The organism is Bacillus sp. 275, assembly GCF_001999205.1.
GTDB classification, from domain to species: domain Bacteria; phylum Bacillota; class Bacilli; order Bacillales; family Bacillaceae; genus Bacillus; species Bacillus velezensis.
This window is the reverse complement of sequence record NZ_CP019626.1, coordinates 1684102-1799444: the sequence shown is the minus strand read 5'-3', so window position 1 is coordinate 1799444 and position 115343 is coordinate 1684102. Positions and strand designations below refer to the sequence as shown.

The following is a 115343-nucleotide window of genomic DNA, read 5'->3' as shown; positions in this document are numbered from 1 at the left end:
TTTTGCAGTTCATGAAAAGCCATCCGAAGCAGAAATCGTTTTTATATATAACCATCAGAAACTAAATGAGCACAAAATGAAAGATTTATTTTATAACTACATGAATTTGGTTCAAGTGATTACAGCAGACAAAGCAGACAATTCAATATAAAGCGGCCGGTTCTGCCTTACATTTTGCTGATCGGCAGAATGTAAGGCAAATCAGGCATTATAGAGACTTTGGAGGTATTTAAATGTCGAAAATAGGTTTTTTATTTTCAGGACAAGGATCTCAATATGCAGGAATGGGCAAACGTTTATGTGACAATTTTATTATCGCTAAAAAAACGTTTGACGAAGCCAGTGATGCATTGGGATTTGACCTGAAGAAATTATGTATAGATGGAAGTGCCGCTGAGCTATCTCAAACAGAAAATACTCAGCCGGCCATCCTGACAACAAGTATTGCACAATTCAGAATCTACATGGAAGAGGTCGGAAAAGAACCTGAATACATCGCCGGCCATAGTTTAGGAGAATATTCTGCCTTGGTTTGCAGTGACGTTTTGGATTTTCAGGACGCTGTAAAGCTGGTGAGAGCCAGAGGATTATTAATGAAAGAAGCTGCCGCACAAGGGACCGGAGCAATGGCTGTTATCAGGAACCTGGATGAAAGAATAGCAGAAGAAGAGTGCGAATCTCTCTCTTCAAGAGGAAAAACGATTGCTGTTTCTAACCACAATGGATATAAAGATGTTGTGGTATCCGGAGAAGCGGCAGCAGTTGAAGAGCTTAGTGAAACTCTTAAAGCCAGAGGAGCAGACATTTTTAAATTAAATGTAAGTGCTGCTTTTCATTCTCCGATCATGGGTTTTGCTGCGGAAAAATTCAGCCATGAGCTAAAAAAGTATGATCTCAGAACTCCAAAATACAAAGTTTTATCTAATGTGACGGCTCTTCCATATTCGGATAAACAGCAAATGGCTGACATACTGGGAACTCAAATCGTAAAACCGGTAAATTGGATGGGAATCATGAAGTATTTAGAAGCAAACCATACTGATACTGTGATTGAATTTGGACCGAAATCTGTATTAAGGAATCTTGTAAGAAACAATATCGCTGACATCAAATCGTACAGCTATGACAAAGAAGAGGACGTGAAAATTATAAAAGAGACTCTTTTGAACGAATCTGTTTCACTGCAAGCCGGTTTTTCTATTATCTCGAGAAGTTTAGGGATCGCGGTTGCTACTAAAAATTACAACTGGAACAATGAGGAATACGCCAAAGGTGTAATCGAACCATATGAAAAAGTAGCTGCCATACAGGCTGAACTTGAAACATCAGGTCGTCAGCCGTCAAGAGAACAAATGCATATGGCAGTAGAAATGCTGAAGTCAGTGTTTCGAACCAAAAAAACCCCTATAGATGAACAGAAAAAAAGATTTAATCAATTATTTTCTGAAACAAACACAAAAAAACACTTTGAAGACTTTGAAGTTTGACAGGTATGATTACCTATCTAGTGATTCTCAGCGAGGTAAAAAAATGAAAACAGACTTTATAAGTTTAAGTAATTTAAAAGCGGCCGCTTTTACAAATCAAACTCTGAATGTAAAGAAACAAAAAAACGAGGTAGGGGCCAAAGACATTTCCGGAGATGACATTGCCATTGTCGGTTTATCATGCAGAATCGGCGAAGCCAATCACGTAAATGAATATTGGGATTTACTTTTACGAGGAAAAGAGTTCATCAGAGACATTCCGCTGAACAGAAAAAAAGATGCTGACCAGTCATTAAAAAACAGCGGAACCAAGTACAGTAAAGATGCAGCCTATACAAAAATAGCCTATATGGATGAGATTGATAAATTTGATTGTGACTTTTTCAGTATCCTTCCAAATGAAGCAAAGTTGATTGATCCCAGACAAAGATTATTTATTGAAACGGCCTGGAACGCATTGGAAGACGGGGGTTACGGCGGCGGAAAATTATGTGGGACAAATACGGGAGTATACATTGGACTCAGCAGTGACGGCTCAAATGAATACTTCAGATTGCTTGAAAAAGGAGATCAATCGTTACTCGGACTGGCTACCGCGGGTAACATTAAATCAGTTATCGCAAGCAGACTGTCATATATCTTGGATTTTAAAGGGCCAGCAATGGTAATCGATACTGCATGCTCTTCATCGCTTGTCGCCCTCCATACGGCTTGTCAGGCAATAAGAAATAAGGATTGCGATATGGCATTAGCCGGCGGAGTGAACATAAAAGTATTCCCCAAGACAATAGAGGAGAGCAGGTTAAATATCGGGAATTCTTCATCTGATTTTGCTGTAAGGACTTTCGATGATTCAGCTGACGGCACGAATAGCGGCGAAGGAGTCGCTGCCGTATTGCTGAAGCCGCTGGCCCAAGCGATTCGTGATCATGACCAGATCTATGCAGTCATTAAGGGGAGCGCTGTTAACCAGGACGGCAGCTCAGTAGGAATTACCGCTCCTAACGCAGCAGCTCAAGAACAAGTAATAGTAGATGCTTGGAAAAATGCAAAAATAGATCCTAAAACAATTACATATATTGAAGCTCATGGGACAGGGACCAAATTAGGGGATCCGATTGAAATAAATGCGTTGCAACGGGCTTTCAGAAAATATACAGACCGAAAACAGTTCTGTGCCGTATCTTCAGTCAAAACAAACATCGGGCATCTTGATAGTTTGGCGGGAATAGCGGGTTTAATTAAAGCGGTAATGGCATTAAAGCATAAAAAAATTCCGCCAAGTTTACATTTTAAAGTGCCGAACCGAAATATCAATTTTCATGAATCGCCTGTTTACGTCAATGACTCCGTTTCAGCATGGGAGAGCAGCGGAGTATACAGGTGCGGCATCAGCAGTTTTGGGCTGAGCGGTACAAACTGTCATGTCATTTTAGAAGAGGCACCCGCAGTTGAAAAAGTCGATCAATCCGTTTTATCTGAACATATTTTTACTGTTTCAGCTAGGACTAAAACATCACTCGCGCACTTGCTTACAGATCATATTGATTATTTAAAGAGAGAAACAGATGTGAATCTGGGAGATATATGTTATACAGCAAACACTGGGAGATTGCCAAACAAATACAGAATCGCTATGGTAATAAGCTCTGTCGCGGAACTGCTGGAAAAGCTGGAGTTTTTATCATGCTCTGAATGGAAAACGTATCGGGAGAAAAATATATACTTTCAATCGATAACAAATCAAACAAAGTTTATAGGAAAAACGCATACAGACAGTGTGCAGAATACTCAAACAATAAAAAATGTGATTCAAAGAGTCAGACAAAACGTCTCTAATATTTCAACCTCTGACTCACATATTTTATGTGAAATGTATTGTGATGGGGCGAATATCAACTTTGAAGATCTTTATAGCGAGATGAATTTTCAAAAGGTCAGCTTGCCGACATACAAATTCAGCGGAAAAAGATTATGGGCTGAGCCGGCTGCAGACGGCCCTTCAGCCGATGAGAAAAAACAATCTTTATTGAGCAATCTTGCAGTGCAGTCACTGAATCTGGAAGTGTATATATCCCATTTGAATGTCACTGATTATTGGTTTTTAAATGAACATAAAGTGAATGATTCTTACGTTATCCCTGGAACGGTTTATATAGAAACAGCTAGAGAAGCGGGAAGAAAATACTTCGGCGAACCTTTCGGCATTCTGTTAAAAGACGTTACGTTTTCAAATCAGTTAAAGGTAAAAGCAAATGAAGTTAAAGAAGTTCATACGATCATAAAGAAAAAGGACAGCGTTTTAGAGTTTAGTGTGATAAGTAAGTCCGGCGATAAATGGATAAAGCACGCGGAAGCGGTCATTGCGAAAGAAGAACCGGTACGGGAAACATATGACATTGAGGATTTAAAGAAAAGCTTCAACGCTGTCTATGCCATTCAACGTAATAATCATCCATTGACAGAAATAAACACCGATGAATACAAGTCGGTTTATCATATAGAAGATACCAATAGACCGGAAAGCATCGTTCAAGTCGGAGGCAGATGGAAATGCACCAATGCAATCTACAGAGACGACGACAGGCTTCTATGTGAATTGGAATTGCCGAAAGAATATGAGAGTGATTTCGTTCAGTTTTCGCTTCATCCTGCGATGATGGATTGTGCCGTTAATGCCGGGACATTCACGATAGATAACGAAACCTATCTCCCTTATTTTTATAAAGAATTTAAGATTTATGGATCCGCTTCTAAAAAGTTTTACAGTTATATCAAGAAAAAGAGCCGAAGCAACGGAGAAACAGGAACGTTTCGCATCGTCCTGCTGAATGAGACTGGAGAAGTATTCGGTGAAATAAACAATTACATCGTAAAAAGGGTGCATAAAGCAGCTGAAAAGACTAAAAGAAACAATATATATCATAAGCTATCTTGGATAAGAGAAAGCGATCAATCACACGAGATGCGAGAAATTCATCATCCTATTTTATTATTTAAGAATAATGGCTGCAGTTTATCCGAGGAAATCATTCGAAGCTTAGAACTGGAAGGGAAAACTGTGATTGTCGCGGAACAGGGTGACTATTTCTCTAAAATCGGAAGCCATCATTATACAGTCAGTGATTCTCAAGAAGATTATGACTGTCTTGTAAAAACTCTTCAAAGTGAAAAGGTTTCTCAGATTGTCCATTTGATGTCTATCAGCGATGAGAAAGACAAAAACATATATCAGCTTCAGAAAAAAATATCCTCAGGGGTAGACAGTTTATTTTATTTAACAAAATCACTTGTAGAAAATACAAAAAATAACATAGAACTGATGCTGTTTGCAGACCTTGCACATCAAGTAAGCGGTGAAGAACCAGACATTAACCCGCATAACGCGGCATTTTTCGGTTTTGGAAAAGTAATTGAAAAGGAATATTCGCGTGTAAGTGTCAGATGCATAGATTTGGATCAAAATCTTATGGCGGAAAACATCATGTTTGAAATCAACTCAAAAAAACAGTCAGAGCTTGTCGCTTACAGAGACCGGCATAAATACGTTCAAGAGCTCCAGACTGAAGACTTATCCGTAATTCGGGAAGGGAAAATAAGCATCAGAAAGAACGGTGTATATGTTATTACCGGCGGTATGGGCGGACTGGGATTAGAAATGGCCAAGTATTTATCATCAAAAGAAAATGTCCAATTAATCCTCATTGGACGCTCCGAGCAGCAGATCAACATGGAGAAGGGAAACAAAAAGAAAATCGATGCTCTAAAAGAAATAAAAGAAAGCGGTTCTAAGGTAGATTACTATAAGGCCGATGTCGCAAATGAAAGTGAAATGATTCATGTATTCGAGGAAATAAAGAGTAAATACAATACAATCCACGGTGTCATACATAGTGCTGGTGTTTCTGGAGATGGGTTTATTTTCAGAAAGGAAAAAAAAGTGTTTGATAACGTGCTCAGACCGAAAGTTAATGGAACATGGATATTAAACGAGCTGACAAAGCATGAGCATCTGGATTTCTTCATAATGTTTTCTTCTATCACAGCACTTGCGGGGAGTATGGGGCAGGCTGATTATACTGCGGCTAATGCCTACCTGGATTCCTTCGCAGAACGCAGACAGCGAAGAAGACCGGATGAAAAAACAGTTACGATTAATTGGTGCGGCTGGTCTGATGTGGGTATGCTTGCCGAATATATTGAAGAGCGTCAAAAGGCCGGAAACGAACATAAAGATGAAAACGGCTTTAAGACGATTACCTCAGCTGAAGCGATACGTGCCTTCGATGAAGTCATGCAAAAGGACATCCGGAATGTGATCATCGGGGAAATTGATCATCGGGTACTGGAATTAAATCAAGATCAAATTCAGTTCCGATTATCTCCGGATATTTTGACTTTTAAGGAGCAGGCGATTGTAAAAAAATCTGTTGAGTCGAAAACTGATCAGACATTTTGCTTCAGCGATATTGAAAATAAACTAATGAAAGCTTGGATAAAAGTTTTAGGCTTAGAACAAATCAGTATAACTGATAAATTTTATGATTTGGGCGGAGATTCAATATCCGCGATATATCTGGTAAAAGAAATAGAGAAAGAATGGCCTTCTCTCATTGATGTTTCTGATATTTTTACGTATCCCTCCATTAAGGAGATGTCAACCTACCTTGAATCCCACTTCAGTGATCAGAAGTCTTCTGACCGAATCCCTGAAGAAGACAATGAAGATGACCTGGATGCAATTTTGAATAAGCTGGCATCCGGAGAGATGGAAGTCAGCGAAGCAAATCAAATATTTCATCCAGACCGAAAATAACTGAATTGGGCCTGTAAAAATATATTCGCAAAATGGAATATTGGCAGGCTGCGAATTGAATGAAGAAAAAGCAGCCTGCCTATCACATTATTACGGGAATTGAATTCCATTTTAAGGTAAAATTGTAGATCTTATTACCCTTCCTATCAAAAATTTTCTTAGAAAGAAAGCGGGAGTGATCCGTAATGAATAGCGTTCAATCTTATATATTTGAACAAGTGAAACAGCATAAGCTAAGCCAGAAAGAAGCAAAGCGAATGCTAAAAGAATTAAAGGCTGCAAGCAGCAATGAAGATATTGCTATCATTGGAATTTCCTGTAGACTGCCGAAAGCAAACAATACAGATGAATACTGGCAGAATCTGATGAATGGAGAAGACTGCAAAGCGGAATATCCAAAAGATATGATCAATTACATTAAACCGATCGTAAACAATAAAGGGTTTACTGATTTTCTCGGTTCAGGATATCTGACGGAAGAACAAGCAGATAACTGGAAACCTGGCGGATATTTAGAAGACGTAGACAAGTTCGATCCTGAATTTTTTAATATTTCTCCTAAAGAAGCAAAGGCCATTGACCCGTCTCATAGAGTATTGCTGGAGACGGTATGGACTGCGATTGAAGATGCAGGGTATGCAGGGGACAAAATTTATGGAAGCAACACATCGCTCTTTGTTGGAAAAGACCATGTCAATAATACGTTGTACCGCTACATTACAGAATCAGAATCGACAAGTATGACGGGCAACTGGCCGGGTTTGATGGCGGGGCGGATTAATTATTTATTAAATTTAAAAGGAAGTTCTATGGTTTTGGATTCTGCTTGCAGCTCGGGGCTGCTTGGTGTGCATCTTGCCTGTAATGCTTTGAAAAATAAAGAATGCGATATGTCTATTGTCAGCGGAATTTCATTAGGATTCTTTCCGCGCTTCAAAACGTCCAAAAAATCAATGATGGAATCAGTAAGTGATAAAGTACACTCATTTGATAAAGACGCAGACGGGACATTTTTCAGTGACGGAGTAGCGGCAGTCATCTTAAAACCTTTAAGTAAAGCCAAGCAGGACGGAGATCATATTTATGCTGTTATCAAAGGGAGTGCAGTTAATAATGACGGGGCCTCAAACGGATTGACAGCTCCAAATGCCATCGCCCAGGAAGAAGTACTGGTTCAGGCATGGGAAAATGCTCAAATTGATCCCGAAACCATTCAATATATCGAAGCGCACGGTACAGGCACAAAGCTTGGAGATCCAATTGAAATAAAGGGGATTTCCAATGCGTTTTCAAAATATACGGACAAGCTGCAGTTTTGCGGGATCGGATCTGTTAAATCTAATATTGGCCATACCGTTGCCGTTTCGGGTTTGGCGTCACTTATCAAGATCGTTCTGTCTATGAAGCATCAAGTCATCCCTCCGAGTATTAATTTTAAAGAACCGAATTCATTGATTAACTTTGTGAAGTCACCTGTATTTGTTACAGACAAAGCCCATGAATGGCCTAAAAATAACTCACCGAGGAGAGCGGGAATCAGTTCTTTCGGCTTTGTGGGGACCAATTCACATGTAGTGATTGAAGATGCTGGAGATGAGGTTGAAGAGGTCATTCCTGCAAATGAAACATTTGAGATATTTACTTTATCAGCTAAAACAGAGAATTCTTTAATGAAACTCATCAAGGAATATAATGAATTCTTTAAAAAAGGAACTCAAAAAAACGTAAAACACATTTGCTATACGGCAAACACAGGGCGGGGCCATTACGGCTACCGATTGGCTCTGATTGTAAAAAGTTACGAAGAATTAAAGAGAAAAATCGGCAGGCTTGCAGGACAAAACCTGAATGAAATATCAGAAAAAGGCGTATATTTTTCTTTCCATAAAGTTGGTTCTGATAGAAAACAGATTATGGATGAAGGAGAAATTTCCTTATCTGAACATCGAAAAATGAATGCTCAATCTGACAATTTGATACATGACATTCTTACTGAAGGGGATGAATATTTACTGCTAAACCTTACGGAAATTTGCAACCTGTATATCAGAGGAGCAAAAGTAGAATGGACAAAAATGTACAAGGATGAGCACAGAAAGATTGTCAGTCTTCCGACATACCAATTTGAAAGAACATTATGCTGGGGAGAAGTAAAGGACAGAAGAGGTGAAGCGCCGCATCAGAAAAATATCAGTCACCCGCTGATTGACCAGTGTTTGGCTGATTCAATGAATGAGACGATTTATTCAACGACATTTAATGTGAATAAGGATTGGGTTTTAAGTGACCATAAAATCATGGGGGCTTGTGTTATTCCGGGAACGACTTATATCGAAATGGGAAGAAGAGCAAGTGCCACTTACTATAAAAGCAATCAATTAGAATTACGAGATATTATCTTCTTCACTCCGTTAACGGTAAATGAGGGTGAGAATAAGATTGTACACACAATCATTAAGAAAAAGAAAGAATGTATTCAATTTATAATAGCCAGTCAGGAAGGAGAAACCTGGATTACACATGCAGAAGGAAAAGCGTTTCCATTAACAGACTCTGTATCAATGTTTGATTTAGACTCTGTTAGGAATGACAGTAACAGAGAGAAGATAAAAGTCAATTATGAAAATAAAAATGGTTTAATCAGCAAAGTCTTTACTTTCGGACCGAGGTGGCTGAACTTCAAAGAAGTCATACTGGGCCCTGATGAACAATTGGCCGAATTAAAATTGGCTGATGAATTTACAACAGATTTAAAAGACGTCTTTTTACATCCCGCTTTGCTAGATAATGCGGTGAACGTGTTTATTGGAGAAGATGATGACGATAGTACATTCCTTCCTTTTTCATATAAAAGTGTGAAGATTTACTCAAGAATGCCGCAGCATTTTTATGCATTTGTCAAAAAGAACGCAAGCAGCAAAGAGACAAAGCTGTGTGATATTCAGTTAATAGATACAGAAGGACATGTTTTTGCAGAAATCACCGATTATGTATTAAAAAAAGTAAATCGGATTAATGCCCTTTTTGAAGAAAGTTCTGAATCACTTTATCAATTAAAATGGATGGCGCAAGAAGCTTTTGAAGAAGAAAAAACAGAGGTAACAGGTCCTGTACTGTTATTTAAAGACAACATGGAAATTTATAAATCTATACTGGAACAGTTGAAAATTCGTGACGATGATGTTATTGAAGTGGAGTTTGGGGATGAATTTCAGAAGATAAATGGGCGGAAATTTCTAATTAGCGGATCAGAAGAAGACTATGTTCAATTATTGCATAGCATAAACGATCAAAATATCAGCAGCATTATACATATGTCTTCTATCAGCCGCCAAGGAACGGAATCATTAACAGATTTAGAAGACATGCAGAATAAAGGCGTATACAGCCTGTTCCGCTTAGTCCGGGGGTTAAGTAAGAATAAGATGAAAAGCAATATTAATTTGCATCTTATTTCTGATCTTGTGACAGAAGTGTCAGGAGAAGAAAATACAATCAATCCATTGGGCGCCGCGTTGTTTGGTCTGGGACGTGTTATTTCGCAGGAGTTCCAAAATGTTTCATGTAAAGCAATTGATATTGATGAACATACTTCACCGGAAATTATTAGTGAGGAGTTAAGAACAAAAGGGAAACACTATCAAGTCGCCTTTAGGGATGGTAAGCGGTATATCAGTCGGTTGGATACGGTTGAACCAATAAAGAATAAGAAACACGGCGGTTTGGAAATTAAAGAAAACGGTGTCTATATGATTACCGGCGGCACCGGCGGAATCGGTTTGGAGATCGCAAAGCACCTGGCTGGAAAACATAACGTCAATGCTGTATTGCTCAATCGCTCTAAACTGCCTGATCAAAGCCGATGGGACGACATCATTGCTGATGGAACGGATTTAAAGCTTTGCAGAAAACTGAAGTCCATCAGAGCTATCGAGTCAATGGGTTCTAAAGTTGATTGCTACAGCTGTGAAGTTTCTGACTTAAACAGCATGGGGCCGGTAATTGAAGAAATAAAACAGAAATACGGTACGATCAATGGCGTGTTCCATTGTGCCGGAGTTGCCGGGGACGGTTTCCTCTTTAGAAAAGAAGCTAATATTTTTAAAGAAGTGCTTGCTCCTAAAATTAATGGAACATGGGTTATCAATCATTTAACGAGAGACGTAGATTTAGATTTCACGATTTTGTTCTCCTCAATTAATTCTATTTTCGGAGGTGCCGGACAGGGAGATTATACAGCTGCAAATGCTTATTTAGATTCCTTTGCTTATATGCAAAACAAACAGGGAAAAAACACGCTGTCAATTAACTGGCCGGCTTGGGATGAGGTCGGCATAGCTGTCGATTATGGAATTACTGATGAGAGCTCTATTTTCAGATTATTGACGGTAGAAAGGGCTATTTCCGTTTTAGAAGAAATAGCATCGAATAAGCTTACTAATATCATTCCAGGTACATTAAATATGAAGCTCCTCGCTTTTGCGAAGGATGAATTGTCTTTTGAATTATCTGAGCAAATCAAAAACAAATTAATAGATAAAAACAGGACAAAAAACGAAGCAGAAAAACGTCGAAGAACAGATACTGAAGATATAGTGCTGAAAGGAAAGGGAGAACTTTACTCCGATACCGAAAAAAGTATTGCGCAAATGTACTCTATGGTTTTGGATATGCAAGAGCTAGATTTATATGAAAGCTTTAGCGCCATGGGCGGCGATTCTATTATGGCAACCCAACTGTTAAAACTGATTAATGAACAATATCCTGACATCGTGGATATATCCGATATATTTACATATTCCTCTGTAGTGGAGCTATCAGAGTATATTGACAAGCAGCTGAATAAAGATTCACAGCAAGAAACGGAAGAAGATACTGCTGAAAATCGGCTTGAGCAAGAACTCAACAATCTATTTGACGACCTGGAGAACGGCAAAATCAATATACAAGAAGGATTGAAAATTCTAGAAAACTAGTTACGGAAAAGGGGAAAAATAATGAAGAATACGGAAGAAAACAAGACTGCAATCATAATCGGAGGCGGTATTGCAGGAATGGCCGCGGGCTGTTACTTGCAAATGAACGGATACAGCACGAAAATCTTTGAAATGGGTTTGCTGCCGGGTGGTTTATGTACCGGCTGGAAGAGAAAAGGGTACTTTTTTGACGGTTGTATCAGCTGGCTGGTCGGTTCAGGACCTAACAATACGTTCCATAAATTTTGGAAAGAACTGAACGTAATACAAAATATGGAATTCATTAATGATGAAGAATTTGCGGTTGTTAACTTTAGAAATGGTGATACATTTACGCTGTATGCTGATGTAGATAAATTAGAACAGGAGTTTTTAAGAGTTGCACCTGAAGATGCGGAAACAATTAAGCTTTTAACTGATGGCATTCGAGTTGTTTCTGATGTAGAGCTGGATTTGGATAAAGCGCCCGAACTGTTCGATTTAGCAGACTTTGAGGCCTTCAAAGCAAAGGCTGGCCCTTACATGAAAGTAATGGGGCAATGGGGAAAAGTGACGATCAAAGAATTCGCCCAGCGCTTTAAAAGCAGTTTTGTAAGAGAGAATGTAAATCGTCTGTTTTGGTTTAATGTAGATACCCCTATATCTTATTTTATGGCTACTTTAGGCTGGGCTAATAGCAAATCTTCAGGACATCCTGTAGAAGGTTCTCTGCAATTCGCAAAAATTATTGAAGCTAGATATGTTGAATTAGGCGGTGAGATTCAATATAAATCACCTGTTTCTAAGGTTTTAGTAGAAAATGATAAAGCGATCGGAATAGAGTTGAAAAACGGGCAGTGTCATTATGGAGATATCGTCATTTCAGCAGCGGATGGCTATAAAACTATTTTTGAAATGCTGGATGGAAAATATACAGATGATGAACTGACATTTTGTTATGACAACCTTAAAACAAGTGCACCGCAAATTTATGTCGGATTGGGCGTATCAAAAACGTTTGAAAAATATCCTCATTATTTGAGCCTGGAATTAGAACAGCCTCTTAATAGCTATGGCTGTGACAACGTTAAAAACATATTTGTGAAAATATATAACGAAAATCCTTCCTTCGCACCTGATGGCAAAACGAGTATTATCGTGTATGCGAAAACTTCTGCTGAATACTGGGAGACTTTGCAAAAAAACAACCGCGAAAAATATGAAGAAGAGAAAAAAGCAATTGCGAATGTAATGATTGATGAATTAGACAAATGGTTTGGTGAAATTAAATCAAATATTGACGTGACTGATGTATCCACCCCATATACGATCAGAAGATACACAAATAATAGAAATGGAAGCTGGCAGGGCTGGGAAAAACAGATGGAAGGCATCATACACGAGAAAAAACTGAAACGTTCACTTCCCGGACTTAAAGACTTTTATATGGTTGGGCATTGGAGTCAAGTGGGAGGAGGTCTTCCGAGTGTTGTCTTACAGGCAAGAAATCTAGTGCAGGTGTTATGTAAAGAAGATGGAAAGGTTTTTGAGACAAAAATTAACTAATTCAATAAGCTGCTTCTTCAATTGAAGCAGCTATTCTATATATCCATGATGCTTCTCATATTTTATATAGAATCAAAATCGATAGGGGTGATTAATCGTGGATGATATTTCGATTATAAAACAATATGTATTGGAGCAAGTAAAAGAGCAAAAAATGGACAGGGAAATGGCTTTGCGCATTTTGAAAGGATTATCAGATAAGTCCAAGAAAAATCAATGTGATATTGCCATTATTGGCATATCCTGCCGTTTCTCAAAAGCCAATAATGCAAAAGAATACTGGCAAAACATTATGAACCGTGCCTCATGCATCCGGGACTTACCGAAGAAGCGGCGGAAAGATATTGATCCATTGCTGCCCAGTGCGAATGAGAATTCTTATTTTAAAGCGGGTTTCTTAGATGAAATTGATAAGTTTGATTCATCATTTTTCAGAATTTCGCCAAGAGAAGCCATGCTTATGGATCCGAAACAAAGATTGTTTTTGGAGACAGTTTATCACGCTATTGAAGACTCCGGTTATGCTGGGAACAAGTTACAAGGTTCGAATACAGGTATTTTCGTTGGACATGATCATAGCGGTGACTTGAAGTTTTCCTATGCTTCCCTAGTAAATGATGCGGATATGATTGCAATGACAGGTACTTATCCCGGCATATTGGCAAGCAGGACCTCCTACATTTTTAATCTGAAAGGGCCAAGCTTGGTTGTTGATACAGCCTGCTCTTCCGGACTCGTTTCGGTTCATCTTGCTTGTGAGGCACTTAAAAATGAAGAATGCAGCATGGCTATAGCGGGAGGCGTTAATTTATTTCTAAGACCTGAAAATATAGGTACGATGAGCGAGATAGAAGCGGAAAACGCTAAAATCAGCATTTTTGATAAAAATGCAAAGGGGACAGCATGGGGTGAGGGGATTTCTGCTATTGTATTAAAACCTTTACATAGAGCAATAGAAGACAGAGACCACATATATGCTGTCATTAAAGGGAGCGCTACGAATAATGACGGGGCTTCTAACGGAATCACCGCTCCTAATGCTGAATCACAAGAGAAATTGATTACGCGTGCCTGGAAGAATGCGAATATTAGTCCGGAAACTATTTCTTATATTGAAACGCATGGAACAGGCACGATTTTGGGAGACCCGATTGAGATCAAAGGGATAACGAATGCGTTTAAGAAATATACCGATAAAAAGCAGTTTTGCGGTATAGGTTCAGTCAAACCCAATATCGGCCATACAGTCGGGGCATCAGGCATGGCGTCTCTCATTAAAGCATGCATGGCTTTAAAAGAGAAGGTCATCCCCCCAAGTATCAACTTTAATGAACCGAATCCTTTAATTAATTTTTCGAATTCACCTGTTTATGTGAATGACATGATAAGAAATTGGGAAAAAGGAGAGACGCCAAGAAGAGCCGGTGTAAGTTCGTTTGGCTTCAACGGAACCAACTGTCATATTGTATTGGAAGAAGCACCTGGAATAATAGGTGAGACTGAACAGAGACAGGTAAAAGAGGTATTCACTCTGTCTGCAAAAAATAAGTCCGTCCTGAATGATATTGCATCAAAGTATCTTCATTTTATCTCGGAAGAAAACAATTTGAATCTCTCTGATCTTTGTTATACAGCGAATACGGGAAGAAAACATCTGGAGAATAGAGTGTGTTTTCTCGTAAAAGACATCGAAGATCTGAAGGAAAAACTTGAAAGTCTGCTCGAAGCGCCGGTTCAGCAAGAAGAAGCTGCATTTTCTTTTAAGACCGATAGAGATCTAAGTACCGCTGCTGGAAAAAAACTTAAGGCTTATAATGCAGGCGGGAGAACAGATGAGAGTCTTCTGATTGATATAAGCAAGCTCTATGAAAAAGGTGCAGAGATCGATTGGGAAATGATATATGAAGGAGAAAAAAGAAGAAAAATCAGCTTGCCGGGTTACGCATTTTTGCGGGAGAGACATTGGGTGAAACTGCCTGAAAAATTACCGATAAGCAATGCACTAGATAACCCCTCAGTCAACAAGCCTCAAATAATAAGACTGAGTGGCAGGGAAGACGGCTGTTATTCAGAAACAGAGCTAATGGCAGGACAAATTTGGGGAAATGCCCTTGGAATCAATCCGATCGATGTTACATCCGATTTTTATGAAATGGGCGGAGATTCAATCATAGCAATAGAAATCATCAACTTTATCAATAAACAGCAAGGAACGGAGCTTTCAGTTTCAGACTTGCTAAAGCATTCGAATATAAAACTCTTCTCAGCTTATTTGGATGAATATTCTCTGAGGAAGACAAATGATGTGAATGTGATTCCCAAAGCGGGCGATTTTGAGTGGTATGAGGCATCATCTGCACAGAAAAGAATTTTTATTCTAGATCAATTAAATAAAAACAGCACTTCTTATAATATCCCGTTCTTTTTAATGATTGAAGGAGAGTTGGACGATAAACGTTTAGAAGATGCGTTTAAAAAATTAATAATCAGGCATGAGGTTTTAAGAACGTCCATAGTTTTAAGAGACGGGCAGCTTGTGCAAAACATAGAAAAAGACGTTCGATTTAAAATGGATAGAATCAAGACCTCCGACGAAGAATTAGAGAGCCTTATGGCTAATTTTGTCCGCCCGTTTGATGTAGAAAAGGCTCCTTTACTGCGTGCAGGATTAGCCGAGATTAGTCATCAAAAACATCTTTTAATGATAGATTTACAGCATATTATAGCGGATGGGGCGTCTATCCCGATCCTCCAAAGGGAATTAATAAATTTATACGAAGGCAACGAACTGCCGCCATTGAACGTTCAATTTAAGGATTTTGCGAAATGGCAAAATGAATTATTTCATACTGAAGAAATGAAAAAACAAAAAGACTTTTGGTTAAATGAGTTTAAAGGAGAAATTCCCGCTCTCAATCTGCCCGCAGATTTTTCAAGAGAAGCCAAACGAGATGATCAAGGTGAACGAATCTATTTTTATGCAGGAAGAGAGCTGACCGCCAAGTTAAAAGAATTAAACGCAAAACAAAAAGTCACCCTTTTCATGACTTTAATGGCTTCATTTAATGTGCTACTCCATAAACTTACTGGTCAAGAAGATATTGTTATCGGCACACCTGTAGCCGGAAGAAAGCATAAAGAATTAGAAAACATGATAGGAATGTTTGTAAATACGCTGGCACTGAGAAATAAACCATCTGCCGACAAAACATTCAAAGAACTGCTTGAAGCCGTTAGGGATAATGCGCTTCTGGCTTATGAAAATCAAGATTATCCTTTTGAAGAGCTTGTAGACCATTTGAACCTTGAGAGGGATATAAACCAGAATGCTCTTTTCAACGTTATGTTTGTCCTTCAGCTGATGGATAATCCGGCAATTGAAGTAAATGGGCTGAAATATAAGCCGTATCCTTACGAAAACAAAACAGCCAAATTTGATCTTTTGCTTCAAGCATTTCCTTCAGAAGAGGATATCAAGTTTGAGTTCACTTATTCATCAAACTTGTTTAAGCGCACAACTGTAGAAAAATTCTCACATCGATTCTTAATGATTCTCAATCATATTGTTGAAAGTCAAAATGGACTAATCGGTGAGATTAACATTTTAGAAGAAAATGAACGACGCGAGATGTTGAGTTACAGTGGAAAATCACTGAGAAGCAGAGGCACAGATGCATCTATCTGTGAGCTTTTTGAGAAGCAGGCGGAAGCAACGCCGAATCAAATAGCTGTGTGTGCACAAGACGGAAGCTTAACTTATAGTGAGCTGAACAAAAATGCAAACCGGCTTGGAAGAGCACTCATTCAAAAAGGTATCAAAAAGAATGAAGCAGTGGGCATAGCTGCAGACCGAACCACTGATTTTATCATCGGAGTAATGGGAATTTTAAAAGCGGGAGCAGCTTATCTGCCAATTGATCCATCATATCCGCAAGAAAGAGTTGAGTATATGCTCAAAGACAGCGGGGCCCGCTTGTTACTGACGGATCGTAACAATCATTGTCAAAGGTACGGAGTAGAAAGTGTTTGTCTGAATGAATTGGAAACAGTTCCAGACGACGGGAGAAATGTTAAAGGAGGAGCGGAACGGCACAGCCTTGCCTATATCATCTACACTTCTGGATCAACGGGACACCCAAAAGGTGTGATGATCGAACATAAAAGTATAGTGAATTTAACAGAAGCCCTGCATGAACGTATCTACTGCAAACATGGCGGGCAGCAGAATGTAGCGTTGTTGGCACCCTTTTCCTTTGACGCTTCTGTCAAACAGATTTTTTCTGCGCTGCTTTTGGGACACTCTCTTTACATCATCTCTGAAGAAGCCAGGCATGATATCACGAAACTTGCTGAGTTCTATATCCAAAATAAAATAAATATTTCTGATGGAACACCAGCCTATCTCAGCCTGCTCTCTGAGTCTCCGCAGTGTGGCCGTATAGGTGTAAAACATTTTATTATAGGCGGCGAAGTGCTTAAACCTGAAGAAGTAAAGCGTTTTTATAAAGTATTTAAGAAGAATGACCGTCCTTATATAACAAATGTATATGGACCGACGGAATGCTGTGTTGATGCTGCATCTTATACGATAAACCCAGATAATATTTCCAATATAAAGAGGATCCCTATCGGCACGCCGATAAAAAACTGTTCTATCTACATACTAGATAAACAGCAGAAGCCTGTGCCGCCGGGAGTTATCGGAGAGTTATACATCGGAGGGGAAGGAGTTGGACGGGGTTATTGCAATCGTGAAGAACTGACCGAGGCTAAGTTTATCCCGGATCTTGTTCATTCTGGTGAGAAAATGTATAAAACCGGAGATTTAGGCAAGTGGAATGAGGATGGGAATATAGAATTTGCCGGAAGAATCGATCGTCAAGTAAAAATCAGAGGATTTAGAATTGAACTGGATGAGATTGTAAACAGACTGCTGTCTCACCAAAATGTTCAAGAAGCGGTTGCGATTGCTCACAATGATCAGATATATGCCTATACAGTATGTAAAGATACGCAGCCGCCTTCTCAGCTAAAAGAATACTTATTGGAATATCTGCCGGAATATATGGTCCCGACAGTCATTATGGGCATAGATAAAATTCCGTTGACGAACAATGGGAAGACTGATGTAAAACGTTTGCCGCTACCAGCTGAAAATAATGCCGAGCTGCATCACTTTATTGCTCCGAGAAACGAGATTGAACGAATCGTCAGTGAGGTCTGGTCCGACATTCTTGAAGTTTCTAAAATCAGTATAAAAGATAATTTTTTCGTTTTAGGCGGAGACTCAATTAAAGCCATACAAGCAGCGGTCAGAATGGAAAAATTCAATCTTAGGCTGGAAGTGAAAGACATTTTTCATTACCAGACAATCGAAGGAGTTTCGAATAAAGTCAGTTATATAACAACGGCATCTGATAACAGTGTGATAACGGGGGAAGCCGGTCTTGTGCCAATTCAATGCTGGCTGGCTGAACGCCATAATGATACTCTGCACCATCGGAATCTTTCTTTTATGCTATACAGGGAAGCCGGGTTTGGCGAAGACATTGTAAAAGACATTTTCACCCGGATTATTCAGCATCATGACAGTCTGAGAACAGTATTCAAACGTAAAGGCGATAGAATGGTACAGGTAATCAGAGGCCTGACGGACGGCGACTTGTTTGACTTTCATCTGATTAATGCAATAAACATGCCGCAATCAGATTTAAAAATGAAAATAAATCAAATACAAGCCAGTATGGATCTGACTCACGGACCGCTTGTTAAATTGGCACTGATTAAGGAAGCAGATGGGGAACATCTGTTAATCGTCATTCACCAAATGATAATTGATCATATGTCTTGGAGAATACTGCTTGAAGATTTTAATACAGCATATCAGCAAGTTAAAAGTAACGAAGACATTGTATTACCAAATAAAACCGATTCGTATTTAAAATGGTCTGATTATCTCTATAAATATGCTAAAAGTGAACGGCTGTTGTTTGAGAAAGAGTATTGGACAAAAATCGAAAATGTTTATGCTCCGTCTATTCCGGTTGATATTCAGGGGCAAATTGCCAAAGTCAAAGATAACAGACAAGTATACAGGCAGTTTAATGTTCGGGAAACTGAAAATATAATGAATGCGATTCAAGGACAAGATCATTTCACTATTGAGACTGTTTTGCTCACAGCTTTAGGTTTGACAATAAAACATCAAACAGGCAGTAATACATCTCTCGTGCACTTAGGCAACCATGGCCGCACTCATCAGAGTGAGAAGCTTAATATCTACAGAACAGTAGGCAGATTTTCTGCAATCTATCCAGTGGCTTTGGAGGTCTCCGATTCAGATCATATCGGTTCGAGTTTAGATAATGTTAACTCGACCTTAGCCAATATTCCTGATCAAGGGATAGGATATGGTATTTTAAGATATTTAAAACAAGGTATAAAAGAGAAATCAAAACCAGACATTTCATTTAATTATATGGGCGAATTTGATAATGAACTGCACACAGAAAGCTTTACGGTATCTCCGCTTTCAACCGGGAATGATATAAGTGAAGATGAAATTTGGAATTACAAGTTTAAGTTTATTGTGTTGGTAAGAGAGAAAAAATTGAGCATTGGAATTGAATATAATCAAAATCAGTACCATAAGAGTACTGTAGAAAATCTGCTCAATCAGTATATGCATTATATCAAAAAAGCAGCAGAAACCATTTAATTAATCGGAGGTTAACGTAAATGACCAATTCAGTTCAGCAAGATAAACAAGTACCGAAGAAATATCCTCAGGCCGCAGTCATGCAAATGGTTTCAGGGCTGGGGTTTTCCCTGGCAGTTAAAACAGCGGTAGAATTAGATGTATTTTCCGCTTTTCAAAATGGACCAGCTTCAGCGGAAGCGATAGCTGAAGCCCTTGAATTGAACCCCTCTGCCTTATTCAGGCTCTTAAGAGCGCTGGAATCCGTCGGTTTGGTCGCCCAAGCTCAAAATGGCTATTATGATGTAACAGAGTATGGTGCCACTTTGATGCCTGGGAAAGCAAAATCCATTGAGCCTTTGGTAGAATATCTGCTGCATGAAACAGTAGTGCAGTCTATGTTTAAAATGGATTATAGTATCAAAACCGGCAAATCCGCTTTTGAAGCCATTTATGGCGATAAATGGTATGAGAATAATAGTCTTGATCAAGATTACTTAAAAACAATGGATAAGGCGATGGAGATTTATTCAAAAATGAGTCTGCCATCCATATTGAAAGCTTACTCATTTGAAAAGTTTGATGTTATCGTAGACGTCGCGGGAGGAATGGGCCAGTTAATAACAGGCATTTTAGGTGCTGCTCCTAAATCAAAGGGGATATTGTTTGATCTTCCAAAAACGATACAAAGTGCAAAAAAGCATTTAGCATCTTCAGAGATGAGCGAACGCTGTCAGTTTACGGAAGGGAGTATGTTTGAGGAAATTCCTTCCGGGGGAGACTTGTATGTGATAAGCAAAGTGTTAAATGATTGGGATGATGAGCATGTGGTTGCTATTCTTGAAAATATAGCCGGTGCCATGTCTGATCATTCCAAGCTGATTATAGTTGAAAATGTGCCTGAAGCAGACAGACTGTCCCCTGAAGAAGCTTTTCGTGATTTATTATTTTTAGTATGCTCTGCAGGCGGCAGAGTCAGAAAGAAAACCGAGTTTGAACAATTGATTGAGAAAGCCGGATTAACACTATTAAATGTAATTCAGACCCCGAGTAAATACACAATTTTGGAGTGTGGAAAGAAATAATGTTATATAAGCTATCTCTTTAGGAGATAGCTTTTTTTATATAAAAAGTTCACCAATTTGACTGATTGATTCTGTCTATCTATTGATTTCTCTGATAAAATAAAACTTATAATATTTAACATAATTATAAATTTGAACCATCAGGGAGGAAGAAACATGAAAAAGAGACTCGTTATGCTATTCGCGGCGGCCGCCGCTGTTTTGTTGCTTGTGAGCGGGTTGTGGGCTCCATCAGCGTCTGCGGCGCCGGCTCCTGCTTTAACACAAATCCGTATTATCGGTGTGACGTCTGACGGTCAGAATTACCAATGGGAAAATATCGGGCCGAACCAAATCAGCGCATCAAAACCGATGAAGGGGACAACGGGTTATTTAGCCGTATATTTCCAAGGGTATCCGAACAATAATACGATCCAGGCGTTTAACAACGGAACGAATATTACAAATCTTACGTCAAAAGCGCTGGAAGATGAATATACAAAAAACGGCAATATCGTTACAGGCTATATTAAATATTACAGCGTTCCTCTTTCTTATGTCAGTTCAGGAACGTTCTCTTTCTCCGCAACGGGGCTGAACGGGCCGTACACGCCGTTAAGCAGCGGATTTTTCTCCATTCAGGTACAGAGTTAAAACAGCCGCCCGGTGCTTTCATGTATAGTTTTTCTCTCTTTCCGGGAAGCTATTCCTAAAGAAAAGGGAGGGCTTACATGATGGACAGGACACTCGGATATTTGCGCGAGTCGCTTTCGAACCACTTGGAGCATGATGTGTGCCGGGGGATTTATAAAAAGCTTCAGGTGAAGCATTATGCAAATGAGGGCGAGTTCGTGAAAGATCTAAATGATCTAGAAATGGACGCGCTGAATCAACTGCTTGAAAAGGAAATCAAATATGCTGAGAACGAGCAGGATGAGAAGCGCACGATGGAATTGAATGAAGTATATGAGCTCCTGTTTTAAAAAGCCTCCCGGCGGTCGGGAGGCTTTTTATTGTTTCGGAAACAGTTTACAGAATCATCCAACCCTTTGTATAATGGATAGTTGTGAAAAACACAGACGGAGGAGAAACATGAACGAAATAAAAAAACAGACGGTTCTTGAGTTGTCATCGGTTGAAAAAGCTTTAGTTTTTCTGATGCCGCCATTATTGGGGCTGGTCATCGGATGGTTTCTGCCGGTCATTGCGAAGTGGGCCGTAACATTGGATTGGCTGCCTGTTATCGGGCCGCTGGAAATGATCGCTTCTTTTCACGGATGGAAGGCTGCGGCTGCAACCGCCGTTATCGGCTTAATCGGGGGAATGTGGCTGACGCGGACTGTTTTTAAAGAATGTCTTACGGCGGTCGTGACGGACAGCGAGGTGTCCTTAACCATATATAATGAAGAAAGCGTGTTTTCGAAAGACAGCATTTCCGGTGTGTTTACGGATGAAAAGCATCTTGTCTTATTGGGGACTGAAGGGCAGGAGCTTTTTCGGGAGAAGCTTGAGCCCGCGGTTGAAAAAGCGGCTGATGCGTTTCGCGCGCATGGGTATGTCTGGCTGGGGACGGAAGATCCTTTTAAAGAAGAATACAAACGGTGGGTGCCGGACACGCCGGATTTGGAGCCAGGGGCAAATGCTCTTTTTAAAGCGAGAGAAAAGGCGCTGAAAGAGGAGGAAAAGGCTGATGCGAAAGAGCTGAAAGCGGAAATATCCAAACTGGGCATTACCGTGCGGGAGAAAGGATCGCGCCAATATTGGCGGATCTATCAAACGCCGTCTGCATAAAAAAAGCTGCCGCCGTTTGATACGGCCGGGCAGCCCGGGAACAGACTATTTCTTCTTGTCATCATAATATTGAACCGGGTACATGGAGCCTTCGGATACCATTTTGTTATCTTCAATATCTTCGGGATGCGGGTTGCCTGCTTTGTTGACGGGGAATGATTCAATATCCTGCTTCCCGGAGAGCGATGTTTTCATATTGCGGATAAAGTTCATCACCTTTTGGCGGTTGGATTTATCTTTGAGCAGGTAGGAAGTCACTCCGACAGTCGACACGGCAAGTCCTGAAATGAGCAGTTTTTGTTTCACGATAAAAACTCCTTTCTATTTCTGGCTTGCAGTAGTTATTCCCGCTTAACGGCTGTTTAAACATCGGAAGGGTAATTTTGGCTTTCTGCTTTAATGCGATAAAGATTGACAAAACTATTTTCAGAATAATATTATAAATATATGATAGCGCTGGAGTCATATTTTAATTGAAAGGTGTTAACTTTATGAATCAATTACATCGCAGAATGGGAACGTTTGCACTCATGATGGTCGGACTTGGGTCGATGATTGGCTCCGGCTGGTTATTCGGGGCGTGGCGGGCGGCTCAGATTGCGGGACCTGCCGCAATTATTTCCTGGATTATCGGTATGATCGTTATTTTGTTTATCGCACTTTCTTACAGTGAATTGGGTTCAATGTTCCCGGAAGCCGGGGGAATGGTAAAATATACTCAATATTCTCATGGATCATTTATTGGATTTATCGCAGGATGGGCAAACTGGATTGCGATTGTTTCCGTTATTCCGGTGGAAGCGGTTGCGTCTGTTCAATACATGAGCTCATGGCCGTGGGAATGGGCAAAATGGACAAGCAATCTCGTTCACAACGGCACTCTTACGGGAGAGGGGCTCGGCTTCGCATCCGTATTACTGATTATTTACTTTTTACTGAATTATTGGACAGTTAACTTATTTTCAAAAGCGAATTCATTGATTACCATCTTTAAAATCATTATTCCGGGGCTGACAATCGGAGCGTTGCTGTTTACCGGTTTTCACGGCGGAAACTTCACATCCGGTTCAAGCATTGCGCCGAACGGCTGGGCGAGCGTGCTGACGGCGGTGGCCACATCAGGTATCGTATTTGCGTTTAACGGGTTTCAAAGCCCGATTAATATGGCCGGAGAAGCAAAAAATCCCGGCAAATCGATTCCGATTGCGGTTGTCGGTTCGCTGCTGGTCGCAACCGTCATTTACGTCCTATTGCAAATCGCATTTATCGGTGCAGTTGAACCTTCCATGATTGTTCACGGCTGGAGTCACCTGAACTTCAACTCTCCATTTGCCGATTTGGCGATCGCATTGAATATCAACTGGCTTGTCATTATTCTTTATGCGGATGCGTTCGTATCTCCGTCAGGAACGGGTATCACTTATACCGCTACGACGTCACGCATGATTTACGGCATGGAAAAAAATAAATATATGCCGAGCATTTTCGGAAAGCTTCATCCGCTGTACGGCGTGCCGCGCCAAGCGATGATTTTCAACCTGGTCGTATCGTTTATCTTTCTGTTTTTATTCAGAGGATGGGGCGTGCTTGCTGAAATCATTTCCGTTGCGACGCTGATTTCTTATATCACGGGTCCTGTGACGGTGATGACGCTGCGGCGGACGGCGGCGGATTTGTACCGGCCTCTCCGTCTGAAAGGCCTCAGCGTGGTTGCACCGCTCGGCTTCGTGTTCGCGTCTCTCGTGCTGTATTGGGCGCGCTGGCCGTTAACAGGGCAGGTGCTGTTTATCATTTTGATCGGCCTTCCGATTTATTTCTACTACCAAGCGAAAGCGAAGTGGAAAGGATTCCGCAGAAACTTTAAAGGCGGCGTCTGGATGGTTGTCTATCTGCTCAGCATGATGGTCATTTCATGGCTCGGAAGTGAAAAATTCGGCGGTCTGAACATCATTCCGTACGGATGGGATATGGGGCTGATCGCAATCGTTGCCCTTGCCTTCTATGCGTGGGCGCTGAAGAGCGGCTTCAAGACTGAGTATTTGAAAGACGCCAAAGCAATCAACGATCAATTAAAAGGCGGACAGGCGGAAGCCGCTGCCGGAAAAGAATAAGTTATAAAAAGTTGAAGTTTTTGAGAGTCTGAGCCTGTAAGCGCAGGACAAAGGCACCTTTAAGTTGAAAAGCAGGTATAATACCTGAAAACGACTTAGAGGTGTTTTTTCATGGGTGAAATTAAAAATCCGCAAAGTATCGTAATTAGGATTAAATGAAGTGAGCTTTCCAAATTCAAAGAGAAAATGAATCAAAGCCTGTACTAATGTATTTTTATTTTGAACATTTGTTAGGGGCCTTATGGAATCCGATTTAATTACTGGAAATATTCCATCTTATTATCTAGATTACGGTGGCTAGGTTTAAAAACACATTAAAATTTTTAACCATATTTATAAAAGAAAGAAATTATGGTAAACTTTTAAAATTGGAATCGAATAATTCTGGACTTGTTTTTATATAGGAAAAAATAATTAAGGAGAAAAAAGATGATATTTACTGTAGCTATTCCGGTTTATAATGATCAAAACACAATTAGAGATTGTCTTGATAGCGTGGTGAACCAAACAGTTGGAGAGGACAAACTTGAAATTATCTGTGTAAATGATGGTTCAACTGATAAAAGCGGTAATATTTTAGATGAATACATGAGCAAGTACAAGTTTATTAAAGTAATTCATCAGCAGAATAGCGGCGCACCTGGCAGACCGAGGAACAAAGCTATAGAAGCAGCAACAGGTGATTATATTTATTTTCTAGACGGAGATGATTATTTAGGACCTGAAGCTTTAGAAAAGATGGAAGAAAAAATAGTTCAGTATCAAAGTGATATAATTATCGGCCGTTATGAAGGAATTAATAGAGGTGTTCCTGTGGCTGTATTTAAAAAGAATCCAGATTGTTTTTCCTTCCCTGGTTCCAATGCTCTTTTTACGATGAGTGCTCAAAAACTATTTAAACGGGAGTTATTAATTAAACATAATATTCGTTTTCCGGAACACTTCTCTCTAGGAGAAGATCAACCGTTTATGATTCAAGCGTATGCATATTCAAATTCCATAGCCCTTGTTAAAGATTACCCATGTTATTATTTGACCAATCATCAAACAATAGGAAGGGTTCAACTTACTAAGAAACCATTATCAGGTGAAAGTTTTATGTTCAGGATTGAAGAAACATTGGCATCTATTGAATTACTGAACCTTGAAACAGATAAAAAACGGCTGATTTTCTTTCATTACTGGGAAAGGATTATGGAAGTGGAGTTAAGCGCACTGATTTCAAAGTCTTTTCTAATTGAAGATAAAATCTTTATTTTTAATAAATTAAAGAAAATGCTTGACAAGTATCAATACTTAGATTACTACCAGCAGTTTTCTTCCCGCCATAAACTCTTATTACGTTTAATTGAGAAAGGACAATTGGAGGATTTAATTTCTTTCTGGTACGCTGAAAAACAACCTGGTAACATGGTAGTACAACATGGAAAGGTCTATCCAAAACCAGAATTAGCATACAATTTGGCCTTGCATGAGTCTATTTCCTTTCATCGTAATAATAAATTTGAAGGAGAAATAACAAAAATAGAGAAATTAGAGAATGCCGTTTTGTTAGAGGGTTTTTGTTATCATTCACATGTTGACTCCTCAAATGAGCGTTTATTTATCGAAGTCTCTTTGAGAGAACAAAAAGATAAAACAATTTCATTTCCAGCTTATAGAAGCCTTTTTGAAAAAAAATATCCTTTTGAAATAGATACGCAAATTATAACAAAAGAAAAAATCACTTATTTTCACGCGTATATACCTATAGAATCTTTGCTCCACTTAAATAGCGAAGATGGTATATTAGATTTAAGATTAATTAGTAAGATAGAAGATTATACGAAATCATTGAGATTAAAATCGAAAGAAAGCGTTTATTTAAAAAATGCTTCTTATATTGCAAAAGGATGTAAAGAACCTATCGTTATAAACTCGTATCTAACTAAATGGGGTAATCTTTCTCTTGTTGTTAAACATCAAATGTTACATTTTAAAAACTTTGTGTTAACCTGCAGCGGTCCTAGGATTAAAGGACATTTTGATTGTGAAACAGATTTAAGTTTTGGAGAACAGAATTCTTTCCAGGTTAATTTTGGAAGGTTTCTTATGTTTAAACCTGATGTGGTACTTAAAGATTCTACTCGAAAAAAAATGTCATATGATTTTAGTTTTGAAGTAACTAAGCAGGAGTTAAAACAAATTAAGCTAAAAAAGAATGCAGAAGTGATTATTGGTCATTTGCAACAAAGTGTTCCTGTTATTTATAAGGGCAAATCTATTAAAGCAAAAGTTAAGAATATACTAAGACCGTTATTTAAAGGGAGAAATATTTAAAATTAATATTATAAAACTGCACGCGATATACGTGCAGTTTTTGTTTTGAAATCTTTAGATTCGTAAACCTATTGATCCCTATTAGATTTAACAAAATTAAATATATCCGCATAGTTGGTAAACACACCGGTTACGCCCCAATTCAGCAGACGGCGCATGTCCGCCTCGCTGTTTACGGTGTAAGGATGAAGCAGAAGGCCGTGGCTGCGAATGTTTCGGACATTTTGAGCGTTCAGCGCTTTGTAATCCGGTCCGATTCCGACGGCATATGTTTTAATGTCCGTTAAATCTGCGTCAGTCATTGACGTCATCTGTTCCGCTTCAAGCAATTGGACGGCGGGAAGTTTCGGATCGAGCTGTTTGATTTTCAGAAGGCTGTCCCTGCTGAAAGACTGAATGATAACTTGTCCAAGTTTCGCATGCTTACCTGCCAATTTGTATTTTTTCAGTGAAGCGATCAGTTTTTCTTCCATACCCGGATATGTTTCGGGCGCCTTTGTTTCAATATAATAGTTTGCATGTCTGCCGAACCGTTTTAACACGTCATCAAGTGTGGGAACGCGAAGTCCGGCGTATTGCGGTTTTGCTTTTTCCGGATAGGCCTTATTGAACCAAGAGCCGGCGTCGAGCTTTTGAATCTCGGCTAATGTATGATCCTTCACCCAGCCTTGTCCGTTTGTGGTGCGGTCCAGTTTTTCATCATGCATGACGATCAGCTTGCCGTCTTTTGTCATTTGTAAATCCAGCTCAATATAGTCAGCCTTCATTTTTTGCGCAGTTTCATAAGAAAGGATCGTGTGCTCCGGGACATAACCCGAAGCACCGCGATGGGCAATGGTCAAAATTCTGTCAGGAGACAAGAGGTTTCCTTTTCCCGCCGCCGATACAGGCGTGACGATGAATGACAATAAACCGAGTGAAAGCAATACAAAAGCAAACAATTTATGTTTCCGCATGTTTTCTTCCCCCTTAAAAATCAATATCTGTCTCTAGTGTAGAAAATCGTTGTAAATGCTGTACTGCAAAAATATTAATCTTTTATGTTGTTTTCTTACACATGCTCCGCCCGCTTGCCCGTATTCCACGTCATAGCCAAGAAGACGATGGACAGCACGCATGAGGAGATAAGCATGATAAAGCCGCCGTTCCAGTCAAAGCGGTCTACGACATAACCCATGATGGCGTTGGCGAAAGCAGAGCCTCCGATGTAGCCGAAAAACCCGGTTAAGCCGGCTGCCGTTCCCGCCGCTTTTTTAGGCGCAAGGTCAATGGCCTGAAGCCCGATCAGCATGACAGGTCCATAGATTAAGAACCCGATGCTGATCAGCGCGATATTATCGATGAGCGGATGACCGGCAGGGTTAAGCCAGTAGACCAATACAGCGATAAATACGCCGGCCATGAACAGTACGCCTGCCGGCGCGCGGCGGCTTTTGAAAAACCGGTCGCTGATCCAGCCGCACAAAATCGTTCCCGGAATTCCCGCATATTCATAAAGGAAATAAGACCATCTGGAATCTTCAGGAGAGAACCCTTTCGCTTCCGTCAAATAAGTCGGCGCCCAGTCAACGACACCGTACCGCACGAAATAAACAAAGACATTGGCAAATGCGATATACCACAGAAACTTATTATTCAGCACGTATTTGAAAAGAATTTCTTTGGTCGTCATCTCTTTTTCCTGGTCTTTGAACGCATGCTTCGGATAGTCATTCCGGTATTCTTCAATCGGCGGAAGCCCGCAGGATTGCGGCGTGTCCCGTACGAGAAGAACAATCACAAATGAAATGACGATGGCGATAATCGCCGGAAAGAAAAACACGCTTTTCCAAGTAACAAACATGGCGATGCCGAGAGTCACGAGCGGGGCGAGAATACCTCCTCCTATGTTATGGGCGACATTCCATATCGACATTTTCGTGCCGCGTTCACTGATGGAAAACCAATGAGCCATCGTCCGTCCGCAAGGCGGCCAGCCCATTCCTTGAAACCATCCGTTAATAAACATAAAAATAAACATAATCGTCACGCTTGACGTGACCCACGGCATGGAAACAAATAAAATGTTTACGACACCTGACAAAAACAGACCCGTCGCAAGGAAATACCTCGGGTTGCAGCGGTCAGACACCATCCCCATAATAAATTTACTGAAGCCGTAAGCGATTGATACGGCCGCAAGCACCAAGCCAAGTTCCCCTTTTGAAAAACCTTGTTCCTGAAAATAAGGAATAGCGAAGGCAAAGTTTTTGCGAAGCAAATAATACCCGGCATACCCGATGAAAATCCCCAAAAATACTTGCAGCCTGAGCCGTTTATAGGCCGCATCCGTCTTTGAATCATCCAATCTCTCAATATGCGGAGCCGGCTTAAACAATTGAAACATCATATCCTCCCCTTTGCTGAACGTCTATCATGATGTATGTATGACTCCTTTCCTTGAAAATGACAAAAAGAACCAGAAATCACCCTTGTGAAAGGGCGGGGTTTCCTGGTTCTCCTCATCTCCATCCAAAAATCATTAACTTGTGTATGATAGCGCTTTCTTAAATTATCACAGTCTGACGTGAATGTAAACGCTTTAAGGAAAGTTTTCATTTTTTTGAATAAATAACCGGAGGGAAAATCAGCCGGAGCGCGAAAGATTTGAAGTACTCGATTTTGTACTCAGGCATAAGATGTGTTAGGCCGGACTAAGAAAAGCGAAGGGAGTGCATCTGTTGATTGATGAATTGGATTTTGCGTTCGGTGTTCTGCCGCTTTGTATCATCATCTTGTCAGTCGCCGGAACGTACCTGTTTAAAAACGCGTTCATTATGCCGGCTGCCGCTTTGGCCGTTTGCCTTATATGCACCTTTACCGTATTGAATTTCTCGTTTATCGGATGGGCCGTTGTGTATACGCTTGTCTCTTTCGCGTTATCGCATATTACGATGGTGGTGATCAGCCAAAATAAAAAATAGGATCGGCGGCAGCCGATCCAGCTATCATAAGCAGAGATGCGCTCTCTGCTTTGTTTTATTTATGAATGTGCAGGAATTCCTTGATGACCGCGGTCTGTTCTTCTTTCGGATAGCTTCTGTACAGATGGCTGGCTAAGCGGACGGGGTCACCGAAGAAGTACCGCTCATAGTGTGTCTGTCTTGTTCCGAAGGGGCTCATGGTCAAATCCCATGCGAGGCGGAACACTTTTACCCGGTCCTCAGCGTTCAATTCGGCCGCCTGCAAATATTGGTCAAGGTCTCCTCTGATGTCAGAACGGAACGCTTTTTCAGTCGGCAAAGTCACCATTCCGCTTGCCCCGATCAGCTGAATGATTTCCGTGAAGCGCGGGTAGATGTCGGGAAAAATCGCGCTGACCACACGAAGCGGAGTGACACTCGGACGCATATAACCCCATTCATCTGTTTCCGCATCATTCTCCGACTTTTCCAAAAGGGCTTTCATCGTTTCCAAACCCGTGATGATTTCAGCCATCTTAGCCTGAATATGCTGATATTCGCCCACATCTATCGCTTCGACAAGCGTTTGGGCGAGGCCCAGGAGAAACTCCGTCTTTACAATTTGTCTCGTGATAACTTGATGAAATGCGAAGGCGTTAAAAGAGCTTTTCATATTAAAATCAAAAGCCGCCTCGTAATTATTATAAAAAAATACGCGTTCCCAAGGGACCAAAACGTGATCAAATACAACGATAGAATCCATTTCTTCATATCTTGAGCTGAGCGGATAATCAAACGATGATTTTCCGAGTACGAAAGATTCCCTGCAGATGAATTTTACTCCCTTTGTATTGGAAGGGATTGAAAAAGCGAACGCTTCATCCGATTCAAAATACATTTTAGGCAGAGAAACCACGAGCACTTCATCCGTCAGGCCGCCTTGTGTGGCTAAAATCCGGGCGCCGTGTATGATGAGGCCTTTTTCATTTTTATCGACGACTTTTGCCGAGATAGGTGTCGGCGATACGTTTACACCCATTTGTGAACGATTCACCTGAGGGGTGATAAACGTGTGCGTAAAAGAAAGATCCTGTGCAGCAGCGCGTTCGTACAGCGCTTGAACATGTTCCGGAAAACAATGATCGCGGTCTTTCAAAAGCGCGGCGGAGGAGGCGAAGCTCATCAGCACGGTGTTCATATAATCCGGGCTTCGTCCCATCATTCCGTGCGTGTGTCTGGCCCAATGTTCGAACATGTTTCTTCTTCTTTTTACGTCTTCTTTCGTTTTCGGCTGCAGGTATGAAAGCCCGGCCCGTTCTTTTTTACCGGGAAGACTGTAAGTCATTTGATCTTTCATGTCCGGTTTCGTTTGCAAATCATAAAGAGAGCGCTTCGTTTCCAGAAGGCCCTTAAATGCGGGATTTTCAGAAATCTGTCCCTCGATCTTTTCACCATCGAGCCAAATCTCATTTCCAAGCTGATTTAATCGGTCAATGAACATTTTGCCATTAATGATACCCATCATGTCGCCCTTCTTTCTTTGCGGATCCACTACCTCATTTACCTCATTATATTGAAAACGAAATTGGGTGTTCCGGTTATTTCCAAAGGAGAAGAGCCTTTTTTGATAAGGGGGGTGAAGGGATTGCATCATAAAAAAACCCCTTAAGCAGAGGGGTTTTTAACTGATCATGTCTTTGTATCGTTGTTCGAGGACAAAGTCTATCATTCCGGTGATACGGGTGTTTTCAGATTTTTGTCTGAAACGGTCAGACACTTGGATTTTTCTTGAAAACGGAAATACAGCAATAATCCAAACAAGGCCGGCCAGGCCGAAAACCATCTGCAGAGCCATTTCAATCAAATCATTAAAATGAGTGCTGAAAAAAAAGATATATAACGTGATGAATGTGACTGTACATACGATTTTGACAGTATGTTGGAAGGTGAGGGGCGGTTCAGTGAGACACATTTTCATTTGATTCAGTGTGAGCGAATCTTGTTTCATTAAGTATGTAAGCAGTTCTTCGTCATTTTGACTTCGCGGAATCAAATCGGTTTTTATTTTTTGAACGGTTTCCTTGTATGTCTGCATATCAATCTTCATGCGAATCCTCCTTTAGAAATAACTCCAAGAATACTCATTGAGCATTCCTGGAGCAAGGAGCTGCCTGTTCAATTATAGAAATAGTGATAAAACCGTGCTGAACAAGGCTGCAGCTCCTCCTAATTCAGGTGCTAAAACGACTAAAGCACCGATCCCTACAATAACAATAATTCCTGCGCCTGCAATAGCCATGGTATTCACGACAGAATCCCAATCCGGGGAGTACACCTCTTCGGAATCCGGCAACCTGAAGCTCTTTTGTTTTATTTTAAATGTAATGGTAGTTGTTAGTCCAGTTGTAGCACTGTCACCGACCGGAATATCAGGTGTATAAATTTTAAATTGAATATTCAGCGATCCCGCAGCCGGATTGACATACACTTCTAAATAACCGTTGCGGACTGACAAGCTCAGACTGTTAAGCAGGTTTTGATAGGAATCAATTTGTGATGCTGTAAAAGAGACCTGTGAATCTCCCATCAGACCGGTAATATAAGCTCCCGGTTTGCCATTTGTAATGGTAACTGTGTTGGGAGAACCTTCGCTTGGAACTGTTGCCAAAAGTGAAGTAGATAAAAGAATATCCATTTCAGGTGATGCATAAATGGTCTCTGTTTTGTCGAATTCAAACATGGCATTCGCAAGATTCGATATATTTTCTAAAGCAGGAATGGTTGTTAAAATATCCGTCAGCGTGCGCAGTCTTGCATCATACACAGGATCAGAAGGCGGATGGACGCTGCTTGCACCCGAGTCTTTTCCGGAGTATCCGTCTTTGTCAATGGCGACTTTTCCCGCTCCGCTTCCGATCGTGCCTTCATAAAATTGATCAAAAGCCCAGTTTTTCGGCATCGGGTATCCGAGGTTGCCGCTGAATCCGGTCGACATGTTAGCCGTAAAGCTATATTTGGTCAGACCTGCTTCTGACGTCCGGATACAAATGTTTCTCGGTCCGTATACGCCGATTTCATATTTCGGCGCAGTTGAGAACGCCTGCATTTTCATAAAAGCTGACTTGATTTCTTGAAAGTAAGGGATGATTTTATCCGTGACTTCATAATCATACGCATCGAAATCGACCGCAAAGTAAATGGTCGTTCCTGACGGAAAACCTAATCTTCGGGCGGCTGATGCAGCGCTGTACGCATCTCTCGTTCCTTGGTCTTTTACAAAATAAGAAGATTCATAGCCGCCGTCCTGATAAATCGGAAACACGCTTAAGCCGGCATTGAAAATCGTGGAAAGTTCTTTTGACGTTAACGCTTTCGATGTCAGTCCGCTGCTTGTCCGCACATTCCCGGTCAGATATCTTCCCACGATCTTATAGCCATTCTCACGCAAAGTTTTGGCCGTATCTGCCGTCAAAATGGCAGCGGTGTCACAAGCTGAAGCAGCCCGCGTTGTGTCGCCTGAGCTTGATAATAAAGCTTTAATCGTCGGCATGTCCGCATAACCGGTCTGCGGCAGGCACATAAACTTTTGGAAAGCTTTCACTGCCGATACAACTCCGACGCCGTATTTTCCGTCGAATTCACCGGGATCAAACGCTTCCCCATTACAGTAAAGCGCGTATTGAACAATCAAAACAAAGCCTGTCCGTGAATCGCCGGGAGTCAAGGTAGGGCATAAGCTGGTCGTCCCGTTTCCGAAAAATCCATTGGCGACGCTTGTGCTCATGCCTTCTTCTTTTTGCAGAGCATAAATGAGAGCCTTGTTTGTATCGCGGGCGTATAAGCCGTCACAAGGCATCAAGCCGATGTAGTCATTGTAATCCCGGTTCAGGTTCTGCTGGATTTGGCGGATTCTTTTGTCGCCTCCCGCTACTAACCGAAAAGCGCTCATATCCAGCAAGGCTTTCATAATGAGAGCCGTGACGATGCCGTCTTGCTTAGTGAGCCCGGCCGCTTTTTGAAACTCTTTTACAGCGCTTTCGGTATTTTCATAGAAAACGCCTGAAAATCCGCCGGGGTTAAAACCTTTACACCACAGCGCCCCTTGCAGAATGTAATTCATGTTTGTCGGCTTTGAATCGGGAGCCTGCTTTTTCAACGGCTTAAACAATCTTTGTGTCGTCGGTCCGAAGTTATCGGCAGGTTCTGAAATACCAAGCTCAATTTGAAGCGCCCGTGTCAGACCGTAAATGGTATCCCAGCCCGTTTTTCCATTTTCCGGCACTTTGTTGTACCCGTGTCTGCCTTTGTACGTCTCATTCAGCCATTGTTGTGTTTCCAGGACCATTTCGTCCATTGTAATCCCTCCATTGCGTGTAGTGTGCGTTCATTCATAGGTGGCAAACGTATGACAGTTTGTCATGGGTGCAGGAGTTTATCCAAGGAGAGCCCCATCATACAGCCGCAGAACAAACGCCGAAAGAGAGGCATTGATAGGAAAAGACCTCGCTATGACAATTGATATAAAAACAACAAAATGAATAGCGGGTTAAAGTAACTTTATCACTTAATCAAAAATAACAAGAATCATAAGTAGTAGTCATATAGTCATTTTAAGGGCTGTTCACATCTCTTCCTGCGGTCAAAATGGTTAGTTGGACGGATTTATGATTGGCTATATTGTCATTAACATAAATAGGGTAAATAGTTACAGGAAGGAAGGATTTTCTCGATGAAAAGCAAAAAGATTTTTAAGTCGCTCATCATTATTTTCACTCTTTTAATCAGCGGAATTGGTTTTATGGGTTTTTCTTCTCCGCAAAAAGCAGAGGCTAAAGACTGGCTTCATACTTATAAAAGCGGGTATTTCACTAACTATGTGATCAATACATATCACCCTAAATTCACTAAAACGACAAAAAAGTACACCTTGAGAGCCGTGACTTTTAAATCCAACAGTAAAGGGAAGGGCACGTATAAAATATACGTCCAAAAGCAAGTCAACGGCAAAGGTGCCTGGAAAACAATCAAAACCGCCAATGCAAAGAAAAATGGAACGACTTATTTTGAAACACCTTCGTTAAAAAAAGGAGATTCATACAGATTTAAAATGGTCAATCAGGGTTCGAAAAAACGTGTCAATTATAGTGCAAGATGGATTGTATTCGCTTCATAATGCTGATTTTCCGGTCTATAAAGTTTTAGCTGCTGCAGCTGCGGCAGCTTTTTATTTTGTCCGGAGCTCAACCGCCAGGGAGCCTGCACCTGTCTATTCGGGCGTACGTTTGTATTCACCGCATCATTCTGGATTATGCGGAAAGGTACAACGCTTCAATGATAAGCCAATCCCGGGTTCTTTTGATTCGTTTGAAAATGTTCTGATATAAAAAAGGCGTGCCGCGGTGTAAAATGGCTATATTGATAAATATGGAGGTTGAGATGGATCAAGATTATATGACTGAGCTTGTCTCAGTCCAGCTGAAGAAAATCCGGTCGGAGAGAGGCTACACACAGGAGAAAATGGCGGATGTGATTGGCCTTTCTAAAAAGTCGCTGGTACAGATTGAGAAAGGGCGGGCGCTTGCGGAATGGCCGCACGTTGTGGCGGTTTGCGCGCTTTTCAGATCAAGTGAAACACTGCAATCCGTATTAGGAGATGATCCGCTGGAGGTCATTGAAACGGTTGCTCACCGCACAATTGACAGGCCGAAGGGGAAGACGATGGGCGGCAAGGTGTGGTGGAAAGCCATCGAGAAAAAAGGCGAGTTCCGCTTGCAGCAGCATTTGATTTCCCACCATTACCGCATCCTTGATTCTTATGATGATCTGTGGTTCAGCAGTTTTGAAAAGGCAGAGGCTTTGGAGCGGCTTGATGAGCTGTTTTTGGAGGCGGAAGAAGCGAAGCGCTGACGCACCTCCGGTTGATGTATTTTCTGATAAGTGGGAAAATATATATAAATTCCAGCCAAAGGAGAGATTCGAATGAAGCCTGAAGATATCGTCCGAAGCGGCCCGAATCAGTACATATGCAAGGAAGGAATCGCAAAAGAACTTCCGGGGCTGCTTGAGACATTCAGAAAACCCGTTATTGTGACCGGAATCAAATCCTATCAGGCGTTCTCCGATTACAGCGGCGGTTCTTCCTGGGATGTGATTCAGCATAAAGGATACTGTTCACCTGAGGCGGTGCGTAAGGTCTGTGAGCAGGCGGAAGACACGGATGTGATCATCGGTATCGGAGGCGGCACGATTTTGGATTTGGCAAAAGCGGCGGCAGACCGGCTTGATATTGAAGCTGTGATGGTTCCTTCCATTGCGGGGACGTGTGCGGCAAGTACGCCGTTGAGTGTCATATATGATGAGAGCGGCAATTTTATCAGAGTTGATTATCATAAGCGTTCAAGCTATTTGACGCTTGTTGATCCGCTGTTTTTGCTTTCCTCTCCCATTGAATATATGAAAAGCGGGATCGGTGATACGCTGGCGAAATGGTATGAGGCTGAGGCGGTCATCAGAAATACGGAGGAGGCGGCGCCGCTGATGGCGCAGGCGGGGCTGAGACAGGCGGAATATATCCGTAATCTGTTATTGCGTTACAGTGAAGCGGCCGTCGGAAGCATGGAGAAAGGCGAGCTGTCCGTGCCGTTCATCCATACAGCGGAAACGATCATTATGCTTGCGGGAACGGTCGGCGGGTATGGCGGCCGTTTGTGCAGGATGGCAGGGGCGCATGCGGTCCACAACGGACTCAGTTTTCTTCAGGAGACACATCAGGTGCTGCATGGCCAGAAGGTTGCTTACGGCATATTGGTGCAGCTCGCGCTTGAGAATCGGAGACCTGAGATTGAAGAGCTGCTTCCGTTTTACCTCCGGCTCGGTTTCCCCGTCAGCCTCTGTGATCTCGGCATCCTTGACAACCATGAGGAAGCCAAGCGCCGCATTGCTTCTCACGCCTGCCGGGCGGAAGAATCGTTATGTTTAATGGGGCAATATTGCGAGAAGGACGTGTCAGCGGCGATTGAATCGCTCGAATCAGCGCAAAAGACAGGATAGAGCTTGTCATCTATCTTGTCTTTATTTTTTGAATATTTCCGTTATAATGAGTGGGGTATAGAAAGGGAGGGGCCAAAGGACATGTATCAGGCGAAGAAGATGTTGTTATTAGGATCAGGCGAGCTGGGGAAAGAAGTCGTCATTGAAGCGCAACGGCTCGGGGTTGTCACTGTAGCCGTTGACAGCTATGAGCATGCTCCCGCCATGCAGGCCGCGCACAAAAGCTATGTGATTGATATGCTTGATAAAGCGCAGGTCAGAGAAGTCATTGAGAAAGAAAAACCGGACTTGATCGTGCCGGAAGTGGAAGCCATTGCGACGGATGAGCTGCTGAAGCTTGAGGAAGAAGGTTTTCACGTCATTCCGAATGCGCGTGCGGCAAAGCTGACGATGGACCGTGAAGGCATCAGACGGCTTGCGGCAGAGACGCTTCATCTTCCGACTGCCGGCTATGAATTCGCGAATACATATGAAGAATTTAAAGAAGCGGCGGAAACAATCGGCTTTCCGTGCGTGGTAAAACCGCTGATGAGCTCTTCCGGAAAAGGGCAAAGCGTGTGCCGCTCGGCTTCCGGGCTGAAAAGCTGCTGGGACATGGCGATGGAAGGCGGCCGAGTGAAAAACGGCCGGGTCATCGTTGAGGAATTCATTCCGTTTGAATCAGAAATCACTCTTCTGACAGTGCGTGCGGCGAACGGTACGTCCTTTTGCGCGCCGATCGGACATGAACAAAAAGACGGTGACTATATTGAATCATGGCAGCCTCATCATATGACGGAACAGCAGATCAAAGAGGCGAAACACATTGCGAAAAGCATAACGGACGAGCTCGGCGGATACGGTTTGTTCGGGGTGGAGCTTTTCCTTACTGAAGATAAAGTATATTTCAGCGAGGTGTCTCCCCGTCCGCATGATACGGGGCTCGTTACGCTTGTAACGCAGAATTTGTCGGAGTTTGCGCTGCATGTCCGCGCGGTATTGGGATTCCCGATTCCGGAAATCACTCAGCTGTCGCCGGGGGCAAGCCGTCCGCTGAAGGCGCCAAAAGAGCTTGCTGATTATGCGGTTGAAGGTTTGGAGAAAGCTTTGGCAGTAAAAAGCACTCAGGTCCGCGTATTCGGTAAACCCGTCACGAAAGTTGGACGCCGTATGGCGGTTGCGCTTTCTGCAGCTGAGACCGTTGAAGAGGCCAGAGAAAGAGCGGCCGAAGCACTCAGTCATTTATCAATTACATAAAATGATCTTAAAAGGCGTTTTTACCGTAATGGTAAGGCGCCTTTTTTGTTTGGCAGACTATATACTGGAAAACGGGGTTGTGAGATAATGTATGAGGCCGTTTTGTGCCGGCTTTTGAATTCATGAAACTTTTTATGTCCGCAATCGTTATATGTAATGTTCTCATTTCACGGAGAAGGAAATAACAATACATCATACGGCTTTTCATTCATCAAGAACGGACAATCCGGATCGCGGCATGGAATATTGAAGCAGGGTAATCCGGAATAGAGGCATGCATGATTGCTTACCTTAATATGAACGGCGAAAAAACAAAAATCACCAGATTAGATTGTTCAAATAACACCAAATGCTGTATAATAAAAGAATTTGAATGATAGCATTGAAAGAATTTCATTTTATGTTTCCGTAAAATGGAGCCTTTATGCATACGCAGTCCGATTTGATATGGTTTTAATTGGGGGTTTGTGTAAACTGTGAATTATATACCTAGTATGATTACAATTGGAAATTTTATTTGCGGGCTCTTATCGATTCATTCCCTTTTGTATCATAATATACACTCTGCGGTGATCTTTATTTTCACCGGGATGTTTCTTGATTTCTTTGACGGTTTGGCCGCCCGTAAGCTGAACGCGGTATCGGAGATGGGAAGGGAGCTTGACTCTTTTGCTGATCTCGTGACGTTCGGCGTGGCGCCGTCTATGCTCGCTTACAGTGTTTCATTATATACGATTCCGTTCATCGGAATTTTAATCGCGCTTTCCTACAGCATCTGCGGGATGATCCGTCTTTCCAGATTTAATATTGAACAAAGCAAGCTGCCGACGTTTATCGGGATGCCGATTCCGTTTGCGGGTATGTGTCTTGTCATTTTGAGCTTTATCAATAACGCTTTTCTTCTGGGGGCGGGAACGATCGCGCTCGGTTATTTAATGGTCAGCAACATTAAATTTCCGCACTTTAAAAAACAGGCGCCTGAAAACCTGGAGAGCAGAAGATGGAATTAGTTCAGCAATTAATATCCGATTACGGATATATCGCGATTTTTCTTATGCTGACACTCGGTATTATCGGATTGCCTATTCCGGATGAAGTCATGATGACGCTTGTGGGCTACTTCGCTCATATAAACGTGCTGAATTACGGGCTCTCCATTCTGATCAGCTTTATCGGAGCGCTCCTTGGGATGATTATCAGCTACTTCATCGGCAGAAAAGCCGGCCGGCCGTTTATTAATAAGTTCGGGAAATGGGTCGGCCTGAAGGAAAAGAGGATGGAGAAAGTAGACAAGTGGATGAAGAAGTACGGGCCGTACACCATTATTTTAGGTTACTTCATCCCCGGCATCAGACACGTGACCTGCTACTTTTCCGGAATCGGCAGAATGGAATTCAAAACCTACTTATGCTTCGCCGCCATCGGAGCGTTTTTATGGTGTTTTATTTTTATTACTATAGGAAAATTCATAGGAGTAATCAATGTTTAATACTGCCGCTAAAGTTCTTTACCGTTCATTGATAGAACTGACTAATAATCGATTGACGTCTTATCTCATTAAAAACTTCTGTGAATCGAAACTGAGCAAGCCGATGATTCCGCTGTTTTCCAAACACTATCGCATCAACTGGAATGAAACGGAACGCACGGCTTCTGACTTTGATTCACTGGCGTCATTTTTCATTCGTGATATTAATTTGAATCTCCGCCCCGTGGCAAAAGAGAAGAACGCCATCGTCAGCCCGGTGGACGGCGTCGTTCAGACGGTGGGCATGATTAATCCTAATCAAACTTTCATGGTAAAAGGGAAGGATTATTCGTTCGCCGAACTGACGGGGTTTAAAAGCGCCGATCACAAGTATAACGGCGGGTGTTTTGCCGTGCTTTACCTGAGCCCGAGACATTACCACCGCTTCCATTCTCCCGTCAGCTGCACGTATCAGAAGCTGGCCGAGCTGGGGAAACGCTCCTATCCCGTTAATACGATGGGGTTAAAGTACGGGAAAGATGTGCTCTCAAAAAATTACCGTTATGTGTACGAGCTGACCCGTGCTGACCAGCAGATGCTCATGATTCCGGTAGGTGCAATGAATATTAACTCGATCGTTCAGACAAACACCGGAAACAGGCTTGAGACGGGGGAAGAGCTGGGCTATTTTTCATTTGGATCGACCGTTATTTTAGTATTCGAGAAAGATATGTTTACCCCTTCGGATAACCTGACTGAAGGCCGTGAATTACAGGTCGGCCAGATCATCGGTTATGCGGAGTCACAGGAGGAGGCGTCCGCTTTATAAAAGCTGCTCCTCTTTTTTATATGGTGTAAGGAAGTGAACATTATGGAAGAAAAGGATTTGGCAAAGCTGATAGAACAGTACCAGCATACAGGGGATCAGCAAATGCTTGAAGCCGTGCGGGACGCATGCCGGCCTGTCGTTGAGGCGCTCATCTCAGAACTGGCTGAAGACAGCGCCGATCTTCTGCGGGCAAAAGGCCGTGACCGTTTTCCGTTTATTATCGGCAAGTATCAGATCGCGGCCGGCCTTTCGCTTGAGACCTTTTTGCGCAATACGTATCGGTTTTATTTTCAGCAGGTTTTAAAAGGCGAAGCGTGACTGGAAGAAAGGGTACGGACGGAAATGTTCATCTTTCGCCCGTTTTCCTGTATGATATAGTAGAGTGTGCGATCATTAATATAATTGAACAGGGTGTATAAATCATGGAAAAACAATATAGAGTTTTACTTTATTATAAATATGTAAAGATTGATGAGCCTGAGGAGTTCACGGCTGAGCATTTGAAGTTTTGTAAGGAGCTCGGTCTGTTAGGCCGTATTTTGATTTCTGAGGAAGGCATTAACGGTACGGTGTCCGGAACGGTTGAACAGACGGAACAATACATGAATGCGCTGAAAGCTGATCCGCGCTTTGCCGACATGCCGATCAAAATTGACGAGGCTGACGGACATGCATTCCGCAAAATGTTTGTGCGCCATAAAAAAGAATTGGTGACGCTTCGTCTCGAAGATGATGTTGATCCGAATGTCACGACGGGCAAGCATTTGAAACCGAAAGACTTTTATGAGCAAATGCAGGATCCTGACACGATCGTGATCGACGCCAGAAACGACTATGAGTATGATCTCGGTCATTTCCGCGGAGCGGTCAGACCTGATATTGAGGCGTTCCGTGAGCTGCCGGACTGGATTGAAGAGCATAAAGACATGCTTGAAGGCAAAAAAATCCTCACGTACTGCACAGGCGGCGTACGCTGTGAAAAATTTTCCGGCTGGCTGCTGAAGAAGGGCTTTGAAGACGTGTCCCAGCTTGACGGCGGTATCGTCACTTACGGTAAAGATCCTGAAGTGAAAGGGCAGCTGTGGGACGGACAGTGCTACGTGTTTGACGAAAGAATCAGCGTACCGGTCAACCGCGTAGAGCACGTTATCATCGGAAAAGATTATTTCACGGGCGAGCCGTGCGAGCGTTATGTGAACTGCGCAAATCCGGCATGTAATAAAAAAATGATCTGCACACCTGAGAATGAATACAAATACATGCGCAGCTGCAGTCACGAATGCCGTACGAACGAACGCAACATGTATGTGAAAGAGCACGAAATGACCCAGGAAGAAATCAATGAACGCCTTGCTTTGATTGAGAAAGAGGATCATGCGGCGATTGATTAATAGAAAAGACCACCAATAAGGTGGTCTTTTTTGTGTTTACATACTTTCTGTCCGGGCGGTCTGGTCTGCCGTGACGGGTCCTTTATATTTGAATGCTTTTTCCCACTTGGACACGACGATGCAGGCGACCGCATGGCCGGGCACGTTGACGCCGGTTCTCGCCATGTCCATGACGCGGTCGACACCGGCAATGATGGCGACGCCTTCCGCGGGGAGACCGACGGCATTCGCTGTCGCCAGAAGCACGACGAGTGAGCCTGACGGGACGGCGGCAATGCCTTTGCTTGTCATGACGAGCACAAGCATCATCAGAAGCTGCTGAGAAAGCGGCATCTCCACATGAAACGCCTGCGCCAGAAAAATACAGGACACCGATAAATAGAGGCTTGAGCCGTCACAGTTCAGCGATAAACCTGACGGAACCACAAAGGAGACGACCCGCTTCGGACAGCCGTATTTCTCCATCCGATCCATCAGCTGAGGCAGAATGGTTTCTGTGCTTGTCGTGGAGAAAGCGATCAAAAACAGATCCCAAATCATTTTCAGCACTTCAAAGTATTTGATTTTAAAGATAAGCCCCACGATCGGAAACAGAACGAAGAGTATCAGGAACAGCCCGAGGAACACAGTGCCGATCAGCTTCAGCATCGGAAGCAAAAGCGCGATTCCGAATTGCCCGACAGAGGCGGCCATCAGGGCGAGAACGCCGATCGGAGCGGTGACCATTACCATTTGCGTCAGCTTGAACATAATATTTGCCGTGGATTCGAAGAAACTCATGACAGGTGCGGAGGCTTTGCCGATGCCGGCTGCGGCAACACCGAATAAAATCGCGAAAAAAATGACGGCGAGAAGATCGTTTTTCGCCATGACGTCAATGATGTTAACGGGGATAATATCAAGAAGCATTTGTTTCAGGTCGACTACTTTTTCCGTATAGCCAGAAAGCTCGTGAATATCTTTTTTAGCAAGATGAGAGAGGTTAAGTCCGACTCCCGGCTTCAGCACGTTCGCCAACAACAGACCGAGCGCCAGAACAAGCGTCGTAATCACTTCAAACCAAATAATCGTTTTGATGCCGAGACTGCCCATCTTTTTCATACTGCCGCTGCCGGCGGCTCCGATAACAATGGTCGAAAACACGATCGGCACGACAATCATTTTAATCAGGCGGATAAATCCGTCTCCGACGGGCCGCAGCGCCATCCCGAAATCCGGGAAGAAATGGCCGATCAATGCTCCGATGGCTAAAGCGATCAAAATCTGGAATGCGATAAATTTTTTCAAGCGAATCCCCCTTTTACTTGCGCATTTCATACGTAATTCGTGAAGCAGGCGGCAACCACCTTCCTATCCGCCATAAATTTGTCACATGATTGACTGTGCGAAAGAAAGGATTGCTTTACATTATGTAAGCGCAATCATTTAATATGACAGAAAGTCCTCATTGAAAAAAATCAAGCAGAATAAAATAAAGTTAGATTTTCGCTTGAAAATATCAAAAATTTTGATAATTATCCTCTTATAAGTGGTATATTTGATATGATACGGTCAACTGCATCCTCATATATCTGTGCATACACGATTCAGGCAGAGAAAACAGGCAGCTTATAAAAGACTGAAAATTTTAACAATTACAAGAAAGGTGTGCTTTTGTTGAATCAACTGATTGAAAGACGTAAGGTCACAGCAAGAAAAGAAAAACCGGACTCCGCTTCATTGGGGTTTGGCAAGTACTTCACAGATTACATGTTTGTCATGGATTACGAAGAGGAGAGAGGGTGGCATGATCCGAGAATCACCCCTTATGAACCGGTCCATCTGGATCCTTCCGCATCGGTTTTCCATTACGGGCAGGCCGTATTTGAAGGGCTGAAGGCTTACAGGTCAGAAGACGGACGGGTGTTGATGTTCCGTCCTGACCAAAATATAAAACGGCTGAATAAATCGTTACGGCGGATGAGCATGCCGCCTCTTGACGAGAAGCTGGCGCTGGAGGCATTGATACAATTGGTGGAGCTGGAGCAGGAATGGATACCGATAGAAAAAGGAACCTCTTTATATATCCGTCCGTTTGTAATTGCGACTGAGCCTTCTTTAGGCGTCCGGCCGTCAAAGCGTTACAAGTTCATGGTTGTTCTGACGCCTGTCGGTTCGTATTACGGCGATCAGCTGAAACCGATCCGGATTTATGTGGAGGATGAGTATGTGCGTGCCGTCACCGGCGGAGTGGGCGACGTCAAAACGTCCGGAAATTATGCGGCCAGCTTACAGGCTCAGCGGAAAGCCGAAGAACTGGGGTATGATCAGGTGCTTTGGCTCGACGGGGTGGAAAAGAAATATGCCGAAGAGGTAGGGAGTATGAATATCTTTTTCATCATAAACGGAGAGGCCGTAACGCCGGCGTTAAACGGAAGCATTCTCGGGGGCATCACACGCGCATCTGTGATAGAGCTGTTAAAAAGCTGGGGCATCCGCGTCAGGGAAGAACAGGTCGCCATTGATGACATCTATGAGGCTGCGATGAGAGGCGAGGTGTCAGAGGTATTCGGTACGGGAACCGCGGCCGTCATCTCGCCGGTCGGCGCGCTGCACATTCACGGAGAAACGATTGAACTGAATAACGGTTTGATCGGTGAAGTGTCAGAAAGGCTCTATGAAACGATTGCCGGCATCCAAGTCGGGAAGGTGCGGGATTCGTTCAGGTGGGTGGTTGAAGTATAAATGAAAAAAGAACCCTTGCGCTGCAGGGTTCTTTTTTTGGTTATTGGGATTTTACGGCTTGCACGCGGGCTCTGCTTTTCCGGTTTTTCAAGTAATAAGCGGTGTAGCAAACGGCCATAAATGCAATTCCGCAATAAAGGGCGATGGCCTGGTTCGGATCAAAAGCGATGCCGATACAGGAGGCGAGGCACAGGAGAAAGGCCGCTATCGGTACGGCCGGATATCCCGGCGTCCTGAATTTCAAGTCTGAAAGCTGGTGCCCTTCTGTAAGAAACCGTCTTCGGAACAAAAATTGCGATGCGGCGATGCTCATCCACACAGCCACTACCGCAAACCCTGAGACGGAGACGAGAACAAGATAGACTGTATCCGCTGCAAATACGCTTGACAACAACGACAGAATGCCGCCGATCATACTGAAGATCAGAGCGTTAAAAGGAATGCCTTTAGAGGTCAGCCTGGCAAAGGCGGGATGAAGCTCCCCTTCTTTAGACAGGGACCACAGCATACGTGATGACGCGTACAGCCCTGAATTGGCCGCAGACAGTAGCGCCGTTAAAATGACGAAATTCATCAGATCGGCCGCATAAGGCACGCCGACTCTGTCAAATACCGTGACGAACGGGCTTTCAATCACACCGGCTTCCTTGATGGAGATCATCCCTGACAGCACAAAAATCGTTCCGATAAAGAAAAGCGCCAGCCGCCAGACTGTGGTCTTAATGGCGCGCGGAACGGTTTTTTCCGGATCGGCGCTTTCCCCTGCGGCGATTCCGATCAACTCCGTCCCTGAAAAAGCAAAGTTTACTGAAAGCATCGTCATCAGTATCGGGAAAAAGCCATTTGGAAAAAGGCTGCCGCCATCCGTAAAGTTCGACAGCATAGGTGCGGCCTCACCGCTTTTCATCGGGACGATGCCGAACATCGCTGCTCCGCCCAATAAAATAAACAGTAAGATGGCTAAGACTTTAATGCTTGAGAACCAAAACTCCGATTCAGCAAAAAATTTCACGGAGAAGGCGTTTAATAAAAAGATGAAAAGAGCGAATACCGCACTCCACATCCAAACCGAAGTATGCGGGAACCAGCGCTGCATGAAAAGCCCGGCCGCCGTGAATTCAGAGCCCAGCGCCACCGCCCACGTCAGCCAGTACAGCCATGCGACCGTAAAGCCCGTCGCGGGCCCGATATAGGTCTTCGCATAGGTGTGGAATGCGCCCGTCACCGGCATGGCCACTGACAGTTCACCAAGGCAAAGCATGACAAGATAGACGATGCCCGCGCCCAAAAGGTAAGCGAAAATGGTGCCCGCCGGACCCGCCTGATGAATGGTATACCCAGAGCTTAAAAACAGCCCCGTTCCGATCACACCTCCGAGTGATAGCATAAAGAGGTGTCTGCTTTTCATACTTCTCTGAAAATTCGTCTCGTTCTTGTTGTTCATTGTTTTCCAACTTTCTGCGAGGGCCGTTCTAATAAAAAATCTCATGCCGGCGAACGGCACGAGATTCCGGCGAACCGGCTTTTTGAATAGAATATACAAACTATTCCGATTAGTCAAGTTGTTTTTAAGGTTTTGGCCCAATCGGCAATGGCCTGAATGTCCGCGGGTTTCGTCCGGCAGCACCCTCCGATCAGGCTCACGCCGTTTTCGTACCAGCTTTGCGCGCTTTTTCCGAAATGGTTTTCGCACGCTGCGCCTTTCCAGGTTTTTGTCACTGGGTCATATTGTTCGCCGGAGTTCGGATAGGCGATAATCGGTTTGGATGCTGACCGTTTGATTTCTTCTATCAGCGGCGGAATATGTTCAATCGTTGTGCAGTTGATGCCGATCGCTGCGATTTGGCTGCAGGAGTCAAGCAGGGCCGCGCATTCGGAAATTGGCGTGCCTTCGCTGATATGCCGTCCGTCTTTGGCGCTGAAGCTGATCCATGCATAAGTGCCGGGGAATTCCTCCAGCAGCCTTGTGATCGCTTTTGCTTCTGACAGGCACGGAATGGTCTCACAGGCCAAAAGATCGGCGCCGGATTCTATAAGGGCTTTCATCCGGGGGCGGTGAAAGCTGATCAGCTCATCCTCCGTCAGTCCGTAATGCCCGCGATATTCTGAGCCGTCAGCGAGGCTCGCGCCGTAAGGCCCGATAGAAGCGGCGACCAAAGGTTTGGGCCGGTGTAAACGGTTTTCTTCATGCGCCCAAAATTCATCGCGTGCTTGTGCGGCAAGTTCAACAGATGTCTGAATGAGACGTATCGCATCGGTTTCCGGGATGCCGCGCGCTGCAAATCCTTCAATTGTCGATTGATAACTGGCGGTGATCGCGCAATCAGCGCCTGCGGCAAAATATTCTGCATGCACCTGTTTGATCAGTTCCGGTCTCTCCAAAAGAATTTTGGCCGACCACAGATCATCATGTAAATCACAGCCCATCCGCTCAAGCTCGGTTGCCATCGCGCCGTCTATGATCATAACCGGGTATTCATTTAATATTTGTGTAATGGGATTCATAGGCCTTCCTTTCTGACTTTACTGAAAATATATAAAAAGGGTAATGGACGCTATTCTCTTTGTCAATGAACCGGCAGAAAAAAGGTGTTCAGGACGCTGCCCGAACACCTTTTGTTTAGGAAATGTGTTTGCCTTTCGCACTTTTCGCGATGTCTGAATACTCCCAGCAGTCGATCCCGTCATCATCAGGGAGCACATCTCTGTAAAAGACGGGGTCTTTTCCGGCTTTCTTTTGCCGGACATAATCGCTCAAAGCGGCAAACGCTTTTTTCGACAGAAGGAAAATCGCGATTAAGTTCACAACCACCATTAAGCCCATGAATAAGTCAGCCATATCCCACACAAGCTGGACTTTGGAAATACAGCCGAACAGTACCATTCCGAGCACGCAGATGCGGTAAATGAACAGCCATTTTTTGTTCTGGCTTAAAAATCCGATATTGGTTTCTCCGTAATAATAGTTGCCCATCAGAGCACTGAAGCCGAACAAAAGCATTAAGACGGCAAGGAAACCTGACGCCCATGCGCCGACATGATCGCTCAAGGCGGCCTGAGAAAGCGCGATGCCGCTCAGTCCCGGCTGGTGATACGCGTCTGAAAATAAAATGATAAGCGCCGTGCTTGTACAAATGACGAGCGTATCCGTCAGGACGCCGAATGCCTGAATGAGCCCCTGTTTCACCGGGTGGCTCGTTGTAGCTGTCGCCGCCGCGTTCGGAGCGCTTCCCATACCCGCTTCATTTGAGAAAATCCCGCGCCTTACACCTTGCATCAAGGCCGCACCTAAAGCGCCGCCCGCTGCCTGATCAATGCCGAACGCATTTTTTACGATTAGCGACAGAACGCCGGGCAATTGGGTGATGTTCGTCAGAATGACAAAGAAAGCGACACCGATATATAAAACGGCCAAGACGACTACGATGTATTCCGCCATTTTCGCAATTCGTTTGACGCCGCCGAAGATTACGCCGCCGAAAACCACGATTAAAATAATGCCCAATGTAAGCCGGCTGGTGCCGAATGCGTTTTGAAAGGCGACGCTGATCGTATTGGATTGAACGGAATTAAAAACTACCCCGAATGACAGTGTGATTAATACGGCGAACAGCGCGCCCATCCAGCGTTTCTTCAGGCCCTTTTCCATGTAATAGGCCGGGCCTCCGCGGAATCCGTTTTGATCTTTTACTTTATAAATTTGGGCCAGCGTGCTTTCAACAAAGCTTGAAGCCGAACCGATGACTGCGATAATCCACATCCAGAAAATAGCGCCCGGACCGCCGAGTGCGATCGCAATGGCGATTCCGGTAATATTCCCGGTTCCGACACGCGCCGCCATACTGATGCAAAATGCCTGAAACGGGGAAATGGTGTTTTTTGTCCGGGCGGCCGCGCCTTCCTTCAAAACCCGGATCATTTCCTTCAGCATGCGGACTTGCAGACCCTTTGATCTGAACGTAAAAAACAGTCCCAGAGAAAGAAGCAGTACGATTAACAGTTTTGACCATAAAAAATCATTTGCCGAGCCGATTACATTTTCAAGGAATTCCTGCATCCAATCACCTCTTGGTTCGTTTGATTAAAAAATACTGAGCTCCCACTCCTGTGCGATATGTTTCAGCAGCATGCCGCCGGTCAGGCTGTTGCCGTATTCATCAATGGCCGGACCGTAAATGCCGATGCCGCAGCCGTTATGAAAAGGCTGTTCTCTTCTGGCGCTTGGGGGAACCAATGCCATAATGCCGCCGGATACCCCGCTTTTGGCCGGGACGCCGACGAAAGCCGCATATTTGCCTGACGCATTGTACATTCCGCACGTCAGCATCAGGGCTTTGGCGAGTTTCGCGACATCTTTCGGAATGACCTGTTCCCGTCGGATCGGATGGTAGCCGTCATGCGCAAGTATCAATCCGATTAAAGCGATGTCCTCGGTTGTACCCTCCATGGCGCACTGCTTTAAATACACTTCAAGCGTTTCTTCCACATCCGCCTCTAGAAAGTTCGTTTCTTTTAAATAGTAGGCGAGCGCTCTGTTCCGATGCGCGGTCTGCCATTCAGAACGGAAGACCTCCTCGTGAATGTGAGGCCGTTTTCCTATTAATTTTTCAAAAACGGAAAAGAGATATTCTAATTTATCATGCGCCGTTTCACCCGGAAGCAGCGAGGCGACGGTAATGGCGCCGGCATTGATCATCGGGTTGAAGGGCTTCCCGGGTTTATGGATTTCAAGCCGGATGATAGAATTAAACGCATCACCCGTCGGTTCCACGTCCACACGATCCAGCACGTAAGAAATGCCTCTGTTCATGCAGGCGGCAATAAAGCTGATGACTTTTGAGATGCTCTGCAATGTGAACGGGACATTCCATTCACCGGCATGAATCATTGAGCCATCCGGCTCTAATATGCAAATGCCCAGCTGAGAGTCGTTGATTTCTCCGAGGGCGGGTATATAATTTGCGCTTTTTCCATTGACGGAAAACGGTCGGTAATGCTCGACCCAATCTTGTAAAAGTGAAGCCAGTTCCTCTTTTTCAAGGCGCTCTCTGACCATATCTTTCATAACATTCCTCCTCTATTGCAAGCCTGTCCGAAGCGGAAACCGGTCTTGGAAAACGTTTTCAAAAATAGCGTGTTCCATGTTAATGTATAATGACATCTACAGAATCATACAAAATACGACAAAATCATTCTTAAAATAAGCCGATAGATTTATAAATCAGCCGGAGCGTCCCGCCATTCGGGTCTAAAGAAATTTGCGGACTGTATCGGTCTTGTTCAAAATAGACAGAAGAAGGAAGTGATTATGATCAGGCTCGACTATTTACTGAAAAAAGACGGCTATCTTTTTGCCCTTATGCTGATCACCGTGCCGCTGGCGGGGGAACTGAAATTTTACCCCCTGAATGAGGTATATCGGATCAGCTTCGGCGCCCCGGCTTTTTTCTTTTTTCTGCTGCTGCTTCGGCATGTGCCGGCAGTATTGTCAGGGCTGTTGACAGGTGCAGCCGTTGTGGCATTCCGGATCGGCCTGGCGTGCTGGGGAGGAGAGCATGCCGGCTTTACGGAGGCTTTTTTCAGCCAATATCCCAGTTTCTTTTTTTACTTTACATATGCCTGCTTGTTTTATGTGCTGAAGGTCAGGCTTTTTTGGGATCGGCCGCTTATGATCGGTTTTCTCGGTTTTCTCATTGAAATTGCGTCCGATGCCGTTGAAATGACGGTTCAGTTTTCCGGCGGCCGGCAGATTATGATGCCGGACAAGCTGGCGGATATTGCGGTTATCGCTGTTTCTCACACATTTATTGTGCTGAGTTTTTTCAACGTGATGAAGCTGCACGAATCTCAGGTCAGGGAAAAACAAACGAGAAAGCAGCATGAGCACATGCTGATGATTGTGTCCAACTTATATGAAGAAACGATTCATTTGAAAAAAACGCTGAAAACGACGGAGCATGTGACGAAAGAATCCTATCAGCTATATCGGGAAATGAGCGGGAACGACCGGGAGCTCGGGAGCCGAATGCTGCGCCTTGCGGGAGAAATTCATGAAGTGAAAAAAGACAATCAGCGAATATTCGCCGGCCTGTCGAAGCTGATTTCCAATGAGAGATTCCGGGATTACATGAATGCCGCCGCTCTGGTCGGCATCGTCATCCGAATCAATGAAAAATACGCCGAATCTTTAGGCAAGGACATTCAATTCCGGAGCGTGATTGAAGGAGAGCATCCCGATTATCACGTCTTTACCGTCCTGTCGATCTTAAATAACCTGACCGCCAATGCCGTTGAAGCCATGGGTGACAGGGGTGAGATCCGCCTCGCGCTGCGCAGGGCGGAAGGAGAAAAGGCTGAATTTCAGGCGGAAGATGACGGTCCCGGCATTCCGGAAAAAATCGGAGAGGTCGTTTATGATCCCGGGTTTACATCCAAATACGATGAATTCGGCACACCTTCAACGGGCATCGGGCTTACTTACGTGAAGGAAATCGTAACTGAACTTGACGGAGACATTTCCTTTCATAACAAGCCAAAAGGCGTCATATTTACGATAAAACTGCCGGTGAAGCATTTGATTGCAGAAAGGATGAACTCATAATATGCGTTTTTTTATAGCTGATGATGACCGGGCGATCCGTTCCATTTTAAAACAGATGATTGAGGACGAGGATTTAGGCGAAGTCGTCGGTGAGGCAGAGGACGGAAGCCAGATTGAAGGGCATTATCTCCATTTTAAACAAGTCGATATTTTATTAATTGATCTGCTGATGCCGGGTCGGGACGGGATTGAGACGATCCGGCATCTTCAGGGATCGTACAACGGAAAAGCGGTGATGATATCGCAGGTGGAGGCAAAGGAAATGGTGGGAGAAGCTTATTCTCTCGGCATCGAATACTTTATCCACAAACCGATCAACAAAATCGAGATCGTCACCGTTTTGCGAAAAGTAAAAGAGCGGATTGAACTGGAAACCTCGATCGGCGACATCCAACACTCGTTAAGCCGTCTTATTCAGCGGAATGAGCCGAAAAAAAGCGGGCCGGGGGGGATGCACGAGAAATCAATCAAAGAAACAGGAAAATTTCTTTTATCGGAATTAGGCATCGTGGGAGAAAGCGGGGCGCATGACCTCATGGCCGTCCTTCACTATTTATTTGAGGATGAACAGGCGGAAAGAAACATCCCGTCTTTAAAGCAGATGTTTACAAACGTCGCCATCCGGAAGCTGGGGCCTGCGGCGGCACAAGCCGAGGTTAACAGGGAAATCAAAGCCTCGGAACAGCGGATCAGAAGGGCCGTCATTCATTCGTTAAACCATTTCGCTTCATTGGGCACAACTGATTTTTCAAACCCCAAATTTGAATATTACGCCTCGAAATTCTTTGATTTCCCCGCTGTCAGCAAGAGAATGAAAGAAATGCAGGCTAAGGAAACCGTGCCGCTTTCTCCGGTTAAAGTGAATATGAAAAAATTCATTCACGTCTTCTTTTTGGAGGCGAAAGATTTACGCGAAGGATCAAAATTTGTCAGCGGAGGCAGCCGGTAAGCTGGCTTTGGAAAAGATGGCAAACGTGGATAAATGACAGCTCGTACTGGCCTGATTTTTCCGTGCTGATCCATGGCGACTTGCATCCTCCGCATATTTTGATCGGCGAAAATCAGCGTGTGACGGGTCTCCTCGATTGGACGGAGGCAAAGGTTGCTGATCCGGCCAAGGATTTTGTCCTTTATCAAGTGATATTAGGAGAAAAAGAAACAAAACGGCGAAGTTCGCGCTTCAGACGGGGCAAGAGGAGCATATGCAAATGGCGCGGGACATGCTCGGCCTGTCCGATCCGAAAGGTTATTGACTTCCGCCGGATGACAGCGTATGATACATTTTAAAATAAAAGAACGGATTAACAATGCTGAGGAAGAGTAAGTACGCATCAGCGCGCGGGGTTCAGAGAGTCGGTGGCCGCTGTGAACCGATCCCCGTCCGGTGCCGAATGGGCTTCTGAATTGCTGCGCTGAAATGACAGTAGGCGGTGCCGGGATTCTTTCCCCGTTATCAAGAAAGGAGTATTGAAACCGTGTGTTTCTGTACTTTTTGAGAGAATGGCTCTTCAGCCGTTAATAAAGGTGGCACCGCGAAAACCTCGTCCTTTGATGGACGGGGTTTTTTGTATTGTTAAGGAGGTGATGGCCATGGAAAGTGACTGGAGACGGACAGACAATCAAAAAGGAGGGATATTCATGGTGATCGCAACCGACGATCTTGAGCTCACGTGTCCGCATTGTGAAGGAACCGGCGAGGAGAAAGAAGGGACGCCCTGTCCGAAGTGCGGCGCGAAGGGCGTCATATTGACCGCTCAAGGAAACACGCTGCTGCATTTTATCAGAAAGCATATTGATCAGTGAAATCAAACGAAAAAGGCCGTTATCCGGCCTTCAGGCTGTCGAGAAAATCTCGACAGCCTTTATGTTTCCCTTGTCATAAAATAAAAGAAAGACTGAAAAAACGGTGTCTTTCTCATGTTCCACACAAGAAATTTTTCTCGAAACACAGCCGAATTCGTTCTGTTTGACCAACTCGTCGAAGAGGATCACCTTCTTCGAAAAATTGATAAATACATAGACTTCTCTTTCATCGTTGAAAAGGTCACACCTTACTGCAGCGAAAATAAAGGCCATCCCTCACTTGATCCGCTGATCTTATTCAAAATGATGTTGAAGATTGCCACATACCCAGCCAAGCAAGGCTAGGCATGTGGGAGTGCTTTTTCTGCAACTGAAATCAAATGAATATGTAAAGAAACAGCACAAAACAAAAAAGCTTGTAGAAAAACATCATTTTCTCTACAAGCTGCTTTTTCATTCTTCAAAATAAGGATTCACATGGATGAGCACTTCTTCAACATCTGAAAAGTGTCTTTGGATTTCATTTCGGATTTCGCGGGCAATATCGTGTCCCTGCTTAATCGTCAAATCATGATCCAAAGATAACCGGACATCAAGCAATTTATAGTGGCCGTGTTCTCTTGCTCGGATTTTATCGAGCCGTTTGACTTGAGGGCAGTGCAAAATAACGGCTTTATATTCCTCTATCAGTTCGGGATCAACACTTTTTTCCATGAGAACGTCAACAGACGGCCTGATTAATTCCATTGAAATCTTAAAAATAAGGTACGCCACGATGACACTGGCAATTGCATCGGCGTACAACAGATAGGACCATCCGCGTGTGTTCCCGATAATCGCCAATAGGACGCCGATAAAAGCGGCAAGAGAGGCAACGATATCGCCTTTATGATCGTATGCAATCGCTATAATCGCTTTACTGTTCCATTTTTCCCCTTGTTTGATCGAATAACGATATAAGATCTGCTTAGCCGCGTAGGATATCAGAGCCGCAAACAATGCGCTGTATTGCGGGATGCTTGGACCTTCAACAAAGGACGAAATCGCTTCTATCAGAATATACACGGAAACGAGCACTAATATGATTCCTACAATCGCTTCGCTGATGACCTCAGCTTTGCCATGCCCGAAAGGATGGTCTTGATCGGGCGGCTTATTAGAAATGCCGATGACGGCCAGGACAGCAATTGAAGCCGCGACATCCGCTGCAGAATGTATACCGTCGGCAAAAACTGCTTCACTATCGCCTATCAGTCCAAAAAAGATCTTTCCTGCCATTAAGATCAGATTGGCTATCAATGCAATCAAAGCAACTTTTTTGCTTATTTGTTCTCTTTCACTTGTCATTTTTTCCTCCTATAAAACTGCACAAAAAAATAGAGGCGCTTTTGATTCGCTCTCCGTATCCTTTCTTGTGTAATCACTTTGCTTATCGTACCAATTCAGTTTCGAGTGGGTCTATAGCAAGGTTGTTTCCTGTTTCCTAATAAATAAGGTGACAGAAAAAAAGTTGGAGCAGGGCTAAACAGTACACAGACAAAATGGGGCTGAATTAAAAAAAGAACTGTTGACATTTGAGTGTTTATCTTTTATTATTATCTTGAATTCAAGATATTTTAATTCAAGATAATTTAATTAGAGTGCAGGATAAGAACCTGCTGATCGTTTGAATCACGAAAAGATCAGTGAAGAGAACGTTTCGTTTTTTGATCATATGTTATTTGATTTTTTATACGATAATATCTCGAATTCGAGATAAAAGGGGTGCGAGGGAAATGGCTGAATTTGTACAGCTAGTGAATGAAAGAAGATCTGCAAGCAACTTTCTTCCAGAACATCCAATCACAAGAGATGAGCTCAATGAAATGTTTGAATTGGTTGCGTTGGCTCCATCAGCTTTTAATTTGCAGCATACAAAATATGTGGCGGTTCTTGACCCGGGTGTAAAAGAAAAGCTGAAACAGGCCGCAAACGGACAATATAAAGTGTTTAGCTCATCAGCTGTTCTTTTGGTTTTAGGGGATAAGCAGGCATATCAGCAAGCGGCTGACATCTATGAAGGATTGAAGATGCTGGGGGTATTAAATAAACAAGAGTATGATCACATGGTTCAAGACACCGTTTCGTTTTATGAAAACAGGGGAGAACCATTTAAGAGAGATGAGGCGATAAGAAATGCTTCACTTTCTGCGATGATGTTTATGCTGAGTGCTAAGGAAAAAGGCTGGGACACCTGTCCGATGATAGGGTTTGATGCTGAAGCCGTGAAACAGATTTTGAAGATAGATGATCAATTTGAGGTCGTCATGATGATTACAATCGGGAAAGAAAAAATAGAAAGCAGAAGGCCGCGCGGCTACCGAAAGCCTGTGAATGAGTTTGTGGAGTATATTTAACTATTTGTAAAGGAGCAAATAAAAATGGCGAAAAAAACGATGGGCATCCATCATATTACGGCAATTGTCGGTCACCCTCAAGAGAATGCTGATTTCTACGCTGGAGTGCTGGGGCTGCGATTGGTTAAGCAAACGGTCAATTTTGATGATCCGGGTACGTATCACCTTTATTTTGGGGATGAAGGCGGGAAGCCGGGAACAATCATCACATTCTTTCCGTGGGCGGGCGCCCGCCAAGGCATCATTGGAGACGGACAGGTTGGCGTGACATCTTACGCCGTGCCGAAGGGTGCCGTGGCGTTTTGGGAAAAGAGACTTGAAAAGTTCAACATTCCATACACAAAAATCGAGCGTTTTGGAGAACAATATATAGAATTTGATGACCCGCACGGTCTGCACTTGGAAATCGTGGAAAGAGAAGAAGGAGAAGCCAATACATGGACGTTCGGAGATGTAACCCCGGATGTTGCCATTAAAGGCTTTGGCGGTGCGACCCTGTTATCAGCACAGCCTGAAAAAACAGGTAAACTGCTAGAAAACATCATGGGGCTTGAGCGAGTCGGTAAAGAAGGAGACTTCGTTCGTTATCGTTCTGCCGGTGATATCGGAAATGTGATTGACCTTAAGTTAACGCCTATCGGCCGCGGGCAAATGGGTGTCGGCACGGTCCATCACATCGCTTGGCGGGCTCAGGATGACGAAGATCAATTAGATTGGCAAAGGTTCATTGCTGCGCACGGATATGGTGTAACTCCTGTTCAGGATAGAAACTATTTTAATGCAGTTTACTTCAGAGAACACGGGGAAATCTTATTTGAGATCGCAACTGATCCGCCGGGCTTTGCCCATGATGAGTCCCAAGAAACAATGGGCGGAAAACTGATGCTCCCTGAGCAGTATGAACCGCACCGGGCACAAATTGAACTAGGGCTGCTGCCGTTTGAAGTGAGAGAATTAGATTGATTGATAGATGAACGTGAAGCATGAAGAAAAATAAAAAGATATACATTTAACAGATGTTTGCTGGAAGCGACTGTTGGTAAACAGCTGCCTTGCAGACATCATATAATATGAAAAATAAGGAGAGATAAAAATGGAAGATGCAGGACTATTACTTATTCGAATCATAATTGGTGTGGTGTTTCTGTTTTATGGATCACAAAAATTATTCGGCTGGTTTGGCGGATACGGAATTAAAGGAACCGGACAGTGGTTCGAGTCAATTGGAGTTAAACCGGGCAATGCCGCGGCCGCTTTATCAGGTCTCGGGGAACTCGCAAGCGGAATTCTATTTATTTTAGGTGTTTTCCTCCCGCTCGGAGCTGCTATTATAACGATTATTATGTTAGGTGCCATCGTAAAAGTCCATGGAGCGAAAGGATTTGCCAACGGTGCCGGCGGTTTTGAATATAACTTGGTGCTGATTGCAGTCTCCATCGGAGTTGCACTCATCGGTTCAGGGGCGTACGCTTTGCATTTTTAATATAAGTATCTAAGAACAGTAACTGAAAAGCGGTAACTGTTCTTTTATTTTTCAAGCACAACGTTCAGGTGCTCTGAATAGCAAAAAAGCGGATATGTTCAAAATAAATGTGTATAGTGGATGTACGCGTATTGATGAGCTTGGTCATGAAAGACGAGCCGATTTGGAGGAGGGTTTTGATGAAAGAGATGGCAGAATTACATTCATTAGATTCTATCGAGAATTTTATTAAACAGCATCAATTCAGTTTTATCTACATTTCAAGACCCGCCTGTACAGTATGTCACGCTGTTCTGCCGCAGCTCAGAAACGTATTGGATCAGTTTCCGAATATCAAATTGGGGCATATCAATGCTGACGAGGTAGAAGAGGTGGCCGGCAGATTTTCAGTCTTCACTGTCCCCGTGCTTCTTTTGTTCATTGATGGGACTGAGTTTCTGAGAGAAGCCCGCTTTGTTCATTTTGAACAGCTCGAAGAAAGGCTGAAAAGGGTTTATCAGTTATATCAAGATGTATAAAGCGTTTATACTTTACAAATAAAAAGCCCCCTTTAAAGGGGCTTTTATCCGGCCTTTTTTACGTTATTCGGACCGGGGTTCTAAAAAACGGGACCCGCCCAAGTCTTTTCTCATCAGATAGATATGGAAAAAATATTCTCCGACGGCGATGATGACGGCGGAAATAAGAGCGGCAAACGCCAGTCTTCCTCCGGAAATGCCCATGGACAGCGGCATTCCCATCAGCCAGACAACAAGAAACACGATTCCGAAATCAGCGGACGCCGCCGTGATATTATTCCATCTCGGAAGCACGTACAGGTCGCCCGTAAAGTAGGAAACGGCTCCCAGCACAATGGTCATCAGCAGCACGTCGCCGAATGTAAAGCGAAAACCTAAGCCGAGTATCAGATACAGAATAATGATGGTCATAATGCCTTTAATGGCAAGCGCTTTAATGTGTTCCATGCGAATTCCTCCTTATGGAAATCATGTTAATATGTTTCCTCATAACGTGAAATATAAACCCTTTTTTCGTGAACATTTGTTTTCTGGCTTTTGTCTGTCATCACTGGGCCGCGGCTGAATATGATGAAGGGAGAAAATACGGGAGGTGTCATGATGGCAGTCGTAAAAGCGTCGAGCGCCGATCTGGATCTAATGGCAAGGCTGCTCAGGGCGGAAGCGGAAGGCGAAGGGAAGCAGGGAATGCTTTTGGTCGGCAATGTGGGAATCAATCGGGTGCGGGCGAATTGTTCTGATTTTAAAGGCCTGCGCACCATCAGGCAGATGGTGTTTCAGCCGCACGCGTTTGAAGCGGTGACTCACGGATACTTTTACCAGAGACCGCGTGAATCCGAGCGGAGGCTTGCCCGCCGGACGATTAACGGAGAACGGTTTTGGCCGGCTAAGTTCAGTCTGTGGTATTTTAAGCCTCCGGGCAACTGCCCGCAGACTTGGTATGGCCAGCCGTTTGTCGCCAGATTCAAATCCCACTGCTTCTATCAGCCGACAGGTGAGACGTGCGAAAACGTGTACAATACATTTTAATCCCGGGCGCACCGTTCTGAGAATGAACGGTGTTTTTTTAATTTTTTGTGAAGAAAAATAGGAAAAAAGTGCGCTTGACGGATGACAAGCCAAAAACAAACAGAGGGGGTTTTCTCCCGGCGGGGCAAGGTTTGTCGAAACAATGTGAAAAATGTCTCCCGCCGTCCATTTTTCAGCCTTACAAACCCTTCACACTTCTTCATAGCGGTTTAACATTTCTTTTTTATAATAAGGGCGATCAATGAGACGAAAGGGGAACTGACATGACACATGACGGCCGTTTAGATGAATGGATCAAGGAATTGGAGAACAAAAGCTTTCAGAACAATACGTTTGACCGCCGCGCATTTATACAGGGCGCCGGGAAAATCGCCGGTCTTTCCCTCGGGTTAGCGATCGCGCAATCCATCGGCGCGTTTGAAGTGAATGCCGCTCCGAAATTTTCAAACTATCCGTTCACCCTCGGCGTAGCCTCCGGCGACCCGCTGTCTGACAGCGTCATTCTCTGGACGCGTCTTGCCCCTGACCTGCTGAATGGGGGCGGCATGCCGAAGCAGGCCGTGCCGGTAAAATGGGAAATCGCCGCTGATGAACATTTTCGTCACATCGTCAAACGCGGAACGGAAATGGCCAAGCCGAATCTCGGACACTCCGTCCATGTCGAGGCGGACGGGCTTAAGCCCAATAAAGTGTACTATTACCGGTTTAAAAGCGGGCATGAGCTCAGTCCTGTCGGCCGGACGAAAACGCTGCCCGCTCCCGGTGCTGACGTATCCGCCATGACGTTTGCATTTGCTTCATGCCAGCAGTATGAACACGGCTATTATACGGCGTATAAACATATGGCGAAGGAAAAGCTTGATCTCGTGTTCCATCTCGGAGATTACATTTATGAATACGGACCGAACGAATATGTGTCAAAAACGGGAAATGTCAGGACGCACAGCAGCGCTGAAGTGTATACACTGTCAGATTACCGCAACCGTCATGCCCAATACCGCTCTGATGCCAATCTGAAAGCCGCCCACGCCGCATTTCCGTGGGTCGTGACGTGGGACGATCATGAGGTGGAAAACAATTATGCCAATGTTATCCCTGAAAAAGGCCAATCCGTTGAAGCGTTTGTGCTCAGGAGGGCCGCAGCTTATCAGGCTTATTATGAACACATGCCGCTCAGGCGCATGTCATTGCCGAACGGTCCTGATATGCGGCTGTACAGGCAATTTTCTTATGGCAATTTAGCATCGTTCAATGTGCTTGATACAAGACAGTACAGAGATGATCAGGCCAACGGCGACGGGAATAAGCCGCCTTCTGATGAGTGGAGAGATCCGAAGCGTACATTGATGGGAACAGAACAGGAGCAATGGCTCTTCGGAAATTTAGCCGCCTCAAAAGCGAAGTGGAATGTGCTGGCGCAGCAAATCTTTTTCGCGCAATGGAATTTCGGAACAACCGCCAATCCGATATACAGCATGGATTCATGGGACGGCTACCCGGCTCAGCGGGAGCGGGTCATCAATTTTATAAAAAGCAAAAACCTGAACAATGTCATCGTGCTGACGGGTGATGTTCACGCAAGCTGGGCGTCAAACCTGCATACCGATTTTAATCAAACGAATTCAAAGATTTTCGGAGCCGAATTCGTCGGAACTTCCATTACATCTGGAGGAAACGGAGCGGATAAACGGGCCGATACGGATCAGATCTTAAAACAAAACCCGCATATTAAGTTTTTCAACGATTACCGCGGCTATGTCCGCTGTACGGTGACCCCTGCCCAATGGAGAGCGGATTACAGAGTGGTGCCGTACGTGACGGAGCCGGGGGCTGAGGTATCCACGCGGGCTTCATTCATTTATCAGAAAGACCAGACGGGGATTCGGAAGGTCTCTCAAGCTGCGGTTGCAGGCGGTGTAAAGCAGTCAAATGAGGTGGAAGAGGATCGTTTCTTCGCCCATAACAATGCGCATGAAAAGCAAATGAGAAAGAAACGGGCCAAAATCTCACAATAAGGAGGCACACTCATGTTTTCTAATATCGGCATTCCCGGGTTGATCCTGATCTTCGTCATCGCTCTCATCATTTTCGGGCCTTCAAAGCTTCCGGAAATCGGCCGTGCCGCCGGCCGCACGCTGCTTGAATTTAAAAGCGCCGCAAAAACACTGGTCTCAAATGAAGAGCCGGACAAGCAGACGGCTGAGAAAGACAAAACGGCAGGCTGAATCCTGACATGGGGGCAGACGAATCCGCTTCTGCCTCTTTCTCTATAAGGAGGATGTACGATTGGATAAAAAAGAAACCCACTTGATCGGGCATTTAGAGGAAGTCCGGCAGCGTCTCATTAAAACCGTTATCGCCTTTCTCGTGTTTTTTATCGGCGCCTGCTGGTTTGTGCAGGATATTTATGACTGGCTGATCAAGGATTTGGATGGCAGGCTGGCCGTTTTAGGGCCGAGCGAGATTTTATGGGTGTATATGATGATTGCGGGAATATGCGCCCTTACGGCAACGATTCCGGTTGCCGCTTTTCAGCTCTGGCGTTTTACGGCGCCGGCTTTGACCCCGTTTGAACGCCGCGCCGCTTTGCTTTACATTCCGGGGCTTTCGGTTTTGTTTATTATCGGAATTTCCTTCGGGTATTTTGTGCTGTTTCCGATTGTGCTCGGATTTTTAACACAATTATCCGCCGGCCATTTTGACATGGTATTTACGGCGGACAAGTATTTTACCTTTATGCTGAATCTTACATTGCCGTTCGGATTTTTGTTTGAAATGCCTCTGGCCGTCATGTTTCTGACACGGCTCGGAATCGTGAATCCAACCCGGCTGGCAAAGGCGCGGAAGCTTTCGTATTTTGTGCTGATCGTCGTCTCGGTGCTGATTACGCCTCCGGATTTTATGTCTGACTTTCTCGTCATGATTCCGCTGCTCGTCCTCTATGAAATCAGTGTGACGCTGTCCCGCATCGTTTACCGGAAGAAATGGGCCGAGGCGGCGTCTGCAGCTTAGTGAAGTTCGCCTCCGCCGGTCTCAATATCGTCCTCATGCGCCGCGGCGGTCACCGCGGCGATTTTGAGCGCTTTTGTCACGAGATCCAGGCTGAGGCTCGGCGCAGACTTTTGCAAGGTTTGCTCCGGAATGTACGGGATGTGTATAAACCCGCCGCGGATGTGCGGATGATGGCGGCTGATTTCATCCATCAGCCCGTAAAAGAGGTGATTGCATACAAATGTCCCCGCCGTGTAGGATACAGCCGCGGGAATGCCTTCCTTTTTGATTTCCTCAACGATCCGTTTGATCGGAAGGCCGGTCCAATAGGCCGCGGGACCGTCTTGAGAAATGTTTTCCCCGACAGGCTGGTTTCCTTCGTTATCCGGTATGCGCGCCTCATTGAGATTGATCGCGACCCGTTCCGGCGTGATCTGCATTCTGCCGCCTGCCTGTCCGACACAGATGATAATGTCAGGCTGATGCTTTTTGATCGCCTCGCGCAGCACGGCAAGAGACTTATAAAAAACGGTCGGCACTTGTTCAGATACGATAGAGGCGGGGCCCTCAGCGGCACCATTCAGCCGTTTGACCGCTTCCCATGAAGGATTGACCGTTTCCCCGCCGAAGGGGTCAAAGCCTGTCAGCAATACTTTTTTCTCCATATAAAACCCTCCTTTTCTTTTTACCATACTCTATAATGGACATATATTCCTGCCGAAGGGGGAAACATGTCTTGAATTCGCCTCTGGTGCAATACCGATCTTTATTTCCGGCGCTCCGCACACATACGATGCTCGCCAGCTGCTCTCAAAGCGCTCTTGCCCTGCCGGTTTCAAAAGCGATCAATGACTATCAGGAAAGCCTGCTTCAGCATGGCGGAAACTGGGAAGAAGCCATTGGACGAACGGAGCAGGCAAGGTGTGAATTTGCGAAATTGATCGGCGCCCATCCTGAAGAAATCGCCGTTTTACCTTCAGTAACGGCTGCTGTCTCTGCCGTCGTTTCTGCTTTGCCGGATTGCCGAAAGAAACAGGCGGTGTATACGGAATTGGATTTTCCGGCGATCGCCCACATTTTGAAGGCACAGACTGAGATGGAGCTTTCAGTCGTGCCGTCTGAAGACGGAATGATCCCGTTAGAGCGGTATGAGACGTACATATCGGAACAGACGCTTTTCACCTGTGTGCCCCATGTGTCATATACGTCCGGTTTTGTCCAGGATATGAAGCGCATTGCCGAGATATCCGCAAAGAAGGGATCGCTTCTTTTTGTCGATGCTTATCAATCGGCGGGGCACATCCCGATTGATGTAAAAGAATGGGGAGTTGATATGCTGGCCGCGGGTGCGAGAAAGTATATGCTCGGCATACCGGGAACGGCGTTTCTTTATGTCAGAAAGGAACTCGCCGAACGGCTGAAGCCGAAAGTCACCGGGTGGTTCGGGCAGCAGCGGGCGTCGATGCTGGATATAACCCGTTTTTCTTATGCGGACGGAGCCAAACGCTTTGAGACCGGAACCCCGGCATTTATCAGCATATATGCGGCACAGGCGGCTTTATCTCTAGTGAACGATGCCGGCACAGACCGCATTCACCGGGAAGTAAAAAAACTCAGCACATTTGCGTATGAATACGCTTTTGAAAAAGGATTGCATCTCACAGGGCCGCCGTCTGCCGATGACAGACCCGGCATGATTTCCATACGGGATGAAAAAGCGGCGGAAACGGCTGCGCTGTTGAGGCGGAAAAACATCGTATGCGCACCCAGCGGACATATCATCCGGCTGGCGCCTCATTTCTATAACACGGCCGATGATCTGATGTATGCGATTGATGAACTGGCTGAAGCGCGCGGTATATAAAAAAACAGCAGACTCACGGGGAGCCTGCTGTTTTCTTATGAGTGATTCACTTTGACCCGTTTCATAAAGAAGGCGCTGATCAAGCCGATAACAGCGACAATCATCGCGAAGATAAAGGCGTGCTGGACGCCCGCAATCAGCGCGTGAGAGTATGCGGAAGGATCATTCGGGTTTTTCACGGTGCTCATATAATTCTTCTGCCCGGCTGCCATGATGCTGACCGCCACCGCAGTGCCGATTGCGCCGGCCATCTGCTGGAGCGTATTCATAATGGCCGTTCCGTCCGGATAAAATTCCGGCGGCAGCTGGTTTAAGCCGTTCGTTTGCGCCGGCATCATGATCATGGAAATGCCGATCATCAGGCATGTGTGGAGCACGACGATGAGAATGGCCGTTGAAGTGCCGGTAATGTTTGAGAAAAACCAAAGTACGGCGGCCGTGATGACAAACCCGGGAATGACAAGCCACTTCGGTCCGTATTTGTCAAACAGGCGCCCCGTCACCGGAGACATAAAGCCGTTTAAAATACCGCCCGGCAGCAGGATGAGTCCGGACGTAAACGCCGTCAGCATCAGTCCGCTTTGTAAATACATTGGCAATAGAAGCATTGTCGATAAGATAACCATCATACAGATAAATACAATCACGACACCGAGAACAAACATCGGATAGCGGAAAGCGCGCAGATTCATCATCGGCTGCTTCATTGTCAGCTGCCTGATGGAAAATAAGATGAGCGCGATCGCACCGACAGTGAGCGAACCGATAACCGTCGGGCTTGACCAGCCGTCTGATCCTTCGCCCGCATTGCTGAATCCGAATACGATGCCGCCAAATCCGATCGTAGACAGAATAATGGAAAGCACGTCAATTTTCGGTTTTGTAATGTCAGACACGTTCTGCATGTAGGCGATGCCGAATAAAAGAGCCAACACAAGAAACGGCAGAGAAATCCAGAAAATCCAATGCCAGTTCAAATGCTCTAACACAAGCCCTGAAAATGTCGGACCGATCGCAGGAGCGAACATGATGACAAGCCCGATCGTCCCCATCGCCGCTCCGCGCTTATGCGGCGGAAAGATGACGAGGATTGTATTAAACATCAGCGGCAGCAGCAGCCCGGTTCCTAAAGCCTGCACGATTCTTGCCGCCAAAAGAAACGGAAAGCTCGGCGCAAGCGCTGCAATCAGCGTGCCGATAATGGAAAAAGCAAGTGAAACGATAAACAGCTGTCTCGTCGTAAACCATTGCAAAAGCAGACCCGATACCGGGACAAGAATACCGAGAACGAGCAGATAGCCCGTCGTCAGCCACTGGACGGTTGCAGGAGTGATATGTAACTCCTTCATCAGGTCGGTCAGGGCGATATTCAGCGCCGTTTCACTGAACATGCCGATAAACCCTGCCGTCAGTAAAGAAATCATGATCGGCATGACTTTATATTGTTTGGAAGGCTGAGCATTTTCCAAAATCATTCTCCTCTCTTTCTATACGTACATGTCTCTCGTATTTTATGTCTTCAGCAGGTTCGGAATTTGTTTAGAAATATGGAGGATCGGCATTTTGTCTTTTTTGGCTAAGGACACAATGATGCCGCCTTCTATCATGGCATTTAAAACAGTGCTGATTTCCGCCGCTTTCTCATCAGAAAAACCGGCTGATCTCAATTTGCCCGCGAACAGATTCTCCCATTCCTGATAAGCGCTTTGACAGGCCTGCTGGAGCTTTTCGCTCTTTAAAGCAGTCTCGGCAGCCAGTAAACCGACAGGAAACCCTTCAAAGTTTTCCGGACATGTGAATTGGCTTGATAAGTCCTGTAAAAACGCTTGAATGCTTTCCGCAGGATCAGGATGGGCATCAAGGCTTTCTTTTATTTTCATACGGATATAATGGCTCATTTCATTGACAGCCTCAATGGCGAGCTGCTCTTTGCCGTCCGGAAAATGATAGTAAAGAGAACCTTTCGGCGCACCGCTTTCTTTAATAATCTGATTCAGCCCTGTGCCGTAATATCCCTGAAGCTGAAACAGCCTGGTTGCCGCGGCGAGGATTTTTTCACGAGAATCTCCATAGCTCATAATGTTCCCACCTTACTGATTTTTGACAAATTTAAAATATAGTGACTGGTCTATTATCTTGATTTCACATGACGGTGTCAAGGTTTTTTAACGGTTATTTTCTTCGGGAGGTTGCCTGACAAGCGCGTTGACCGGTGAGAGGAAAATCTTCATAAATAAAGAAAAGGAGCGAAAAGAATGAAAAAACAATTTATGCCCTTCATTACATTTATCACGGCTCTGCTCTTCATCGCGGCCGGCTGCTCCCAATCTCCTCAAGCGAAAGAAACACCGCCCCGGATGGCAGCCGCAGCCCCAGCGAAAAAAGACGGACTTCCGAATGTTAAAATTCTTGCCGCCGGCGGCACAATTGCAGGCGCTGCTCCTTCAAAGACGTCCGCTACGGAGTACACGGCGGGGGCAATCGGAGTTGATGCCCTGATTCAGGCCGTTCCGGAGATAAAAGAGGTCGCGCATGTGAGCGGAGAACAGGTTGTGAATATCGGCAGCCAGAATATGAATAACGAGACACTGCTGAAACTTGCAAAACGGGTAAACAAGCTGCTCAAGTCTGATGATACAGACGGCATTGTCATTACACATGGAACAGACACACTTGAGGAAACCGCCTACTTTCTCAATCTGACGGTCAAAAGTGACAAGCCCGTTGTTGTCGCCGGGTCAATGAGGCCGTCCACGGCGATCGGAGCAGACGGGCCGTCCAACTTATATAACGCTGTAAAAACAGCGGCTGCGCCTGATGCGAAAGGTAAGGGGACGCTTGTCGTATTAAATGACAGAATCGCTTCGGCGCGCTATGTGACAAAAACCAATACAACCGCGGCAGACACATTCAAATCGGAAGAGATGGGTTATATCGGAACAATTGCTGATGACATCTATTTTAATAACATCATGACCCGAAAGCATACGAAGGATACAGATTTCAAGATAGACAAACTTGATAAACTGCCGCAAGTCGATATTATATACGGCTATCAAAATGACGGAAGCTATCTCTTTGAAGCTGCCGTAAAATCAGGGGCGCAAGGCATTATTTTTGCAGGCCCGGGAAACGGCTCAATGTCTGATGCGGCGCAAAAAGGCGCCGTAAAGTCGGTCAAAAGCGGGCTGGCGGTCGTCCGCTCCACAAGGACGGGAAACGGAACGGTAACACCTAATCGAGAGTATGAAAAAGACCATTTGACAGCTTCAAACTCTCTCAACCCTCAAAAAGCGCGGATTCTGCTGATGCTCGCGCTGACAAAAACGCATGACCCTAAGCGGATTCAAACCTATTTCAATGAGTACTAGGAGAAGAGAACCGGGTGTTCTCTCCTTTTTTTGTTTGCCGTATTAAAGTATAAGTGTGCTTTCGGGAAAGGGGCGTCTTTCTCATTTTTCCGCCTCTTTTTCAATTGTTGAAAACAGTAAAAAATACTCTATTTTTTCCTTTTCTTCTCTAATAAAATGAAAATTGCAAAAAATTACATAACAGGAGGAAAGTTCATGAAACAAATCAAAAGCAAAATCCTAGCGATTCTTACAGTCTGCATGCTCTCCGTCATTTCCGTATTTGCCTTCCAGCCGACCGTATCGAAAGCTTCCTCAGAGCATAACCCGGTTGTCATGGTCCACGGAATCGGCGGGGCGTCCTTTAACTTCGCGGGAATCAAAACGTACTTGGCATCCCAAGGCTGGTCAAGAAATGAGATGTACGCCATTGATTTTCTGGACAAAACCGGAAACAACAGACACAATGCACCGAGACTGTCCAATTACGTGAAAAAAGTGCTCAGCGAAACAGGTGCGAAAAAAGTCGATATCGTCGCGCACAGCATGGGCGGCGCCAACACACTCTATTACATTAAAAATCTTGACGGCGGAGACAAAATCGCAAACGTCGTCACACTCGGCGGAGCGAACGGCCTTGTGACCAACCGGGCGCTTCCGGGGACTGATCCGAACCAAAAGATTTTATATACATCGATTTACAGCTCAGCGGACTTAATCGTCCTGAACCCGCTGTCACGGCTGATCGGCGGGAAAAACGTGCAGATTCACGGTGTCGGCCACATCGGACTTTTGATGAACAGCCAAGTAAACGGGCTGATTAAAGAAGGTCTGAACGGCGGCGGACAAAATACAAATTAACAGTTTCAAAGCCTCGGAGAATGAGAATATCCCGGGGTCTTTTTTTCTTCCATATTCTTTTTTCGCCGTAAACCAAGCCCTCTGAAGTTATTTTTGTTAAAATAATAAAGTTATATCAGAATTCGGAGGGTTTATTGTGGGAAAAGTGAAAAGAAACGCCCCTTGCCCATGCGGCAGCGGGAAGAAATATAAAAAATGCTGCGGAAGCAAAGAAGCTGCCATTCCGGCAGACATCGCGGCAAAAGAAGCGAAACAGATTCAGGAAAGCCTAATGGAGTACGCCTTTACAGCACATAGAGACGGCATATCATCATTTATTAACCAGCACGCGTTCATTACGGAGCTGGACAGACAGACAAAAGACATCGGAGTCTTCAACCTCGGCATCTGGGGAATTTTCTTCCGTCCGCTGGCAGGCGGCAAGACGATTTTTGAAGAATATCTTCAGAAAAAAGCCGGCGGCATCAACCGCCCGAAAACACGGGAAATCGTTGAATCATGGAAAAGCATGACACCTGCCGTTATGGTGCTTGAAGATGTGAAAGAAGGAATGATTCACTTTGAAGATGTGATGACGAAAAAACAATTCAAAGTGGAAATGGACGTCAGCCAGCAGGATCTTCCGCCGGCGGGAAGCCTGATTCTCGGCTATCCGATCCACGAAGCGGAAAAAGCGGAGTTCTTCATGCAATTTACGATCTTCCCTGTGAAGCGGACCGAAGCTCTAATCAGCAAAGTGAAAAAGGCGGCTGCCCCGGCTCTTGCGGAAGGAAAATCGCCTGAGCGCTTTATGCAGGACAACTTCGACATTGTGCTGGCCGCTCTTTTAGGAACGGCGGAAGAGCCTGAGCAGGCTGCTGAAGAAAAACAGACAGAGTGGGCCAACGACATGGAGAAGGAAACGGCAGACGCTATTGAAAAAGGCCTGAGCGGGGATGAATACCCGGCTGAGCTGGTTCCGGCCGTAATTGATCTGTGGAAAACGTTCTGTGTCAAAAAAACACCGACGATCAGAAAGCCTGAAGCTTTCGCGGCGGCGGTCGAATATTACGTAAACAGCATTTCTCTGAACGGCGCGTCCGTTTCTCAAGCGAAGCTGGCGAAGAAGTACGGCGTCAGCGCCTCAACGATTTCCAGCCGCTATAAGGAAATTGAGGGTGCTCTCACGGATGAAGCCGAACGCTTCGCCGCAGCTCTGACATCTTAATACACAGCCAAAAAACCTTGAAGGGCAAACGCTTTTCAAGGTTTTTTTTGCAGATAGGCTCTCAGGCAGGATAATTCTTACCGTCTATCTAATACTAAACAGAGCGATAAAAGGAAGGGAGCCTGACCCATGGATGAGACACGTACGCTGGGCAGGACGGATTTACGGGTAAAGCGTATCGGTTTTGGCGCAAATGCGGTCGGAGGACATAATTTGTTTCCGAATCTTAATGATGAAACGGGAAAAGAACTCATCCGCACAGCATTGGACGGCGGCGTCAATTTTATTGATACGGCGTTTATATACGGTTTGGGGCGTTCCGAAGAGTTAATCGGTGAAGTTGTCGCAGAGCGCGGCGTGCGGGACAGCCTCGTGATTGCGTCAAAAGGCGCGCATAAAGAAGTCAACGGACAAATCGAGCTGGACAACAGCCGTGAATTTCTCCGGAGTGAGGCGGAAAATAGCCTGAAGCGGCTGAAAACAGACGTGATTGATTTGTATTACGTCCACTTCCCTGACGGCAAAACACCGCTCTCCGAAGTGGCGGGCACGCTAAAAGAACTGAAGGACGAAGGGAAAATCAGAGCAATCGGCGCGTCCAATCTCAGCTTCCGGCAATTGCAGGAGTTTAACGCCGACGGCTATTTAGAGGTTTTTCAATCGGAATATTCACTGATTCAGCGTGAGGCGGAGCATGATCTGCTGCCTTATTGTGAAAAGAACGGCATTTCCTTTATTCCTTATTTTCCGCTTGCTTCCGGCTTGCTGACGGGAAAGTTTACAAAAGACACAGTCTTTGAGGACAGCCGAAAGAACAGGCCGCCGTTTCAGGGGGAAGCTTTTCGCCAAAACCTGGAGAGAGTGGATAAGCTTCGGGCCGTTGCGGAGGAAAAAGGGGCGCAGACAGCGCATATCGCACTCGCGTGGCTTCTGTCGCAGCCGGCAGTGGATGCGATCATTCCCGGAGCCAAACGCCCCGACCAGCTGAAACACAATCTGGACGCGCTTCATGTGCAGTTAACCGAGGATGAGGTTCAATATATCAGTGACATCTTTAAGTGAAAATAAAAAAAGGAAATAGCCTGCGCTATTTCCTTTCTTGTTGTCAGGACGTTTTCAAAAACGCTTCTGTCAATCCTTCCAGATCGGCGTCTGTATCCAGATACCACTGGCCGCGGGCGTTTTTCTTCATCTCGATTTCTCTTGTAACAGAAGAAGAAGCCGGTTTGAGGCGCATAAACTCTTCCGGATAGACAGAAAGCAGGTGGCTGACAATTTCGTTTTCATCAGCATCAGGGTGCTTTCCGGCATAGTCTTGCACGCGGTCTTGCAGCTGGCCCGCAAGCGGAGACATATCAAGCGGCGTCACTTTTGCTTCAAGGACGGCTTTTTTGCCTGACATGGATTTGGTATGCACCTTGAGCTCTGTGTTATCCCGAAGCGCTGATGACATGGCGTCAATAATAGCGGAAATGGCTTTTGAATCCGCCTGTTCTTGTGAAATGCCTGCAGAAGCGATAAAGCTGGCTTTCGCCGATTCCTGATATGCGGCGGCCGTCATTTTTTCATTTACACCGGTCAGGCGGGTGAAATCTTTATTGTGCTTGCCGTACAGCATCACATCAATGTATGCGGATAATGCGTCCGCCGGGTCAGGTTTTGCGTTGGAGGCTGTGCCTTTGACTTTCAGTTTATAAGATAAAGGCTTCGCGTCTTTTGCCTGCGGCTGATATACCAATTCATAGGATTTGCCTTCGTCAGCCGTGAAGTACAGATTGCCCGTCACTGTCTTACCGGCATGAAGCGTGCCGCTCTGCATCAAGTCTTCCTTATCGGCCTTGGCTGTTTTCGCGTCATCCTGATAAAGCGAGAAGTCGCTGCTTTTGACGGTAAGCGGGTCTTTGCCCGTATTTTTGACGGTGACCGTTACTTTCAGCGCGGCCGGATGTTCAGTATCGTCTGAAGCGGCCCATGCCGTCTCTTTTATTTTCACTTTCGCCGTGCTGCTTTCCTGGCCGCCGCTCGTTTCGCTGCTGCATGCGGCGGTAAATGCCGTGAGAAGCAGAATGAAAAACACGGCGCTCATTTTTTTAATGGACATCTGGTTTACCCCCTGTTGTTAATGATTAATTCGATAGTCATGAAGACGGACAGGTTAATTATACTAGTTTTGTATAAAAGAGTCTTGGTAATCATCAATCTTTTTGGAAGAAAAGGAAGTGTTATGATGAATAAAGAAGAATTGAAACAGCTGGCTCTCCGAATCGGAAACGTACCTGCCCGCTACGAGAGTAATGTGGAAGAATACCAGGAAGATGAGGTTCTGTTTTGGTGGGAAGATAAGAATGATCCGGAAGCCGGCATCATGGTCGAATTAGACCGGGACGGAAAACTGAAATACTTATCCCGTCCGGCTTTCCAGACTGATCTGCCGGCTCTTTCGGAATCGGACATAGAAGAACGGATGCGGGCGTTTTTAGAAACCCATCGTCCGGGGGCATTGGCTGAGTTTGAACCGGAAAAAAACGGACCCGCAAATGATGGCGATGTGAGATATTCCTATGTTCAGATGGCTGACGGTCTGCCGCTTCCGCTGACCGGGTTTTACATCGACCTGGCTGTGACAGGGGAAGTAACCGGCTTTTCTTACCATGGGAAGGCCGATGATCTGTTAAGACCGGAGACAATTGCGGACAAGCGGGAAGCATTGGCTCACTTTGTCAAACATATTGAAGCAGAGCTGTTGTTCACCGTCCTGCATCAGTCCGTCTATGTGCAGGGGGATGACAAGCCCCATCTCGTCTATGAAATCGTGTCTCCGACGCGGCCGATATCGGCCGACCTGAAGGAAGAGAATGCAGAATTAGACGAATATGAAGAGCTGGAAGACGAAACGCGGCCGTATGTCCCGATTTCACGCCCTGCACCTGAAGCGGAAAAGATGAGCATCAATGACATGATCGGGCTGCACGACGGTTTTTATAAAGATAGGGAAAGCGATCTTGGAGAGGGCTGTATCGGCATTGCCTGGCGTCCTGAAAAAACAAAATCCGTGCGGGAAGATAAAAGCTTGGAAAGTCTGTTTAAAGAACGGAATGAACACGTATTGAAAACAAGATATGATAAAGAATCGGGCCGGCTCACCGGGGTGATGTCATTTATAAAAGTTGAAGGCGAATCGGTGTTTTCCGAGGAAGAATGCCATCACATGGCCATCCGCTTTTTATTCGCCATGTTTCCGGAAGCGGATCAGTATTTCCGGGTTCAATATGATGAACCGGATGATGAAGGAGAAAACGCAGGGCTTACATATAAGGCTTGTTCGGACGGCGTTGATTTGCGATTCGGAGAGGGGAGAATCTGTGTCAGCAAAAAGACGGGTCTTGTCACTTTTTATATGCCGCCGGAAATTGATCCGAAAGAGCTCCAGGAAATCGATCCCGTTCCTTCATTGACAATGGAAGAGGCGAAGGACGCGATCCGCCGGGCCATCAAAGCCGAGCTCGCTTGGGATCGTTGTTACGATGACGACAGCTGCGGAAAAGTGTACAGGCTCGTATACAAGCCGGTTTTCCCGCGGTTTATTGAGGCTCATACAGGGGAAGCGATCACGAGTTTAATAGGCTGAAGGTCATGGGCGTTCGTCCCGGGGCTTTCACGGGGAATGTGACATTTGTATGAAAAAGAGCCGCTCTGAATACGGCTCTTTTCCCTCTTTGCTAAAAATAGACACATAAAAGGCACTTTCTTCCCTTTAAAAGGATAAGGACGTTTTTATATAATAAAAAACAGTTCTTTTTTATACACTCTTCTGAAAGGATGACCCCATTGCTGAAAGAACATCTGAGAAAAAAAGCGCTGGAAATCGGGAACATACCGCCGGACTATGAGCTTGAAATAGAAGATTATGATGAAAAACAAAAAACGAAAGCCTATTATATATGGAAAGATCGTAACCATCCGGATAAAACGGTCACGATTGAGCTGGGCGACGACGGATCTTTGCTTACCTATTCACGCAACGACTGTCCGAGTTCAGACATGAAGCTGTCAGACGCCGAATTAAAGCTGACGGCTCTTCGGTTTGCGGCGAGACACCGCCCGCTTACTTTTATGAATTTCATCTTTCAGGCGAGGGAAGAACGCAATGGGTGCATCCGATTTATCTATACAAAAAAAGTGCTCGGCCGGCCGCTTCCCGATTCAGGTTTTTTCGTTGATGTAACCAGGAGCGGCTTCGTCGTGCAGTTTATCTATTACGGGGATAAGGGTGAAGCGCCCGTCCCGGAAACATTCGTCGATCGGGAAAAAGTCGTCTCGCATTATATGAGTGTGCTGACATTCAGTCTCGTCTATGATGTGGTCAATTTTGAGAAAATACCGCGTCTCGTCTATGAACCGATTCTGCCGGCTTACAGCTATCCGGCCGGTGAAGATGATATCGTGCCGGATCAGCAGCTTTGCGAAGACAGGAATGAGCCGGCAAAACCGCTTCCCGCGTTTGAACATAAACGGGAAATCAGCCTGGATGAATTAATGGGGTTTACCTCGGATATGGTTCAGACGCGCCGGCGCGATCTCGGGGATGAGATCGGAACGACATGGCGGAAAGGATCGGTTCCGGAACGGAAAGATTTGAGTATCGAAAGCTATTTTGAAAGCAGCAACAAAAATACAATGAAGATGAAAACGGACAAAAAGACAGGGAAAATGACAGCCTTTAAATCTTTTATTGAGCATCAGGGCCCGGCCTTTTATTCTGCGGAAGAGTGTGAGACCGTCGCGCTTCAATTTTTATACAAACTTTATCCGAGAGCGGACGAGTTTTTTAAAATGAACCCGCTGAAAACGGACGGAAGGGGCAGGTTCCGCTTCCATTTTTCCGTATGGCATCAGGATATTCCGCTGCGGTTCGGCGCTGCGAGAATACTTGTCAGTCCCGTAACGGGGCTTGTGGAAGCTTACATGGCGCCTGACATTGACCCGGAGCAGCTGGAGAAGATCAATCCGGTGCCGGCCGTTACTCCCGAAGAAGCAAAGGCCGCTTTTTTATCCGATTTCCATCTGCGGCTGGAGTGGCAGCGCGATTTTACGCCGTCCGGCAATGAAGGATATAAGCTTGTGTACAGGCCTGTCTATCCTCCGTACATTGATGCGCAAAAGCGAAAAAAGAAAAGGTTTTATTAGCCAGGGATCATTTGTAAATGAGGATAATCTTTAAAGCCTCTCCAATCGCCTCCCCAATCAAAACCGAGCGTTTTGGCAATCGATACGACCTCAAGCCAATCGGGCGTGCCGTTTCGGTTTCCGTCGTACGTCATATCCCAAATCAGGCTTCCATCCTTTTTTTGCAGGGCGAAGTCGATCGCAAGGCCGTAATTGTGGTAAGATTCCCCGCCTTTTGCGTAGGTGACGATATTTCCTTTTTTTGAACGTCCTTGACGGTACAATTCGTTTTGTTCCTCAATTGATCTGAAACCCTCTGTGATAATGACGGTGATGCCTTTTTTCAGAGCGGCCGTCTGCAATAGCTCCGCATTCTGTTTCACGAGCGGATGAAGAGCGCTTGGAATGGCTCTGTCTTGTAATGCCGTCTGCGGCCTCAATTCTTTCTGCACATAGGAAAAACATAGGTCTGCGGAAAAGAAGAGGATCAAAAGCAGCGCAATTCTGACTGGTCGTTTCATGATGAATTCTCTCTTTCTTTAATTGATTAAAATCTTTGTTTGCTCACTGCCATAAATTTGCTATGATAAAATATAACATAATTAGTAGCCGGAGGAAGGAGGCAAATCTATGAAATCCAAAATTCCATCTGAAGAAGTGGCCGTAAAGATGAATGAATGGTATAAGCTGATCCGCGCGTTTGAAGCCGATCAAGCTGAAGCGCTGAAGCGGGAGATTCAATATGAACTCGAAGATATGGAAGAGAACCAGGATTTATTGTTGTATTTTTCATTGATGGAATTTCGGCACCGCATCATGCTGGATAAATTAAAACCCATGAAAGACGGCGACTGCCAGCCTCCGTTCTCTGAAATGCTCACTGAGATTGAGATGAACCAGCAAAAGCTGACCGGCTTACTGGAATATTATTTTTACTATTTCAGGGGAATGTATGAATTTAAGCAGAAAAACTTCATCTCAGCGATTTCTCATTATAAGCGGGCTGAGGAAAAGCTTGAATATGTGGAAGATGACATAGAGAAAGCCGAGTTTCTGTATAAAATTTCTGAGGTGTACTATCATATCAAGCAGACTTTCTTTTCGATGAATTACGCGGGGCAGGCGCTTGATATTTACAAGAAATATGAATTATACGGAATGAGAAGGGTGCAGTGCAAATTTATCATTGCCGGAAATCTGATGGACGCCCAGCAGCATAAAAAAGCCCTGGAATACCTCGAATGCGCCTTGGAACACGCGGAGCGGCTTGATGATCAATATATGATTGCTGCGGCCTATTATAATATCGGGCACTGTATGTACAGTCTGGGTGACTTTTGCAAGGCGGCGGAGGATTTTGAACGGGCGGCTGCCGGATTTGAAGCACACAGCTTCCGGCAGGTCATCCAGGCTGTTTTTTCACTCACGCATATCTACTTTAAAACGGAAAAATACAGTGAAGCCGCCGCCAGCTGCGCGCGGGGTATGAGAAGCGCGGCGGAGTGGGAAGATGAGATCTATATGACGAAATTCCGTCTGATTAAAGAGCTTTATCAGGGGGAAGGCGGACAGGATTCGCTCAAAGAGTATTTTGACATTCTGGAATCAAAAGAGCTGTTGGCTGACACAGAGGAACTGCTTCAGGACGCGGCTCATTTCTTTCATCAACGGGAGAACTACAAAGCGGCATCTTATTTTTTCAGCAGGCTTGTCGGCGTGCAAAAAAGGCTGCAAATGAACAACTACGCATAATGAAAAAAAGAACGAGGGAGCTTCGGCTTCATCGTTCTTTTTATGATCTCTTTTGTTTTCGGCCGATCAAAACCGGGTACATGCTCTGTATTAATATCAGGGAGGAAATGAGACAATGTATCAGGATTTACAGGGAAAAACAGCAATCGTAACAGGTTCTTCGAAAGGAATCGGAAAAGCCATTGCCGAACGCTTCGGCAAGGAGCGGATGAATGTGGTTGTGAACTACCTCGGTGATTCCGCCGGAGCGGAAGAAGCGGCGGACATCATTGAGAAAGCGGGAGGCCGAGCCGTCACCGTAAAAGCCGATGTATCCTCAGAAGAAGGGATTCAGGCGCTGTTTGATGCCGCCCAGGAGCATTTCGGGGGTGTGGACGTGATGGTCAACAATTCCGGCTTTAACGGAGCCGAAGCGATGCCCCATGAAATGAGCCTGGAAGATTGGCAAAGGGTCATCGACGTCAACGTGACCGGCACCTTTTTGGGGGCGAAAGCGGCACTGAAACATATGCTCGAGCGCGGCAAAAAAGGAACGGTCTTAAACATATCGAGCGTTCATCAGCAAATACCGCGTCCTGAAAACGTGCAGTACTCGGCATCCAAAGGCGGGATCAAAATGATGACGGAAACGATGGCGCTCAATTACGCAGACAAAGGCATCCGGGTGAATGCCATCGCTCCCGGCACGATCGCCACGGAGTCCAATAAGGATCTGGAAGATGAAACACATAAACAGGCCCAGCTGAAAAAAATTCCGATGAACGCCTTCGGAAAACCGGAAGAAGTCGCCGCGGCCGCCGCATGGATGGTGTCGGAAGAAGCGAGTTACGTAACCGGAACGACACTTTTCGTCGACGGAGGCATGACGCTTTATCCGTCTCAGCTGGAAAGTTAAAAGAGGAGGGGAAACCTTCTCTTTTTTGTTTAGGGAAGGATTATAAAGGAAATGGTTCTCTAAAAAACAGGAGGGGCCGCAAGATGGAGAATGACTGGTGGAAAGACGCCGTTGTCTATCAAATCTATCCGCGAAGCTTTCAAGATACGAACGGCGACGGCATTGGCGACCTGCGGGGGATTATCGCGCGTCTCGATTATATAAAAGAACTTGGCGCTGATGTGATATGGATCTGCCCGATTTACCCGTCGCCAAACGTCGATAACGGCTACGATGTGACGGATCATCAAGCGATTATGGAATCTTACGGAAGGATGGAGGACTTTCACGATCTGCTTACAGAATGCCACAGCCGCGGATTAAAGCTTGTGATGGATTTCGTCTTAAATCATACCTCCACGGAGCATCCTTGGTTCAAAGAGGCGGAAATGAATCCGGACAGCAAATACCGCGATTATTATATTTGGCGGCCGGGCACCGCGGACGGCCCGCCGACCGATTGGGTGTCGGATTACGGACAATCCGTCTGGCAGTACGAAGAACATACGGGCGAATATTACCTGCATATGAACGCCGTCAAACAAGCCGATCTGAATTGGGAAAACCCCGAAGTTCGGCAATCAGTATACGAGATGATGAGATTTTGGCTCGATAAAGGCGTGGACGGATTGCGTATAGACCAGCTCCATCTTCTGTCAAAAAAAGAATATTTGCCGCCATATGAAGATTACATCGCCCGCCGGGCCGATCCGAAGCCTTTCCGGCCAAACGGGGCACGGATACACGATTACTTAAAAGAAATGACGAAAGAGGTGTTTTCCAAATATGACGTGATGTCGGTCGGCGAGGCCGGATCAGTGACGCCTGAGGAAGGGCTGGTCTACACGGGAACCGATGAGCATGAACTGAATATGATTTTTCATTTTCAGCATATGGAGCTTGATCAAAAGCCGGGCCAAGAGCATTGGGATGTAAAACCGCTTGAGCTGTCCGATTTGAAGAAGGTGCTCACAGACTGGCAGGAAAAACTGGAACATCAAGGCTGGAATACGCTGTATTGGGGCAATCATGACCAGCCCCGGATCGTATCCCGTTTCGGAGACGAAGGCACATACCGCAAAGCATCCGCCAAAATGCTTGCCGCCCTGCTTTATTTCATGAAAGGCACGCCGTACATTTACCAGGGGGAAGAAATCGGCATGACAAACGCTCCGTTTGACAGGATAGAGGACTATCGGGATATTCAGACCGTCAATATGTATCATAAAAGGGTATTTGAAATGGGCCGCAACAGGGGAGAAGTCATGGCGTCCATTATGGCGAAAAGCCGGGATCATGCCCGTACACCGATGCAGTGGGACGGCAGCAAGAATGCCGGATTTACGGAGGGCGAACCGTGGCTCGCGGTCAATCCCAATTACAAAACCGTCAATGCGGCCGAGGCTCAGGATGATCCCGATTCTATATTGAACTTTTACAAAAAACTGATCCGCCTGCGAAAACAGTATGCTGATATCATAAAAGGCAGCTACAAGCTGCTGCTTCCTGATGACCCGCAGCTGTTCGTGTATGAAAGACAGGCAAACGGACAAAAACTCATGTCCATCAGCAACGTATCGAAAGAAGAAGCCGCTTTTTATTGGCCGGACGGTTCCGAACCTGAAAGGGCCGAGCTGCTTCTCAGCAACTATGATAATGACAGCGGCACGGAATCCCGCATCACATTCCGCCCATACGAAACAAGAGTTTATCTGCTTGCCTGATATGTGATAGGACTCCCCCGTCCATACATGGCGGGGGCTTTTTAGGTAAATTGGATATTAATTTAGAAAAAAATATCTTGCAAAACGTAATTACTTCGTTTTATTATGGTATAGGTAACAAATGAACGAGAAAGAACGCTTTGGAAATCGTCATCATTCTGATTTACAGAACAGGGGGAAACGGCTTGTTTAAAAAATGGAGCGGAATCATTGTCATTGCGGCATGCTTTTTAATCGCGGCGGGCTGCGGCAATTCATCTTCAAAAGGTTCGTCAGGTTCTTCAAAAAGCGGCAAACTGCACGTCGTGACGACCTTTTATCCTATGTACGAATTCACGAAACAAATTGTCAAAGACAAAGGCGATGTAGACATTCTCATCCCGTCTTCGGTCGAACCCCATGATTGGGAGCCGACGCCGAAGGATATCGCCGGCATTCAAAACGCCGATCTTTTCGTATACAACAGCGAATATATGGAGACATGGGTTCCTTCAGCGGAAAAAAGCATGAGCTCTGATCATGCGAAGTTTGTAAAGGCGTCAAAAGGAATTGACTTACTCGAAGGTTCGGATGAAGAGGAAGAGGAACATGGACACGGCGGTCATGACCACAGCCACAGCATGGACCCTCACGTGTGGCTCAGCCCGGTTCTTGCGCAAAAAGAGGTCAAAACCATTACGGCGCAGATCGTAAAACAGGACCCGAAGAATAAAGCATACTATGAGAAAAATAGTAAAGAATATATTGCAAAACTGCAGGATCTTGATAAACTATACCGTACAACATTAAATAAAGCGGCGAAAAAAGAACTGATCACACAGCACGCGGCATTCAGCTATCTCGCCAAAGAATACGGCTTAAAACAAGTCGCGATTGCAGGCCTTTCTCCTGAAGAAGAGCCGAGTGCGGCCAAACTGGCGGATCTCAAAACGTTTGCCAAACAGCATGATGTGAAGATCATCTACTTTGAAGAAGTTGCATCGCCTAAAGTTGCAGATACACTTGCCGGTGAAATCGGCGCGAAAACGGAAGTGCTCAATACACTGGAAGGTTTAAGCCAAAAAGAACGGGATAAAGGCATCGGTTATATCGACATTATGGAGAAAAACCTTGATGCACTGAAAGATTCGCTATTGGTTAAATAACATAGTGTGCGCCTCGGGGTGCACACTATTTCTATGCGGGAAAGGAAGGTCAGCATGAATCTCGTTACATTACAGGATATCGTTTTTGGTTATTCGCATACACCGGTGCTTGACGGCGTGTCGCTGGAAATCAAAAGCGGCGAATTCGTCGGCATTACAGGGCCGAACGGCGCATCAAAATCGACGCTGATGAAAGTCATGCTCGGCATGCTCAGACCTTGGGAAGGAACGGCCGAGATCAGCAAAAAAAACGCAGCCGGAAAACGCCTGACAATCGGCTATGTTCCGCAGCAGATTTCTTCATTTAACGCAGGATTCCCAAGCACGGTTCTGGAGCTTGTGCAATCAGGCCGTTATACGAAGGGAAAATGGTTTAAACGATTGAACGAAACGGATCACCACGAGGTGGAAAACGCGCTGAAGATGGTGGAAATGTGGGATTTCCGTCACCGGAAAATCGGCGATTTATCCGGCGGACAGAAGCAGAAAATCTGCATTGCGAGAATGCTTGCGAGCAATCCGGATCTGCTGATGCTTGATGAGCCGACAACCGCGGTTGATTATGAAAGCAGGCAGGGTTTCTACGAATTTATGCACCATCAGGTGAAAAATCACAACCGCACCGTCGTCATGGTGACACACGAACAAAACGAAGTACAGCAGTATCTGGATAAAGTCATACGGCTTGAAAGGGGGGAAAAAGGCGGATGGAAATGTTTGACTTGGAATTCATGCGACGAGCTTTTCTAGCGGGAAGCATGATCGGAATTATGGCGCCGATATTAGGCGTATATCTCGTGCTGAGAAGACAGGCGCTGATGGCGGATACGCTGTCTCATATTTCATTGTCGGGCGTGGCCATCGGTTTTTTTCTCAGTACCAATATTACGGCGGCGAGCATCGTTGTCGTCACGATCGGAGCGATCGGCATTGAATACATGCGGCGGGCGTACCGTACATATTCCGAGGTATCTATCGCAATCTTAATGGCGGCCGGGCTGTCGTTTGCGATGTTTCTGATCAGCCTGTCAAAAGGCGGCGCGTCGATGAGCATCGATCAATATTTATTTGGATCGCTTGTCACGGTCAGCCAGCAGCAGGTCTATATTATCGGAGGCATTACCCTGCTGATTCTGCTTTATTTCATTATATTAAACAGACCGCTCTATCTGCTTACTTTTGACGAGGCGACGGCGAAGACATCAGGCATTAACACAAACCTGCTGTCAATGTCATTCAGCATCGTGACGGGGCTGGCGATTTCGGTCATTATTCCGATTATCGGCGTGCTGCTCGTTTCCGCGCTCCTCGTACTGCCCGCGGCTTTTGCAATCCGTATCGCCAAAGGGTTTAAATGGGTGTTTGCGGCAGCCATTATTATTTCTCTTTTCAGTGTGTTCATGGGGCTGACGTCTTCGTACCAGCTCGGAACGCCTCCGGGGCCGTCAATCACTCTACTGTTAATCATTCTGCTTCTGCTCGGGTTTACGCTGCAGGGGATTTGGAATGCGTTTAAAAAAGGAAAAGAACGAAAAAACCGCCGTTAAGCGGTGCAGCAGTCTCATCTGCTGCTCCGTTTGACGGCTTTTTTTCACAGAAATATATCAGCAAGACGCTCATATGACTCTTTTTTGGCTTCGAAATCAAAGACGTTGCACAGCACCATCATCTCTTTTGTCTGATAACGCTCGGAAAGTTCAAGCAGACGGCGTTTCACTGCGGCAGGAGAGCCGATCACCATCCGCTTCCTGTTTTCTTCTATCTGTTTACGGTCCTCCGGCGAATACGGATAAGCTTTCGCTTCCTCCACACTCGGCACGCGGCTGTCGGCGCCTTTTCCGACACGAAGAAGCCATAAATCCTGGCTTAAGGCGAGTTCTTCCGCTTTCTCATCCGTAGCCGCGCATATGACGAAAATGGCACAGAGCGAGGCGGGAGCGGAAAAATGGGCGGAGGCCCGGAAATGGTCCCGATAGATCTGAAAAGCTTTTTCCCCGCGTTCCGGATTAATGAAATGGCCGAAGACATAGCCCGCACCTTGAAGAGCGGCGCGTCTGGCGCTGTTTTCCCCGAGGCCGAGCACCCAAAGCTGCGGGGCTGTTTCAATCAAAGGCGCTGTTTTTATTCCTGCATAAGCATGGTCCGAGGGAACCGAATCTGTCAGAAAGGATGATAAATCCTGAAGCTGCCTGTTGAACTCGGTCATGCTTTTCTTTACCCCGTCTGTGAGGGCGAGCCGGATTTTCGTCGTGCCGCCCGGTGAGCGTCCGACCCCAAGGTCAATCCGGTTCGGGTGCAGCGCCTCAAGCTGACGGAAAGTTTCCGCGACTTTATAGGGGCTGTACTGCGGCAGCAGCACGCCGCCTGATCCGACACGGATGGACGTTGTGGCTGCGGCGGTATGAGCGATCATAATTTCCGGCGAAACGCTTGCGAGCCCTCTTGTGCCGTGATGCTCGGCAAACCAGTACCGCTTATAGCCCCATCCTTCACTGAGACGGGCGAGCTCCGCTGAACGGCGGAGCGTCTCGTGCGGCCCGTTTCCTTTGGATACGGGCGCCTGATCAAGTATGCTTAAATCAATCACTCGTCTGCCCCTTTCCTGACATGTATTGATACAAGGATAGGAAAAATGTTCAGTCTTCGTCAATTTCTTTGTTTTCTCTATTCTCTCCGGAACGAAGGAGAATATAGGAAGTAATTTTCCGCCGTTTTTCGCCAAAAATTCTTATGTTTTATGAAACTTTGATATAATAAAAGACGTATATCTTAATAAACACCGGGATTCTTGTCCCGGAATTTAGTAAAAATGCGCACTTGCGGCGTGCTTAGCGGCACCCTTACAGAATAGGAGTGAATCATATGGCGATCTCTTTACAAAAAGGACAGCGAATTGATTTAACAAAAGGAAAAGCCGGCCTGTCAAAACTGCTGGTCGGACTCGGCTGGGACCCTGTATCATCCGGGGGCTTTTTCGGAAAGCTGTTCGGCGGAGGCGGTGCCAATATCGACTGTGACGCTTCCGTACTGATGCTTGAAAATGATAAAATGACAGACAGCAAAAACGTCATCTATTTCGGCAATCTGAAAAGCCGGTGCGGCGGTGTCGTACATACGGGTGACAACCTGACGGGTGAAGGCGACGGCGATGATGAACAAATTCTCATCGATTTGGCGAAGGTGCCCGCTCAGATTAATAAACTTGTGTTTGTCGTCAATATTTACGACTGCGTCAGACGAAAACAGGACTTCGGCATGATTCAAAACGCGTTCATCCGCGTCGTTGATCAGGCTAATCGCGAAGAACTGGTGACTTACAATTTAAGAGATAACTATTCAGGCAGAACGAGCCTGATCGCGGCTGAAATCTACCGCCAGGACGGCGAGTGGAAATTCGCCGCAGTAGGAGAAGGCACAAACGATACAAAAATCGGCGATATCGTTAACCGATACGCCTAAACGATAAAAAGGAGAGTGCACACATGGCAATTTCATTGGCAAAAGGACAAAAAGTAGATTTGACTAAAACAAATCCGGGTCTTTCTAAAGTCGTTGTCGGCCTTGGCTGGGATACAAACAAATACGACGGCGGACATGATTTTGATTTAGATTCCAGCGTCTTTCTATTAAATGAAGCGGGAAAATGCGCGTCGCCTGATGATTTCATTTTCTATAATCAGCTTGAAGGCGGAAACGGCTCTGTCGCACATTCAGGCGACAACCTGACAGGCCAGGGCGAGGGCGATGACGAAAGCGTAAGAGTCAACCTGAGCGCGGTGCCCGCGAATATTGACAAAATTTCATTCGTCATCACGATTCATGAAGCGGAAGCGCGCGGCCAAAACTTCGGACAAGTTTCCAACGCGTTCGTGCGCATTGTCAATGAAGAGACAAATGAGGAGCTGATCCGCTATGATCTGGCTGAAGATTTCTCAATTGAAACAGCCATTATCGCAGGGGAGCTTTACAGACATAACGGCGAATGGAAATTTTCCGCGATCGGCTCAGGCTACCAAGGCGGACTGGCCCGTATTGCGACAGATTACGGCCTGCAAATCGGCTGAACCATATCAAACACAGAAGGGAGAGACGGCACATGGCTATTCAATTGGCGAAAGGACAGCGTGTTGATCTGACAAAAACGAACCCCGGCCTTACAAAAGCGGTGATCGGCTTAGGGTGGGATACGAACAAGTACTCCGGAGGGCATGACTTTGACCTTGACGCGTCGGCTTTTCTTGTCGATGCCCATGACAACTGTGTAAATGATCTTGATTTTGTTTTCTACAATAACCTGGAACACCCGAGCGGGGGCGTCATCCATACGGGAGACAACCGGACGGGCGAGGGCGAGGGAGACGATGAACAAATTATCGTCGACTTCTCAAAAATACCCGCAAATATTGAAAAGATCGGCATCACCGTCACGATTCATGATGCGGAAGCGCGCGGCCAAAATTTCGGACAAGTTTCGAACGCGTTCGTGCGCGTCGTCGATGAAAACAGCCAGAATGAACTGCTTCGTTTCGATTTAGGGGAAGACTTCTCGATTGAAACGGCGGTTGTCGTTTGTGAGCTTTACCGCCATGGGGCTGAGTGGAAGTTTAACGCCATCGGCAGCGGGTTTTCCGGCGGTCTGGCATCACTTTGCCGGAATTACGGCTTGCAGGTGTAAGCAGGAAATTACCGTTTTACTAAATAGGAGGAAAAAACTTGGATTTTCTACATCATATTATGTCTACCTACGCTTCCTTTTTTGATTGGAAAATGTGGGGTGAGGTGCTGACTGACCCTGTATCATGGGGGCTGATCGGTTCCTTGGTTCTGCTGGAAGGGCTGCTGTCGGCCGACAATGCGTTAGTGCTTGCGGTGATGGTAAGGCATCTGCCTGAAAAACAGCGGAAGAAAGCATTAACATACGGATTGTTCGGGGCATATATTTTCCGTTTTATCTTTATCGGGATCGGAATGCTGCTCATTAAGTTCTGGTGGATTAAAGTGCTTGGCGCGCTGTACCTGGCTTGGCTCGTCATTAAGCATTTCTGGATCGGAGAAGGTGATGACGATACGGAAGGCATGAAGAAAAATTCATGGATGGTCCGTACGTTCGGAATTTTCTGGGCCACTGTCGTTTCAGTTGAGTTAATGGATTTGGCCTTCTCTGTTGACAGCATTCTGGCCGCGTTTGCGGTATCGGAAAAAGTGTGGGTGCTCTTGATCGGCGGTATGCTTGGCATTCTCATGATGCGTACAGTCGCAAAAGTATTCCTTGTTTTAATTGATAAAATCCCTGAGCTTGAAAATACGGCTTTTGTGCTGATCGGGATTATCGCCGTGAAAATGGCGGCGAGCGCCTTTGATTATGAAATGCCGCACGTGGTGTTCTTCGGAATCATCATCGCTGCGTTTGTGGTAACGTTTATTATCCACTATTTCAACAAACAAAAGCAGGTTCAGGAGCAAACGGCTGCATCTAAAGAAGAATAAAACAAAAAAAGGAGGGAGAGTTCATTTCCTTCCTTTTTTGTACCGATCATCATGAAGAGAAAGGAGGAAAATGATGAGGCAGGAAGAATTGGTGATCCGAAAGGCCGAGCCGGAAAACGATGACTGGGAAACGTTTCTGATGCGGCCGCTGCCGGAACGTCCCGGTTACGAGCGGGAAAACGGGCTGGCGTTTACCCGTCTTGCCGTCCGGATTTTGGGCACTCCTTATGATGAGACGGAGTATTACAATAAGCTTTTCGAGCTGTCTTCTCATGAAAACATCCATGTGTTAAGCGAGACGCTGGATAAGACCATCGCGCCTGAAACGTTTCAGGCGCTGCAGCACATTCATTCGGTCAATCAAAAAGAGAAAGGGCTTTCGGTTTCCAGGTTTGTCGCGTTTCTCGATGGGGGCAGGCTGCTTGCCAAACACGCTGATCCGCTTATGCACCGCCGGCTGAGAACCGCGTTTATGACGCTTTTGGAAACCTTTGCGGACCGGCATGAAAACGGGCTGAATCATCCCGATTTCCGGCGTGTGCTCTTGGATGTGTCAAAGTTTTCGCTGAACCACCTGAATCCATGGCTTGAACAAGCCGATATAGAGCGTGAGATGCCGAAGGTGGTGTGGTATGGAGACGCTGCCAAAAGCCAGCTCTATTTTCTCTATTATCTCATGCTGATCGGCTGTGACGTCCTATTGTTTCATCCGGCTGCGGAAGATCCGTTCAGCTTGATTGATCCGGATGAGGAACTCAGCTTTGTGATAAAGCTCCCCGCAACAGGCGGCCTTGAGCCATTCCCGAAAGAAAAGCCGGACAGAACGTCCACGACGGCCTACCGGTCAACGAAAGAAATTGAGCATGTGCTGAACCATGAGGAATCTATGATGTATAAGCCTTGGCAGTTCAGGGATCATACCCCGCAGTCCGTGACATTAAAAACGACGTATGATGAGTTATTTCTCATTGCGAAGGAGCGGGCGTTTATCCGGCCGCAATTTAAAGCGGACAGGGAGCGGGTGGCCGTTCCGAACCTTTTTGCGAAAGTGATGGGGGTTTCCAAAGATACGAAAGAATATTGGAACAGACTCCATACCGCCGCAGACTATCAGGAGACACACATGATCCGCAGTTTTCCGTTTACGGAAGAGCTGAAAGCCAACTACCAGTATCACTACAGTCAGGTTTTGAACGAAGAAGGAGCGATTGACGCGGACAGGCTGAAAAGAAGCAACATCTGGCAGTACAAGCATCTCCCGTCAGGCGTGCAGAACGCCATCGCCAATGTGATTTCTGACATGTGCAGAAACCCAGGGCTGAAGGCTTTGCCCGGGGAGCAGGCAAGGGATGCCGCAATCTATTTGTTCCGCCAGGCGACGAACCTGCCCGCTTCGCTGCTGCAATTGATTCAGACGTTTGATTACGCCCAAACCGTTCCGAAACTCGTTTTATATCATACGGAACAAAATGGCGAACTTACACGTTCTGACGCCGCCGCTCTGTTGTTTTTAAATAAATTCGGCGTCGATATCATCTTGTATAATCCGCCGGGCCATCAGGACATTGAGCATTATATTGAAGAAAGCCAATTTGATGTCCATTGGCTGGAGGACATGGTGTTTCGGCAGGAATATAAGGAGCCGTCACTCGTAAGAAAGCTGTTTAGAACCATTACGCAAAAGCAGGGAGAGTAAATAAACATGACAGAAAATCAAAATCCGCTTGTTCTTGATAAAAATGAAGAGATTTCTGAACAAAAAGCAGATGACATCAGGGTGCAGCTGCGCCACGACCCTGAGGTGCAGCGCATTTCGCAGCAGATTGACGTGAAAAACCAAATGGAGCTGCTTGAGTACGGAAAAGAACCGGCAGTTGAAATCTCGAAGTTCTCCGACCGCATCTTAAATATGATGAAAACAACAAGTGTCACGGATTCAGGCACAATGCTGACGCAGCTCGGAAAAATCATGGACCGTTTTGACAAAAATGATTTCGATGAACCAAAAGGATTTCTCGCTAAAATGTTCAAACGCGGCAACAGTATGATTGAAAAGATTTTTCAAAAGTACCGCACCCTGGGCGGAGAAATTGAAAAAATCCACGTCGAAATTTCAAAATACAAAGATGAAATGGCAAAGACGAACCATACGCTTGAAGAGATGTATGAAAACAACATTAACTACTACATGGAGCTTGAAAAATATGTCGTTGCCGGGCAGATGAAGCTTGAGGAAATGCAGGCGCTCATTCCTTCTTATGAAGAAAAAGCGGCAGGCGGAAACCAGCTTGCGCAAATGCAGCTTGATACGCTGCGTGACGGGCTTCAGGCGCTTGAGGAACGTGTCTATGATTTAGATATGGCGCGGATGGTGGCGCTGCAAACGGCGCCGCAGATCCGCCTCCTTCAGCGCGGAAATACGAAGCTCATCGGGAAAATCAATTCCGCTTTCGTCATTACGATTCCGATTTTCAAAAACGGCATCATTCAGGCTGTCACAGTCAAACGGCAAAAGCTTGTGGCTGATTCAATGAGCGAGCTGGACCGCCGCACGAATGAAATGCTGAAGCGAAACGCTGAAAATATTTCAAACCAAAGCGTGGAGATTGCCCGTATGGCAGGCCGTCCGAGCATTGACATTGAGACGATTGAAACGTCTTGGAATACGATTGTCAGCGGTATGCAGGAAACGAAACAGATCGAAGAAGAGAACAGACGTATCAGAGAAGACGGCGCGAAACGGATTCAACAGCTTCAGGATAATATTAAAAACGCAGTCTTAAAGAATTAACACACACCCCGCTTGCTTACGGCAAGCGGGATTTTTTTGCGAAAAAAGATAATGACAATGTGTAAAGACAGGTGTAAACTTATACGGTAATCATTTTCGATTTGAGGTGCTGCTTATGAACAAACAACCTGCCGTCACTCCGCGAAAACTTCTGGCGATTGCCGGAATGGGCTGGCTGTTTGATGCGATGGATGTCGGAATTTTATCGTTTATTATCGCCGCGCTTCACACTGATTGGAATTTAACACCCGATCAAATGAAATGGATCGGAAGCGTCAATTCCATCGGTATGGCAGCGGGCGCCTTTGTATTCGGAATGCTGGCCGACAGGATCGGCCGGAAAAAAGTGTTTATGATCACGCTGTTATTCTTTTCTGTCGGAAGCGGCATATCCGCTTTCGCAACGGGATTGACGGTTTTTCTCATATTGCGTTTTCTGATCGGAATGGGGCTTGGCGGGGAACTGCCTGTCGCCTCGACGCTCGTGTCAGAAGCGTCCGCTCCCGAAAAGCGGGGACGGATCATCGTGCTGCTTGAGAGCTTTTGGGCCGCGGGCTGGCTTCTTGCGGCGGTGATTTCCTACTTTGTCATACCGTCATTCGGCTGGCAGGCCGCGCTGCTCTTAACGGCGCTGGCCGCATTTTATGCGCTGTACTTGCGGAGAAGCCTTCCGGAATCACCGGCGCATCAGGCATTGCCGCAGAAAAAAAGCATACGCGGGCAGGCGGGAAGTGTCTGGACGAAACCGTATATCCGGCCGACGGTGCTGCTGTCTGTCGTTTGGTTCTGCGTCGTCTTTTCATATTACGGCATGTTTTTATGGCTGCCGAGCGTGATGCTGATGAAAGGCTACAGCATGATTGAGAGCTTCGAATACGTCCTTCTGATGACACTTGCCCAGCTTCCCGGATATTTCTCTGCGGCGTGGCTGATCGAAAAAGCGGGGCGGAAGACCATCTTAGTCATCTATTTGCTCGGAACGGCGGGCAGCGCTTATTTCTTCGGTGCCGCGGATTCATTGGCCATGCTGCTCACAGCGGGCATGCTGCTGTCCTTCTTCAATCTCGGCGCATGGGGCGTGCTTTACGCCTATACACCGGAGCAGTACCCTGCGGCGATCCGTGCGACCGGTTCCGGCACAACGGCGGCCGTCGGCAGAATCGGCGGCATTTTCGGTCCGCTTCTCGTCGGATCGCTTGCAGCCCGGAACGTTTCGTTTACATTGATTTTCGCCGTCTTTTGTGCGGCCATCCTGATTGCCGTCATCACCATTATTATTCTCGGAAAAGAAACGAAACAGACAGAGCTTGCGCAATGAGCACCCTTTTGGGGTGCTTTTTTTAGTGAGCGGTCTGCTGACAGACCTATATTTTTCCTTATATTCCTTATTTTTAGGAGGGGAAAACTTCTTTTTTCAGGACAATGTCGCGAAAAAATTCTTGTTTTTGTAAAAAAAGGATAGGAAATCAGTTTGCAGCACATTCGGTGGAAACGTTCTCAAGCCTGATAAAAGCCCGATTTACTTTATAATTTATCCTCAATAAGGAGGATTAGAGAGTATTTAGAAGCATACCAGAGGAAAATAAGACACAGGGATGTTTTTAAAGTAATGATACAAAATAAACGGGATTATGATGTTTGTTTGACTTATTACAAACGTGTTACGGTATTAAAGATTGCTTATTATGGAGGGAAAATATGAATTTGGATGAGAAACCAATTAAGATAAAAGTCGAAAATGTATCTAAGGTTTTCGGAAAACAGACAAAAAAAGCCATTCAGATGCTGTCCAGCGGAAAAAACAAAAAAGAGATCCTGAAAGCGACCGGATCAACCGTTGGTGTCAATCAAGCAAACTTTGATGTATATGATGGGGAGATATTTGTCATCATGGGTCTATCGGGGAGCGGTAAATCAACTTTAGTTCGGCTGTTAAACCGGCTTATTGAACCGACTGCCGGGAATATTTATATTGATGGTGACATGATAACAAATATGTCAAAAGACCAGCTCCGGGAAGTGCGCCGGAAAAAAATCAGCATGGTCTTTCAAAAATTTGCACTGTTTCCGCACAGAACGATTCTTGAAAATACGGAATACGGCCTGGAGCTTCAAGGCGTCGACAAAAAAGAGCGTGAGCAAAAAGCGCTTGATTCGCTTAAACTTGTCGGTCTTGAAGGCTTTGAACACCAATTCCCAGATCAGCTCAGCGGAGGAATGCAGCAGCGTGTCGGACTTGCGCGCGCATTGACGAATGATCCTGACATTCTTCTGATGGATGAAGCTTTCAGTGCGCTTGATCCGCTGATCCGCAAAGACATGCAGGATGAGCTTTTAGACCTTCATGACTCTGTCGGCAAGACGATCATCTTTATCACGCATGATCTTGATGAAGCATTGCGCATCGGCGACAGAATCGTGCTGATGAAAGACGGTAACATCGTTCAGATCGGGACGCCTGAAGAAATTCTGATGAGCCCGTCCAATGAATACGTTGAGAAATTCGTTGAGGACGTTGATTTATCCAAAGTTCTGACAGCGGGCCACATCATGAAGCGCGCTGAAACCGTGCGGATTGACAAAGGGCCTCGTGTAGCGCTGCAGCTCATGAAGAATCTCGGTATTTCTTCTATTTACGCCGTTGATAAACAGAAACAGCTTCTCGGCGTCATTCACGCGGCGGATGCGAAAAAAGCGGTGGAATCCGACTTATCGCTTCAGGATATTCTAAATACTGAATTTACGACTGTAAACGAAAGCACGTACTTGACGGAAATTTTCGATGTCGTGTCTGATGCGAATATTCCGATCGCCGTCACGGACGATAAGGACCGCATGAAAGGCATTGTCGTAAAAGGCGCATTAATCGGCGCGCTTTCAGGAAATAACGATTATATAAATGTTGAAGATTCTGCTGAACAAGCTCAGGATTCTTCTGTTCAGGGGGTGAAGTAAATGGACAGATTGCCTAGAATTCCGTTAGCAGATATCGTTGACCGGTTTGTTGACTGGCTTACCATGACGTTCGGAGGTTTCTTTGACGGAATCTCAAACGGTTTGGCCGCTTTCGTAAACGCGATTGTGAGCGGTTTGGGTTTCATCCCGTCTATTTTATTGACTGTTATTTTTGCAGCTCTCGCTTGGTGGATCAGTACGAGAGGAATTGCACTCTTTACGTTAATCGGATTCCTTGTTATTGATTATTTGGGTTATTGGTCGCCGATGTTGCAAACGTTGGCGCTTGTCGTCACATCTGTTTTGATTTCCATTATTATCGGGGTTCCGATCGGCATATGGGCGTCTCAGAAAGAAACGGTCCGCCGCATTGTTACACCGATTCTGGATTTAATGCAGACCATGCCGGCTTTCGTATATCTGCTGCCTGCAATTTTCTTCTTTAATATCGGGGTTGTGCCAGGCGTCGTGGCATCTGTTATTTTCGCGATGCCTCCGACGATCCGCATGACGGTTCTCGGTATTAAACAAGTTCCGGCTGATTTGATCGAAGCGACGGAAGCATTCGGTTCAACGACGTCTCAGCGTCTGTTCAAGGTACAGCTTCCGCTTGCCACAAAAACAATTCTTGCCGGCATTAACCAAAGCATCATGCTTGCTTTGTCAATGGTCGTTATCGCGGCCATGGTCGGTGCGCCGGGTCTCGGTTCTGAAGTATACAGCGCCGTGACACAGTTGAAAACCGGTGTCGGAGTGGAAGCGGGTATCGCGATCGTTATCGTAGCGATTACACTCGACCGTATCACGCAAAACATTAAAGTGAAGAAGAAGAGCAGGGGGAATGCCTGATGCTTAAGAAAATCATCGGTGTCGGCGTTACCGCTGCGCTGGCTCTTTCTTTGGCTGCCTGCGGTTCGCAGACTGATGGTAAGGCAACGGCTGCGGACCAGGTGAACAAAACCATTATCGGTATTGATCCGGGATCGGGAATCATGGCCCTGACGGATGAGGCCGTGAAGGATTACGGATTGAAAGACTGGAATGTCGTCACGGCGTCAAGTGCTGCCATGACGGCGACATTGAAGAAATCATATGACCGGAAAAAGCCGATCATCGTAACGGGCTGGACGCCGCACTGGATGTTCTCCAGATACAAGCTGAAGTTCCTTGATGATCCGAAAAAAACGTACGGAACTGCCGAGCAGATTCATACGATTACAAGAACCGGCTTCAGTAAGGAACAGCCTAACGCGGCCAAAGTTCTCAGCCAGTTCAAATGGACGCAGGACGATATGGGAGAAGTCATGATTGCCGTTGAAGAAGGCGAAAAGCCGGCCAAAGCCGCTGCTGAATATGTGAAAAAACACAAAGATCAAGTAGCTCAATGGACAAAAGGCGCCCATAAAGTCAAAGGGGATAAAATTAACCTGGCATATGTGGCTTGGGACAGTGAAATCGCAAGTACGAACGTGGTCGGAAAAGTATTTCAAGACCTCGGCTATGACGTGAAGCTGACGCAAGTGGAGGCCGGACCGATGTGGACTGCGATTGCGACAGGCAGCGCGGATGCGTCATTGTCTGCTTGGCTTCCGAATACCCATAAGGCATATGCGTCTAAATATAAAGGCAAATATGAAGATGTAGGAACGAGTCTGACAGGCGTCAAGATGGGTCTGGTCGTTCCTCAGTATATGAAAAACGTCAATTCAATTGAAGATTTGAAGAAATAACGAAGAAAAGCAGCCCTGTAACGGGCTGCTTTTTTTATGCTTCAAACGATTTGAGGACGGCAGCCGTTAATATCTCAACGCCTGTAAAGATGGCGCTTCGGTCAAATGTCATTTGGGGATGGTGAAGCCCCGGCTGCAGACCGCATCCTAGGCCGAGCATCGTCGTTTTTAAGTTCGGCACCTTTAACCCGTAAAAGTGAAAATCCTCTCCTCCGGTTGTCACAAGAGGTTCATCCACATGTTCTTCTCCGAGAATGCCGCTTATCGCAGATGCCATGATGGCTTCCGCCTCTTTGTTTCGCTCGGCTGCCGGGAGGCTGTGTTCTTTTTGCAGTTCGATTTTTGCGCCGAATGCGGCAGCCGCCGCCTCACAGGCTCTTTCGGTTTCGGCGGTTAATTTCTCCATGGCGGCATTGGTTTGTGCGCGGAGATCAAGGCTGAACGATGCTTTTCCCGGAATGATATTGGAACTCTCACCGCCTGCCTGAAGCTTTGTCATCTTCACGGAATGCGGGATGCCGGGATCAAGATGAATGAAGCTGAGTTTTTGGACGAGAAGAGCGGCGATTTCGATACTGTTAAGGCCGAGATGCGGTCTCGCGCCGTGGGCTTCTTCTCCGATAATCAGGCCTTCTATATGCTGGCTTGAGCCATGCAGAATGGACGGTGCGCATCGGCCGTTTGCCGTTTCCTGTACGGGGCGCACGTGCACGCCGTATAAGAAGTCAACATCATCCAGTACGCCTTTTTCAATCATTTTCAGCGCTCCGCCGCCTTTTTCTTCAGCTGGCTGAAAAATAAAGCGGATGGTGCCCTTCGGAAGTTTCGGCTGACTCTTTAAAAGCATCATCGTGCCGAGCGCCATCGTCATATGTGAATCATGTCCGCATGAATGGTTCGCCTGAAAGACACCGTCCACTTCCTGCCACAGCGCGTCAATATCCGCCCGGACAGCCACAACCGGCGAGCCTTCTCCGATTTCGCCGACAACACCGGTACAATCATCAAACGTGCGGGTCCGGCAGCCGGCCTCTTTCAGTTTTTCAGTCAGATATTCAGTTGTTTGATATTCTTTCCAGCTTACTTCGGGATTGGCGTGCAGGTGGTCAAAAATATCCATAATGACTTGCTTTTCATGCGCTGTGAGTCTGTTCATGCCGTAAGTCCTCCTTCAAAAGCTGTCTGTTTTTTATTTTTGATATTGAAAACAGGCAATCGGTCTGTATATAATATAGCACATATCTGTATTTTCTGAATAGTTTATAAATTTAAAGCGGGATGGTGATGTTATGGCTGTGCCGAAGGCCGAACCTGTATTGAAAAAGAAGAAATTGTTTGTGATGCCTGATGCTTATGTGCTGCTGTTCATTGTCGCTTTACTATGCGCGATAGCGTCGTACATCGTTCCCGCAGGGGAATTTGACAGAGTGACAAAGGGCAGTGTGACGTCCGCCGTCCCGGGAAGCTATCATTCTTTAGACCAGTCTCCTGTCAGCCCGATCGCTTTTTTTACCGCGATTCAGGAAGGGATGACAAGTTCCGCGCCGATTATTTTTTTAATCCTGTTTACGGGCGGCACCATTGCGATTTTGGAGAAAACGGGCGCCATCAATGGATTGATCAGTAATGTCATCAGTACGTTCCGCACAAAACAGCTGCTGTTTATTGCGATTGTCGGATCTCTATTTTCGATCCTCGGCACAACCGGCATCGTCGTTAATTCCGTGATCGGTTTTATTCCGATCGGCCTGATCGTCGCCCGCTCGCTGAAATGGGACGCCGTGGCCGGAGCGGCCGTCATTTATATCGGCTGCTATGCCGGGTTTAACGCGACGATTTTATCACCTTCACCGCTCGGGTTATCACAAAGCATCGCGGAGCTGCCGCTGTTTTCCGGTATCGGCCTGCGGATTGCCGTCTACATTTGTTTTCTGTTATCATCTATTTTATATATTTATCGGTATACGAGAAAACTCAGAAAAGCAAAGGACGCCAGCCTGCTGGGGAACGATTGGTTTCCGGCGGCAGGTTCACTCCCGCAGGTTTCTGAGCCGGAGGACAAGCATGTCCCGTTTACCGTCCGCCATAAATTGATTCTGGCTGTTGCGGCTTTGTCGCTTGCCGGCTTTTTATACGGCGCGCTTACTCTTGGCTGGTCTGATTCAGAGATGGCCGCCGTGTTCATTTTTATCTCAATCGTGTCCGGACTGATTGCGGGAATGGCGGCAAATGATATTGCAAAAACGTTTATTACAGGCTGTCAGGGGCTCGTTTACGGTGCGCTGATCGTCGGAATGGCGAGAAGCATTTCCGTTATCCTGGAACATGGAAAGCTGCTTGATACGGTAGTCAATGGACTTGCGTCACTGCTGCACGGTTTCAGCCCGATGGCAGGCGCCATCGGAATGTATATTTCCAGCGCCCTGCTTCATTTTCTGATTTCATCGGGCTCAGGGGAGGCGGTCGTATTTATTCCGATCTTGGCGCCGCTTGCCGATCTGATGGGCATCACGAGACAGGTCGCGGTTGAAGCGGTCATGCTTGGGGAAGGCGTCGTAAACTGTGTCAATCCGACTTCCGGCGTGCTGATGGCCGTACTGGCTGCCAGCGGCATTCCGTACGTAAAGTGGCTTCGCTTCATGATTCCGCTGGCGCTGATTTGGTTTGTCATCGGTCTCGTGTTTATCTGCATAGGCGTCCTGATCAATTGGGGCCCTTATTAACATTTTTGTCAATGATATTTCGGTTTATCATTATGAATCGGCAAGATATAATGGGAGTTGTAAGCCATTCTTAATAGTGCGGGAGGAAGTCATGAATCAGCGTCGGAACAGACTTTCAAACGTGAATGGAAAGAGTGAGAGTGTGAAAGAGAAAGAACGAATGATTTGGTCAGAAGTCGGAATGCTTGTGGGCACACTGTCTTTGCTTGACATCATCGTACGCGGACTTGTTCTGAACTGTCCGTTTAGGGAATGGGCCGGAAGCTTGGCGGTTTTCTTCATTATAATTGTTTATTATTGCATCAGGGCGGGAGCGTCGGGAATGCTCATGCCGAGAATAGACACCAAAGAAGAACTGCAAAAGCGGGTGAAGCAGCAGCGGATAGATTCAATTGCGGTCACTTTTGCGGTAGCGGCGATTACGATGTACGACAGGGGGTTTCCCCATACATTCTTTGCTTGGCTGAAAATGATCTTTCTTTTTATCGTCTGCGGAGGCATTCTGTTTCTGCTTCGGTATGTCATTGTGAAGCTGTCTTACAGAAGAGCGATAAAAGAAATAAAAAAGAAATCATCTTGACAGGTGGTTTCTTTTTTTGTTTGAAAGCGGGAAGTCCTTTTAATTGATAGGAATATAGATTTGAATTCACTCTGTCACGTTGCTTTGATAGAGAGAGTGTGATAAGTTGAAATGTAAGCGTTAACAAAATTATCCAGTCTTCACAACAGTTGAAAGGAGCTGAAGAAAGAGTAAGAGGAATTTTTGACTCCGCAGTCAGTCTTCAAAAATGAAATAAGGAGTGTCAAAAATGTTTGAAAAACGATTCAAAACCTCTTTACTGCCGTTATTCGCCGGATTTTTATTGCTGTTTCATTTGGTTTTGTCAGGCCCGGCGGCTGCAAACGCTGAAACTGCAAACAAATCGAATAAGGTGACCGCGTCATCGGTCAAAAACGGGACCATCCTTCATGCATGGAATTGGTCGTTCAATACGTTAACACAAAATATGAAAGATATTCGTGATGCGGGCTATGCAGCCATTCAGACGTCGCCGATTAACCAAGTAAAGGAAGGGAACCAAGGAGATAAAAGCATGAGGAACTGGTACTGGCTGTATCAGCCGACATCGTACCAAATCGGCAACCGTTACTTAGGCACTGAACAAGAATTTAAGGACATGTGTGCAGCCGCGGAAAAGTATGGCGTAAAAGTCATTGTCGATGCGGTTATCAATCATACTACCAGCGATTATGGCGCGATTTCTGACGAGATTAAGCGTATTCCAAACTGGACCCATGGAAACACACAAATTAAAAATTGGTCGGATCGATGGGACGTCACTCAAAATTCATTGCTTGGGCTGTATGATTGGAATACACAGAATACTGAGGTGCAGGCCTATCTGAAACGTTTCTTGGAAAGAGCATTGAATGACGGAGCAGACGGGTTCCGCTATGATGCCGCCAAGCATATAGAGCTTCCGGATGATGGGAATTACGGCAGCCAATTTTGGCCGAATATCACAAATACATCGGCGGAGTTCCAATACGGAGAAATCCTGCAAGACAGCGCGTCCAGAGATACTGCTTATGCGAATTATATGAATGTGACGGCTTCTAACTACGGGCATTCCATCAGATCCGCTTTAAAGAACCGTAATCTGAGTGTGTCGAATATCTCCCGTTATGCATCTGACGTGTCTGCGGACAAGTTAGTCACATGGGTGGAATCACATGATACGTATGCCAATGATGATGAAGAGTCCACATGGATGAGTGATGACGATATTCGTTTAGGCTGGGCAGTGATTGGTTCCCGCTCAGGAAGCACGCCTCTTTTCTTTTCCAGACCTGAGGGCGGAGGAAATGGTGTAAGATTTCCCGGAAAAAGTCAAATAGGAGATCGCGGGAGCGCCTTATTTAAAGATCAGGCGATCACTGCGGTCAATACATTTCACAATGTAATGGCCGGGCAGCCTGAGGAACTCTCGAATCCGAATGGGAACAACCAAATCTTTATGAATCAGCGCGGCTCAAAAGGCGTTGTGCTGGCAAATGCAGGATCGTCTTCTGTCACCATCAATACTTCAACGAAATTACCTGACGGCAGGTATGATAATAGGGCCGGCGCCGGTTCATTTCAAGTAGCGAACGGCAAACTGACAGGTACGATCAATGCCAGATCGGCGGCTGTTCTTTATCCTGATGATATTGGAAATGCGCCTCATGTCTTTCTTGAGAATTACCAAACGGGGGCAGTCCATTCTTTCAATGATCAGCTGACGGTCACCCTGCGTGCAAATGCGAAAACAACAAAAGCCGTTTACCAAATCAATAATGGGCAGCAGACAGCATTTAAGGATGGAGACCGACTAACGATCGGGAAAGGAGATCCAATCGGCACGACTTACAACATCAAGTTAACCGGAACGAACGGCGAGGGTGCAGCGAGAACCCAAGAATACACGTTTGTCAAAAAAGACCCGTCCCAAACCAACATCATTGGCTATCAAAACCCGGACCATTGGGGCCAGGTAAATGCTTATATCTATAAACATGATGGAGGCAGGGCCATAGAATTAACCGGATCGTGGCCGGGGAAAGCCATGACTAAGAATGCAGATGGAATGTACACGCTGACGCTGCCTGCGAATGCGGATACGGCCAACGCCAAAGTGATTTTTAACAATGGCAGCGCCCAAGTGCCCGGACAGAACCAGCCCGGCTTTGATTATGTGCAGAATGGTTTGTATAACAACTCCGGTTTGAATGGTTATCTTCCGCATTAATGGATAGGGCCATCATCACATCAGCGTGCCGGCAAACCCCCGCTTCTGGGAAAGGGACAGCGAGTCTTCAATCACGCTGAAAAGATGACAGCATCCTAAAACGGGTTCCGTTTTAGGATGTTGTCAACAATCTGGAAACCATCACCGATATTTTTTTGTCCAAAAATCAAACTTTTCTCTTGCAAAAGTTTGTGAAGTGTTGCACAATATAAATGTGAAATACTTCACAAGATAAAAACAGACACCACGAAACACTGGAGGATGAGCATACATGATGAACGAACGAGTGAACAAAGTAGCATTAATCGGAGCAGGTTTTGTTGGAAGCAGTTATGCATTTGCGTTAATTAACCAAGGGATCACAGATGAGCTTGTGATCATTGATGTAAATAGAGAAAAAGCCATGGGAGATGTCATGGATTTAAATCACGGAAAGGCATTTGCGCCTCATCCGGTCAAAACGTCTTACGGCACATATGAGGATTGTAAGGATGCCGATATCGTGTGCATCTGTGCAGGAGCCAATCAAAAACCGGGTGAAACGAGACTTGAGCTGGTCGAAAAAAATCTCGCCATTTTTAAAAGCATTGTCGGTGAAGTAATGGCAAGCGGATTTGACGGCATCTTCCTCGTTGCCACAAACCCGGTCGACATTCTCACTTATGCGACATGGACATTCAGCGGGCTGCCGAAAGAACGCGTCATCGGAAGCGGCACGACACTGGATTCTGCGCGATTCCGTTATATGCTGAGCGAATACTTCGGAGCCGCTCCGCAAAACGTACACGCCCACATTATCGGCGAGCACGGCGATACCGAGCTTCCTGTATGGAGTCACGCCAATATCGGCGGAGTGCCGGTGCAGCAATTGCTGGAGAAAAATGAAGCTTACAAACAGGACGAGCTGGATCAGATCGTTGACGATGTGAAAAATGCGGCCTACCATATTATCGAGAAAAAAGGCGCGACATATTACGGAGTGGCGATGAGCCTCGCCCGCATCACAAAAGCGATTTTGCGTAATGAAAACAGCATTTTAACCGTCAGCACATATCTGGACGGCCAATACGGTGTAAACGACGTCTTTATCGGCGTTCCGGCCGTCATCAATCGGAACGGCATCGCAGGTGTGACGGAACTTGAGCTGAATGAAACAGAACAGGCTCAATTCAGCCGCAGCGCAAACGTGCTGAAAGATATTCTCGCTCCGCATTTCGCAGAGTAAACAAAAAAGCAGTACATGACAAACGCCATGTACTGCTTTTTTCAATTCGCTTTTTTCGCCATTTCCTGAGAGGTTTTTACTCTCGCTTTTCCCATAAACAAAATGGTAACGGCCGCAATGACGATCGGCGCCAGCGCAAGCGTAAATACATATGTGATGCTTTGCGACATGGCGTCAATAATGCGATCCAGAATGTGCGGCGGAATATGAGCGCGCGTGCCGGCCTGGAAAATCTCCTGCGGATTTCCGATGTTCTGCATCGCGCCGCCCGCTCCTTTCATGCCGCTGAATGAATCTGTGAGCTTGTTAGTAAACACATTCGTCTGAATGGTTCCGAAAATCGTCACACCGAGCGTCATACCGAATGATCTCAAAAACGAGTTTGTTGAGTTGGCGCTTCCGCGGTAACGCGGCTCCAGATCGTTCATGGACGCGGCCGGCAGCAGTGAGAAGTTGAAGCCGACGCCGAATCCTGAGATCAGCATGAATACCGTCAGCATCGTACGCGCCGTATCCGGTGTCATATTGGAAAGCAGCAGCATTCCGATAAAGAAAGCGACCACGGAAATCAGCATTAAATTGCGGAACCGCACTTTCGTCTGGAAAATTCCGCCGATCATACTTCCGATAACAGAACCGATCATCATCGGCGTCAAAATAAAGCCCGCGCTTGTCGCGGTGCTTCCGTACACAGCCTGAACGAAGATCGGGATAAACACCGCTAAAATGACGAACGTGGCTCCGTAAAGGAACGCCAGAATCTGTGCCGTAGCAAATAAACGGTTTTTAAACATCCAAAATGAGATAATCGGTTCTTCCGCTTTTCTTTCCACAATAAAAAAGGCGATAAAGAACACGGCGAACACAGCGAACAGACCGATGATCTGCACGGAGTTCCAATCATATGTTTTTCCGCCGAGCTCAAGAGCGAACATCAGACCGACAATGGAAACCACCAGCGTGATTGCGCCGGCCCAGTCGATTTTCTGCTTCTTGTGTTCAAGGGATTCTTTATAATAACGAAGAATGAAAAACAATGATAAAATACCGATCGGCACGTTGATGTAAAACACCCAGTGCCAGCTGATGGAGTCGGTAATGAGCGCGCCTAAAAGCGGCCCGAGAACGCTGGACAGGCCGAAAACGGCACCGAACATGCCCGACATTTTTCCGCGTTTTTCCGGCGGAAATAAATCAAAAATGATCGTGAAGGCGATCGGCATCAGCGCGCCTCCGCCGATTCCCTGAATGACGCGGTAAATAATGAGCTGATCCATTGTCTGGGCGATTCCGCATAACGCGGATCCGATTAAGAAAAGAATAAGACCGAATAAAAAGAAACGTTTGCGTCCGTACATATCGGACAGTTTTCCGTAAATCGGCATACCGGCCATAACGGCTACCATGTATGATGCCGTCACCCAAGCGAACTTATCGAAACTTCCGAGGTCCGCCACGATATTTCCCATCGCAGTGGCAACGATTGTATTATCCATAGCCGACATTAAAATGCCCAGCAAAAGACCGATGACGACAAACTTCGTCGAGGCGTCCTTCGCGGCTGTTTGTTCCATGCTTTTTCCTCCCATACTTACTTTTGATCATTAAATTTGCTATGATCATATTAGATTTGCCGAAAATTATCTTGATCGTCAAGATAAATTGATTTTATAGGGAGGCCTGTCAGTTGTCAACAAGAAATACCAGAAGCGAGACGGAGGAAACCGCGATACAGTTATTCCGAAAGATGGCCACAAGGACGATCCTGTTTCATCAGGCGGCCGCTCAATCTCTCGGTCTGTTTCCGACCGATTTAAAATCAGCTGATATCTTAAATGAAGCAGGCCCGATGACCGCAGGCGAGCTTGGGAAAAAAACCGGTCTCAGCACAGGTTCGGTAACGGCGCTCATTGACCGGCTCGAAAAAGCGGGATATGTCATGAGGAAAAAAGACCCCGAAGACAAACGTCGGGTGATTATCGTGCCGCTGACAGCCGGAAAGGCGAATGTGAAGCAATTGTTCAGCTCCTTATCCCAGTCTACGATCAGCCTTTGCCGGCAATATAAAGAAGAAGAACTGCGGCTGATATTCGATTTTTTAGGAAAAGCGACGGACATGATGGAAGACGAGCTTGAGAAATTAAAATAATATATCATAGCACGGCCCATTCATGAATAACTTGTACAAGTTGCATGAATGAGGGGGAAGCCAATGAACATCTTTTTAAGCTACATCGTTCTCGGGCTGTCATTGTCAGCACCTGTCGGACCGGTCAATGCGGCGCAAATTGACAAAGGCATCAAAAACGGCTTTTGGCATGCATGGATTTTCGGTCTTGGCGCCATGGCCGCGGATGGGCTGTATATGATTCTGATCTATTTCGGGCTGTCTCAATTTTTGACCGCTCCTTTTGTAAAAACGTTTTTGTGGCTCTTCGGTTTTTTCGTGCTGACCTATACGGGAGTCGAAACGCTAAAAAATATCAGGGAAGCCATGAATGTCAGAAGCGGAAAAGGAAAACCGGCTTTTTACAAAACATTCGGCGCGGGATTTTTTATTTCTCTTTCCAATCCGCTGAGCATTTTATTCTGGCTCGGCATATACGGCAGCATCCTCGCTAAAACCGCTGAATCCTTCGATGCAAATCAGCTTTTGATTTACAGCTCCGGCATTCTTCTCGGCATTTTGATCTGGGATTTCTGCATGGCGGTCGCCGCGAGCACTTTCAGAAATCTCCTTCATGAAAAAGCGCTCCGCTGGCTGACGGGAGCGGCGGGTGTGTCTTTGATCGTTTTCGGGTTTTATTTCGGATGGCAGGGGATTCAAATGCTCATCTCATAAATAGAAGAGTCACCCATCGCCTATCTCCATCATAACGTATCATGACGATACTGGAGGTGGGCCGATGGCAAGCGAGCTGTACACAAAAAGTTGCCTTGAGGAAAAGTTATTGGATCTGCCAAATTGGCAGAGAATCGCTTTTGAGCTTCTATCAGAAAAAGTAGGCGATAAAGCGGACGCGTTTCCGTGCATTCCCGGACGTCAGGGATTTTTGACAGATCAGCTCCGGATATCCTTTGCGGGTGATCCCCGCGAAGAGGGAACCCCGGAGGAAGTGGGACTACTGCTGTCCGAGTACGGAAAGATCTCAAGGAATACCGGAAAATACGCGTCGCTGCTTGTGATTTTTGATACGCCTGAGGATTTAGCTGAGTATTATTCCATTGAGGCGTATGAAGAGCTGTTCTGGTCTTTTTTAAACCGGCTGAGCGGCTGCGATCCGAAAGACTGGCCGGAAGACATACCGGAAGACCCTGAACATTATAAATGGGAGTTCTGCTTTGACGGCGAGCCGTATTTTATTCTGTGCGCGACGCCTGCGCATGAAGCGAGACAAAGCAGAAGCTTCCCGTTTTTTATGCTGGCGTTTCAGCCGAGATGGGTTTTCGAAGGATTAAATGATTCAACCGCGTTCGGACGAAACATGAGCCGGCTGATCAGAAAACGCTTAGAGGCGTATGATGAAGCCCCTCTTCATCCCCGATTGGGGTGGTACGGAGGAAAAGACAATTTAGAATGGAAGCAATATTTCCTCCGTGATGATGAGACGCAAGTGTCAAAGTGTCCCTTTTCTTATTTGAAGAGACTGTTTAAACCGACGAAATAAGCTATGATCCGGCAGGGCTGTGTCCCTGCTTTTTTTGTACGATCCATGTCACGATCGCAATGACGGCGAGAAAACAAAGGCTGACCAGAAAACCGGGCCGGCTCGATTTCTCAAACAGCGTCCCGGAGACGGCCGCGACAATCAGCACAAGGGCGATAACAATCTGTACGGTTCCCATCTTTGTCGTTTCGAGCAGTTTCTTGCCCGAGAACAAAATGAACAGCCACGTATAAAGAAGCATCAGGCCCGCCGCGGTCGTCATGTGTTCATATATATTTTTCGGCAGCACCAATGACAGGATGATGGAGACGATGAGTCCGGCAAACGTCAATCCGAGCGCAGGCCAGCAGATTTTTTTGTTTTCCTTTAATCTGAAGCATTTCGGCGCATCTCCGTCATCTGCCATCGTACAAAGCAATGTCGTCACGGCAAACAGCGAGGCGACGAGCGTGGAAAATCCCGCAATAATAAAAATCCCGTTAAAAATATCAAGAATGATATCTAAATGAAAACCCTTCAGCGATGTAATAAACGGGCTGTCCTGTTCGGTGAATTTGCCCAGCGGCACTAACAGCAGCGCCAGGCCGAGAGAAATGACGTAAATCACCGCAAGAACGGCAAGCATCAGCCGGCCTGATTTTGAGGCTTCCTCCGGCTTTTTCAAATGCACGGTCATCAGCCCCAAGACTTCAATTCCTCCGAAGGCGTAAAACGCATAAATCAATCCGGTCCATAACCCCATCGCTCCGTGCGGGAACAAATCCTTTGATTCGTTCGGCACCTGCACATCCGGTTTATGAGAAAATATACCGCACAGCGCCAATATGGCGATGACGATAAACATAACAATCGCCGCCGTCTTGACAACAGCGAGCACATTTTCCGTTTTTTGAAAAACGGACAGCCCCGTAAATATAATCAAGAGACCGAGCACCGCATAGATGGAGGCGAAAATCCACAGCGGCACATTCGGAAACCAATGCTTCGTAAATAGCGAGATCGCTGTCAGCTGGCTTCCAGTGATCAGCATCTCGGACGACCAGTACACCCATCCGTTGCTGAAACCGGCCCAAGTGCCGAAAGCCTTTCTCGCATAAGCGCAAAAAGACCCCTTTTCGGGCTGTTTGGCCGAGAGCTTCGCGAGCTGCTCAAAGACAAAATAGGTGCCAAGCCCGGCAATAAGAAATGAGATCAGCGCGGAATATCCGCTTTTGACAATAGCGATGCTGGACCCGAGAAAAAAGCCCGTCCCGATTGTGCAGCCGACGCCGATTAAGGAGAGCTGCCACCAAGCGAGATTCCCTTTAGGCTGGTCCTGTGATTTACTCATGAAGTTCAACCCCTTTATCAAAGCTTAGATTGCGGCCGTCAGAAGGGGAATATACATCCAATAAATTGCTTTACATGAAACAAACGGCCGGGGTTCATAATAGAAGAAAAAAAGGAGCAGTCTGATGACACAGCAATTTATCGTACCGCCGAAAAAAGGGCTCGGCCTGAAGGTTCACAAAGGGCAGATTATAAAAGTAGTCGATGTGGAAGGGCAGCAGGTGGCTGATTTTACGGCGTATCATGCCAAGGACTTTTATGAACATCTTGATCAGGGCGCGACGATTGATGCCAACCAGTCCATTCATGTAAAAACGGGTGATCATATTTATTCGAATTTATACAAGCCGATGCTGACGCTGATTGAGGATACAGTCGGCAAGCATGACCTGTTGCTTCCCGCCTGCCGTCCGGATATGAACAGGCTTTTATACGGAAAGCATAAAGACGAGCTCCAGGATACGTGCTATGACAATATGAGCGGGGCGCTTGAACCGTTCGGGGTGCCGCGGCCGCATATGCATTACCCATTTGCCATCTTTATGAACACGGTGCTCGATGAGAAGGGGAACTTATCAGTCGAAACGCCTCTTTCTGACGCGGGTGATTATGTACGGCTCCGTGCGGAAATGGATCTCGTCGTCGCGTTTTCATCCTGTCCGATTGAAAAAGGAAAATGCAACGGAGACAGCATCACGGCGCTGCGGGTGGAAATCAGCTGATCCCGGTGTATTTGATTCACTTAAAATCTGCACCTGTGCTATATTTAACAGAGAGTCGTACATAGTGGCATGATTCATTTTCAGCATGAACGGGAAATGGATCATAAAGAAACAATGCAGGAGGAGTGATTGGGATGAGCATCCAGAAACAAATTATGAATGATCTCCATGTAAAGCCCTCAATTGATCCGAAACAAGAAATTGAGGACAGAGTGAACTTTCTGAAACAATATTTAAAAAAAACAGGTGCCAAAGGCTTTGTGCTCGGCATCAGCGGGGGGCAGGATTCCACGCTTGCGGGACGCCTCGCCCAGTTGGCGGCTGAAAGCATCAGAGAAGAAGGCGGAAACGCTGAATTTATCGCCGTCCGCCTTCCGCACGGCACACAGCAGGATGAGGATGACGCCCAATTGGCGCTCAAATTCATTAAACCTGATAAATCATGGACATTTGATATTAAGTCCGCTGTCAGCGCGTTCGCTGATCAGTATAAAAAAGACACGGGCGATCAGCTGTCTGACTTTAACAAAGGAAATGTAAAAGCCAGAATGAGAATGATCGCTCAATATGCCATCGGCGGACAAGAGGGGCTGCTTGTCATCGGAACCGACCATGCGGCCGAGGCGGTGACCGGTTTCTTCACGAAATACGGTGACGGCGGAGCTGATCTGCTGCCGCTGACCGGATTAACGAAACGCCAGGGCAGACGTTTATTAGAAGAACTCGGCGCGCCGGAACGCCTGTATTTGAAATTACCGACGGCCGATCTGCTCGATGAAAAACCGCAGCAGACTGATGAGACCGAACTCGGCATCACATACAATGACATTGATGATTATTTAGAAGGCAAGGATGTTTCTTCCGAAGTGATTGAAGCGCTGGAAAAACGCTACCTCAGTACGGAGCATAAGCGCCAGGTGCCGGCATCGATGTTTGATGATTGGTGGAAATAGAATAAAAAAAACCTCCCTTTTGAAAGGGAGGTTTTTTGTTTATTTCATTTTTATTTATCTACACTTTCATAAATCCCTACCCAATACCCTTTGCTGCTGTCATAGTATTTGCTTTTGAAAATCCATTTTGTTCCATCTAAAACGAAAGAAGCAGCGAAGTTGCCGTTAGGGCTTTGAACGAGTTTGATGGCATTAATGCCGGCATCTGCTTTCGTTGAGATTGGGCTATTTTCCGCGGATGCGGATGCTGTTGGTGATGCGGCAAAGGCAGGAGCGGCAGACATCAGTAAGGCAAGAGACAGCGCAGAACCGGTTAACACTTTTTTGAAATTCATTTCGAGCACTCCCTTTTCAAATGAAATGTGTTACAGTGTTAATAATTAGATGATTATCCATAAAATTCCTCCTCTATTTCTAAAATTTTTTTCTTAATTTGAAAAAACATCCCTTCAGAGGGGCTTTTTATTTATTGATCCATTTGCATGGATCAGGGACATGTTTTCAAAACGTTTTTTTATTTGATACGGATATGATTCAGCTTCACTATCAACCTGTCGGTGAATCTTCGAAGGCTGCCTCTCGAATCAGGGTTAAGAGGCAGATTTGCTTGGGCAGCGATCGTTTCTGCGACCTGCTGAATAGACATTTGGTCTGTATGGAGATGTTCTGTGAAGAGGCTATCAGACAGGCTGTTGATGCAGCGGTCGATTTGTTTTGCGGCCCAGGAGTTTTTTCCTTCCACTCTGGTGCGCAGGCGTTTCAGCAATGTTTCCTTTGAAGCCAGCAGGGTAAAGTGGTGAATGGTCCGGCCATCCTGTCTCAGCCTGCTGATAATGTCATGGAAGTATTGAACGTTCGTAATGGTCATGGGCACAATGATGATGCCCTGATATGTATCTGACAAATAGGAAAGCATGCTGTAATTGAATTCCCGCCACAGAGGGTAGCTTTGAAAGTCATCTTCAGCGATATCCGGCGGTATCATCGAACGCATCGCAAACCCCATCTTTTCAGGATCATATATGTAAGACGGTTTCAGTCTTCTGTGCAGTTCAAACGCTGTTTGTGTTTTTCCGGAACCGAAAGCCCCATTTATCCAAATGATCATCATGATATCCCCCTTTTTTTATATGATACAAAAAAAGACCCTTCGATCGAAGAGTCAGCGGGAAAAAACAGACGTATATTCGCGGAGCGATTCCTTTATATGCGTAAAGGCATGTTCTCCAAAATACTCAAGAGAAACAAAACCGTCATATTGTCTGTTCATCAGCTCTTTTAAAAATGCTTTTTGATCGATATCTCCTTGAAAAATCGGAGTTGGCTTGCTGAGATACCAGTTGGCAAAATCCCAGTGATAGTTTTTCAGATGAATGTGGCTGACGGTATGATACAGTTTTTCCAAAGCGGACATTTGGTCAACGTGATTGACGTGTAGGTTGGAGCCGTCAAAAATGGTGCGGACCCGCGGATGTCCGACATCCTCCAAAAATGCCAGCGCCGCCTCCGGTGTATCCGCGTACGTATCGTAATGAATCTCAAGCCCGATATCGACTTCATAGTCATCTGCGAGCCGTGCCGCCTGCTGAAATTGATCAACCGCACGTTGCCACTTTTCCGGTGACGTCCGGTGCGAAGGAAGATTGCCGGCAAAGACTCTGATCAAGGGACTGTGCAGCTGTCGTGCCGCGCTTAATGCCCTTTGAACATCCTTTAACGCCTGCCTTTCATCCTGAGTGGCGAAGTCAGTGTACAAACTGACGGCAGGCACCCCGATGCCTTCCTCCTGAAGCTGCTGATAAAGCCTGTCGAGCGGGCCGATTTCCTCTATATATTGTTTAGCGTGTCCGTACCACAGTTCGATTCCCTCAAAGGAGTGCTCCTTCGCGAAAGAAATGATGTCGAAAATATGCTTTTTCTTACATCCTGTCGTGCAAAAACTCAGTTTCATCGATAATCCTCCCGTAACTGTCTATCATATGTGTACTTTTTCCCCGGGTGCGATACGGATAAACAGGTGAAAAGGGCAGACACTTTTTTATAAGCGGGGTGTGTCTGCATCAGGTCAGTGCGGCACACAAATTGTTTAACGCTTTTTTGCGTCAAAGTATTAAATAATTAACCGAAGTGTTGTACAATTAATTTCATTCGAGTAAGGGGGGAGAAGCCATTGAAAAAAGAAACGGAGCTGAGGGCCTTCAGTCCCGTCCGCAATAAACCGACTCGCGCTCGTTATGTGATATTGGTTCTTTTGTTTTTTATCACTGCGATTAATTATATAGACCGAGCCAGTGTATCTATTGTCGGCCCATCCATTCAACATTCGCTGAACCTAAGCCCCGCGCTTTTGGGCATCGTTTTTTCTGCGTTCAGCTGGACCTATACGGGGATGCAGATTCCAGGCGGGCTCATTTTGGATAAATTCGGGTCAAAACGGACATACGGAATTTCTTTATTTGTGTGGTCGGTTTTTACCGGAGTACAAGCTTTTGCGGCAAGTTTCGGGTTTCTATTCGGCTGCCGCCTGCTCATCGGCATAGCTGAATCGCCGGCGTTTCCGGCAAACAATCGGATTGTCACGACATGGTTTCCAAGGCGGGAACGCGCCTTTGCGACGGGTGTTTATACGGCGGGGGAATATGTCGGGCTGGCGTTTGCCACACCGGTTTTATTCTGGGTGTTAACGGCATTTGACTGGCGCGCCGTATTTATTTCCTCAGGGGTGCTCGGAATTGTTTTCTCCATTTTCTGGTTTAAAATGTATCACGAGCCGAACGGGTATCGGAAAGTGAATCGTGAGGAGCTTGATTATATTAAAGAAGGCGGCGGACTGACTGAGGTGTCTGATTCAGCCGGCAGGATATCGTGGGCGGATTTCGTCCAGCTTCTAAAATACCGCAAGCTTGTCGGATTGTATATCGGCCAATTCGCCGTAGCCTCCACGCTGTTCTTCTTTTTGACATGGTTTCCGACTTATCTGGCGGAGGCAAAGCACATGGCTTTCTTAAAAGTCGGCTTCGCCGCATCAATCCCGTATATCGCCGCTTTTTTCGGCGTATTGTTCGGCGGATTTTGGTCTGACGGCATGATGAAACGGGGGGTGTCGGTGAACGTTGCCCGGAAAACGCCCGTCATCCTCGGTCTTCTGCTGACAGGCTCCATCGTGCTCGCGAATGTTACGGATTCTGCTCCTGCGGTTTTGACGATCTTATCCATTGCTTCTTTTGCGCAGGGCATGTCCAATATATCCTGGACGATGCTGAGTGAGGTCGCGCCAAGCGAAACAATCGGATTGGCAGGGGGCGTCTTTAGCTTTTTCGCCAATATGGCCGGCATTATCACCCCGCTTCTCATCGGGTTTATCGTTTCTGCGACCGGTTCATATAACGGAGCGATTCTGTTTGTCGGCGCTGTCGCATTTATCGGGGCATTTTCTTATATTTTCATTGTCGGAAAGGTGGAACGCATTAAGCTCCGATAGAAAGAAAAACTCATCTCTTCTTATAAAGGATGGGTTTTCTTTCATTGCATTATCTCTATATTTCAATATTGAGTTATCATATAATAAACATAACTTTTTCATTTCTTAGGAGGATTTCGCCGAAGATGAACGCAAAACGTGCCATTCCCGTAAGAGAAAGAAATATCGTACTGATCGGATTCATGGGTGTCGGAAAGACAACAATCGGCCAGCTGGTCGCTAAGAAATTATACAGAGACTTTATTGATATTGATTTGCAGATTGAGAAAGATTTCAATATGTCCATCCCTGAAATGTTTGAGAAAAAAGGTGAAGCCTTTTTCCGTCAGACTGAAAAGGACTATATATTAGATATCTGCCGCAATACGAAATTCAAGATCGTGTCGCTTGGGGGCGGTTCGTTTAAACAAGAGGAAATCAGACAGTGCTGCCTTGAAAACTGCCTCGTGCTCCATCTTGATTTATCATGGGAGAATTGGAAGCAGCGGGCTGACCTGCTGATTGAAAGCCGTCCCGTTCTGCATAACCGTTCCATGGATGAAATGCAGCAGCTCTTTAACGAGCGCCAAAGCATCTATGATAAACATAATTCAAAAGTGGCGACGGATAATCTGGAACCAGAAGAAATAGCCGATTATATCGTAGAAACGTTAAAAATCGGCTGGGACCTGTATCAGCCGATGTAAAAAGAGCCGTGACGCTGTGAGCGCACGGCTTTTTTGTTTTTAAACAAACGTTTATTAAAATGTTTAGAAAATGAGTGTAAAATCGTGTTAAGATAGAGTCAGAAAATTAAAACATATAAAACAAAGGAGAATAATCGGATATGCAATTATACGACTTGCCGCTCGACCAACTGCAAACCTATAAACCAAATAAAACCGCTCCTCATGACTTTTCAGATTTTTGGGCATCATCATTACATGAGCTTGCAAAGGAAGAGGCAAAGCCTGAATTAAAGGCTGAAAGCTACCCGGCTGACGGCGTGAAAGTATTCCGGCTGACATACCGAAGCTTCGGCAAGGCGGAAATTGAGGGATGGTACGCCGTTCCCGACCGGCAAGGACCGCATCCGGCCATCGTGAAATATCACGGCTATAATGCGAGCTATGACGGGGATATACATGACATCGTAAATTGGGCGCTTCACGGATATGCCGCGTTCGGCATGCTTGTCCGCGGCCAGCACAGCAGCACAGATACAAGCGTCTCACCGCACGGACACGTTCCCGGCTGGATGACGAAAGGGATTTTAGATAAAGATACATATTATTACCGCGGCGTGTACTTAGACGCCGTCCGGGCTTTGGAAGTCATCAGCGGCTTTGATGAAGTGGATGAAACGAGGATCGCCGTCATCGGCGGGAGCCAGGGAGGCGGACTTTCAATCGCCGCGGCGGCACTATCTGACATTCCGAGAGCGGTTGCGGCCGATTATCCTTATTTAAGCAATTTTGAGCGGGCCATTGATGTCGCTCTTGATGAGCCGTATCTTGAGATTAACTCCTTTTTCAGAAAGAACGGCAGTCCTGAAACGGAGAAGGCCGCGATGAATACACTGGCCTATTTTGATATCATGAATCTGGCGGACCGCGTAAAAGTTCCGGTGCTCATGTCCATCGGGCTGATTGACCGCGTGACCCCGCCGTCGACGGTGTTTGCCGCGTACAATCATCTGGAAACGGAAAAAGAATTGAAGGTTTACCGGTATTTCGGACATGAATACATACCTTCTTTCCATACGGAAAAGCTGGCCTTTCTGAAAGCGCATCTGAAAGGCTGACGACAGCGAAAAGCCCAAGTACTCGGGCTTTTTTCAGGAATGATCACGGAAAAGGACGGATACAGATGGAACAAAGGATCATCGAAGAATTAAAACGAATTGAAGCACAGCACGGCGTCAAGGTGCTTTACGCCGTAGAATCAGGGAGCCGCGCATGGGGATTTCCGTCAAGCGACAGCGACTATGATGTACGGTTTCTCTATGTGCCGAAAAAAGAATGGTACTTTTCGATCGAACCGCATAGGGATGTCATAGAAGAGCCGATTCATGACATGCTTGACATCAGCGGCTGGGAACTGAGAAAAGCGCTGCAGCTTTTTAAAAAATCAAATCCGCCTCTTTTGGAATGGCTCTCTTCTGAGATGATCTATTATGAAGCTTTCTCAGCGGCTGAAAAGCTTCGAAAACTGAAAATCCGCGCCTTTTCGCCTGAAGCCGGCATCTATCATTATCTCAATATGGCAAAACGGAATGAAAAAACGGAATTGCGGGGCAGTGAAGTGAAGATTAAAAAGTATTTTTATGTTCTGCGTCCTCTCCTTGCCTGCAGATGGATTGAAACGTTCGGCTCCGTACCGCCGATGTCATTTCCCGTACTGGCCGATTCCTTATTGACGGATGAAGCGCTCATTTCTGAAATCAATACACTGCTTACAAGGAAAAAAAGCGGTCAGGAGCTGGCTCCGGAACCGAGAAATACGATCATTCATGCATTTATAGAAGAAGAAATAGAACGAATCGGGCACTATGTCAAAACGATCAAAACGCCGAAACCTGACATAACGGAGGAACTGAATCGGCTATTGATTCAGACCGTCGAAGAGGCGTGGGGGGAAAAAGGCGGAAATTGACGATTGCCGTCATTTCCGTCCGCCTTTTTTCGGCATAATCCGCCTGCTATCTAAGAAGCTGATTGTGGTAAAACCACAAAAGTTTATCAGAATCTTTGTATTTTTAGAATATTGTGAGAGGATGTTTTGTCCATTTACAATAGACTCATACAAATACTTCTTAGATTGCGGGGTGTTAAGGTTGGAAGTGATTACAAGAGATTTTTTCTTATTTTTATCCAAGAGCAGCTTTCTCAATAAGATGGCGCGAAGCTGGGGAAGCCGTGTGGCAGCCGGCAAAATCATCGGAGGAATGGATTTCCGCAGTTCTATCCCGACAATCCGACATTTGAACAGCCAGGGGCTGTCAGTTACTGTCGATCATTTGGGGGAATTTGTCAACAGCGGTGATGTCGCGAAAGAACGCACCGAGGAGTGCATGCAGACCATCGCCTTAATCGCTGATGAACAGCTGAATTCCCAAGTGTCATTAAAAATGACGTCTTTAGGTCTTGATATAGATCTCGATCTCGTCTATGAAAATATGACGAAAATCCTCCAGACGGCTGAAAAACATAAAGTCATGGTGACGATTGACATGGAAGATGAAACGAGATGCCAGAAGACGCTGGATATCTTTAAAGACTTCCGGAGCCGGTATGAATATGTTAGCACCGTGGTGCAGGCCTATCTGTACAGAACGGAGAAGGATCTTGATGACCTCAGCCCGCTGAATCCGTTTCTGCGGCTTGTCAAAGGGGCCTATAAAGAATCGGAAAAGGTGGCCTATCCTGAAAAAAGCGACGTCGATGAAAATTATAAAAGACTCATCCGCAAACAGCTTTTAAAAGGACATTATACGGCAGTTGCCACGCATGATGACAAAATGATCGAGTTTACAAAACAGCTTGCCAAAGAGCACGGCATTCCAAACGACCGTTTTGAGTTTCAGATGCTGTACGGCATGCGCTCGCAAACCCAGCTCAGCCTGGTGGAAGAAGGATACCGCATGAGAGTCTACCTGCCTTACGGGGATGACTGGTACGGTTATTTCATGAGACGGCTCGCCGAACGCCCCTCAAACATCGCATTCGCCTTTAAAGGAATGACTAAGAAGTAAAAAAGGGAGAGATGACAATGACTACACCTTATAAACACGAACCATTCACGAATTTCCAAGATCAATCGAACGTTGAAGAATTTAAGAAAGCGCTTGCGACGGTAAATGAGTATCTGGGAAAAGATTATCCGCTCGTCATCAACGGTGAAAAGGTAGAGACGGAAGCGAAAATCGTTTCAATCAATCCGGCTGATAAAGAAGAAGTCGTCGGAAAAGTGTCAAAGGCGTCCCAGGAGCACGCTGAGCAAGCGATTGAAGCAGCTGCGAAAGCGTTCGAAGAGTGGAGATACACATCCCCTGAAGAAAGAGCGGCCGTTTTGTTCCGCGCAGCTGCCAAAGTCCGCCGCAGAAAGCACGAATTCTCCGCCCTGCTCGTCAAGGAAGCGGGAAAACCTTGGAACGAAGCTGATGCGGATACGGCGGAAGCCATCGACTTTATGGAATACTACGCACGCCAAATGATCGAACTGGCAAAAGGCAAACCGGTCAACAGCCGTGAGGGCGAGAAAAACCAATATGTGTACACGCCGACTGGAGTGACAGTTGTTATTCCGCCGTGGAACTTCTTGTTTGCGATCATGGCAGGAACAACAGTGGCGCCGATCGTTACTGGAAACACAGTGGTTCTAAAGCCTGCGAGTGCTACACCGGTCATCGCAGCAAAATTTGTTGAGGTGCTTGAAGAGTCCGGATTGCCAAAAGGCGTAGTCAACTTTGTGCCGGGAAGCGGAGCAGAAGTAGGCGATTATCTTGTTGACCATCCGAAAACAAGCCTTATCACATTTACAGGATCACGTGAAGTCGGTACGAGAATTTTCGAACGCGCGGCAAAAGTGCAGCCGGGCCAGCAGCATTTAAAACGTGTCATTGCAGAAATGGGCGGTAAAGATACGGTTGTCGTTGACGAAGATGCGGACATTGAATTGGCGGCTCAATCCATCTTTACATCAGCATTCGGCTTCGCGGGACAAAAATGTTCTGCAGGTTCACGTGCAGTTGTCCATGAAAAAGTGTATGATCAAGTATTAGAGCGTGTCATTGAAATTACGGAATCAAAAGTAACAGCTAAACCTGATAGTGCAGATGTTTATATGGGACCTGTCATTGACCAAGGTTCTTATGATAAAATTATGAGCTATATTGAAATCGGAAAAGAAGAAGGGCGTTTAGTAAGCGGCGGCACTGGTGATGATTCGAAAGGATACTTCATCAAACCGACGATCTTCGCTGACCTTGATCCGAAAGCAAGACTCATGCAGGAAGAAATTTTCGGGCCTGTCGTGGCGTTTTCTAAAGTGTCAAACTTTGATGAAGCTTTAGAAGTGGCCAACAATACTGAATACGGTTTGACAGGCGCGGTCATTACAAATAACCGCAAACATATTGAACGGGCGAAACAGGAATTCCATGTCGGCAACCTGTACTTCAACCGCAATTGTACGGGAGCGATTGTCGGCTACCATCCGTTCGGAGGCTTCAAAATGTCCGGCACTGATTCAAAAGCGGGCGGCCCGGATTATTTGGCCCTCCACATGCAGGCGAAAACAATCAGTGAAATGTTTTAAGAGGGACTGAATGGGCATCCTCCTCGCGGGGGGTGTCCATTTCACCATAAACATATAAAGCGGAGGAGGAAATGCCATAGCAAACATTCAGTTGATTATTTCCATTTGTATTTATATGGCGGGTATGCTGTTTATCGGTTATTTCGCCTACAGACGGACGTCAAATCTGACGGATTACATGCTCGGGGGGCGTTCTTTAGGCCCTGCCGTCACAGCGCTCAGCGCGGGAGCGGCGGATATGAGCGGATGGCTCTTGATGGGGCTTCCGGGCGCTATGTTCTCGACAGGATTAAGCGGCGCTTGGATTGTGCTCGGGCTTGTGCTCGGGGCGTGGGCGAACTGGCTTTTCGTGGCGCCGAGACTGAGAACGTATACCGAAAAAGCGGGGAATTCCATCACCATTCCGGGTTTCCTTGAAAACCGTTTCGGTGATCATACGAAGCTTCTCAGACTGTTTTCGGGTCTTGTCATTCTCGTCTTTTTCACATTTTACGTATCATCCGGCATGGTATCCGGAGGTGTCTTGTTCAACAGCATTTTAGGGTTGAAGTACCACACGGGGCTGTGGGTCGTGACAGGCGTCGTTGTCGCCTACACCTTGTTCGGAGGCTTTTTGGCGGTAAGCTGGACGGACTTTGTTCAAGGGATCATTATGTTTGCGGCGCTTATTCTTGTGCCGATTGTGACGATTTTCCATACGGGCGGCCCGGGGGAAACCGTTGCCGATATCCGTTCCGTCAACCCGGAACTGTTTAACATGTTCAAAGGGACGACCGTCCTTGGCATTATTTCTTTATTTGCGTGGGGGCTCGGCTATTTCGGGCAGCCGCATATTATTGTGCGTTTTATGGCGATCACGTCTGTGAAAGAAATCAAACGCGCCAGACGGATCGGAATGGGATGGATGATTTTGTCTGCACTA

98 protein-coding genes, 2 pseudogenes and 1 other annotated feature (2 of these 101 only partly in view) are annotated in these 115343 nt (G+C 45.7%); of the genes and pseudogenes, 75 read left to right on the top strand and 25 right to left on the bottom strand.

The window, feature by feature from the left end:
* From BZ167_RS08465 to BZ167_RS08420, 10 genes are all read left to right on the top strand, one after another.
* On the top strand, positions 1-151 hold the 3' end of the coding sequence (locus BZ167_RS08465) for a non-ribosomal peptide synthetase (RefSeq protein ID WP_071392180.1). It extends 10607 nt beyond the left edge of the window; 151 of the gene's 10758 nt are visible here — the last part of the coding sequence; the start codon falls outside the window, past its left edge; the stop codon is at positions 149-151.
* An 82-nt stretch (positions 152-233) separates the two neighbouring features.
* On the top strand, positions 234-1487 hold the full coding sequence (gene fabD / locus BZ167_RS08460) for an ACP S-malonyltransferase (protein ID WP_061047153.1): 1254 nt from the start codon (positions 234-236) through the stop codon (positions 1485-1487).
* Between the two features lie 43 nt (positions 1488-1530).
* Positions 1531-6303: a type I polyketide synthase gene (locus BZ167_RS08455; RefSeq protein WP_061047154.1), complete on the top strand. Its 4773-nt coding sequence runs from the start codon at positions 1531-1533 to the stop codon at positions 6301-6303.
* A gap of 185 nt (positions 6304-6488) precedes the next feature.
* On the top strand, positions 6489-11279 hold the full coding sequence (locus BZ167_RS08450) for a type I polyketide synthase (protein ID WP_071392179.1): 4791 nt from the start codon (positions 6489-6491) through the stop codon (positions 11277-11279).
* 21 nt (positions 11280-11300) lie between these two features.
* Positions 11301-12824, top strand: a complete 1524-nt coding sequence (locus BZ167_RS08445; protein ID WP_053573785.1) for a phytoene desaturase family protein — start codon at positions 11301-11303, stop codon at positions 12822-12824.
* A 97-nt stretch (positions 12825-12921) separates the two neighbouring features.
* Positions 12922-19542, top strand: coding sequence for a non-ribosomal peptide synthetase (locus BZ167_RS08440; protein WP_061047155.1), 6621 nt, complete (start codon positions 12922-12924; stop codon positions 19540-19542).
* 20 nt (positions 19543-19562) lie between these two features.
* A complete protein-coding gene (locus BZ167_RS08435) occupies positions 19563-20606 on the top strand; it encodes a methyltransferase (protein WP_061047156.1) in 1044 nt (347 codons plus the stop codon).
* 156 nt (positions 20607-20762) lie between these two features.
* Positions 20763-21239, top strand: coding sequence for a DUF4879 domain-containing protein (locus BZ167_RS08430; protein WP_033575116.1), 477 nt, complete (start codon positions 20763-20765; stop codon positions 21237-21239).
* A gap of 80 nt (positions 21240-21319) precedes the next feature.
* A complete protein-coding gene (locus tag BZ167_RS08425) occupies positions 21320-21568 on the top strand; it encodes a sigma-G-dependent sporulation-specific acid-soluble spore protein CsgA (protein WP_031378862.1) in 249 nt (82 codons plus the stop codon).
* Between the two features lie 109 nt (positions 21569-21677).
* A complete protein-coding gene (locus BZ167_RS08420; RefSeq protein ID WP_020953865.1) occupies positions 21678-22376 on the top strand; it encodes a YqeB family protein in 699 nt (232 codons plus the stop codon).
* Positions 22377-22421: 45 nt separating this feature from the next.
* On the opposite strand, the gene BZ167_RS08415 is transcribed toward BZ167_RS08420, so the two are convergent.
* A complete protein-coding gene (locus BZ167_RS08415; RefSeq protein WP_003156732.1) occupies positions 22422-22682 on the bottom strand; it encodes a hypothetical protein in 261 nt (86 codons plus the stop codon).
* Positions 22683-22867: 185 nt separating this feature from the next.
* Here BZ167_RS08415 and BZ167_RS08410 point away from each other — a divergent pair, with 185 nt between their 5' ends.
* Both BZ167_RS08410 and BZ167_RS08405 read left to right on the top strand, forming a co-directional pair.
* A complete protein-coding gene (locus BZ167_RS08410; protein WP_007408992.1) occupies positions 22868-24487 on the top strand; it encodes a glutamate/serine transporter AimA in 1620 nt (539 codons plus the stop codon).
* Between the two features lie 429 nt (positions 24488-24916).
* A complete protein-coding gene (locus BZ167_RS08405; protein WP_060675263.1) occupies positions 24917-26806 on the top strand; it encodes a glycosyltransferase family 2 protein in 1890 nt (629 codons plus the stop codon).
* A 68-nt stretch (positions 26807-26874) separates the two neighbouring features.
* Here BZ167_RS08405 and BZ167_RS08400 read toward each other — a convergent pair whose 3' ends face one another.
* Positions 26875-27762, bottom strand: coding sequence for a glycerophosphodiester phosphodiesterase (locus BZ167_RS08400; RefSeq protein WP_061861116.1), 888 nt, complete (start codon positions 27760-27762; stop codon positions 26875-26877).
* Positions 27763-27857: 95 nt separating this feature from the next.
* The gene (glpT, locus tag BZ167_RS08395; protein WP_003156725.1) at positions 27858-29192 is read right to left on the bottom strand and encodes a glycerol-3-phosphate transporter; all 1335 of its coding nucleotides are present in this window, start codon (positions 29190-29192) and stop codon (positions 27858-27860) included.
* Between the two features lie 334 nt (positions 29193-29526).
* On the opposite strand from glpT, the gene BZ167_RS08385 reads away from it, so the two are divergent.
* Positions 29527-29769, top strand: a complete 243-nt coding sequence (locus tag BZ167_RS08385; RefSeq protein WP_007408994.1) for a DUF2651 family protein — start codon at positions 29527-29529, stop codon at positions 29767-29769.
* Positions 29770-29824: 55 nt separating this feature from the next.
* Here the strand turns inward: BZ167_RS08385 and hpaB are convergent, their stop codons facing one another.
* The 3 genes from hpaB to BZ167_RS08370 all read right to left on the bottom strand — a co-directional run bounded on the left by hpaB (position 29825) and on the right by BZ167_RS08370 (position 34102).
* The gene (gene hpaB, locus BZ167_RS08380; protein ID WP_077392028.1) at positions 29825-31270 is read right to left on the bottom strand and encodes a 4-hydroxyphenylacetate 3-monooxygenase, oxygenase component; all 1446 of its coding nucleotides are present in this window, start codon (positions 31268-31270) and stop codon (positions 29825-29827) included.
* Positions 31271-31429: 159 nt separating this feature from the next.
* Positions 31430-31855, bottom strand: a complete 426-nt coding sequence (locus BZ167_RS08375) for a hypothetical protein (protein ID WP_060675265.1) — start codon at positions 31853-31855, stop codon at positions 31430-31432.
* A gap of 72 nt (positions 31856-31927) precedes the next feature.
* Entirely contained in the window at positions 31928-34102 is a 2175-nt protein-coding gene (locus BZ167_RS08370) for a glycoside hydrolase domain-containing protein (RefSeq protein ID WP_047935150.1), read from the bottom strand.
* Positions 34103-34477: 375 nt separating this feature from the next.
* Between BZ167_RS08370 and BZ167_RS08365 the strand changes: the two genes are divergently transcribed.
* The 9 genes from BZ167_RS08365 (at position 34478) to trhO (ending at position 41722) form a co-directional block, all read left to right on the top strand.
* Positions 34478-34921: a Ser-Thr-rich GPI-anchored membrane family protein gene (locus BZ167_RS08365; protein ID WP_007408999.1), complete on the top strand. Its 444-nt coding sequence runs from the start codon at positions 34478-34480 to the stop codon at positions 34919-34921.
* Between the two features lie 263 nt (positions 34922-35184).
* Positions 35185-35655 (top strand): helix-turn-helix transcriptional regulator, encoded by a 471-nt coding sequence (locus BZ167_RS08360; RefSeq protein ID WP_003156718.1) that lies wholly within the window; start codon positions 35185-35187, stop codon positions 35653-35655.
* Between the two features lie 72 nt (positions 35656-35727).
* Positions 35728-36798 carry an iron-containing alcohol dehydrogenase family protein gene (locus BZ167_RS08355; protein ID WP_077392027.1) on the top strand — a complete coding sequence of 357 codons (1071 nt, stop codon included), beginning with the start codon at positions 35728-35730 and terminating at the stop codon, positions 36796-36798.
* An 81-nt stretch (positions 36799-36879) separates the two neighbouring features.
* Positions 36880-38034, top strand: coding sequence for a phosphoribosylglycinamide formyltransferase 2 (purT, locus tag BZ167_RS08350; RefSeq protein WP_011996252.1), 1155 nt, complete (start codon positions 36880-36882; stop codon positions 38032-38034).
* A gap of 476 nt (positions 38035-38510) precedes the next feature.
* Entirely contained in the window at positions 38511-39044 is a 534-nt protein-coding gene (gene pssA, locus BZ167_RS08345) for a CDP-diacylglycerol--serine O-phosphatidyltransferase (protein ID WP_007409002.1), read from the top strand.
* On the top strand, positions 39035-39523 hold the full coding sequence (locus tag BZ167_RS08340) for a DedA family protein (protein WP_077392026.1): 489 nt from the start codon (positions 39035-39037) through the stop codon (positions 39521-39523). Before pssA ends, BZ167_RS08340 begins: the two co-directional genes overlap by 10 nt.
* Entirely contained in the window at positions 39516-40331 is an 816-nt protein-coding gene (locus tag BZ167_RS08335; protein ID WP_015239079.1) for a phosphatidylserine decarboxylase, read from the top strand. Before BZ167_RS08340 ends, BZ167_RS08335 begins: the two co-directional genes overlap by 8 nt.
* Before the next feature lie 42 nt (positions 40332-40373).
* The gene (locus BZ167_RS08330; protein WP_077392025.1) at positions 40374-40649 is read left to right on the top strand and encodes a hypothetical protein; all 276 of its coding nucleotides are present in this window, start codon (positions 40374-40376) and stop codon (positions 40647-40649) included.
* Positions 40650-40753: 104 nt separating this feature from the next.
* Positions 40754-41722, top strand: coding sequence for an oxygen-dependent tRNA uridine(34) hydroxylase TrhO (trhO, locus tag BZ167_RS08325; protein ID WP_052827005.1), 969 nt, complete (start codon positions 40754-40756; stop codon positions 41720-41722).
* A 36-nt stretch (positions 41723-41758) separates the two neighbouring features.
* Here trhO and gltP read toward each other — a convergent pair whose 3' ends face one another.
* Positions 41759-43009: a glutamate-aspartate/proton symporter GltP gene (gene gltP, locus BZ167_RS08320; RefSeq protein WP_007409006.1), complete on the bottom strand. Its 1251-nt coding sequence runs from the start codon at positions 43007-43009 to the stop codon at positions 41759-41761.
* 369 nt (positions 43010-43378) lie between these two features.
* Here gltP and BZ167_RS08315 point away from each other — a divergent pair, with 369 nt between their 5' ends.
* Complete coding sequence (locus BZ167_RS08315; RefSeq protein ID WP_015416722.1) at positions 43379-44446, top strand: branched-chain amino acid aminotransferase; 1068 nt, start codon at positions 43379-43381, stop codon at positions 44444-44446.
* A gap of 40 nt (positions 44447-44486) precedes the next feature.
* Here BZ167_RS08315 and BZ167_RS08310 read toward each other — a convergent pair whose 3' ends face one another.
* The 4 genes from BZ167_RS08310 to BZ167_RS08295 all read right to left on the bottom strand — a co-directional run bounded on the left by BZ167_RS08310 (position 44487) and on the right by BZ167_RS08295 (position 49511).
* Positions 44487-45890, bottom strand: a complete 1404-nt coding sequence (locus BZ167_RS08310; protein WP_187954888.1) for an amino acid permease — start codon at positions 45888-45890, stop codon at positions 44487-44489.
* 113 nt (positions 45891-46003) lie between these two features.
* Positions 46004-46951 (bottom strand): homocysteine S-methyltransferase, encoded by a 948-nt coding sequence (mmuM, locus tag BZ167_RS08305; RefSeq protein ID WP_021495304.1) that lies wholly within the window; start codon positions 46949-46951, stop codon positions 46004-46006.
* A 115-nt stretch (positions 46952-47066) separates the two neighbouring features.
* The gene (locus BZ167_RS08300; protein ID WP_007409010.1) at positions 47067-48503 is read right to left on the bottom strand and encodes an alanine/glycine:cation symporter family protein; all 1437 of its coding nucleotides are present in this window, start codon (positions 48501-48503) and stop codon (positions 47067-47069) included.
* Positions 48504-48527: 24 nt separating this feature from the next.
* The gene (locus tag BZ167_RS08295) at positions 48528-49511 is read right to left on the bottom strand and encodes a glutaminase (protein WP_007409011.1); all 984 of its coding nucleotides are present in this window, start codon (positions 49509-49511) and stop codon (positions 48528-48530) included.
* Positions 49512-49754: 243 nt separating this feature from the next.
* Here BZ167_RS08295 and BZ167_RS08290 point away from each other — a divergent pair, with 243 nt between their 5' ends.
* The 5 genes and pseudogenes from BZ167_RS08290 to BZ167_RS20505 form a co-directional block, all read left to right on the top strand.
* Positions 49755-51047 carry a two-component system sensor histidine kinase GlnK gene (locus tag BZ167_RS08290; RefSeq protein WP_029326097.1) on the top strand — a complete coding sequence of 431 codons (1293 nt, stop codon included), beginning with the start codon at positions 49755-49757 and terminating at the stop codon, positions 51045-51047.
* Position 51048: 1 nt separating this feature from the next.
* The gene (locus BZ167_RS08285; protein ID WP_007409014.1) at positions 51049-51996 is read left to right on the top strand and encodes a glutamine utilization two-component system response regulator GlnL; all 948 of its coding nucleotides are present in this window, start codon (positions 51049-51051) and stop codon (positions 51994-51996) included.
* A gap of 5 nt (positions 51997-52001) precedes the next feature.
* A pseudogene (locus BZ167_RS08280) lies at positions 52002-52300 on the top strand (phosphotransferase); the annotation flags it as partial.
* 48 nt (positions 52301-52348) lie between these two features.
* Positions 52349-52599, top strand: a binding site (T-box leader).
* A gap of 86 nt (positions 52600-52685) precedes the next feature.
* Complete coding sequence (locus tag BZ167_RS08275) at positions 52686-52850, top strand: anti-TRAP protein (RefSeq protein ID WP_007409016.1); 165 nt, start codon at positions 52686-52688, stop codon at positions 52848-52850.
* A gap of 114 nt (positions 52851-52964) precedes the next feature.
* Positions 52965-53159, top strand: a pseudogene (locus tag BZ167_RS20505) (IS5/IS1182 family transposase); the annotation flags it as partial.
* A 144-nt stretch (positions 53160-53303) separates the two neighbouring features.
* Here BZ167_RS20505 and BZ167_RS08265 read toward each other — a convergent pair.
* Positions 53304-54197 (bottom strand): cation diffusion facilitator family transporter, encoded by an 894-nt coding sequence (locus tag BZ167_RS08265; RefSeq protein ID WP_007409018.1) that lies wholly within the window; start codon positions 54195-54197, stop codon positions 53304-53306.
* Between the two features lie 428 nt (positions 54198-54625).
* On the opposite strand from BZ167_RS08265, the gene BZ167_RS08260 reads away from it, so the two are divergent.
* The 4 genes from BZ167_RS08260 (at position 54626) to BZ167_RS08245 (ending at position 57247) form a co-directional block, all read left to right on the top strand.
* Entirely contained in the window at positions 54626-55246 is a 621-nt protein-coding gene (locus tag BZ167_RS08260) for a nitroreductase family protein (protein WP_015416729.1), read from the top strand.
* A 24-nt stretch (positions 55247-55270) separates the two neighbouring features.
* The gene (locus BZ167_RS08255) at positions 55271-56209 is read left to right on the top strand and encodes a ring-cleaving dioxygenase (RefSeq protein ID WP_061861122.1); all 939 of its coding nucleotides are present in this window, start codon (positions 55271-55273) and stop codon (positions 56207-56209) included.
* Between the two features lie 130 nt (positions 56210-56339).
* Positions 56340-56729 (top strand): DoxX family protein, encoded by a 390-nt coding sequence (locus BZ167_RS08250; protein ID WP_015239089.1) that lies wholly within the window; start codon positions 56340-56342, stop codon positions 56727-56729.
* Positions 56730-56908: 179 nt separating this feature from the next.
* Positions 56909-57247, top strand: coding sequence for a thioredoxin family protein (locus tag BZ167_RS08245; protein WP_015416731.1), 339 nt, complete (start codon positions 56909-56911; stop codon positions 57245-57247).
* Between the two features lie 63 nt (positions 57248-57310).
* Here the strand turns inward: BZ167_RS08245 and BZ167_RS08240 are convergent, their stop codons facing one another.
* Complete coding sequence (locus tag BZ167_RS08240) at positions 57311-57694, bottom strand: DUF2512 family protein (protein ID WP_061861123.1); 384 nt, start codon at positions 57692-57694, stop codon at positions 57311-57313.
* A gap of 153 nt (positions 57695-57847) precedes the next feature.
* Between BZ167_RS08240 and BZ167_RS08230 the strand changes: the two genes are divergently transcribed.
* The 4 genes from BZ167_RS08230 to tatC all read left to right on the top strand — a co-directional run bounded on the left by BZ167_RS08230 (position 57848) and on the right by tatC (position 61288).
* A complete protein-coding gene (locus BZ167_RS08230; protein ID WP_015416732.1) occupies positions 57848-58276 on the top strand; it encodes a cell wall hydrolase in 429 nt (142 codons plus the stop codon).
* Positions 58277-58539: 263 nt separating this feature from the next.
* A complete protein-coding gene (locus BZ167_RS08220) occupies positions 58540-60291 on the top strand; it encodes an alkaline phosphatase D family protein (protein ID WP_061861124.1) in 1752 nt (583 codons plus the stop codon).
* A 12-nt stretch (positions 60292-60303) separates the two neighbouring features.
* Complete coding sequence (locus BZ167_RS08215) at positions 60304-60501, top strand: twin-arginine translocase TatA/TatE family subunit (RefSeq protein ID WP_003156681.1); 198 nt, start codon at positions 60304-60306, stop codon at positions 60499-60501.
* Positions 60502-60562: 61 nt separating this feature from the next.
* The gene (tatC, locus tag BZ167_RS08210; RefSeq protein WP_033575134.1) at positions 60563-61288 is read left to right on the top strand and encodes a twin-arginine translocase subunit TatC; all 726 of its coding nucleotides are present in this window, start codon (positions 60563-60565) and stop codon (positions 61286-61288) included.
* On the opposite strand, the gene pcp is transcribed toward tatC, so the two are convergent.
* Positions 61285-61932, bottom strand: coding sequence for a pyroglutamyl-peptidase I (gene pcp, locus BZ167_RS08205; RefSeq protein WP_007409027.1), 648 nt, complete (start codon positions 61930-61932; stop codon positions 61285-61287). The genes tatC and pcp overlap by 4 nt on opposite strands.
* 71 nt (positions 61933-62003) lie before the next feature.
* Between pcp and BZ167_RS08200 the strand changes: the two genes are divergently transcribed.
* Entirely contained in the window at positions 62004-63131 is a 1128-nt protein-coding gene (locus BZ167_RS08200) for an aminotransferase class V-fold PLP-dependent enzyme (protein WP_061861125.1), read from the top strand.
* Between the two features lie 35 nt (positions 63132-63166).
* Here BZ167_RS08200 and lmr(B) read toward each other — a convergent pair whose 3' ends face one another.
* Both lmr(B) and BZ167_RS08190 read right to left on the bottom strand, forming a co-directional pair.
* Positions 63167-64606, bottom strand: a complete 1440-nt coding sequence (gene lmr(B) / locus BZ167_RS08195; protein ID WP_032865253.1) for a lincomycin efflux MFS transporter Lmr(B) — start codon at positions 64604-64606, stop codon at positions 63167-63169.
* A gap of 36 nt (positions 64607-64642) precedes the next feature.
* Entirely contained in the window at positions 64643-65209 is a 567-nt protein-coding gene (locus BZ167_RS08190; RefSeq protein WP_007409030.1) for a transcriptional regulator LmrA, read from the bottom strand.
* A gap of 177 nt (positions 65210-65386) precedes the next feature.
* Here BZ167_RS08190 and BZ167_RS08185 point away from each other — a divergent pair, with 177 nt between their 5' ends.
* The 4 genes from BZ167_RS08185 (at position 65387) to BZ167_RS08170 (ending at position 69611) form a co-directional block, all read left to right on the top strand.
* Positions 65387-66502, top strand: coding sequence for a type II asparaginase (locus BZ167_RS08185; RefSeq protein WP_061861126.1), 1116 nt, complete (start codon positions 65387-65389; stop codon positions 66500-66502).
* Between the two features lie 195 nt (positions 66503-66697).
* Complete coding sequence (locus tag BZ167_RS08180) at positions 66698-67342, top strand: lipase EstA (protein ID WP_007409033.1); 645 nt, start codon at positions 66698-66700, stop codon at positions 67340-67342.
* A gap of 136 nt (positions 67343-67478) precedes the next feature.
* The gene (locus tag BZ167_RS08175; protein WP_015416739.1) at positions 67479-68549 is read left to right on the top strand and encodes a helix-turn-helix domain-containing protein; all 1071 of its coding nucleotides are present in this window, start codon (positions 67479-67481) and stop codon (positions 68547-68549) included.
* 129 nt (positions 68550-68678) lie between these two features.
* Entirely contained in the window at positions 68679-69611 is a 933-nt protein-coding gene (locus BZ167_RS08170; RefSeq protein ID WP_007609226.1) for an aldo/keto reductase, read from the top strand.
* Between the two features lie 43 nt (positions 69612-69654).
* On the opposite strand, the gene BZ167_RS08165 is transcribed toward BZ167_RS08170, so the two are convergent.
* On the bottom strand, positions 69655-70650 hold the full coding sequence (locus BZ167_RS08165; RefSeq protein ID WP_015416740.1) for a DUF5105 domain-containing protein: 996 nt from the start codon (positions 70648-70650) through the stop codon (positions 69655-69657).
* A gap of 126 nt (positions 70651-70776) precedes the next feature.
* Here BZ167_RS08165 and BZ167_RS08160 point away from each other — a divergent pair, with 126 nt between their 5' ends.
* Complete coding sequence (locus tag BZ167_RS08160) at positions 70777-72177, top strand: YcdB/YcdC domain-containing protein (RefSeq protein ID WP_015416741.1); 1401 nt, start codon at positions 70777-70779, stop codon at positions 72175-72177.
* A 200-nt stretch (positions 72178-72377) separates the two neighbouring features.
* A complete protein-coding gene (locus BZ167_RS08155; protein ID WP_015416742.1) occupies positions 72378-73736 on the top strand; it encodes a YcdB/YcdC domain-containing protein in 1359 nt (452 codons plus the stop codon).
* Here the strand turns inward: BZ167_RS08155 and BZ167_RS08150 are convergent.
* Positions 73733-74236: a peptidoglycan L-alanyl-D-glutamate endopeptidase CwlK gene (locus BZ167_RS08150; RefSeq protein ID WP_015416743.1), complete on the bottom strand. Its 504-nt coding sequence runs from the start codon at positions 74234-74236 to the stop codon at positions 73733-73735. The two genes, BZ167_RS08155 and BZ167_RS08150, sit on opposite strands and share 4 nt — an antisense overlap.
* 109 nt (positions 74237-74345) lie before the next feature.
* Between BZ167_RS08150 and BZ167_RS08145 the strand changes: the two genes are divergently transcribed.
* The 6 genes from BZ167_RS08145 to BZ167_RS08120 all read left to right on the top strand — a co-directional run bounded on the left by BZ167_RS08145 (position 74346) and on the right by BZ167_RS08120 (position 80817).
* The gene (locus BZ167_RS08145; protein WP_033575143.1) at positions 74346-75467 is read left to right on the top strand and encodes a response regulator aspartate phosphatase; all 1122 of its coding nucleotides are present in this window, start codon (positions 74346-74348) and stop codon (positions 75465-75467) included.
* Positions 75468-75582: 115 nt separating this feature from the next.
* Positions 75583-76362, top strand: coding sequence for a glucose 1-dehydrogenase (locus BZ167_RS08140; protein WP_039252868.1), 780 nt, complete (start codon positions 75583-75585; stop codon positions 76360-76362).
* A gap of 83 nt (positions 76363-76445) precedes the next feature.
* On the top strand, positions 76446-78125 hold the full coding sequence (locus tag BZ167_RS08135) for a glycoside hydrolase family 13 protein (protein ID WP_077392024.1): 1680 nt from the start codon (positions 76446-76448) through the stop codon (positions 78123-78125).
* Positions 78126-78310: 185 nt separating this feature from the next.
* A complete protein-coding gene (locus tag BZ167_RS08130) occupies positions 78311-79270 on the top strand; it encodes a metal ABC transporter substrate-binding protein (protein ID WP_064107327.1) in 960 nt (319 codons plus the stop codon).
* Between the two features lie 54 nt (positions 79271-79324).
* On the top strand, positions 79325-80020 hold the full coding sequence (locus tag BZ167_RS08125) for a metal ABC transporter ATP-binding protein (protein WP_003156655.1): 696 nt from the start codon (positions 79325-79327) through the stop codon (positions 80018-80020).
* Complete coding sequence (locus BZ167_RS08120) at positions 79978-80817, top strand: metal ABC transporter permease (protein ID WP_007409044.1); 840 nt, start codon at positions 79978-79980, stop codon at positions 80815-80817. The genes BZ167_RS08125 and BZ167_RS08120 overlap by 43 nt, the downstream gene beginning before the upstream one ends.
* Before the next feature lie 44 nt (positions 80818-80861).
* Here BZ167_RS08120 and BZ167_RS08115 read toward each other — a convergent pair whose 3' ends face one another.
* Positions 80862-81857, bottom strand: a complete 996-nt coding sequence (locus tag BZ167_RS08115) for an LLM class flavin-dependent oxidoreductase (RefSeq protein ID WP_007409045.1) — start codon at positions 81855-81857, stop codon at positions 80862-80864.
* Positions 81858-82132: 275 nt separating this feature from the next.
* Between BZ167_RS08115 and BZ167_RS08110 the strand changes: the two genes are divergently transcribed.
* The 10 genes from BZ167_RS08110 to BZ167_RS08065 all read left to right on the top strand — a co-directional run bounded on the left by BZ167_RS08110 (position 82133) and on the right by BZ167_RS08065 (position 92233).
* Positions 82133-82729 (top strand): TerD family protein, encoded by a 597-nt coding sequence (locus BZ167_RS08110; protein ID WP_015239102.1) that lies wholly within the window; start codon positions 82133-82135, stop codon positions 82727-82729.
* A 23-nt stretch (positions 82730-82752) separates the two neighbouring features.
* Positions 82753-83334 carry a TerD family protein gene (locus BZ167_RS08105; protein ID WP_061861131.1) on the top strand — a complete coding sequence of 194 codons (582 nt, stop codon included), beginning with the start codon at positions 82753-82755 and terminating at the stop codon, positions 83332-83334.
* A gap of 32 nt (positions 83335-83366) precedes the next feature.
* Positions 83367-83945: a TerD family protein gene (locus BZ167_RS08100; protein WP_003156645.1), complete on the top strand. Its 579-nt coding sequence runs from the start codon at positions 83367-83369 to the stop codon at positions 83943-83945.
* Positions 83946-83983: 38 nt separating this feature from the next.
* Positions 83984-84757, top strand: a complete 774-nt coding sequence (locus BZ167_RS08095) for a TerC family protein (RefSeq protein WP_003156644.1) — start codon at positions 83984-83986, stop codon at positions 84755-84757.
* 73 nt (positions 84758-84830) lie between these two features.
* Positions 84831-86453, top strand: coding sequence for a YceG family protein (locus BZ167_RS08090; protein ID WP_007409048.1), 1623 nt, complete (start codon positions 84831-84833; stop codon positions 86451-86453).
* Positions 86454-86459: 6 nt separating this feature from the next.
* Positions 86460-87548 (top strand): toxic anion resistance protein, encoded by a 1089-nt coding sequence (locus BZ167_RS08085; RefSeq protein WP_060675281.1) that lies wholly within the window; start codon positions 86460-86462, stop codon positions 87546-87548.
* Positions 87549-87663: 115 nt separating this feature from the next.
* Positions 87664-88866, top strand: coding sequence for an MFS transporter (locus BZ167_RS08080; protein ID WP_061861132.1), 1203 nt, complete (start codon positions 87664-87666; stop codon positions 88864-88866).
* A gap of 380 nt (positions 88867-89246) precedes the next feature.
* Positions 89247-90503, top strand: coding sequence for a glycine/proline betaine ABC transporter ATP-binding protein OpuAA (opuAA, locus tag BZ167_RS08075; protein ID WP_015416756.1), 1257 nt, complete (start codon positions 89247-89249; stop codon positions 90501-90503).
* Entirely contained in the window at positions 90504-91352 is an 849-nt protein-coding gene (gene opuAB / locus BZ167_RS08070) for a glycine/proline betaine ABC transporter permease subunit OpuAB (protein ID WP_003156639.1), read from the top strand. It begins immediately after the preceding gene.
* On the top strand, positions 91352-92233 hold the full coding sequence (locus tag BZ167_RS08065; protein ID WP_015416757.1) for a glycine betaine ABC transporter substrate-binding protein: 882 nt from the start codon (positions 91352-91354) through the stop codon (positions 92231-92233). The genes opuAB and BZ167_RS08065 overlap by 1 nt, the downstream gene beginning before the upstream one ends.
* A 34-nt stretch (positions 92234-92267) precedes the next feature.
* Here the strand turns inward: BZ167_RS08065 and BZ167_RS08060 are convergent, their stop codons facing one another.
* Positions 92268-93389, bottom strand: a complete 1122-nt coding sequence (locus BZ167_RS08060; RefSeq protein WP_015416758.1) for a M20 peptidase aminoacylase family protein — start codon at positions 93387-93389, stop codon at positions 92268-92270.
* A gap of 133 nt (positions 93390-93522) precedes the next feature.
* Here BZ167_RS08060 and BZ167_RS08055 point away from each other — a divergent pair, with 133 nt between their 5' ends.
* The 4 genes from BZ167_RS08055 to BZ167_RS08040 all read left to right on the top strand — a co-directional run bounded on the left by BZ167_RS08055 (position 93523) and on the right by BZ167_RS08040 (position 98970).
* Positions 93523-94956 carry a YfcC family protein gene (locus BZ167_RS08055; RefSeq protein WP_007609251.1) on the top strand — a complete coding sequence of 478 codons (1434 nt, stop codon included), beginning with the start codon at positions 93523-93525 and terminating at the stop codon, positions 94954-94956.
* A 91-nt stretch (positions 94957-95047) separates the two neighbouring features.
* Positions 95048-95536, top strand: coding sequence for a DUF6773 family protein (locus tag BZ167_RS08050; RefSeq protein ID WP_015416759.1), 489 nt, complete (start codon positions 95048-95050; stop codon positions 95534-95536).
* Between the two features lie 229 nt (positions 95537-95765).
* Positions 95766-97745 carry an alpha-amylase gene (amyE, locus tag BZ167_RS08045; RefSeq protein ID WP_015416760.1) on the top strand — a complete coding sequence of 660 codons (1980 nt, stop codon included), beginning with the start codon at positions 95766-95768 and terminating at the stop codon, positions 97743-97745.
* A 271-nt stretch (positions 97746-98016) separates the two neighbouring features.
* The gene (locus BZ167_RS08040) at positions 98017-98970 is read left to right on the top strand and encodes an L-lactate dehydrogenase (RefSeq protein WP_015416761.1); all 954 of its coding nucleotides are present in this window, start codon (positions 98017-98019) and stop codon (positions 98968-98970) included.
* 41 nt (positions 98971-99011) lie between these two features.
* Here the strand turns inward: BZ167_RS08040 and BZ167_RS08035 are convergent, their stop codons facing one another.
* A complete protein-coding gene (locus BZ167_RS08035; protein WP_003156627.1) occupies positions 99012-100544 on the bottom strand; it encodes an MDR family MFS transporter in 1533 nt (510 codons plus the stop codon).
* Positions 100545-100657: 113 nt separating this feature from the next.
* Here BZ167_RS08035 and BZ167_RS08030 point away from each other — a divergent pair, with 113 nt between their 5' ends.
* From BZ167_RS08030 to BZ167_RS08020, 3 genes are all read left to right on the top strand, one after another.
* Entirely contained in the window at positions 100658-101119 is a 462-nt protein-coding gene (locus tag BZ167_RS08030; protein WP_003156626.1) for a MarR family transcriptional regulator, read from the top strand.
* A gap of 63 nt (positions 101120-101182) precedes the next feature.
* A complete protein-coding gene (locus tag BZ167_RS08025) occupies positions 101183-101812 on the top strand; it encodes a LysE family translocator (protein WP_007409057.1) in 630 nt (209 codons plus the stop codon).
* 64 nt (positions 101813-101876) lie between these two features.
* Entirely contained in the window at positions 101877-102638 is a 762-nt protein-coding gene (locus BZ167_RS08020) for a YqcI/YcgG family protein (RefSeq protein ID WP_015416762.1), read from the top strand.
* Position 102639: 1 nt separating this feature from the next.
* On the opposite strand, the gene BZ167_RS08015 is transcribed toward BZ167_RS08020, so the two are convergent.
* Positions 102640-103968, bottom strand: a complete 1329-nt coding sequence (locus BZ167_RS08015; RefSeq protein ID WP_003156623.1) for an amino acid permease — start codon at positions 103966-103968, stop codon at positions 102640-102642.
* Between the two features lie 124 nt (positions 103969-104092).
* On the opposite strand from BZ167_RS08015, the gene BZ167_RS08010 reads away from it, so the two are divergent.
* Positions 104093-104689 (top strand): DUF1989 domain-containing protein, encoded by a 597-nt coding sequence (locus BZ167_RS08010; protein WP_011996295.1) that lies wholly within the window; start codon positions 104093-104095, stop codon positions 104687-104689.
* Between the two features lie 134 nt (positions 104690-104823).
* On the top strand, positions 104824-105642 hold the full coding sequence (nadE, locus tag BZ167_RS08005) for an NAD(+) synthase (RefSeq protein ID WP_007409061.1): 819 nt from the start codon (positions 104824-104826) through the stop codon (positions 105640-105642).
* 50 nt (positions 105643-105692) lie between these two features.
* Here nadE and BZ167_RS08000 read toward each other — a convergent pair whose 3' ends face one another.
* From BZ167_RS08000 to BZ167_RS07990, 3 genes are all read right to left on the bottom strand, one after another.
* Entirely contained in the window at positions 105693-105977 is a 285-nt protein-coding gene (locus tag BZ167_RS08000) for an antimicrobial peptide LCI (protein WP_015416764.1), read from the bottom strand.
* A 179-nt stretch (positions 105978-106156) separates the two neighbouring features.
* On the bottom strand, positions 106157-106750 hold the full coding sequence (gene tmrB / locus BZ167_RS07995) for a tunicamycin resistance ATP-binding TmrB (RefSeq protein ID WP_015416765.1): 594 nt from the start codon (positions 106748-106750) through the stop codon (positions 106157-106159).
* Between the two features lie 54 nt (positions 106751-106804).
* Positions 106805-107593, bottom strand: coding sequence for a sugar phosphate isomerase/epimerase family protein (locus BZ167_RS07990; protein WP_015416766.1), 789 nt, complete (start codon positions 107591-107593; stop codon positions 106805-106807).
* Positions 107594-107812: 219 nt separating this feature from the next.
* On the opposite strand from BZ167_RS07990, the gene BZ167_RS07985 reads away from it, so the two are divergent.
* From BZ167_RS07985 to putP, 7 genes are all read left to right on the top strand, one after another.
* Positions 107813-109123: an MFS transporter gene (locus BZ167_RS07985; RefSeq protein WP_015416767.1), complete on the top strand. Its 1311-nt coding sequence runs from the start codon at positions 107813-107815 to the stop codon at positions 109121-109123.
* 125 nt (positions 109124-109248) lie between these two features.
* Positions 109249-109809: a shikimate kinase gene (locus BZ167_RS07980; RefSeq protein WP_003156609.1), complete on the top strand. Its 561-nt coding sequence runs from the start codon at positions 109249-109251 to the stop codon at positions 109807-109809.
* Positions 109810-109949: 140 nt separating this feature from the next.
* On the top strand, positions 109950-110906 hold the full coding sequence (cah, locus tag BZ167_RS07975) for a cephalosporin C deacetylase (RefSeq protein WP_007409374.1): 957 nt from the start codon (positions 109950-109952) through the stop codon (positions 110904-110906).
* Between the two features lie 65 nt (positions 110907-110971).
* Positions 110972-111757, top strand: coding sequence for a nucleotidyltransferase domain-containing protein (locus tag BZ167_RS07970; protein ID WP_039252847.1), 786 nt, complete (start codon positions 110972-110974; stop codon positions 111755-111757).
* A 187-nt stretch (positions 111758-111944) separates the two neighbouring features.
* Positions 111945-112856: a proline dehydrogenase family protein gene (locus BZ167_RS07965; protein WP_087920787.1), complete on the top strand. Its 912-nt coding sequence runs from the start codon at positions 111945-111947 to the stop codon at positions 112854-112856.
* Positions 112857-112873: 17 nt separating this feature from the next.
* Positions 112874-114421 carry an L-glutamate gamma-semialdehyde dehydrogenase gene (pruA, locus tag BZ167_RS07960; RefSeq protein ID WP_011996302.1) on the top strand — a complete coding sequence of 516 codons (1548 nt, stop codon included), beginning with the start codon at positions 112874-112876 and terminating at the stop codon, positions 114419-114421.
* A 124-nt stretch (positions 114422-114545) separates the two neighbouring features.
* Positions 114546-115343: the 5' portion of a sodium/proline symporter PutP gene (gene putP / locus BZ167_RS07955; RefSeq protein ID WP_228903618.1), read on the top strand. It continues 624 nt past the right edge of the window; the window shows 798 of its 1422 coding nt (coding positions 1-798); the start codon lies at positions 114546-114548; its stop codon lies beyond the right edge, outside the window.

Bases quoted from the DNA above. Each gene is read 5' to 3' on its own strand.
- BZ167_RS08360 (WP_003156718.1), top strand. From the start codon at position 35,185: ATGGATCAAGATTATATGACTGAGCTTGTCTCAGTCCAGCTGAAGAAA.
- BZ167_RS08105 (WP_061861131.1), top strand. From the start codon at position 82,753: ATGGCAATTTCATTGGCAAAAGGACAAAAAGTAGATTTGACTAAAACA.
- BZ167_RS08400 (WP_061861116.1), bottom strand. From the start codon at position 27,762: ATGCGGAAACATAAATTGTTTGCTTTTGTATTGCTTTCACTCGGTTTA.
- BZ167_RS08145 (WP_033575143.1), top strand. From the start codon at position 74,346: ATGAAATCCAAAATTCCATCTGAAGAAGTGGCCGTAAAGATGAATGAA.
- BZ167_RS08425 (WP_031378862.1), top strand. From the start codon at position 21,320: ATGGACAGGACACTCGGATATTTGCGCGAGTCGCTTTCGAACCACTTG.
- BZ167_RS08410 (WP_007408992.1), top strand. From the start codon at position 22,868: ATGAATCAATTACATCGCAGAATGGGAACGTTTGCACTCATGATGGTC.
- BZ167_RS08430 (WP_033575116.1), top strand. From the start codon at position 20,763: ATGAAAAAGAGACTCGTTATGCTATTCGCGGCGGCCGCCGCTGTTTTG.
- BZ167_RS08285 (WP_007409014.1), top strand. From the start codon at position 51,049: ATGCGTTTTTTTATAGCTGATGATGACCGGGCGATCCGTTCCATTTTA.
- BZ167_RS08295 (WP_007409011.1), bottom strand. From the start codon at position 49,511: ATGAAAGATATGGTCAGAGAGCGCCTTGAAAAAGAGGAACTGGCTTCA.
- BZ167_RS08220 (WP_061861124.1), top strand. From the start codon at position 58,540: ATGACACATGACGGCCGTTTAGATGAATGGATCAAGGAATTGGAGAAC.
- BZ167_RS08140 (WP_039252868.1), top strand. From the start codon at position 75,583: ATGTATCAGGATTTACAGGGAAAAACAGCAATCGTAACAGGTTCTTCG.
- BZ167_RS08215 (WP_003156681.1), top strand. From the start codon at position 60,304: ATGTTTTCTAATATCGGCATTCCCGGGTTGATCCTGATCTTCGTCATC.
- BZ167_RS08370 (WP_047935150.1), bottom strand. From the start codon at position 34,102: ATGGACGAAATGGTCCTGGAAACACAACAATGGCTGAATGAGACGTAC.
- BZ167_RS08085 (WP_060675281.1), top strand. From the start codon at position 86,460: ATGACAGAAAATCAAAATCCGCTTGTTCTTGATAAAAATGAAGAGATT.
- BZ167_RS08050 (WP_015416759.1), top strand. From the start codon at position 95,048: ATGAATCAGCGTCGGAACAGACTTTCAAACGTGAATGGAAAGAGTGAG.
- BZ167_RS08375 (WP_060675265.1), bottom strand. From the start codon at position 31,855: ATGAAGATTGATATGCAGACATACAAGGAAACCGTTCAAAAAATAAAA.
- BZ167_RS08335 (WP_015239079.1), top strand. From the start codon at position 39,516: ATGTTTAATACTGCCGCTAAAGTTCTTTACCGTTCATTGATAGAACTG.
- BZ167_RS08060 (WP_015416758.1), bottom strand. From the start codon at position 93,389: ATGAACAGACTCACAGCGCATGAAAAGCAAGTCATTATGGATATTTTT.
- amyE (WP_015416760.1), top strand. From the start codon at position 95,766: ATGTTTGAAAAACGATTCAAAACCTCTTTACTGCCGTTATTCGCCGGA.
- fabD (WP_061047153.1), top strand. From the start codon at position 234: ATGTCGAAAATAGGTTTTTTATTTTCAGGACAAGGATCTCAATATGCA.
- BZ167_RS08275 (WP_007409016.1), top strand. From the start codon at position 52,686: ATGGTGATCGCAACCGACGATCTTGAGCTCACGTGTCCGCATTGTGAA.
- BZ167_RS07970 (WP_039252847.1), top strand. From the start codon at position 110,972: ATGGAACAAAGGATCATCGAAGAATTAAAACGAATTGAAGCACAGCAC.
- BZ167_RS08260 (WP_015416729.1), top strand. From the start codon at position 54,626: ATGGCTGAATTTGTACAGCTAGTGAATGAAAGAAGATCTGCAAGCAAC.
- BZ167_RS08055 (WP_007609251.1), top strand. From the start codon at position 93,523: ATGGCTGTGCCGAAGGCCGAACCTGTATTGAAAAAGAAGAAATTGTTT.
- BZ167_RS08185 (WP_061861126.1), top strand. From the start codon at position 65,387: ATGAAAAAACAATTTATGCCCTTCATTACATTTATCACGGCTCTGCTC.
- tmrB (WP_015416765.1), bottom strand. From the start codon at position 106,750: ATGATCATTTGGATAAATGGGGCTTTCGGTTCCGGAAAAACACAAACA.
- BZ167_RS08455 (WP_061047154.1), top strand. From the start codon at position 1,531: ATGAAAACAGACTTTATAAGTTTAAGTAATTTAAAAGCGGCCGCTTTT.
- BZ167_RS08180 (WP_007409033.1), top strand. From the start codon at position 66,698: ATGAAACAAATCAAAAGCAAAATCCTAGCGATTCTTACAGTCTGCATG.
- nadE (WP_007409061.1), top strand. From the start codon at position 104,824: ATGAGCATCCAGAAACAAATTATGAATGATCTCCATGTAAAGCCCTCA.
- BZ167_RS07980 (WP_003156609.1), top strand. From the start codon at position 109,249: ATGAACGCAAAACGTGCCATTCCCGTAAGAGAAAGAAATATCGTACTG.
- BZ167_RS07990 (WP_015416766.1), bottom strand. From the start codon at position 107,593: ATGAAACTGAGTTTTTGCACGACAGGATGTAAGAAAAAGCATATTTTC.
- pruA (WP_011996302.1), top strand. From the start codon at position 112,874: ATGACTACACCTTATAAACACGAACCATTCACGAATTTCCAAGATCAA.
- BZ167_RS08420 (WP_020953865.1), top strand. From the start codon at position 21,678: ATGAACGAAATAAAAAAACAGACGGTTCTTGAGTTGTCATCGGTTGAA.
- BZ167_RS08265 (WP_007409018.1), bottom strand. From the start codon at position 54,197: ATGACAAGTGAAAGAGAACAAATAAGCAAAAAAGTTGCTTTGATTGCA.
- BZ167_RS08000 (WP_015416764.1), bottom strand. From the start codon at position 105,977: ATGAATTTCAAAAAAGTGTTAACCGGTTCTGCGCTGTCTCTTGCCTTA.
- BZ167_RS08165 (WP_015416740.1), bottom strand. From the start codon at position 70,650: ATGTCCATTAAAAAAATGAGCGCCGTGTTTTTCATTCTGCTTCTCACG.
- BZ167_RS08435 (WP_061047156.1), top strand. From the start codon at position 19,563: ATGACCAATTCAGTTCAGCAAGATAAACAAGTACCGAAGAAATATCCT.
- BZ167_RS08010 (WP_011996295.1), top strand. From the start codon at position 104,093: ATGACACAGCAATTTATCGTACCGCCGAAAAAAGGGCTCGGCCTGAAG.
- BZ167_RS08090 (WP_007409048.1), top strand. From the start codon at position 84,831: ATGAGGCAGGAAGAATTGGTGATCCGAAAGGCCGAGCCGGAAAACGAT.
- BZ167_RS08170 (WP_007609226.1), top strand. From the start codon at position 68,679: ATGGATGAGACACGTACGCTGGGCAGGACGGATTTACGGGTAAAGCGT.
- purT (WP_011996252.1), top strand. From the start codon at position 36,880: ATGTATCAGGCGAAGAAGATGTTGTTATTAGGATCAGGCGAGCTGGGG.
- BZ167_RS08025 (WP_007409057.1), top strand. From the start codon at position 101,183: ATGAACATCTTTTTAAGCTACATCGTTCTCGGGCTGTCATTGTCAGCA.
- BZ167_RS08355 (WP_077392027.1), top strand. From the start codon at position 35,728: ATGAAGCCTGAAGATATCGTCCGAAGCGGCCCGAATCAGTACATATGC.
- BZ167_RS08160 (WP_015416741.1), top strand. From the start codon at position 70,777: ATGAATAAAGAAGAATTGAAACAGCTGGCTCTCCGAATCGGAAACGTA.
- BZ167_RS08405 (WP_060675263.1), top strand. From the start codon at position 24,917: ATGATATTTACTGTAGCTATTCCGGTTTATAATGATCAAAACACAATT.
- BZ167_RS08190 (WP_007409030.1), bottom strand. From the start codon at position 65,209: ATGAGCTATGGAGATTCTCGTGAAAAAATCCTCGCCGCGGCAACCAGG.
- BZ167_RS08135 (WP_077392024.1), top strand. From the start codon at position 76,446: ATGGAGAATGACTGGTGGAAAGACGCCGTTGTCTATCAAATCTATCCG.
- BZ167_RS08365 (WP_007408999.1), top strand. From the start codon at position 34,478: ATGAAAAGCAAAAAGATTTTTAAGTCGCTCATCATTATTTTCACTCTT.
- BZ167_RS08150 (WP_015416743.1), bottom strand. From the start codon at position 74,236: ATGAAACGACCAGTCAGAATTGCGCTGCTTTTGATCCTCTTCTTTTCC.
- BZ167_RS08310 (WP_187954888.1), bottom strand. From the start codon at position 45,890: ATGAACAACAAGAACGAGACGAATTTTCAGAGAAGTATGAAAAGCAGA.
- BZ167_RS08020 (WP_015416762.1), top strand. From the start codon at position 101,877: ATGGCAAGCGAGCTGTACACAAAAAGTTGCCTTGAGGAAAAGTTATTG.
- BZ167_RS08450 (WP_071392179.1), top strand. From the start codon at position 6,489: ATGAATAGCGTTCAATCTTATATATTTGAACAAGTGAAACAGCATAAG.
- pcp (WP_007409027.1), bottom strand. From the start codon at position 61,932: ATGGAGAAAAAAGTATTGCTGACAGGCTTTGACCCCTTCGGCGGGGAA.
- mmuM (WP_021495304.1), bottom strand. From the start codon at position 46,951: ATGAATCCCATTACACAAATATTAAATGAATACCCGGTTATGATCATA.
- BZ167_RS08340 (WP_077392026.1), top strand. From the start codon at position 39,035: ATGGAATTAGTTCAGCAATTAATATCCGATTACGGATATATCGCGATT.
- BZ167_RS08445 (WP_053573785.1), top strand. From the start codon at position 11,301: ATGAAGAATACGGAAGAAAACAAGACTGCAATCATAATCGGAGGCGGT.
- trhO (WP_052827005.1), top strand. From the start codon at position 40,754: ATGGAAAAACAATATAGAGTTTTACTTTATTATAAATATGTAAAGATT.
- opuAA (WP_015416756.1), top strand. From the start codon at position 89,247: ATGAATTTGGATGAGAAACCAATTAAGATAAAAGTCGAAAATGTATCT.
- BZ167_RS08120 (WP_007409044.1), top strand. From the start codon at position 79,978: ATGGAAATGTTTGACTTGGAATTCATGCGACGAGCTTTTCTAGCGGGA.
- BZ167_RS08250 (WP_015239089.1), top strand. From the start codon at position 56,340: ATGGAAGATGCAGGACTATTACTTATTCGAATCATAATTGGTGTGGTG.
- BZ167_RS08080 (WP_061861132.1), top strand. From the start codon at position 87,664: ATGAACAAACAACCTGCCGTCACTCCGCGAAAACTTCTGGCGATTGCC.
- glpT (WP_003156725.1), bottom strand. From the start codon at position 29,192: ATGTTTCAATTGTTTAAGCCGGCTCCGCATATTGAGAGATTGGATGAT.
- BZ167_RS08230 (WP_015416732.1), top strand. From the start codon at position 57,848: ATGGCAGTCGTAAAAGCGTCGAGCGCCGATCTGGATCTAATGGCAAGG.
- BZ167_RS08100 (WP_003156645.1), top strand. From the start codon at position 83,367: ATGGCTATTCAATTGGCGAAAGGACAGCGTGTTGATCTGACAAAAACG.
- BZ167_RS08255 (WP_061861122.1), top strand. From the start codon at position 55,271: ATGGCGAAAAAAACGATGGGCATCCATCATATTACGGCAATTGTCGGT.
- BZ167_RS08065 (WP_015416757.1), top strand. From the start codon at position 91,352: ATGCTTAAGAAAATCATCGGTGTCGGCGTTACCGCTGCGCTGGCTCTT.
- BZ167_RS08240 (WP_061861123.1), bottom strand. From the start codon at position 57,694: ATGGAACACATTAAAGCGCTTGCCATTAAAGGCATTATGACCATCATT.
- BZ167_RS08110 (WP_015239102.1), top strand. From the start codon at position 82,133: ATGGCGATCTCTTTACAAAAAGGACAGCGAATTGATTTAACAAAAGGA.
- BZ167_RS08245 (WP_015416731.1), top strand. From the start codon at position 56,909: ATGAAAGAGATGGCAGAATTACATTCATTAGATTCTATCGAGAATTTT.
- BZ167_RS08290 (WP_029326097.1), top strand. From the start codon at position 49,755: ATGATCAGGCTCGACTATTTACTGAAAAAAGACGGCTATCTTTTTGCC.
- BZ167_RS08040 (WP_015416761.1), top strand. From the start codon at position 98,017: ATGATGAACGAACGAGTGAACAAAGTAGCATTAATCGGAGCAGGTTTT.
- BZ167_RS08035 (WP_003156627.1), bottom strand. From the start codon at position 100,544: ATGGAACAAACAGCCGCGAAGGACGCCTCGACGAAGTTTGTCGTCATC.
- BZ167_RS08330 (WP_077392025.1), top strand. From the start codon at position 40,374: ATGGAAGAAAAGGATTTGGCAAAGCTGATAGAACAGTACCAGCATACA.
- cah (WP_007409374.1), top strand. From the start codon at position 109,950: ATGCAATTATACGACTTGCCGCTCGACCAACTGCAAACCTATAAACCA.
- opuAB (WP_003156639.1), top strand. From the start codon at position 90,504: ATGGACAGATTGCCTAGAATTCCGTTAGCAGATATCGTTGACCGGTTT.
- BZ167_RS08125 (WP_003156655.1), top strand. From the start codon at position 79,325: ATGAATCTCGTTACATTACAGGATATCGTTTTTGGTTATTCGCATACA.
- BZ167_RS08300 (WP_007409010.1), bottom strand. From the start codon at position 48,503: ATGCAGGAATTCCTTGAAAATGTAATCGGCTCGGCAAATGATTTTTTA.
- BZ167_RS08015 (WP_003156623.1), bottom strand. From the start codon at position 103,968: ATGAGTAAATCACAGGACCAGCCTAAAGGGAATCTCGCTTGGTGGCAG.
- hpaB (WP_077392028.1), bottom strand. From the start codon at position 31,270: ATGGGTATCATTAATGGCAAAATGTTCATTGACCGATTAAATCAGCTT.